This window comes from Ruminococcus sp. MSJ-25 (genome assembly GCF_018917825.1).
GTDB lineage: Bacteria > Bacillota > Clostridia > Oscillospirales > Ruminococcaceae > Hominimerdicola > Hominimerdicola aceti.
In genome coordinates this window covers 115,344-230,686 of record NZ_JAHLPI010000017.1, presented here as the reverse complement: position 1 = coordinate 230,686, position 115,343 = coordinate 115,344, and the positions used below count along the sequence as shown (strand labels likewise).

The following is a 115,343-nucleotide window of genomic DNA, read 5'->3' as shown; positions in this document are numbered from 1 at the left end:
CAAGACAAGCTTTTCCCTTGACGAGCAGATAAGAAACTGCATACTTCTTCTGGAAAAGCAATGGACGGCTAAGGACATAAGCTTTGACATTGATATGCAGGAGATACAATACACCACCAATGCGGAAATGCTTTCGCAGGTGTGGGTGAACATAATAGGCAACGCCATAAAATTCTCCCCAGAGGGAAGCTCTATCAGAGTAAAGCTTTTTGAAGAGGGTGATGTGATAACGGCTGAGATAACTGACCGTGGCATCGGAATGGATCAGCAGACCATATCACACATTTTCGAGCGTTTTTATCAAGGGGACAGGGCGCACGCTTCAGAGGGAAACGGACTTGGTTTGCCACTTGTTAAGCGTATCGTGGAGCTGTGCAACGGCAATATCCGTGTAGAATCACAATACGGAAAGGGTACAAATTTTATTGTTACGCTCCCTGAGAATGGATAGGCACATAAAAAGGACGGGTGTTTCGTTGGAAACATCCGTCCTTGATTTTTTATCTCAGGTCGTCAATGCTGTAGCTGTTATAGCCCTCGTAATAATAGCTTTGGTCTATGCCCTTCATAAACAGCTCTCGGTCATTTATATCCGCTGTGAGAGCGTTTTTAAGCAGGTGCTTTATTTCGATATCACGAATGGGGCTTCGCTCCATGGCAAGGAGATAATCCTCCTTGTCTATCCTGCTCCAATCTACCGCCATAGAAAGCTCTTTTCTGAACATCATATCCAGCCATATGCGCATTGACCTGCCATTGCCCTCTCTGAACGGGTGGGCGATATTCATTTCAACATACTTTTCAACTATGCTGTCAAAGTCGCTTTGTGGCATTTTTTCGATATTTTCAAGGGAGCTTTCAAGATACATAACAGGGGCAAATCGAAACCCGCCTTTGGCAATATTCACAGTTCTTATTTTCCCTGCGAAATCATAGATATCCTCAAAAAGATATTTGTGTATCTCTGCAAGAGCTTGAAAACTGCCTGCTTTCTGCTTATCCAAAATGCCATATTCAAACAGCTTAACAGCCTTTTCCTTGCTTAGCTTTTCTTCTGTTCTGGCAAGGGTCGCAGAGTCGGTTATACCAAGTTTGTTTTCCAAAGCCATAAGCTGTTCTCCTTTCGGTGGATTTTAGATAGCCGCAAAGCCCTGCTTCAGATCGTCTATGATATCCTCAACATTTTCAAGACCTACGGAAAGTCTTATCATTCCGCCGTTTATGCCTGCGGCAACAAGCTGTTCGTCTGAAAGCTGTCTGTGTGTTGCGGAGGCTGGGTGGAGGATACAAGTACGGATATCGGCAACGTGAACTTCGTTGGAAGCAAGCTTAAGGCTGTCCATGAACTTTGCCGCTGTATCTCTTCCGCCCTTGATAACGAACGAGATAACGCCTGCTGTGCCAAGAGGGAGATACTTTTCAGCAAGCTTATGGTACTTATCGCTTTCAAGTCCGGGATATGCAACGGACTCTACCTTGTCACTGTTCTCAAGGAACTTTGCCACCGTTATAGCATTCTCGCAATACTGCTTCATTCTTACAGGGAGAGTTTCAAGTCCCAGATTGAGCAGGAACGAGGAATTTGCAGCAGGATAGCAGCCGAAATCTCTCATAAGCTGCATTCTTGCTTTTACGATATAAGGTGCGAATGAATATTTTTCAGTGTAGATAGTGCCGTGATAGCTTTCGTCAGGCTCGGTCATGCAAGGGAACTTTCCGCCCGTCCAATCGAACTTGCCGCTGTCAACGATAACGCCGCCAACCTGAACTGCGTGGCCGTCCATATACTTTGATGTAGAATGGATAACGATATCTGCGCCCCACTCGATAGGTCTGCAAAGGTATGGAGTAGCGAAAGTATTATCAACGATAAGAGGAACGCCATTCTTATGGGCGATATTTGCAAAACGCTCGATATCGAAAACTGTCAGCGCAGGGTTTGCGATAGTTTCACCGAAAACAAGCTTTGTATTATCCTTGAATGCCGCCTGTATCTCATCATCTGTAGCGTCGGGGTCAACATAGATACACTCTATGCCAAGTCTTTTCATTGTTATGCTGAAAAGGTTTATGGTGCCGCCATAGATAGAAGTGGAAGCTATAAAGCTGTCCCCTGCCTGACAGATGTTCAGGATAGAGCAAAGTGTGGCAGCCTGTCCGCTTGATGTACACATTGCGGCTGCACCGCCCTCGAGAGCGGCTATCTTCTTTTCAACCGCGTCTGTGGTAGGGTTTTCAAAGCGTGAGTAGATAAGGCTCTTGGTAGGGTCATCAAAGACCTCGGCTATCTCTCTTGAGGAGTCATAGACATAGGTTGTACTTTGTACGATAGGCACTACTCTCGGCTCTCCGTTTTTAGGCGTATAGCCCTCGTGTAAACATTGTGTTTCGATCTTCAATCAAATCAAATCCTTTCAATGCGGTGATACCGCTAAATTTTTACCAATATAAAAAGCTTTTCAAAAAGCGTTTAAAACAGCAGTCCCCTCAGACCGCCCAAACATTATAAATGCGTTTATTCTGCATAGCGAAAACTCATAGCTGAATCGAAAATATCTTCTCCCATTGAAACATACTTTAGTGGTATCACCACATTATATTGTATATATTCACTGTCAGAAAACTCATATATGCCCTGAACGTTCACACTTTGATCCTCACCCAGAGCCGCAATAACACAGCCACGCTTGCCATTGCCAAGGTCAAGTCCCCGATAATCAAGCCAAACATTATCATCAGAGCTGATATCAGCCGACTTTGCATACATATCTAGCATATCATCGACCGTGATCTTGTCAAGCCGCTGATAATAAGACAATGACAGATTTAACCCGTCATATTTTTCGTCCACTTTGCCGTCAATAAGATTTGCATAGACAATCTTCACATCTCTCGTGCCGTCAAAATCATCTGTGGTTATCTCATGCTTTTCCAACTTTGCGGCAGAAAATCCACCTATCTCAGGCAACTCTAAAGCGGCAGAAAAATCCGAAAGTTCTATGGTCAAACCGTTTTCAATATCATAACGGTCTGTATCCACCGACCCTCCGTTAAACATATCATAAACATAGCTGTCTATGACCATGTAAACGCCACCCATGGTGATATTCGCAGAAATGCCATTTTCGTCAACGAAACTTTCAAGTTTCGTGAACGTGCTATCCTCGTCAAACTGCATTATAACTGCACTGGCTTTCTGCTCGTCGCTTATTTTGTCGCTAAACTCAAAACGAATGACCCCACCCCCGAAATCAGCGTCAGTATACTTGACAGGTATACTAAGGAGCGGCTCGTCAGAATTTATCATTGCGTTTATACCATAATAATCAGAAAGCATTGCCTCTGCACCAAAATTGCCCTCTACGGTGCATTTGGCTGTATATGGTATTTCGCTAAGGTCACAAACAAGCTCAGGGTCACGAATTATTTCCACCTGCGAACTGTCATCCACACTGTCGGGCGTATCTGACACCGCTTCCGCAGTAGTAGTATCTTTCGTTTCTGAAACGCTGTCTGCGGCTTCCTCAACAGGTCCGCAGGCGCAAAGTGACACTGATAGCAACGCCGCCAGCAATACGGCTGTTTTTCTGCTATTTTTCATATTAAGTTTCTCCCTATTTTTTTTATTTTGTTTACCTTACAAGTCCTTGAAGTCCACCCTTGCCCCTGTCAAGGCGCTTTCCATTATTATTCTTGCACACTCTGAAAGTGAAACTGCGCTTTTGCAGGTCATCATGGCTTTTTGTATGCAAAGTCCGAAAACTATGTGAAGCTCTCCCCTGCCTGCTGACTTCTGCGCTATAGGCAGAAGCGGTTGCCAAAGAAGCTTTATATAGCTTTGGACAGTTTCACCTGTGGTACAATTTCTTATTTTGCCAAAGCTTGCGCCCCCTGCGTTTGCCGCAGTGTAGCGGAGCATTTCCCCAACGTCCGTAAAAGGCTCATTATATTTTTGAAGCACTCCTGCGGTAAAAGACCACACTGAGTAGTTATTGCCCACAAGCTTTTCGTCAATGATATCGCCGTAGAAATACTTTCTGCCCGACTTATCAGTGAACACTGTGAAAACGTCCTCCTCTTGAACACCCTCTGTCATGAAAAGCTTTCTCACGTCCTGCTGGCAGGAATAGCCTGCAAGAGAGCCTATACAGCACAAAAGGGATTGCGGGTGGACATAGCCCTCGGGACTTCTCATGGCTCTGAGAAGTCTGTCGAATATTTCAAAGGCACTGCTTTTATATTGTTCAAGTTCCATTTTTATCACCGTTTCTCACGTTTTCTCCCCTTTTTATCTTTTTTATCACAAATCTGATGATATTAACATAAATCACCGCAAGCCCAAAGCCTCCAAGCAGACCTGTTACCAGCCGACGTTTATTGGTGGACTTTTTCACCCCTGAATACTGCAATGACCAATCCAACATGGTAGTTTCACAGCAGAGTACGGCCATGAGGGTGGATATGTTTTTCTTTATGGCTATCGGAAAGCCTACAAGCTGTCCTGCAAGCACGCCTGTACATCTTGCACACACCGGAAACTGCCAGCCGTGAAAAAAGAAGCTTCTGTCGGGGCGTTGGTGACAGCCTGCCGACGCACCAAGCTTCATAAGATAAAGCCACAGTGCATATGGGTCTTTTCTCATTCTCATGCTATGCTCTGAACTTATAATCGCAATCAGGACAGACCCAATAGGAGCGTGTTTTTGACTTGCTTTCCATGCCGCAAAGTCCGCAGATAAGCCCTGGCAGTCCGAACAGTATATAGCCGCAGCAGCCTTTTCCAAAGCCGTATTTGCCGCTTCTGTAGTCTGTTTCGCTTATAAGCTGACAGTTCCTGCCGCCACATTTTGGACAGCGTTTGCCTGTACAAAAATCTGCCATGGTGTTTTCCGCCTTTCTTTTGTGTGGTGTTTATCAGATAAAATTCAGGGGCTTGACGATCTGAAAAGACCTATCAGCCCGCTGAAAAATTCTTATCCTTTGATATTATACGTTTATTTCTGCAACGTCGTCAGATACGCCGTTTGCTTCGACAACAGGCTTTACGCAATTTTCGATAAACTCGTCCACCTGCTGTGGGCATCTGCCGATAAAGTTTTCAGGCTTCATTATCTTATCCATTTCTTCCTTTGTTATCATAAACATAGGGTCGTTGAGGATAAGCTCGCAGAGGTTATTGTCAAGTCCCTCTTTCTTTACTCTTGCGCCTGCTACCATTGAATATTCTCTTATTCTTTCGTGAAGTTCCTGTCTGTTTCCGCCCTTTTCTACAGCGTCCATCATAATGTTCTCGGTGGCCATGAAAGGAAGCTCTGCCATAACTCTTCTTCTGATGATCTTGTCATATACTACCAAGCCGTTGTCAGGATCTGTAACATTGAGCATGATATTGAGTATAGCGTCAACGCCGAGAAAGGCTTCGGCAACGGAAATTCTCTTGTTTGCAGAGTCGTCGAGAGTTCTCTCAAACCACTGTGTACCTGCTGTGAATGCAGGGTTGAGAACGTCGCAGATAACGTATCTTGCAAGTGATGTTATTCTCTCATCTCTCATTGGATTTCTCTTATATGCCATGGCAGAAGAGCCTATCTGATTTTTCTCGAACGGCTCTTCGATCTCCTTGAATGACTGCAAAATTCTTATGTCATTAGAGAACTTCATAGCAGACTGAGCGATACCGGCAAGAACTGAGCATACCTGATAGTCCATTTTTCTTGAATAGGTCTGACCTGAAACCGGAACAACAGCGTCAAAGCCCATTTCCTCAGCTATCATCTTTTCAAGCTCTTTTACCTTATCAGTATCACCGTGGAAAAGCTCCATAAATGAAGCCTGAGTGCCTGTAGTTCCCTTCGAGCCGAGGAGCTTGAGGTTAGCAAGTCTGAAATCCAGATCTTCAAGATCCATAAGAAGCTCGTTGCACCAAAGAGTAGCTCTTTTGCCCACTGTTGTGAGCTGTGCAGGCTGGAGGTGAGTATAAGCAAGGCAAGGCATAGCCTTATACTTATCGGCAAACTTTGCAAGCTGGTCGATAACCTTGACAAGCTTTCTCTTTACGACCTTAAGTGCATCTCTCATGATGATAACGTCTGTGTTATCGCCTACATAGCATGAAGTTGCGCCAAGGTGAATGATACCTGCTGCCTTTGGACAAACAAGTCCATAAGCATAAACGTGTGACATAACGTCATGACGAACAAGCTTTTCACGCTCAGCGGCAGCGGCATAATCTATATTATCAATGTTAGCTTCAAGCTCGTCTACCTGCTCCTGAGTAACATTAAGACCGAGCTTCATTTCAGCACGGGCAAGGGCTACCCACAGCTTTCTCCAAGTAGTAAATTTCTTGTCGGCAGAGAAAATATACTGCATTTCCTTGCTTGCATATCTGGTACAAAACGGGCTTTCATAAGAATTTGTCATTGTTCTTCGACCTCTTTCGTAATATTATATAATGTATACAAATTTATTATAGCATATTTTTTGCGGGTTTACAATAGGTTTAAGGAGAAATGTTTACAGTGGGACAACAATGGATAGGAAAGGAGTTTTTAAAAGTTAAATTTCTGTAAATTTTCAAGCAGAAACAGAGCTGTGCTTGACTTTTGGGGGCGGATATGTTATGATATTAAAGCCGCATATTCACGGTCATAAGTGTTTGTATTTGCAGACCACCGTGCGTAGCGAGTTTATTTAAAGGTAGGTGCATTCGTAATGTACGCAGTAATTGAAACAGGCGGAAAGCAGTATCAGGTTAAGCCTGGTGATGAGGTTTTCGTAGAAAAGCTGGACGTAAACGCTGAGGACGCTGTTACTTTCGATAAGGTAATGGTAGTTGGCGCTGACGACGGTATCAAGGTTGGCGCTCCATATGTTGACGGCGCTTCCGTAACAGCTAAGGTCATCAAGAACGGCAAGTCCAAGAAGGTGACTGTATTCACTTACAAGCCAAAGAAGGGCGAAAAGACCAAGATCGGTCACAGACAGCCTTACACTAAGGTTATGATCGAAGCTATCAACGCATAATGATCTGTGCTGATTTTTTCAGAAATGAGCATGACAGACTTGTGGGATTTCGTATAACGGGTCACGCAGGTTACGCAGATTATGGCGAGGACGTATGCTGTGCAAGCGTATCGTCTGCTGTAATGTTGACGGCTAACACTGTCACTGAGGCTTTTAAGATAAAGGCTGATGTCGCAGTGGAAGAAAACGAAATAATATTAAGGCTTGAAAATGACAGCTCAGAGGAGGGGGACAAGCTGCTTTTAGGGCTTCTCACTCATTTATATTTTCTAGCTGAGGAATTTTCAGGCAGGATCAAAGTCACGGTCAGAGATAACTGATCGGACGGATTACATTTTATGGAGGTGTAATTTAGATGATTAAGATTTCAATGCAGTTTTTCGCTCATAAAAAGGGAATGGGTTCTACAAAGAACGGACGTGATTCTGAGTCAAAGAGACTTGGCGTAAAGAGAGCTGACGGTCAGTTCGTACTGGCTGGTAACATCCTCGTTCGTCAGAGAGGTACTCACATTCACCCAGGCGAGAACGTTAAGAAGGGTTCTGACGATACTCTGTTCGCAACAAGCGACGGTGTTGTAAGATTTGAAAGACTCGGTAGAGACCGCAAGAAGGTTTCGGTTTATCCCAAGGCTTAATTTTGTAACATATGACCCTGAGCCTTAGGCTTGGGGTCTTTTGTTGGTTAATGACAACTAAATTTACGCATAATATCATTTATAAGGAGGTTTGATCATGTTTGTCGATCAGGCGAAGATCTATATAAAAGCCGGTGACGGCGGTGACGGTGCAGTTTCATTCCACCGTGAGAAATACGTTGCGGCAGGCGGTCCGGACGGCGGTGACGGCGGTAAGGGCGGAGATATTGTTTTCGTTGTTGACGACAATATCTCAAACCTTATAGATTTCAGATATAAGAGAAAATATGTTGCCGAAAAGGGACAGAACGGCGGCGCCAAAAACTGCTCAGGCAGGAATGCTCCCGACCTTGTGGTGAAAGTTCCTAGAGGCACTGTTGTTAGAGAGATAAAAAGCGGCAGGATACTTGCCGACCTTTCTACCGACGAGCCTGCTGTTATCGCTCACGGAGGCAAGGGCGGACGTGGAAACGCTCATTTTGCCACTTCCACAAGGCAGATACCGAAGTTTGCAAAGCCGGGTTTCCGTGGTGACGAATATGAGGTCATGCTTGAACTCAAGCTTATTGCAGACGTAGGACTTGTGGGCTTCCCGAACGTGGGTAAATCCACACTTATCTCTGTTGTATCAGCGGCAAAGCCAAAGATAGCCAACTACCACTTCACTACCCTGACGCCTGTCCTTGGCGTTGTTAAGATAGAAGAGGGAAAATCTTTTGTTATGGCGGATATCCCGGGTCTTATCGAGGGTGCGAGCGAGGGCGTTGGTCTTGGTCATGAATTTCTCAGACACGTTGAAAGGTGCAGACTTATCGTTCACGTTATCGACGTTTCAGGCAGCGAGGGCAGAGATCCTATCGAGGATTTCAAGGCGATAAATCACGAGCTTGAAAACTTCTCAATGGAGCTTGCGGAAGCTCCGCAGATAGTTGCCGCAAACAAGAGCGATATGGCTACCCCTGAGCAGGTGGAAAGGCTGAGAAACTATGTTGAGGATCAGGGACTTCTTTTCTATAAGATCTCTGCCGCTACCACAAAGGGTACAAAAGAGCTTATGTATGGCGTATGGGAGCGACTTTCTGTTCTTCCGCCTGTTAAGCAGTTTGAAGCTCAGCCGCTCACTCAGGAGGAGCTTGACGATAAGCTCATCTCAAAGAAAGACTTCCGTGTTACTGTGGAGGACGGCGTTTATTTCGTGGAAGCAGACTGGCTTCTTGACATACTCAGGACGGCTAATATGGACGATTACTCTTCCCTCCAGTATTTCCAGAACGTACTCAGGACCAGCGGCATAATCGACAAGCTGGAAGAAATGGGTATCGAAGAGGGCGACACTGTTTCTATATTCGACTTTGAGTTTGAATATCTCAGATAGGAGGGAGCGTCACGGGAAAGCTTTCTGATATGGACGCTATGCAATACTCCCCTCTGGCACTGGCTTTTATCGGGGACGGCGTTTACGAGATAAGGGTAAGAGAAAAGCTTATCCTTGAAGCTAATATGCCTGCGGACAAGCTGCACAAGCTCACTGTTGAGAGGGTGTGTGCGGAATATCAGGCAAAGGCTGTTCGCAAGTGGCTTGACGAGGGGCTGCTTAACGAACAGGAAATGGATATTTTCAAAAGGGGCAGAAATGCAAAGGGCATAAATGCTCCGAAACATTCCACTGTGGGGGAATACCGCATGGCGACAGGTTTGGAATGTCTTTTCGGTTTTTTATATCTCACGGGGCGTGAGGAACGTATAGGTGAACTGTTCGAGGCAGCATGGTCTGTGGGCAGCATCAATGAATAATATTACATCAAGGAGTGAATCAAATGTCAGGTCATTCAAAATGGGAAAACATTAAAAGAAAAAAAGGTGCAACAGACGCTGCAAGAGCTAAGATATTTACAAAGATAGGCAGAGAGATCGCTGTTGTAGTTAAGCAGGGCGGTGCTGATCCTGCAGGTAACGCAAAGCTGAGAGATCTTATCGCAAAGGCTAAGTCAAACAACGTGCCTAACGATAATATCGATAGAATTATCAAAAAGGCAGCAGGCGACGGAGACAAGAACAGCTACGAGTCAATGGTATACGAGGGCTACGGTCCAAGCGGTGTTGCTGTTATCGTTGAGTGCCTTACAGACAACAAGAACAGAACAGCAGGCGATATCCGTCACTTCTTCGACAAGTTCGGCGGAAACATGGGTACATCAGGCTGTGTATCTTTCATGTTCTCTGACGTTGGTACTGTTGTTATGGAGAACAACGGTGCTGACGAGGACAAGATAATGGAGGATTGCTTTGAGGCAGGCGCTGACGATTTCAACGTTGATGACGATGTTATCGAGATATCATGCGACCCTAATCAGGTTTCTTCTGTAAGAGAAGCTCTTGAGGGAATGGGTTACAAGGTGCTTTCTGCTGAGGCTGAGAAAGTTCCTTCAAACTACACAACTATCGAAGACGAGGACGCTATCAAGAAGATGGGTCTGCTTCTCGAGCATCTTGAGGACGATGACGACGTTCAGAACGTTTACCACAACTGGGAGAATATGCCGGTTGAAGAGGAAGAATAATCAGGAAGATTTCTGACACTTTACTATTGACATTTACATATAATGTGGTATAATAGAATCAGAAAGATTTATTCTTTTAATAGGGGTTGCGAATCCGTCTAAAATCGCTTTAATAGAGGTCACAGAGCCTTTAAAAATACTGTTTTAATAGGGGTTGCGAATCCGTCTAAAATCGCTTTAATAGGTATTTAAAGGGTCAATTTGTTTTGACCCTTTATTTTTTGTATGGAGATGTATGAACGTGCAGAAGTGGAAAATAATAAACAAGGATTACCTTGACTATCTGAGAGAAAATTATGAGTCGAGGATACCAAGAACAGACTACGGAAATGATAAGCTGAAGCCGTTCTTTGGAGAGCTTATGCGTGTGGGTGACCTTGCATATGTGACGCAGGTATCTTCTGCAAAGCCAAGACACAATAAAATAAAGGCAAATATAGATTTTCAGAAAATAATACATAATGACGTGCTTATAGCTGTTGTAAATCTTAATTATATGTTCCCTGTGCCTGTGTCTGAAATGACAGACCTTGAATACGGAAAAATCGAGGAGTATGTTGATTTCAAAAATGATACTGCCAAAAGCAAATACATTGACCTTCTGAAAAGAGAAATGAAATATATCAAAGAACTTCCTCTTGAAAACAATGCACGCTCATTGTATGCTCTCAAATATGACAAGCCTGAACACGTAATATCAAAGCGTTGTTTTGATTTTAAAACATTGGAAAATGGTGCGCATAATTGGACAGAGAAGCTCATAAAATAATCATGCAGATATGGGGGACTGACGCTTGCAGGGTGGCAGTCCCTTTTAAGCTTTAAACGACGATTTTTCGGGGATTTTCGTGTTAAAATCGCTGAAAATCCTTGCAGCTTTGCGGTGCTGTTTGTAAGTTGTGCTATTGACATAAAAGGGGTTATAGTATATAATAATCGTATGTGTAGATATTGCCCTGAAAAGATAAAAAAATACAGATAATGGGTGATAAGGAAGAAGCAGAGAATGATAGGAGGAAACTTATGAACAAGATCTTTTGTTCTGCTCTGACAGCCGTTGTTGCAGGTGCTATGCTCACAGGCTGTGCCATGCCTTGGGAAAAGGGTGCTGATGACGACGTTGCCCCTGGTGGTTATTCCTATACGGCTGACTCAAATTCAGAACAGAAACAAGCTTATCGCTGGCTCATAGAGCCGACTATAAACGCCGATAATATCATTTCTTTTGACGGAAGTCAGGTCGATCCTAACAACGAAAAGAACACAGCTTATGCCAACTATTCTGTTATCAGACAGAATGGCAAATATGGCATTATAGACTACAGCGGAAACATGGTAGTGCCTGCAGAATATGACGATTACTACACCTGCTGGTGCGGAGAGGTCACGCTTTTCAATATTATAAATGAAAAGAATGACGAGTATGAGTATTGCAGTATCGACAGCTCAAATCAGGTAGTATACTATGCGGCGGAACATCATGACAGCTCACCGAAATATTACTGGAACAGCAATGAGGAAAAGATCTATGTAAAGGACGCTGACGAAGAACAGGGCGAAGAATACACCGGCAAAAAGGCTGTTGTGGTATGTGAAGCTGACGTGAAAAAGTCTGACAATGGTTTTTATGACATTTCTCCTGTGAGCGAACCGCTTTACGGGCTTGCTAAAAAGGACAAGCTTATACTTGATATGCAGTACACTGATTTCTATGCTCCTGCATACAAAGGCGCAGGACTTACCTGCATCGCCTTCGAGAACGACGAAGGCAAGTGGGGATATGTTGGTTCTGACGGCAAGACTATAATCGACTTTAAGTGCGACGGTGACATGAGTGCCTATTGCGGAAAGGTGATAGATGACGAGATGGCTGTTCATCCTTATCTTTTCACTGACGATTATCTGCCGGTATCCATAAATTCATCATATGGTTATTATGACATAGACGGCAACTGTATCGTAAAGCCAGGCGAGTTCGATCAGGCAAGACCTGCTCACAACGGCAAGGCATGGGTAATGAAGTCCGGAAAATGGGGCGTTATAGCATTCGGTGACGCACCTGTGGAGGAGGACTCATCAGAGGAAGAGACCACCACAACGACGACCACCACAAGCTACATCACCACGACCACAACTTCAACGACCACCAAAACAACTTCGGTTTCAACAGAAACGAAAAAAGCAACTGAAACTACTCCATCTTTGACACAGCCAAGTGAAACCACTGAGGTGTCAACGAACACGGAAACTGTTACAGAAACAGTAACGGAGCCTGTAACGGAAACTGATCCGCCTGCTCCTGAGCCTGAGCCTGAACCGACACCTGAACAATAATACAAATATAGAAAGCCCTCAGTCGTCAGGTATTTACTCAGGTCAATATGATTCATCACTTCACAAAATGTATATACTGGGTCAGTTGTTTCAATTAAAATTTCAATTTCTATTGAAATTTTAATTGATATGGTGTATAATATTCTTGTGGTTGGTTATTCATGATACTTTAATTATACCACAAAAAAAGACTGCTGTCTTGCTTTTTGGCAAGATCGCAGCCTTTTTTCTTGGGGACTTTTTTTTACAGCCCCTTTTTTGTATAAAAAAAATTATATTAAAAACGCACAAACCATGCAGGGGACGAGCCCCTATATTTTTGCACATAAAAAGCCCTGCCGAAGCAGAGCTTTTCTTTTTTACTGGTTATATATCTCTTTTCTGAGAAGTGCTTTGCAGGCTTCAAAATCCACTTCGAGAATTGATTGACCGTCAGATGATGTGCCATATGAATAGGAATCATCATCAGGTATTCTCATGGACTTTATCTCGTAATTCATGGAGAATATCGCCTTATAGGTAAGAGCAAAAAGCTGTGTCTGGGACATATTGGTTGTAAGATGTGACATTGACGCTTTTGCGAACTTGTCTATAGTCAGCGGATCTGAGCTTTTCGCCTTTTCGATTATCTTTGTGATAACTGTTCTCTGGCGTTCTGTTCGCTGGAAATCTGCGTTGCCAACATATCTAAGTCTTGCATAGGCAAGCGCCTGATTGCCGTTTACATGGAGCTTCTTTCCGCCCTTATCAAGATAGTCTGTACCCTTTTTATTGCCAAGAAGCTTGTTTTGCTCTGCCATTGGAGGCTTCATGCCCTCGGCCTCTTCGTCGGAAATGTCAAGCTCGATACCGCCAACTGCGTCAACGATATCAACGAATGACAGAAAGTCGATATAAACATAATCGTCAACGGCAATATCAAAATTATACTCTATGGTATCCATAAGAAGCTCTGCACCGCCGTAAACATACGCTGCATTGAGCTTTGACCATGTGTCTATATCATTTCCGTCAGCGTCAATTCCCTTGATATTCACATACATATCACGCATGAAAGAGGTCATTGTTATCTCTTTTGTGGTGCTGTTAATGGAGAGAAGTATCATAGAGTCTGTTCTGCCACGCTCGTCAGCGTTTCTTGTATCAGAGCCTATAAGCAGGATATTTCGTACATCAGAGCTGTTCATGGAAGCATCTGTGTTCGTTCGCTGACCTCTTTCCACCTTGTTCACCATGCCTATGTATCGCCATATAAGCACGTTCGCCAATATGAAAACCACCAAAAGTATGATGATAAGCACCTTGAAAAAGGTTTTTATAGGGTGTCTTTTTTTATTTTCCACTTTGTTTTTACCTTTTTTGTTCGTCTGACCGTTACGGCTTTTATTGTTTTTGCCAAATTGCAGGTCATTATTTCGTCTTTGGGCTGAGGTCTTTTTGCTTTTTGCTGACTTGCCTGAACCTCTCTGCTTGCTCTGTCCGTTCTGTGGACGTGACGTTTGTCTGCTCTGTGTCTGCCGTCTTGGAGTGCTTTCTCTGTATGAGCCTGCGTGATCTGATGATGAGCGGCTTCCCTGCCCGTATGGCTGAGCTGTACCCTGTGTATGATCATCAGGGTAGCCAGCGTCATAGTAATCGTCAAAGTCGTTCACGCCCTCGTCTATTTGCTGAACACGCTGTCCGCCTGCACCGCTTATGCGGTTGAACTCGTCAAGCTGTCGCTGATATTCCTGTTCGTAGTAGTCCTGAGGCTTATTATCGTTTGTGTAGTTTTGTTGTCTGTCTTTATTAGCCACCTGACTGCACCTCCGTTCATTTTTACAATACCAATATTATAGTACATATCAGGCTTATTGTCAATGACAGAAAAAAGGCGGAGCTTTTTCCAGCGTCCGCCTTTTTATTTTTACGTTGTTGTGGAGAAGCGGGCGAACACTGTTCGCCCCTACAAGCCAATGCCGTTTTTATGGGCATTTGCAGGTCTACACATAGCCTTATTTTATTCTGCTGCTTCTTAGGGCGTTGAGGATAGCTATTACGGCTACGCCAACGTCTGCGAAAACCGCAAGCCACATTCCTGCAAGTCCCAATGCACCAAATATAAGCACAAGGGCTTTTACTCCAAGGGCAAAAATTATATTCTCTCTTACTATTGTCATAGTCTTTCGGGATATCTTTACTGCGTCTGCTATGCTTGACGGATCGTCGTTCATAAGCACAACGTCTGCGGCTTCAATGGCGATATCTGAGCCTAAGCCACCCATTGCGATACCGATATCGGCTCTTGCGATAACAGGTGCGTCATTTATTCCGTCCCCTGCGAATGCAACAAGTCTGCGGTCGGGGTCTTTTATAAGCTGTTCGACCTTTTCAACCTTGTTTTCAGGGAGAAGCTCACTGAAGAATGTTTTTATGCCCACTTTCTTTGCCACCTTTTCGGCGGTATCTTTCTTATCGCCTGTGAGGAGTACAGTTTCGACCCCAAGGTCTCTAAGTCTTGAAACGGCCGTGGCAGAGGTTTCTTTTATCTCGTCGCCTAAGAGTATCTCACCTATGAACTTGCCGTCAAGGGCAACATAAACTGCCGTTGCGGAGTCTTCTGAGCTTTGTGCGGCAATGCCGTTTGTTTCAAGAAGTGCTTTCTTTCCGCAAAGTATCTCCTTGCCGTCAAGCTTTGCTCTTACACCGTTTCCTGCTATCTCTTCAACGTCAGAAAGTCTTGCACCGTCTATTTCCTTGCCGTATCTCTGCACTATGGAGATACCGATAGGGTGAGTTGACATACTTTCTGCATATGCGGCGGCTTCAAGGAGGATATCCTGTGAAACTCCCTGTGGGTTTACGCTGAGGACAGTGAACTTGCCCTTTGTGAGCGTACCTGTTTTATCCACTGCGAGAGTTTTGCACTTCGCCATTGTTTCGAGATTTTTTGCGCCCTTTATAAGTATTCCCTTTTTAGAAGCTCCGCCTATTCCTGCAAAGAACGAGAGAGGCACTGAGATAACAAGTGCGCATGGGCAGGATATTACAAGGAACAGAAGTCCTCTGTAGAGCCATTTTGAGAACTGGTCAAAGCCCAGAATGAAGCTTGGTATAAACACGAGTGCAAGTGCAGCAATTACTACCGCAGGAGTATAAACTCTTGAAAAACGGGTGATGAACTTTTCGGTCTTGGCTTTTCTTTCGCTGGAGTTTTGCACCATATCGAGAATTTTCGACACCGCAGACTCGTGGAAGGTATTTGTGACCCGAACTTTGAGAAGTCCTCTCAGGTTTGTTGAGCCACTGAGGACGCTGTCCCCTGCTTTGACCTCGACCGGAAGAAACTCACCGGTAAGTGCTGATGTATCAAGCTCTGATTCTCCTTCTGTTACGATACCGTCAAGAGGTATTCTCTCGCCTGTTTTTACGGCGATCATCTCGTCCTTGAGGATATCCTCAGGAGGAAGCTCGTATGTTTTGCCGTTTCTTACAACTGTTACAGACTCAGGCTTAAGCTCCATAAGCTTTGTGATAGATTTTCTTGACTTCTCTACTGCGATAGTCTGGAAAAGCTCGCCCACCTGGAAGAACAGCATAACGGCTGCACCCTCACGGAAGTCTTTAAGTGCAAATGCGCCAACTGTTGCGATAGTCATGAGCAGTGACTCGTCAAAAGCCTCGCCTTTAACAAGGTTTCTTACAGCGGCGATAACAACGTCAAGACCTGCAATAAGGTAAGCGGCTATTGCAAGGCCTGCACTGAGATATTCACATACAGTGCCGCTTCCAAGCTTATCCAAAAGCATTGATGCGATAAAGAACACGATAGCCACAGAAAGCTTGACTATCTCGCCCTTATGGTCATTCACAGGCTCTTCCTCTGCTGTCTGAGCACCATAATCCTTAACAGTAACATCAGGCTCAAGCTGATGGACGGTATCTTCTATCATGATACGCAGGTCAGGATTAGAACCGTCTGTTTTGACAGTAAGTTTTTTGCTGATAAAATCGACGTTTGATGAAATAACGCCTGCAAGCTCACCCACACGGTTTGCTATCTTTTCACCGCAGTTAGGGCAATCGAGATCCTCCAGCTTCAGATAGAGAGTTTTCTCAGCGCATTTGCCAAGCTCTTTCACGCTAACGTCAGGTTCAAGCTTATGGACGACGTTTTCTATCTCGGTAAAGAGGGCGTTTTTATCGCCGTCAAAATCAACTGTGAGCTTTTTATTGATAAAGTCAAGGTTAGAGTTCTGGACATTTTCCAGTTCGCCAACACGCTTTTCGATCTTTTCTGCACAATGAGGGCAATCCAAGGCGGCAAGTTCCAGCGACATAGTATTCACGCCCTTATCCGAGAGGTCGGTAACAGAGACGTCAGGTTCAAGCTTATGAACGACATTTTCTATCTCGGTAAAGAGTGCATTTTTATCGCCGTCAAAATCAACTGTGAGCTTTTTATTGATAAAGTCAAGGTTAGAGCTTTTAACGCCTGAAAGCTCGCCCACACGTTTCTCGATCTTTTCTGCACAATGAGGGCAATCGAGCTCTTTAAGCAACAAAGTCATTTTACTCATTTCACATTCTCCTTACATATATACAAACTGTATGTTTACAAAAACTACTCGCTGATATGCTCGATACCCATATTGAGTATGATAGCGACGTGTTCATCGGAAACTGAATAATAGACTGTTTTTCCCTCACGTCTATACTTCACAAGTCTGGCCTGCTTAAGCACTCTGAGCTGATGCGAGATAGCGGACTGTGACATTTCCAACAGCTCTGCTATATCGCAGACGCACATTTCGTCTTTTATAAGAGTAAAGAGTATTTTCACTCTTGTTTGGTCGCCAAGGACTTTGAAAAGCTCTGCCACGTCATATATCTCCTCCTCAACGGGCATTGTTTTCCCTATTTCCTCCATTTTCTCTATATTCTTTCCTCCGCACTGTTTATGCTCATGCTTTACTGTATTCTCGCTCATTTATTTTCGCTCTCCTTTTCTTATTATTGTTTTAGTATATTCGATATGGGTCATTTCAATTCATCATATGAATAACTGTTCATATGTTTATTATATCATATATTCATGTTTTGTCAAGGGGGGTTTTGAAATTTTTTTGATTTAAGTTATTGGGGGTATTTTGTTTACATGGTACTGTTGCATACCATGCGGGTGAACGATGTTCGCCCCTACGGATTATTCGGGCGAGTTTGCTGTGCCGCAAAATCGCTTCGCTCTTTGCGGATTTACGTTGTACTAAGGGATAGAAAAGCGGTGCAGGTTTATGCTTCGATGTTGGTTTTATTTGATGTTTGGGTTCTATGTGCTTTTTGGATTTGTTCTGCACCGCTTAGTAGGCTTACGCCTATTGAGGCTCTGCCTCAAGCTCCGCTAGGGGCTTTGCCCCCAGACCCCCACAATGGGTTTCACCCCTTGACCCTGACCAGGGGCGTGCCCCTGGTCCTTTTGCTCGCTTCGCTCGGTGTTGGGGCACAACTCTGGTCAGCTTTGTCCATTCCTAATTCCTCATTCCTAATTCCTCACTCCTCACTTTTTACACCTGTATTTAAACTTGACAAGTGTCTAAAAAAATGTTACTATACTATAGTAATGAAACTTATATGCAAATTCTCGGTCCTATCGGAAAGGAAATGATACTATGTCAAAATCTGTTGAGATCCAATCTCAGGATCTAACCAAAAGATACACCCTCGGCGAGGAGATCTTCAACTCCGTTTCCCATGGTGCAGGCGGTCTGCTATCCATTGCCGGCACTGCCGTTCTTATCGTTCTCGCTGCCATTTACTCCAACGCTTGGGGCGTTGTAAGCTCCGCTATATTCGGAGCTTCTCTTATCATACTTTACACCATGTCAACCCTTTATCACGCTATCACCAATCCAAAAGCCAAAAAGTTTTTCAGAATAATGGATCACAACACCATTTTCTTCCTCATCGCAGGAACTTACACCCCTATCACCCTTGTGCCTTTGAGAGGTGCGTTTGGCTGGGTGCTTTTCGGAATCGTCTGGGGTGCGGCTATTCTTGGCATTGTGCTGAACTCCATTGACCTTGAAAAGTTCCGCAAGCCTTCTGTTGTATGCTATATCGCAATGGGCTGGGTAGTTATAATCGCTGTCAAACCTATGATAGAAAAGGTTTATCCGCTGTCCTTGTGGTTTATTCTTATAGGCGGACTTTTCTACACTGTGGGCGTTATTTTCTATGTTAAAAAGAGCAAGAAATATTTTCACTCAATATGGCATTTGTTCACCATTGCGGGAAGTGTTTTCCACTACTTTGCGGTACTTATGATGATAACACATGAATAAAAATATCCCGAGGGTTTGCGTCCTCGGGATTTTTCTGTTTAGAGAAAATATTTCTAAAATGAAATATATGGCGGTTTTTCTATTGCAAAAATGGCTGAAAAGTAGTATAATCATAATGATGTATTATATGTGACTGCACTGAAATTTTCACATAGGTGCGGTTTTGACATGAAAGGAGCATTTTATGCGTAAGTCAGGTATTTTAATGCACATATCCTCACTGCCTAACGATTACGGTATCGGCAAGCTTGGCAAAGAGGCTTATGCTTTTGTGGATTTTCTTGAAAAGGCTCACCAAAAATGTTGGCAGATACTTCCCATATCTCCTACAAGCTATGGTGATTCGCCATATCAGAGCTTTTCTGTTCACGCCGGAAATCCATACTTTATAGACCTTGAGGCACTTGAGAAAGAGGGTTATCTGAAACCTGCGGAATACAAGGATATTGAGTGGGGCGATGACAAGGGTTCTGTTGACTACGGCAAGATATACGAGGTCATTTTCAAGGTGCTTAGGACGGCACACAAGCGTTTTCGCAAGAAGCCTGAAAAGGCATACTCAAAATTCGTGGTGGAAAACAAAGACTGGATATACGATTACGCTTTGTTTATGTCACTGAAATTTGCCAACAAGGGCAAGGCTTGGTATGAATGGGACGAACCGCTGAAAATGTACAAGCCTAAGGCGATAAAAAGTGCTAGAAAAGAATATGCAAATGATATAGACTTCTGGTGCTTTGTGCAGTATAAATACTTCCAGCAGTGGAAAAAGCTAAAGGCTTATGCCAACGAAAAGGGCATCGAGATAATAGGCGATATTCCCATATATGTGGCATATGACAGTGTTGAGGTGTGGAGTACACCGCAGTATTTCAGCCTTGACAAGGAAAAAAAGCCTGTTGAGGTGGCAGGATGTCCACCTGACGCATTCACGGCAGACGGTCAGCTTTGGGGCAATCCTCTTTACAACTGGGAATACATAGCGAGAGATAAATTCCGCTGGTGGGTAGAGCGTATAAAGGCGGCTTCTGACACCTATGACGTGGTGAGAATAGACCATTTCAGGGGCTTTGAAAGCTATTACTGCATACCATACGGTGCAAAGAACGCCAAAAAGGGCAAGTGGAGAAAAGGTCCTGACATGAGGCTTTTCAAAGAAGTGAGAAAACAGCTTGGGGACGTGAAGATAATCGCAGAGGACTTGGGTTTTCTTACAAAGCACGTTGTAAAAATGCTCAACGCAAGCGGATATCCTGGCATGAAGGTGCTGGAGTTTGGCTTTGATTCTGATAACACAAACGGCTATCTGCCCCACAATTTTAAGACCACAAACAGCATTTGCTATACAGGTACGCACGATAACGAAACCATACTTGGCTGGATAAAGAGCTGTGATGAAAAGACAAGAAGCTACTGCAAGGACTATCTTGGAGTTACAAAAGACGAGTTCGTGCCTTGGGCAATGGTAAGACTTTGTTGGTCCAGCGTGTGTGATACAGCTATCGCACAAATGCAGGATATACTTTGCCTTGACGATAAAGCCAGAATGAATACACCGTCAACAGTGGGAGCGAACTGGAAGTGGAGATTGGAAAGCTTTGATAAGCTTGATGATACTTTGGCGGAGAGATTGGCGAAGATAACTGCGGTGTATGGCAGATAGAGCAACGCTCAAGTGAGGAGTGAGGAGTGAGGAGTGAGGAATGTGCATAGCTTATCAGAGTTGTGCACAAGCACCGAGCGTAGCGATTTTGCGGCAGGGCAAACTATCCCGAACAGAATGTAGGGGACGGCGCCCTCGACGTCCCGCACCCCTCGGCGTTTCGACTGCAATCTCATTTGTGTTATCCGCACAATGTTGCTCTTCACAAATTCTGAATAATTTAAACCTTGTCACTTCGAGTGGGACGCCGAGGGCGTCGTCCCCTACAGGTGTGATAGGGTAGGTTTTAGTTCTATCCCATAATGTTGTTGCCGTGGGTTTGTTTCTTCGACGTGCGAACAATGTTCGCCAATACCATACGTTGTGCGGATAATCACAAAGTACAAAATACAATAGAATACATAAAATATCAGAAAGGATAAAAACCAATGAACAAAGAACTGTTTTACAGCGAACTTAGTAAAGACCTGAAAAAGAAGTTTGGCACGAGCGTTGAAAAAGCTCTGCCTTGGCAGCTCCACGAAAGCCTGTCGGCTACTGTTATGGAGCTTATTGACAGCGATTGGGAGAACAGCAGAAAGGCTCACCTTGACAGCCGCAGAGCCTGCTATCTTTCTATGGAGTTCCTTATGGGCAGAGCCGTTTATAACAATCTCCTTTGCCTTGGTATAACTGACGAGGTGGACGAGCTTTTGAAGGCTCACGGCAGAAGTCTTAATGACCTTGAAGAAATAGAGGACGCTGCCCTCGGCAACGGTGGTCTTGGCAGACTTGCCGCTTGCTTCCTCGATTCCGCCGCCGCTCATGACCTGCCTTTGGACGGCTACGGAATAAGATACAAGTACGGTCTTTTCAAGCAGAAAATAGTTGACGGCTTCCAAAAGGAAGAGGCTGACAACTGGACTAAGTACGGCGACCCTTGGTCTAAGAGATGCGAAAATGATAAGGTAATAGTAAAATACGGCGACCAAACTGTTTATGCTGTGCCTTATGATATGCCTGTTATCGGCTTTGGCACTAAGAACGTTGGCACACTCAGACTTTGGCAGGCTGAGAGCGTGGAGGACTTCGACTTCGCTCAGTTCGACTGCGGTAACTATGACGGTGCTGTAAAGGCTAAAAATGACGCTGAGAACATCTCAAAGGTGCTTTACCCTAACGATAACTGTGAAGAGGGCAAGATACTCAGGCTTAAGCAGGAATATTTCTTCTCCTCCGCTTCTGTGACGGATATTCTCAAAAAGCATTTGGCTAAGTTCGGCACTCTTGACAACCTTGGCGACTATATTACTATCCAGCTTAACGATACTCACCCTGTTATCGCTGTGCCTGAGCTTATAAGACAGCTTTGTGCTGAGCATAGCTATGACTTTGACAAGGCTTTTGAGATCGCCCACAAGGTCTTTAACTACACAAACCACACTATCATGGCTGAGGCTCTTGAAAAGTGGGATTGCAGACTTGTGGAAAAGGTAGTGCCTGAGGTCTACACATATATCCTTATGATAAACGAGCGTTTTATAAAGGATATGTACGCTCTCAAAAAGGACAGAGAGTATATCTCAAAGCTCTCCCCTGTTGGCGACGGCATGGTAAAAATGGCGTTTATGGCTATCTATGTTTCAAGCTATATAAACGGCGTTGCGGCTATCCACACGGAGATACTGAAAAAGGACGCTCTCAAAGACTGGTATGAGCTTTATCCTGAGAGATTTCAGAACAAGACCAATGGTATCACACAAAGACGTTGGCTTGCACTTTGCAACCCTGAGCTTTCCGCACTTATCACAAAGCTTCTTGGCAATGCAGATTGGGTGAAGAACCTGGACGAGCTTAAAAAGCTTGAAAAATATGCTGATGATGAAGCTGTACTTAACGAGTTCATGGCTGTTAAGGAAGCGCAGAAAAACCGCCTTGCCGCTTTTGTAAAGGAGCATGACGGTGTTGATATCGACCCGAACACTATTTTTGACATTCAGATCAAGCGTCTGCACGAATACAAGAGGCAATTTCTTAACGCTTTGTCTATACTTTACATTTACTATGGCATCAAGGACGGCTCTATAAAAGACTTCACGCCGACAACATTTATTTTCGGTGCTAAGTCTGCACCGGGATATCGCAGAGCAAAGGCTATCATCAAGCTTATTGGCGAGATAAGCAAGCTTGTGAACGCTGACCCTGACACAAAGGATCTTATCAAGGTAGTTTTCGTACAGAACTACAACGTTTCTTATGCGGAAAAGCTTGTTACTGCGGCTGATGTTTCCGAGCAGATATCTACAGCGGGCACCGAGGCAAGCGGTACAGGCAACATGAAGCTTATGCTCAACGGTGCTGTTACACTGGGAACTTATGACGGAGCTAACGTTGAGATCGTTCAGGAGGCAGGCGAGGAGAACAACTACATCTTCGGTGCAAGAGTAGAGGAGCTGGCTGAGATAATGCCAAAGTATGACCCTAGAGAGATACTTTTCTCAAACGACAAGATAAAGCGTGTTCTTGACAAGCTTATTGACGGCAGTCTTTCAGACGGCGGCGTTCCGTCCAACGAGGAGGGCAGCTTCAAGGAGCTTTACAAGGCTCTCACTGACGGTGCAAGCTGGCACGTTCCTGACCACTACTATGTTCTTGGCGACCTTGAAAGCTATGTTCAGGCAAAGCTCAAGGTCAACGCAGACTACAAGGACAAGCTTGCATTCGCTAAGAAATGCTGGCTGAACATTGCCAATGCAGGAAAGTTCTCTTCTGACAGAACTATCAAGGACTATGCAGAAAACATCTGGAAGATAGAGCCTGTTAAGCTGTAATTGGAAATCAAATTTCTATGCAAATTGAATTTGTTAAGGGTATTGCACATGATTTTAAGCTTTTTATACATGAAAATGAACTTATCATAATATTAATTTGCGAAAATATGAACTAAAGCATTAATACACAAAGGGCAGGCTCGTTTTTTGACGGGCTTGTCAGTTTTGGTGTAAATATATTCAAGGGATAGATTTACATAAATGGCAGGAGGATAAATGTTAGACACCTTACTTAAAATAGACGGCGACATACTGTTATGGATACAGGACAACCTGCGTGCAGGGTGGCTCGACCCCATAATGAAGTTCATAACATATCTTGCAAACGGAGGTGCGTTATGGATAGGCATATGCGTTTTACTGCTGATACTGAAAAAGACTAGAACAACAGGCATCGTGTGTTCATGCTCCCTTGCGGTGACTTTTCTTATAAACAACATTATTTTGAAAAACGTTATCGCACGAACAAGACCTTACGAGGTGGTCGAGGGGCTTAACAGGATAATAGGCGCACAATCGGACTTCTCCTTTCCCTCGGGACATTCGGGAGCCTCCTTTGCAGTGGCGGTGGTAATGTTCATGGAGATGCCGAAAAAATATGGCGTACCTGCACTTATAGTGGCAACACTCATTGCGTTCTCACGGCTGTATGTTGGTGTACACTATCCGTTCGACGTTATCGCAGGCGTTCTAACGGGAACGATATATGCTGTTATCACAGTGGCAATATACAGAAAATTCTTCAAGGGCAAGAAACATTCTGAAAAATAAAAGACATTTGACGGGCGGTTTTTGACCGCTCGTTTTTTGTTGCTTTATCATCAAATTCTATTGAAAATCAAGTGGAAATATGCTATCATAGAGATAATAAATATGAAGGAGAAAATCTTATGAAAAAGGTGCTTAAAACTATTCTTATGGGTGCTGTGGCTTTCAGCCTTGCTATGGGAGTGGGCTGTGGGACTGGTGAAAACAGCAGTCTGGAAAAGGAAAGCTCAAAGGCTGAGGACAGCAGTTCACAGAATAAGCGCAGACAGCTTCGTGACAAGTCTGACTACGGAAAAGTGATAGCCCTCACTTTTGATGACGGCCCTAACACTGACACGACTCCCCTTGTGCTTGACAAGTTAGAAGAACACGGCATTGTGGCTTCGTTTTTCGTTATCGGAAACAACATCACAGACGAGAGTGCAGAGGTCATGAAGCGTGCTTACAACATGGGCTGTGACATTGAAAACCACTCTCAGAGCCACCCTGACATGACAAAAATGACCGCAGAGGAGATAAAGGCTGAGATAGACTTTACCTCCGACAAGGTGGAAGAGGCTGTTGGCGAACGTCCACAGTTTTTCCGTCCGCCATATATTGCGGTAAATCAGACAATGTTTGACGTTATAGATATGCCGTTTATATGCGGATACGGTGCAGAGGACTATAACAATGCCATAGGCGTTGAGGAGCGTGTTGAAAAGGTGCTTGCGCAGGCTAAGGACGGGGGAATTATCCTGCTTCACGATATGAACGGAAACGTTCAGACAGTTGAAGCCCTTGATAAGATAATCCCTGCCCTCAAAGAACAGGGCTACGAGTTCGTTACCATAACAGAGCTTTTCCACGCAAAGGGAGTTGCCATTGACCCTGACTCCGAGATAATCTACAGCTACGCTGAGCAGACTGAGATGTACGGCTAAATACAATACAAAACCGCCTGAGAGGAAAAGCTTCTCAGGCGGTTTTTAATATCATATGCTTTGTGAAACAGATATAGGCTGATCCTCCGGTGGGATAGGCGCTCCGCAGTGAGGACATTCTGTACAGGTGTCTACGACATAGGTATAGCCGCAATATTCGCAAGCTTTTTCCTGAGCTGCATCAGAACAAGGCTTTGCTTTGGCATATTTTCTCGCCTTTGGATTTATACCTATCATAAGACAGGCGTGCAGACACACAAAGGCCAGAATGGCGATTGAAGTAAATAGCATAGTCCAATTTACTTTACTCTTCATTATGGTAGGCGTCAGGTCGTCAAATGATGTGCTGATAGCCGAGGACACTGTATAGCGTGTTCTCGCCGTGAGATTTTTCTGCAACTCGTCATTGAAGCTGTTCGTTACTGATTCTGTAAGAACATCATCTGTATCATTGCCCTGCATACCCTCCCAATACCAATCCTCAAAGCCGTCAGAGGAAGAATAACCGTCAGGGGTAGAGTAAACTATGAGCCAATGGCTCTCGTCCGCAAAGTGGTTCACATACAGATCATAGGCATAATTTTCAAGATCTGAATAATTTCCCTGCCAATCGGAATTTTCCACTGTTATGACCGCAGGTGAGATACCGGTGCGGTTATAAAATGCCACCAGCGAGTTCCTAAGCTCTGCGGTGTTGCCAAGGACATTTGCTTTATCCTCCACAACTATTTTATAATCATAGTTTTGGGGAAGCTTATGAGGGTGATGATAAGCCTCGGCAAACATAGAAAATGTGAATAAAATAAACGGCAGATAGAAAAGCAGCATAAGAAATCTCAAAGGACTTCTTTTTTCGGTTATGTCATAATCTGCATAGACATAGACAGGTCTGTGATGATCATAATATACATATCTTCTTGCGTCCGGGAAATAGGTGCTTCTTACGTGGCGTGAGCTTCTTCCTGAGCCTCCGTGCGAATGGCTGCTGTGATGCGAGCCTCCGTGTGACCCTCCTCCGTGAGAGCCGCCTCCCGATGAATGTGGCATTTATTATTTACCCCTTTCTTATTTTTTTGCAGTATCTGCGACAGGCTGTTCTGTTTCCACGTTATGTGGTCTGAGCGGTGCTCCGCAGTGTGGGCACTCATGACAAGTGCCGATAACATAGACGTTTCCGCAGTATTCGCAGGTGTCCTCTTTTGCATCATTTGCACATTTCACTGCGCTTCTGTAAGCCTTTTTATTAGTGATAAGCGTCTGATATATCTCATAAGCCCCGATACCTGACATGAGAAGTCCCCATATCACGAACAGCCACTCTACATGACCATCCATAACGTTTGGCGTAGTTTCATCAAAAGCCGCCGCTATAGCAGAGCCGACATCATAACGGCTGTTAGCGGTAAGATATTTCTGCATAAGATCTTTGAAATCGTCTGCTACATCTACAGTTATGATATTGTCGGTATCATCGCCCTGCATACCCTCCCAGTACCAATCGTTAAAATCAGGGTCGGGAGATGCAGGTTCAGAATAAACCACCAGCCAATGCTCCTCGTCGTCAAATTCCGTCACATACATATCGTAGGCAAAGTCCTCTAGCTTTGAATAGCTTCCCTGCCAATCCTCGTTGTTCACTGTCATTATCTCTACGGGTATGCCGGTTTCGTCATAGAAATCAACTATTGCATTCTGCACCTTGTCCATATCATCAATGACCCCTGCCGTATCCTTTACCTCGCAGTGATAAGATGGACTTGTATCCATTTTTTGCGGCTTATCATAGCACATGGCAAGAAGCATGATACCAAAGAGCAGGCTGACAGCACTGCCAAGTATACTGAAAAACTTGCCTGAAGCAGTCCCCTTGCGGATATCATAGTCGGCATAGACATAGACAGGATGATAGTTCTCATAGTATACGTATCTTCTTGCCCCTGGAAAGCTTGTGTGCTTTATGTGTTTAGCGCTCGACCCTCCCGAGCTTGATGAAGAGCCGGAAAAGCCTGAGCCGCTGTGTGACCCTCCGCTGTGAGAGCCTCCCCCTGATGAATGTGGCATTTATTTTTTACCCCTTTCCCCTATACAAATCATAAATCCATCAATACTGCACACGCTCGGCTGTGTAGCCGTCTTTTTCAAGCAGGTCGATTATTCCTCCCTCGCCTGCATAGTGTGCCGCTCCAACAACATAGAACACGTTCTTGCCCTGTGACATAAGATCCTCGGCAGCTTTTGCCATGTTCTTGTTTCTGTCATAGAGCATTTGGTTATTATAATCCTCGGCGATCTTTTTGTCCTCCTCGGTATAGCCTGCAAGCTCCTCCTCGTTATCTTCCTCAAGGAAGGTTTCGATATCCCCCGACTTCCATGCGGTATAGAGGTCTTCAAGAGCCTGCTTCTGGCTCTCCTTGGTTTCACCCTCGTAGCTTCTGAACATAAGGTCATAGATATCGTCAGAGAAGTTTATGAGCAGATTCATCTGGAAATCCACCGACTCAACTTCATATATCTTCTTACCGTCTGCATGGGCGGTGGTAAGAAGGTAGTTGTCAAGACCCTTTTCCGAGTCAAAGCCGGAATCCTGAATAAGCAGGGTATCAAGGGTGCTTGAAACAGCCCATGGTCTGTAGACCTCCAAGGCGGAAATATCCATGCCCCAATAGCCGAGATATGTTTTCAGGGCAGAATATGCTTCCTCGGAAATATGCTGGCTGAGCTTAGTGTTATCATTATAAAGCATTTGCTTCATAAGATTTTTCATATACTCGCCGTCCTCGCTTGTGGAGGTTATATCGCACTCCACCGCAAGTATATCGGCATTATTATACGCATTTGTTACTGCCTCAGGGAGCGGATAGCACTCGTCTTTCAGTGCATGGAAAGAGCCGAGCATCACCATTGTGTTGCCCTCAGGTGAAGTCACTTTCCACATAGCAGGTGTGATACCGTTCGTCTTTGTATCGTCCGTCACCGCTGATGAGCTGTCTGAAACACTGCCGTCAGGTGCAGAAGTGGCAGAAGCTGTACTGCTCGCCTCCCCTGCGGTGGTTGTATCAGCCGTTGTGTCGGATGTTGTAGTTGTGGCTGCCTTTGAGCTGCTGTCGGTCTGTGAACTGTCAGGCACTGCTCCGCATGAGCAGAGAAGTGCGGCGCACATTGCAGCGACTGTAAAAAGGCTCAATGTTCTGTGTATCTTTTTCATGGTTTTATCTCCTGTCTTCATAGTTGTATGTTTCAGTATATCACACATCAAAGAAATTTTCAAGTATGGTTACAATTTTGTAATAGTCAAGTGTTATTCTCTCTTATACGCTTTTCTATCGTTTCCATATCTATGCCGTATTGTTTAAGGATAGTCTGAGCGAAGCTGTTGTCACGGGGCATTCCACAGACTATCTTATACTTTCGCTCTCCTGTTTCATCATCTGCGTCGGCGACAATGCTTGCAAGCTTTGTTCTGAGCGTGCTGTCTTTATTAAGCTCCACGGTCTTGTATGCGATATCCACAAGATGTGTTGCAAAAACTCCTCTTACGCCCATTTTGCAGAATATCCTCAAAAGCTCGCAGGCGACCTCAACGCACTCCCTTGGGGTCGTGCTTTGGATAGACTCGTTCATAAGAAGCAGGCTGTTTGCTGTGATAGTGTCGCTTATTTCACGGAACTCTTTTATCTCGGTGGTGAAACGGCTGGTGTCGATGCCTGTTTTTTCCTCTTGTGGGAACTGAGTGTAGATATAGTCCACAAGGGATATTTCACAGTATGAAGCAGGCACATAAAGCCCTGTCTGCGCCATTATCTGACACAGACCAATCGCACGGAGAAATGTGGTCTTTCCGCCATTGTTTGCGCCCGTAAGCACATAAAAGCCCTCGCTGTCACCTCCCATGGTGATATCGTTTGTGACAACGGATTTTTTCTCCTTGTGGTCAAGATTATATATCCTGGCTTCACGGAAATAAACAGGGTCAAAGATATCCTTTATGACGGCTTTTCTCTCACCTGCAGGAAGAATTTTCGGACGGCACATTTTAAGCCCCTGATCTTCGCAGGCTTCTATCACAGCCACTGCACCCATGTAGTATTCAAGCTGATAGTCTATATAGCGCATATCGGCAATGCCTGCTTTCTGATACTCAGCAAGCACCTTGTCTATCATTTTCACAAAAGTATCAGTAAGATCGCTAAGCTCGTCAAAAAGGGTCTTATCCACAGTGTTGATAAGCTTATCGTCAGACACCTCGCTGTCATTATACTTCTTTCTGAGATTTTTCACAACAGCCTTATCGTTGAACTTTGCCCCATGGTAAAGTATTCTGTCAACAAGGGACGGCTTTATATCGTAACGCTCTTTTGAAAGCTCTATAATGCCTGCTGAAACAGGAACTAGCCTTTCATCGAGGTTTATTGCCACTGTAACGCTTCGTATGCGGTCATGGAGCGCATTTTTAAGCTTCTCTATCTCACCTTTCAGGGATATATAATGCTTGTCACCGTAATGCTCCTCAAAGAACGCAAAAAGCTTTTTTACGCCCTCTGAGCGTATCTTATCTTTCATTTTTCCATAAAAATCGTGCATTATCTCCATGCACTGTATGTAAGCGTCAAAGCCGCTTATGGCATCATCAAGCTGTGAAAAGCTGTCGGGAGTAGTAAGATTATAGATGTTCTTTCTGTCATTTTCCACCATGACGTTTATCACCTTGCGTATGGTGGCAGACAATGACGGAAGCCTTATGAAATCATCAAGGATATCAAGGCGGTAGTTTATTACCTCCTCATCGTCGCAAACCTCACAAAAAAGCCTCATTACACGATACTGGTAATGGGGCGTGATGATATCAGCCACCTTTTCAAGCTCCAGATTGTCAACAAACGCTCTGGGGAGCTTTTCAAGGGCGGCAGCTCTTTTTTTCATTGCATTGTGCTTTTCCACAGAGGGATAAAGCAGATCAGCCACAGGGGCTTTCATATCAAATTCGTCAAGTTTTGAAGCCATTTTCGTTTCCTCACTGGTCTTTGGCAAGGGCTTTCAGGTCTATTATTATGCCCACCTTTGCAAGAGCCTTTGACATAAGCTCTGCACTTAGGGGGTAGATATCAGTTTTTCCGCACTCGTGGTCATACTCGTATCTGAAAAACTGCACATAATTCTCCTGATAATCCTCAGACGTATAAACTTTTCCCATGATATATTTATTTTTTATGGCATAATAGTTCACAGGCTTGAGCCTGAGAATAGCTTTCGGGTCGGCAGACATTTCCGAAGCGAGGGTATCAAAGCCCTCGTCAACGTAGTTTATTTTTCTGCACTTCATATCCTTTATTTTCTTTTTCAGAGGCGGCTCGCTCTGAGCCTGCTTCCTTTTGAACAGTGAAAACATTTTTACACACCAAGCCTCTCAAAAAGCTGTTTGCGGCAATCCTCTTCAAGCTTATCGTTTATAGGTGCAGGGATATACTTTTCACCAAGCTTACGGCTCATGCAGTATGAAATAACATAGTCGCTGACCTTTGGATTTTTTGACAGAAGCGGTCCGTGGAGATAGGTTGCAATAACGCTTTTTTCCATATAGCCCTCGGTGCTGCTCTCAAACTCATTGCCGTTGCCTGAAAGGACTTTTCCGAATGGTGACTTGACGTTGGTGGTCTGTCCGCCATGGTTTTCAAAGCCTATCACCTTGTATTTTTCTCCGTCAAGCTGAGCTTCTATAACGATATTACCGATACATCTGCATCTTTTATCGGTAGACGCCACAGTATAGTAATCAAAAAGCCCCAATCCAGGCACTTTCTCGCCGTTTGAGTCCTTATAATACTGACCCATGAGCTGATAGCCGCCGCATATCATCAGGAAAAACGTTCCTGCCTTATAAGCTTCCATGATACTGTCCTTACAGGAAACAAGGTCATCGGCAAGTATCTGCTGTTCAAAGTCAGCACCGCCACCAAGATAGATGATATCATACTGGGTGAAATCAGTTTCCTTGTCACCAATAAGATGCTTTGAAACTTCAAGTTCTATGCCACGCATTTTACAGCGGTAAGAAAGCACTTCAACGTTGCCGCTGTCACCGTAGAGGTCAAGCATATTAGGATACATATGAAGAATTTTCAGCTTTTCCATTTTACTTTTCCTCCCCGTTTTCTTTCAGGCTCTTATATCTTTTTATTGCGGCTCTTGTCGGCTGGATAGCAGTATAATTGGCTATGGCGAACTTATCTCCCTTTGTGGAGAAGAGTGACGCTGTTGCTTCGTCAAGATCAGGATAAACGAATATCTTGTCAGGGTCATAGCCTGAGCATTTTATTCTTATTGCGATATCATATGCTCTCGTACCGGAAGTCACAACTCTGTCAACATTATTGAACACAGAGAAGTTTATATCCCATATCCAAGAAACGTCATGACCGTCTGCAAGGTTATCGTTAAGGACAAAAAGCAGTTCCTTTGAGCCTGCCTGCTCGTTCATCACACGCAGGGTCATGTTTGCGCCAACAGGGTTTTTGGCAAGGTTCACAAGAAGGCTTGAGCCGTCAACCTCAAAGCGTTCAAGTCTGCCGTTATTCACCTCGAAATGCTCGAAAGTGTCATGCAATATAGCCTTATCAAAATTATAGAGCTTTGCGGCGGTATAGACAGCCGCCATGTTATACATATAATAGATACTGTTATGAGCGGTCTTATATGTTTCCCCGTCTGCTTCAAAGGACGGAACAGTCAGGTCAACGTTCTTTATCTCCACCTCAGGCTCAATATTGCCAAAACCACACTTTGGACAATGGAACTTGCCGATATGTGAATACTGATAATAGTCATAAACAAGCTCAGTATCGCAGAAAGGACAAAACTTGCCCTCGCCCACCTCATAAGGCTTATCCGTTGCGCCCTGATATCTGTCAACGCTGAAATAGTGGATATTCTTGTTATTAGGGTTAGCAAGTCCAAGTCTTGCCACGTTAGGGTCATCGGCATTGAGAACAACGTTGCCCTCAAATGTTTCAAGGAACTTTTTCACCTTGAGAATGAGTGTTTCCACCTCGCCGTTTCTGTCAAGCTGGTCACGGAAGAAATTCAGCAGAACAAGGGTCTGCAAATTGAGCTTTGAATAGACCACAGGAACGTGTGACTCGTCAGTTTCAAGCACGAGATAATCGGCATGGACTCTTCCCCTCATATCGCAGTGATTGAGCAAAAGGGAGCATATTCCCGTATCAAGATTGTTACCCTCAGGATTTGTGATTATCTTCTTTCCACCGCTTGCAAAAATGTGGCTGAGATAGTTTGTAACAGAGGTCTTGCCGTTGGTGCCTGTGACAGCAACGATAGGGCAATCCACCTTGAAAGCCTTCAGGCAGTCTTTATTTATAGTCCACAGCACAAGCCCGGGAAAGTTGCCTGCGTCCCTGCCAAGCAGGTGCAGAGTTTTAACCATAAGCTTGCCGAAAATAATGGTGAAAGCGTTTTTTAAACTCATTTATATATCTCCTATTAAAATAAAGTCGTATAAAATAATAATAGACCATAACGCCCATAATGTCAAGCATTTTAGACCTTTGCAAACAAAAAAACACCGCACAAAGACGATAGGTGCCCCTTGTGCGGTGTTGGCTTCTATATGATTTTTGAGAGAAAATCTTTCAAACGCTGATTTTCAGGGTGTGCAAAGAACTCTGACGGCCTGTTCTGCTCAAGTATTTTTCCGTCTGCCATAAACAGAACTCTTGAAGCAACCTCCCTTGCAAAGCCCATTTCGTGGGTAACGACAACCATTGTCATTCCGTCGTTTGCAAGCTGTTTCATAAGCTCCAGCACCTCGCCCACCATTTCAGGGTCAAGTGCTGAAGTAGGCTCGTCAAAAAGCATTACTTCAGGGTTCATCGCCAGTGAACGTGCGATGGCTATTCTCTGCTTCTGACCGCCTGAGAGCCTTGAAGGATACTCGTCAGCCTTATCAGGCAGACCAACTCTTTCCAAAAGTTCCTCCGCCTTTTTGTCGGCTTCCTCGGCTGTCATAAGCCCAAGCTTCACAGGGGCAAGAGTGATATTCTTTTTTATTGTAAGATGCGGGAAGAGGTTGAAATGCTGAAAAACCATGCCCATTCTCTGTCTGAGCTTGTTCATTTCATGCTCGTTCGCCTGAGTGATGTTCTCACCCTCGAAGAATATATCACCTGAGGTTGGCTTTTCCATAAGGTTAAGACAGCGGAGAAAGGTGGATTTTCCTGAGCCTGACGGACCAACGATAACGACCTTTTCGCCCTTGTCGATAGTTTCGTTTATATCTTTCAGCACTTCGACCTCGCCGAAAGACTTGCTGAGATGTTTAACGTCTATCACTTTGCGACAGCCTCCTTTCAAGCTTTCCTACCAGATGAGTAAGCACAACTACCATTATAAGGTAAATAAGTGCAACTGTTATAAGCGGCATGAATGCCGAGAACGTCTGAGAACGGATTATATCTCCGCCCTTTGTAAGGTCCTGAATTGCGATATATCCTGCAACAGAGGTTTCTTTAAGCAAAACTATGCACTCGTTTGCAAGGGCAGGCAGAACAGTTTTAAAAGCCTGCGGAAGAACTATTGATATCATTGTCTGACGATAGCTAAGGCCAAGGCTTCTTCCTGCTTCAAACTGACCGTTGTCAACTGACATGATACCTGAACGGACTATCTCAGCCACATATGCGCCTGAGTTCACGCCGAATGCAAGCACAGCCACAAGAGTCTTGTCTATGTTCACGCTTCCGAAAATAACAAAATATGTTATAAGGAGCTGAACTACCATAGGAGTTCCTCTTATCACTGTAAGATACACCCTGCAAAGGGCGTTGAGTATCTTCATTTTGCCTGTCTTATCATGAGTAGAGCGGACTATAGCCACAAGAAATCCCAACACAAAGCCAAGTATGACCGCAAAGAAGGTTATGATAAGTGTTGTTTTAAGACCATTGGTAAGATAATGCCAACGGCTCTCGTCCAAAAAATTTTGCTGGAAATCGTCGATCAATTTGTTCAATTCAGCACTTCCTGTTCTTTATCAAAATAATTTCGGCTGCCGCTCTACGACAGCCGAAGTGTGAAAAATTATTTCTTTCTTACGATTATTACCTGACTTGATGATGTGTAAGTGTCAGAGAAAAGAACGTTTTTCTCTCTGTCAGGTGTAACTGTCATACCTGCAACGCCAACGTCTGCCTTGCCTGACTGAACGGCTGAGATGATAGAATCAAATGCCATATCGTCTATCTTAAGCTCATAACCAAGCTTGTCGCAAACTGCCTGCATCATATCAGCGTCGATACCAACGACCTTATCGTTCTCTTTGCTCTCGTATGGAGGGAACTCAGCGTTTGTTGCCATTACAAGCGTACCCTTATCTCTGCTAACATTATCAGGGGACTTGTATGGGTTCTTGCCAGCGTTCTCGCCAACGTAGTTTGCCTTGATAGCGTCAAGCGTTCCGTCAGCCTTAAGCTCCTTGAGAGCACCGTTGACAGCTGTCTGAAGCTCAGTGTTGTCAAGCTTCATAGCGATAGCGTATTCTTCCTCAGCAAAAGGCTCGTCAAGTATTTCAAGATCGTCATTCTTCTCAACAAAAACCTTAGCAGGCTCAGCGTCGATTATAACAGCGTCTATCTTGCCCTGCTTCAGAGCCTGAACAGCATCAGCGCCCTTGTTGTATTTTTCTACCTTAGCGTCCTTAACGTCCTCGGCATAGATGTCGCCTGTTGTTCCAAGCTGAACACCGATAGTCTTGCCCTCCAGATCGTCAACGCTGTGAACTGTATTAGCAGGCACTCCGCAGCCTGCAAGCATTGTAACGCTCATTGCCACTGCAATAAGTCCTGCTGCAAATTTCTTCATAACATACATTCCTTTCAAAAATTGATAGCGACAGCCCTACGATACCGACTGTGCATAAACCTATACCATATATTATAGCTGAACACACGGCTTTTTGCAATAGCTTTTATCAGTGATTTGATATATAAATTATGAATTTTTTGTTTTGCCAAACCATTTTAGTAAACAAAAAAGGTATCCACCCAATGGGGACACCTCTTTGTGAAAATCAGCTTAGAAATCCATTGTGAACTGAACTCTGTGGTTGCCGTCTGCGTCATCATCTATCATTTCAGCCTTTACGATAGTGATAGGTGTAACAGGCTTTGACTGTGCGTTGTCTGAACCTGTTGTTCTCTCAACTTTAAGAAAGTCATCAACAACGTCCATGCCCTCTGTTACCATGCCGAAAGCCGCATACTGTCCGTCAAGGAAGGTATCCTTATCGCTGTAGCAGATAAAGAACTGGCTTGAGGCACTGTCCATATCGTTTGCTCTTGCCATTGAAACAACGCCTCTTGTATGGCTCAGGCTGTTTTCAACGCCGTTTGCCGAGAACTCGCCCTTGATAGTTTCCTTGCTTCCGCCTGTGCCGTCGCCGTTAGGATCGCCGCCCTGTGCCATAAAGCCGTCTACAACTCTATGGAAAGTAAGTCCGTCATAGAACTTTTCCTTTACCAGCTTCTCGAAGTTCTCGCAGGTGATAGGTGCGTCATTGGCGTAAAGCGTGATAACGAACTTCTTGTCAGTGTCAGCCGCAGAGGTCTGTGATGAGCTGTCGCCCTTATCTCCGCAGGCTGTAAGAACTGCGCAGGCAAGCACGCCTGCTGTGCAAAGAGCCAATGCTCTGAATAGCTTTTTAAGTTTCATTTTTTATCGTCCTTTCGATCATCATTAATGGCATTTCTGCCTTTTTACTAGCCTATTATAGCACCTCCCTGCAAAAAAATCAACATCAGACCATGTTTTTCACATAATTTTCATCATACGAAGCCTAAAGTTGGCTTATTTAATATTGATTTTTGGCTCTTAATGGAGTATAATTATAATGTTTTTTTAAAGAAAAATATAAAAACTATGTTATGTATGGAGGACTGAACAAAATGGATAAGTTGAAAAAAGCTCTGCCTTTTATCATCCCGCCTCTGGCTGTATTGCTCATAATGGGATTTGCTTTTTATCGGCATGGGCTTTACCCGTTCGGTGACGGCACTGTATCATGGTGCGATATGTCACAGCAGGTGATACCTCTGCTCACCGACTTTAAGGATATTTTCACAGGCAAGGACGGAATGTTCCTTAACTTCCACAATGCAGGAGGAATGGACCTGTGGGGCGTTTTCTTTTTCTTTATCGCAAGCCCCTACACCTTGCTTGTGCTTTTTGTTGACAAGGCTGACATAATCTACCTTGTGAACATTCTCACAGTGCTTAAAATGATGACGGCGGCTGTAACGGCGCAGATATATTTCCGCTCCTGTCAAAAAAAGCTCGATCCTTACATTGGCGCTGTACTCAGCGTCATATACGCATTCTGCGGCTATGGAATGCTCTATTATCAGAACAACATATGGCTTGACATGATGTATCTTTTCCCTCTCCTTATGGTGGCATTCAGGGAGCTTTTCGAGAAAAAGCGCATTATCCCATACACTGTCATGCTCACACTTATGATGATAGTGAACTACTACATCAGCTACATGATAGTTGTATTCATACTGCTTTTCATGGCTCTTTGCTGCTGGCGTTACCGCAAGGAGGAAAAATACAAGGACGTTCCATGCAGATTTGTTATAGGCTCGCTTCTTGGCGCATTGCTTTCAGCGGTGGTATGGATACCATGCTTCCTGCAATTCTTGTCAAGCGGACGTTCTAAATCAGTTATCCAACAGATCGAAACCGCCTCATTCATTACAAACTACAACACCACATTCTGCCTGCTGTTGTCAACGGCTTCAGTGATAGTGATAGTTGCGGTGTTTCTTCTTGACGGCAAAAAGAGAAGCAAGCGTTTGAACACCGACCTTATAATGCTCTTTTTGATGCTCGTACCTATTTTAATAGAACCTGCGAACCTTATGTGGCACACGGGAAGCTATATGTCATTCCCATGCAGATACGCTTTCATCACCATATTCTTTGCACTTATCTGCGCAGGATATTTTCTTTCATCGGAAAACGCAGTGGCAAAAGGAAAGAAAAACTGCGACCACTTTGTTATTTTCCTGATACTTGCGGCACTTATCTACGGCTTTTACAACTTCTCTGAGGGCTTTGTTGAGAACAATCGTGACGGAATGTCAAAATACACTAAAAGTCTTTGGCAGGACAGCACCGCCTTTGAGCTTTGCCTTGAATTTTTCATTGTGGCGGCGGCTTTCTATATTGTTATCGTTCTGCTGCACAAAAAGGGCTGGATATCAAAGAAGATATTTGCTGTCTTCCTCGCAATGTTTGTTGCGGCTGAGTCATACGCAAACGTGAACATTTATATGGTATCCCCAAGCATGAACAATACTCTCCGTGCGGCTAATCATCAGAAGATAATGGATCTTTCAGACAGGCTTGACGAAACGGAGGGCTTTTACAGAGTAAAGACCGCAAGCAAGCTTTTCGAGGTCAATCTGGTCGGCTCAATGGGCTACAATTCTCTGAGCCACTACACCTCTCTCACAAGCCGTGATTATATGTACATGATGAAGCAGCTTGGTTACTCCTCTTACTGGATGGAGGTAGGCTCATATGGCGGAACGGAGCTTACTGACGCTTTGCTGTCAGTAAAATATCTTATTGAAAAAAATACAGGCTCGGCTGACGCTGTATATTCAAACGATACCTACGAGATAGTGCCGACAGAATACTATCTCCCACTTGGCATTGTGACCGACGCTGACCTGAGCGGCAGTGAGGAGCTTTCCACAGGCACAAGAAGCAACGTTCAGAAGAAGCTTTTTGAACAGCTTTTCGGCGGCAACGGTGACGAGCTTATCACAGACTACGAATACACCACGATCTATGGTGTGCAGGACGACAGTAACTTTAAACCGAACTACACCTTCAACACCACAGGCAATGTAGCCTACATGGACTACAGCATAGATGTGACAGACAAGCAGACACTTTATTTTGACTGCTTCGACAAACTTTCAAACAGCCTCAGCGAGGATATAAACGGAAGCTTCATGGTAACAGTGAATGGTCAGGTAATGCAGATGGATTATCCGTCACAATCGAGCAACGGGCTTTTGAAGCTTGGAGAATTTGAAAATGAACACGTCAACGTGCGTGTGACCTTGAAAAAAGGCATCACAGGCTGCCGTTCCTATGGCGTTTTCGGGCTTCACCACAATGCCCTTGAAAAGGCACTTGAACAGGTTCAGACCGCCGGTCTTACAGACAGTGACGGCAAGCTTTCAGGAAGCGTGAACGCAAAGGCAGGACAGAAATGTGTGCTTCAGATACCGTATCAGGAGGGTCTGAAAATAAAGGTCAACGGCAAGGCTGTTTCATATGACAAGGTTTTCGGTGACCTTGTAAGCTTCGACTTGCAGGAGGGCGAGAACACAATAACTGTAACAAGCGTGCCAAAGGGCTTTTATGCAGGTCTTGCACTGACTATCGCAGGCATTGTGCTGACAGCAGGATATATCCTTATAAGAAAGAAACTGAAATTCGGAGAAACTTTGGAAGCCGCTGCACTTGTGGCTGTTATCGGTGCGGGAGCTATAGTGATCATAGTGGTTTATGTTGCACCTTGCATACTGAATATTTATAGCTGATAAAATATAACAGATATAAATAACACAGGGGCAAACAGCGTTCGCCTGCCTTGGTACAATCATTGTAATTAAAAAAAACTGCGGATAGCATTTTGCCGTCCGCAGTTTTTATTTTATCCGAAATTATTTATGCTCTTCAAGATACTTCTCTGTATCCATTGGATAGCATCTCAGGTTTGGAAGCTCGTCAAGGGTGAGAACTCTTTCACTGTTGTAGATCTTGTTCCACTCGTCAAATGTGGTGTACTGATCTGAAAGCTGTTTATCCTTGATACAGAACTCGCCGTTCCATGTACTGAACCACGCCCAGCGTGTGCCGTCGTTGAATGCTCCGTCAGGGTCGAACATTGAACCGTTCTCTGTCATTGCGATTATCTTGTTTGTGGATGTGCTTGACTTAACAAGGTCGTAATACCACTTCTGTGAGGAGCTGTCCTGCTCTGCAGGATAGCAGTCATAGCCCATTATGTCAACATACTCATCTCCCGGATACCAGTCAGGATTCTGTGCGTTCCATACCCAGATGAGGTTGTTAAGACCATACTCATTTGTGAACTTATCATACATGAGCTGCCAAAGCTGAATGTATGCGTCCTTTCCTGCTGAACCCCACCAGAACCATGCGTTGCCGGGATACTTAGGGTCGCCTGCCGCCTCGTGGAGAGGTCGCCAAAGTATAGGCACGTTTGCGTCTGCAAGCTCTTTAAGCACCCCTGCCATATGGTCAAGGTCTGCTATGATAGAATCATAGCCCTCTTTGTCCTCGCCACTGAGAGCCTTTGCAAGGTCGAAGTCTGTGTATTCAGAATAGAAGCCCTGCCACCATGCTCCGCCGTTCTTTTCCAGGTTTTTATCAGGGGCATACCAATGCCAGCAAAGTGAAACTATACCGTTTTCGTTGTTGTACCAGTCCATAGCTTGCAACGGCACCATATCTCCACCGCCTGCGCCATGTGAAAGTGCGCTGTTTGAAAGGTTTGAAACATCAAGACCAAGTATAGCAGGCGTCTTGCCTGTGTGCTTCTTTATCTCCTTGAACTCACGGCAGTCCTTGCCCTCGTTATCTCCTGAAAACTGACCTGAGATAGTATACTTGCCATAAACGTCCGTAAGGAAGTTATAAAGTCTTTTTGCCTCGTCAGAAGCGTTAGGGTTTGAAAGCTGATTTGATACCTCATACTGTGAAAGGTCGATAGCAGGAGCCGGGGTTATCTTTATCCTGTCGATATAGATATGACCATTGTCGCCCTTTATGCCTATCTTATGAGTACCCTCGTCGATAAGCACGTTTTCAGCCACAGTGTCGCCAAATTCTGTTGTGGTCGATGTGAAGTTCGTGAGCGCAGCACCGTCAACAGTGATAAGATTTGACTGACCCTCGCCGTCTGCTGCCATTGTGAGAGTAATATTATAGCTTCCCTTTGCAGGAAAATCTATCTCGAACTCCGCCATATCTCCCGATGAGCCTACGGAAACAAAGCCATCGCCAGAAAACTTGCCAAGAAAATTCTTATCAAGCACTGCCGCACCTCCCGAAAGAGTTCCCTCCTCCGCCTCGGATTCATAGCTGAAATCCTCAGGAACGTCATACTCTGTTGTTACGTCTGAAAGGTCGATGTTGCCCATATCCTCAACGACAGGGGCTGTTGTGGTGGTAGTTTCGCCTGCTGACGAGCTGCCTGAGCTGCTGTTTCCTGTGCTGCTGCAGCCTGCCGCCGCACAAGCGATAAGCACTGCCATAACGGCAGCAACTGTTCTTTTCATTATTTCACGCATAATGTTCTCCTTATCATTAATATTTAAAATATTCAAATTTTTATAAAGCCAAACTTTGCGAAGCTCTCGCCTTTAGGCTTTATATTCCATACTTTTAAATATATCATATAAAAAACCATTGTCAATAGCCATTTTCAATGTTTAACATCATGTTCAAAATTGATAACGTTTACTTTGATTTGAGCTAAAAAAATATGAACCCAAATGGCATCGGGTTCATATTTTCATATAGAAATATATTATTTTCTGAGAAACGTTCTGTATACCCAACGGGTAAATTTTCTGGGAAATATAAACAAACCAAGCTGTAAAGCGCATGGCATGAAAAAGTCACGGAAGCCGGTATACCCTGAGCGGTGTATTATCCACCTCACACGAATGAAAGCCTTTGTATGCTCCCAGCTTTTGCGTGTATCCACAGTATTTTCATCTATGCGGTAGCGCACAAGCACCTCGGGTATATTCTGCCCCTTTGCACCATGCTGTAACATTCGTGCGATAAACTCATAGTCCTCGCACATTTTAAGGTCACTGTAACCGCCTATCTTTTCCGCAAAGGACTTGCGAAAAGCCACAGACTGCCTGTTGAAAGGGTTGCGTCGTTTGGAATATGAAGCGATATCCTTATGCATGACAGGCACTTTTTTCACCGAAACTACCTCGTCAGTGTCAGTATCGAACTCTTCCACATATGTGCCGATGATATCAAGCTTAGGTTTCACCGCAAAAAGGGTCATCTGCTTCAAGCAGCGGTTAGGGAGAGATATATCGTCGCTGTCCATTTTCACGATATAATCGCATTTACACGCCTTTATGCCCTCGTTGTAAGCCTTTCCAACGCCCACGTTCTCATCTATCTGAACGATATGGAAAATATGCTTGAACTCGTCCTGAAAAGACTTCACGATAATATTAAGCTCGCAGGTGAGCTTGCCGTCGCACACAAGCACGAAGTCAGAGGGAGGATATGACTGCATGAGCATAGACTCAAGACTCTCGTTAAGGTTCTCAGGGAGCTCACGGTCATACACCGACATAAGCACACTGTATTCAGGCAGCGTATATTTCCCAACACGATACGTCATAAAATCCCTCCCCTGCATTATTATCAACTCAATTATACTATAACAGCTCCAAAAAGTCAACTACGACCAACAAAGTATACTATTTATAAAGTACAGACCAATACACAAAAAAAGACCGCCCCATTCGGAACGGTCTTGTAAGCTACTTTGAAAAATTAGCCAAGCTTCTTAGCAAGCTGTGATACCTTTCTTGCAGCAGCATTCTTATGCATAATGCCCTTTGTGCAAGCCATATCTACCTTCTTGATAGCAGCTCTTACTACTTCTTCCTTGTTTTCTGCGTTCTCAGCTACAGCAGCGTCAGCCTTCTTGAGTGCAGTTTTAAGATCAGACTTTACAGCCTTGTTTCTCATTGTCTTAGTGTTGATAACCTTGACTCTCTTCTTAGCGGATTTAATGTTTGGCATACCGACACCTCCCTCATTCTGTATAAATTTGCACTTATTTGCACAAGCTATCCGCAGACTGAGAGGAAATGCGGAAAGCCCTTTAAACAAGCCTTGTAAAATATTTTACCACATTTCAAAAGAAATTGCAAGGGGGTTTACTGAAAAAAATATAGAAATTTTGCGGTCTAAATTGTAGGAACACACAAAAACTTACACGATATCACAGAAAGGTGAATAAAATGAGCATTAGAACGGATATGGCGGCGGAGAGCTTTTCTCAGGCAGGCGGTGCGGAAAAGCTTCAGGGAGTGAAAGTCAAAAACAAGGTTATTGAAAACGCTAGGCTTGAGGTAACGGACATCACCATAGAAACACAGGAAGCCGCCGAAAAGCTTGGCAGACCTGTCGGCAGATACATCACCCTTACCGCCACAGATTCAACATTCGATATGTACAGCGACAGTTTTCGTGAGCGTGCAGAAGTCATAGCAAAAGCCATAGGGGAGCTTTGCGGTGGTTGTGAACGTTTTTTGGCAGTAGGGCTTGGGAACTATGCCCTGACTTCCGACGCTGTTGGTCCTCTTACCGCTGAAAAGATCTTCGCTACCCGTCACATAAAAAGCCTTGCAAAAGAGATTGATACTGACGATCTGGGCGAGGTCACAGTGATACAGACAGGAGTGCTTGGGAACACGGGAATAGAATCCTCAGAGCAGGTAAAAGCAATTGCGGAGCGTGTAACACCGCAGGCTGTCATTGCAGTTGACGCACTGGCTTGCAGCGAGCTTTCCAACCTTGGCAGGACAATACAGCTTTGCAACACGGGCATTTCTCCGGGAAGCGGAGTTGAAAACGCACGAAAAGAGCTTTCGCTTTCGACCCTCGGGGTAAAGTGCATTGCCATAGGCGTGCCAACGGTCATAGACCTTTGCACTGCGGCACAGCACATTTTCGGTCAATCCGCACCTGAAAGCTCCGAAAACATCATGGTCGCTCCGAAAACTGCCGACAAACTTTCGGAAAACTGCGCAAAGCTCATTGCAATGGGCATAAACCGTGCCGTCCACCCTGCCCTGTCGCAAGAGGACATTCAAACTCTCACCTGCTGACAAAAGACAGGTGGTACGGTAATGTAAAACCTGTATACAACAATTGTAAACTTTTTATTAATATGTATGAGCGAAATTGCGAAAACGTTTTCTGAAAACGAATACTCACACAAATTCAACACACCTTTGTCATAATCAACAAAAACGCTTGAGCTTTATATTGCAAAATGCTGATTGACTAAATTTAAACTTTTTGTTATCATTAGTAAGGACGAAAAATAAGCGTTATGGCAAGCGTTGTCGGGTAACAATGCTTGTCGATCGTAACAGATGAACGTTTTTTGGGTAAGGAACATTCGTCTATTATCAAGGAGGTTACTATAATGAAAATGGCAAAGAGAATTTTCGCTGCTGCTTGTGCGCTTTCACTGGCTTGCAGCATGGCTGCTTGCGGCAGCTCATCAAGTGACAGCTCATCTTCCAAGAAGGAAGCTAAGGCTATGACAGAAGATCAGAAGGAGCAGGTAAATGCACTTCAGGATAAGCTCCCTGACATCGAGCTTTCAAACAAGACTATCAAGTGGATGGCTCACTATGACATCAACCCTAGTGATGGTAAGTCAGAATCACCTGCTATCTCACTTTTCCAGACTAAGTACGGTGGAAAGATCGAGTACGTTCAGACAACTTGGGACAACAGATATACTGATCTTGCTAAGGCAGTTATGGCTAACGACTCACCTGACTTCTTCCCTGCTGACGACATGGACGCATTCCCTAAGGGTGCTATCAAGGCCATGTTCGAGCCTATCGACGATGTAGTTGATTTCAGCTCAGACATCTGGTCATCATCACAGACACTTAACGATTCATTCGTATTCAACGGCAAACACTATGTAGCTGCTATCGACGTAAGACCACAGTATGTTTGTGTGTACAACGCAAAGACAATGTCAGACTTTGGCTATGACGATCCTGCTGAGCTTTATGCTAATGACGAGTGGACATGGAGCAAGTTCACAGAGATGTGCCTTGACTTTGCAGACTCTGAAGCTGACAGATATGCTCTTGATGGTTACTGGTACGGCAAGGCTCTTAACGATACTTGCGGTTATCCACTTATCGGTCTTGAGGACGGCAAGCTTGTAAACAACATGGGCAAGGCTGAAGTTGGCGCAGTTCAGGATCTTATGTACAACCTTGAGAAGAACAACGTTGTATTCGACAGATCAAGCAACAACTGGAAGACAAGAGGTGACGGAGCTAACGGTGAAGGTCTTGGTTCACAGCTCACACTGTTCATTCCTATCGGCACATGGGCTCTCGAGGATACTCCTGAAAAGACTAAGACATTCGGAAGCGTCAAGGACGGCGAGGTTATGTTCGTTCCAATGCCAAGAATGGACGATTCTGACAAGTACTATGTATCTACAGGCGTAAACGGCTATCTCCTCTGCAAGAACGCTCCAAACCCAGACGGCTTCAACGCGTTCGTAAACTGCTGCAAGGTTGCAAACTCTGAGGTACAGAACATCACAAATGAACAGCTCAAGAACGACTACGGCTGGACAGACCAAATGGTCGAGATGCGTCAGACAATTTACGATCTGGCTAGACAGAATCCTGTATTTGATTTCCAGGACGGCGTATCTGCTGAGCTTTCAACACTTATGCAGACAGTAAATCAGGCTACAATGGTAACAGGCGGCGGAGCTACTACATGGACAGAGTGCGTTGCTGAGAACCAGAAGGCTGTTGATTACATCATCAAGGAAGCAAATGCTAACGTTGCTGAATAATTCAGTATTTTCAAGCGGGACGTTCATTCGTCCCGCTTTTTTATTGCCTTTGTATTTGTCACGAATTTGTTAAATAAATTTGTACGCAAAATGCACAATATAAAATACATAAATTTGTGCAAGAATTTTACGGATTTTTATGTACAAATCACAAAAAATGTGCTATAATAAATGTACGTTAAAAAGAATATATCAAAGAAGGGAGATATGTTTTATGAGATCGATTATTACTATCAGCCGTGAATTTGGCAGCGGAGGACGTGAGATAGGCAAGAAGCTTGCTGATGATCTGGGCATACCTTTCTATGATAAAGAACTTTTGGAAATGGCTTCAAAAGAGAGCGGTATATGTCAGGAGCTTTTTGTTAAGAACGATGAGTCCTATACTAACAGCTTTCTTTTCTCACTGGTCATGGGTAATTACCCTGTAAGTGCAGACGGCAGGATCAATCCTGATATGCCGCTGAATCACAAGATATTCTTGGCTCAGTTTGAAACTATCAAGAACATTGCAAAGAAGGGTCCTTGTGTTATTGTAGGACGTTGTGCTGACTATGTTCTGAAAAATGAGCCTAATATTATCGACTTCTTCATTTCCGGCAACACTGCCGAAAAGAAAAAGCGTATCCTTGAGAGATACGATATTGAAAAAAACAAAGCTGAGGACTTTATCCGCAAGACTGATAAGCGGAGAGCTTCATACTATAATTATTACACCGACATGAAATGGGGCGAAGCAAAGAACTATGACCTTTGTATCAACTCGTCCAAAACAGGCGTTGACGGTGCTATCAAGCTTATGAAGGCTTATATCGAAATAAAAGAAGCCAACGCTGATAAATAGGAATTTTTCGTTTTAATTCATTTTACTTTCCTTACTACGAAAGAGGGCTGACCATAGGGTCGGTCCTTTTCCGTTTTATGAGAAGTTTTATTACTCTAGCTTAAACAAAGTGTAACCAATATGTTATTGACAATAACAAGCAAATATATTATACTGTATAAAAGGGCAGAAGTCCGACAAAAAAATAAAAAAATACTGCAAAAGGAGAAACAGAAAATGGCTGAAATAAAAGTTATCACTATCGGCAGACATTATTGCGCAGGCGGTTCGACTATCGGTAAGCTTGTGGCTGAAAAGCTTGGTATCCCATGCTATGACAGAGAGATAATCGACATGGCGGCACAAAAAAGCGGCATTGCAATGAGCGAGATACAAAAATACGAGGAAGCCGCTCTGAGCATTCTCAAAACACCGATAAATCTGTTTTCAAAGGAGAAAGAGTATCCTATAACAGAGAAGATATTCGCCGCTGAAACAGAGGTAATAATGGAGCTTGTTTCAAAGGGAAACTGCGTTATCGTGGGCAGATGTGCAGATTTTATACTGAAAAACAAAGTCAAGACGCTGAATGTCTTCATTAATGCAAGCTTTGAGAAGCGTCAGGAGTGCGCAATTGAGAAGCACAACATCTCCGAGGACGAGGTGGAAGCAAGGCTCAAAAAGTATGACAGAAAACGTGCCGACTATTACAACTCCAACACCAACAAAAAGTGGGGAGATATTTCAAGCTATGATATGTGCCTTGACAGCGGCAAGCTTGGCTACGAAATGTGCGCCGAGATAATTGCTGACACTGTGAAGCTTTCAAGGGAGAAATAGGGGCAATATTTTATTGGGAGCGATAAAAAATGTCAAAGGATAAGGAAGTCAAGACCAACGCCATGCGTATTCTTGACAGAAATAAGGTAAAATACAAGGTCAACACATACGAGTGCGACGAGTTTATCGACGGCATACACATTGCAGATATGCTCGGCCAGCCATATGAAAGCTCGTTCAAGACCCTTGTGACAGTGGGAAAAAGCGGAAATTACTATGTTTTCGCTATCCCTATCGCAGAGGAGCTTGACATGAAAAAGGCGGCAAAGTCTGTGGGCGAAAAGTCGGTGGAGATGCTCCATGTGAAGGATATAAACTCTGTTACTGGCTACATTCGTGGTGGCTGTACACCCCTTGGCATGAAAAAACAGTACATGACGGTAGTTGACAGCTCTGCGGAGCAGTTTGAGGAGATAATCATAAGCGGCGGACGTATCGGGTCGCAGATAATGCTTTCTCCGAAAGACCTTATCAAGGTCACAAGGGGTAAATTTGAGAGCATAACAATGAGTGAATAGACAAAAAAAGAGAGCCGCTTTGGCTCTCTTTTATTTTGCATTTATGTTGATATATTCGGGCTTTGTCTTTGAGTACATTATTTTCTGGCTGGAATAAAGTCCGTAATAGCCCGAAAGCATATAGCTTACTCCGCAGGCAACCGCAAAAAGCACAAGCCCACTTCCACCGAAAAGCTCATAGCTGAGAAGTATGGAAGCCACAGGGCAGTTCACAACGCCGCAGAAAAGTGCCACAAGACCTATAGCAGCACCGAATGATGGGTCAAGCCCCAAAAAGCCTGCGGCTGTACAGCCGAAAGTTGCTCCGATAAAGAAGGTCGGGACTATCTCACCGCCCTTGAAGCCTGTATTTATAGTTATGGCGGTGAAAAGCATTTTCAGGGCAAAGGCTTCTGGGTGCGCCTTACCTTTCTCTAAAGCCGCCACAATAACGTCTACGCCTGCTCCGTTGTAATCCCTTGTACCTACAAGCAAAGTCAATGCAATGATCACAACGCCACCTACAGCTATCCTGAGATAGGTGTTAGGCAGATACATCTGAAATCTTGAATGTGAAAACTCCATTACCATGCAAAGGAGTATAGATATTACCGCACAAAGAGCCGCAAGTGCCGCTATCTGGGTCACAGACACAAGGGAAAGCCTTGGTATGCCTGTTATGTTGAACTTTGTTGGCGCAAGCCCTGCCAACAGTGATATTTTATATGCGATAAGAGAGGAAGCTATGCAAGGCACAAGACCCACATAGTATATAACGCCCACACTTATTACTTCCATAGCGAAAAAAATCGCAGTCAAAGGCGTGCCGAAAAGTGCGGCAAACACCGCGCTCATTCCGCACATTATCACAAGGCTGGAGTCTTTTTCGTCAAGCTTTAAAAGCTCGCCTGCCTTTGCGCCAATGCTTCCGCCAAGTTGCAAAGCCGCACCCTCACGTCCTGCCGAGCCGCCCGTAAGGTGGGTGAGTACAGTGCCTAGAAAGATAAGAGGCGCCATAAGCAGCGGCACTTTGATGTTTCCACGAACAGAGCTTATGATAAGATTTGTACCGGTTTCCTCGTCCACCTTGCAGACACGATAGCTGAAAATGATAAACAGACCTGCCAACGGCATAAGGTACAATGTCCAGCTATGACACTCACGGAAGCCTGTAGCAAAGTTTACCGCCATATGGAACAGCGAGCCGACTATTCCCCCTATTACACCCACTGCGCAGGCGATAAAGACCCACTTTGCAAAGGCTATGGAGAATTTTTTCACCGTCCGCATTTTGCTTTTTATAAACTCACTGCTTATTTTCCTCACCCCTTTTTACAGAAAAACAACGGGCGACATATGCCGCCCGAAATACTTGAAATACAGCTCCACAATAATGGGACGTCGCATTTCTGTGAAACAGAAATTCAGCCGTTCCACTACAAGATAATATGCTAAATTATACCTCAGCGATTACCTCTACCTCAACGAGAACGTCCTTTGGAAGCTCTTTTGCGGCAACGCATGAACGTGCAGGCTTTGATGTGAAATACTCGCCGTAAACTCCGTTAAATGCACCGAAATCTGACATATTCTTAAGGAAGCATACTGTCTTTACAGCCTTGCCGATAGATGTTCCTGCGGCTTCAAGAACGTTTGTGAGGTTCTTGCAAACCTGATGTGTCTGCTCCTCGATAGTTGTTGCCTCAACGTTGCCTGTTGCAGGGTCAATTGCTATCTGACCTGATGTGAAAACAAGGTTTCCTACCTTCATTGCCTGTGAATATGGACCGATTGCGTCCGGTGCGTTCTTTGTGTAAACAACTTCTGCCATTTTTATCTACTCCTGTCTTAAAAAATCTTAAAATTACTTATTGACTATCTTAAAGCCTGCGGCTGTAAGAGCCTGTCTTATCTCTCTGATATGATCAAAGTTTCTTGTTTCAAGAACAAGTCTGAGCAGGCAATCTGTGATATCGCTGTCCTCGCTTGCTCTCTCGTGGTGAACAGAAACAACGTTTCCGCCGAGCTTTGAGATTATCTCTGAAACATCTCTCAGCTGACCAGGTCTGTCCTCAAGCTGGATAGTAAGAGTATCAGATCTGCCAGACTTGAGCAGACCTCTCTTGATAACTCTTGAAAGTATAGTTACGTCTATATTTCCGCCTGAAACAAGACATACAACCTTTTTGCCCTTGATGTCAGGTATCTTATTGAACATTACTGCGGCAACAGGTGTTGCGCCTGCGCCCTCTGAAACGAGCTTTTGCTTCTCGATAAGGTGGAGGATAGCTGATGATATCTCGTCGTCTGAAACTGTAACAACGCCGTCAACATACTTACTGCAATACTCAAAGGTATGCTCGCCAGGCTCTTTTACCTTGATTCCGTCTGCGATAGTGTGAACGCTTTCAAGGCACTCTATCTTGCCGTCTTTAAGTGAATTTACCATTGAAGGTGCGCCTTCAGCCTGAACGCCGTATACTCTAACGCTTGGTTTGAGCTGTTTTACAGTGAATGCAACACCTGAGATAAGTCCGCCGCCGCCAACAGGAACAACGATAACATCTGCGTCAGCCACCTGACTTAGTATCTCCAGACCGATAGTTCCCTGACCTGCGATAACATTCTCGTCATCGAACGGGTGAATAAATGTATAGCCGTTAGCGTCACGAAGCTCGATAGCCTTTGCATAAGCGTCATCATAAACGCCAGGCACAAGACATACCTCAGCGCCATAGCCCTTGGTTGCCTCTACCTTTGAGATAGGTGCGCCGTCAGGAAGACAGATGATAGACTTTATACCGTTCTTTGTTGCGGCGAGAGCAACGCCCTGTGCGTGGTTTCCTGCCGAGCAGGCGATAACGCCGTGCGACTTTTCCTCGTCTGAAAGCTGTGATATCTTATAATAAGCTCCTCTTACCTTGAAAGAACCTGTTACCTGAAGATTTTCTGTTTTCAGATAAACGTCACAATCAGGGTTTACCTTTGGCGCATGGATACACGCTGTTGGTCTGATGACCTCTTTAAGCACGTTTGAAGCGTCAAAAACCTTATCCAATGTAAGCATAAAAAACAACCTCTTTTTTCTATGTAATAAAAAAAGCCCTCGCCTGACTAGAGGCGAAGACATAATATCTCCGTGTTACCACTCTGATTGCAGACCAATGAGCCTGCCACTCATATCTCTTTCTAACGGTGAGAGACCGTATCCGCTTAACACATCTGCTTAGGCGGATCAGCTCAGAGATGATCCTGACGGCGTTATCCCTGCGGACTTTCACCAAACGTCCGCTCTCTGCGAAGTATTCGCACCGTCACCTTTCTCGTCACAGCCTTTACGATATTCAATACAATCATTATATCACCATAAATATGAATTGTCAACAGCAATAAAATGAATTTTTCTCTAAGACATTATACAAGAATAAAAACCCACACCAAGGTGCGGGCTTTTATCAATTAAGGAAGTATAGAAAAAATATATGAAGAAAACAATCATGAAGTCTTTTTAACTGTCGGTCTTTCCTTTCCGACTGTAATAATATTACCACTGCAATGTGATAGAATTATGTGCAAAGAGAGTGCATTTGCAAAAATATCACCTTTTGTTTGCGTAATGCACAACGATATGACGAAGCTTCCCTGTGGTCATATCCTTGCCCTTTATATCCGCTCCGTTGTGGCTCATAAGCTCAGCGCAGACTATGCCGTCGGTACTGCACCTGAAAACCTCGTGTCCGTCACACACCACCACAAGCTTTTCACTGTCCACAGATATTCCGCCTGTTCTTCCGATAACATTTTCCTCTGCGCCCTCACGCTCCACCACATAGGAAACACGCTTTCCGTGATAGCGTTCAAGCTCTTTTAACGGAGTGCCTTTATTTTTTCTGAAAAGTCCCATTTTACGCTCCTATATCATTGTATCTGACGTTTCTCTGTCAAAGGAAGAATAATCTGCCACCATATGCAGATACTAATGGCATGAATCAAAAGGGGGTCACGCCTATGAACATCGCTCACACTATTCTTGCCACTGTAGGTTCTATAATAGTCATGTTCGCCATATCAAAGCTTCTTGGCAACAAGCAGATATCACAGCTCACGCTTTTTGACTACATCAACGGCATCACCATAGGCTCTATCGCCTCTGAAATGGCTGTTTCGCAGGAAATTGACGAGCTTATCGTGCCTGTTATCGCAATGGTGCTTTACGGACTGACAGGCTTTCTGTTGTCGGTGCTTACGATGAAGTCTATCCACTGCCGACATTTTCTTTCGGGCAAGCCTATCCTGCTTATTGAAAAAGGCAAAATATATCCCGAAAACCTTAAGACCGCCAAGCTTGATGTGAACGATCTGCTTTCAAGAGCAAGAACATCAGGCTATTTCGACATCTCAAAGATATACTACGCTATTCTGGAAACCAACGGCACTATCTCTTTCATGGAACGTGCCGCAGAAGCACCTCTCACTCCAAAAGACTTAGGATATGAGAAGCAGGACGAAAAGCTTTGCACCGACCTTATCCTTGACGGCGTTATTATGGAGGACAACCTGAAATACGCAGGCAAGGAGATAAAATGGCTCACCAACGAAATAAGAAAGCAAGGCTGTTCATCACCTGACAAGGTCTTTCTCTGCATAGTTGACGGAAACGACAAGGTGACAGTGTTCCCGAAAACTCAGGAGAGCAACAAGAAGATCTACTTCGACTGAACCTTCTTCAAAAACTCGTGCAGCTCCTCTGCAAGCCTGCTCACAGGCAGACCAACAACGTTATAAAAGTCCCCGTCTATCTTTTCCACAAGAAGTGCTCCAAGCCCTTGTATGCCGTAAGCTCCCGCCTTATCCATAGGCTCGCCGCTTTTCACATAGGCTTTTATCTCCTGGTCGGAAAGCTCTCTGAAAGTCACTGCGGTGGTGGCGGAAAAGCTACTGTAACGACAGCCTCTGCCGATGGTAACGCCTGTTACAACATGATGAGTCTTGCCTGACAGCATTTTTAACATTCTTATGGCATCAGCTTCGTCAACAGGCTTACCGAGAACTTCCCCATCGCATATTACAACAGTGTCACAGCCGATAACAACGCTCAGGTCATAGACCGAAGCGATACATCTGCATTTTATCCCTGAAAGATACTCAGGGGCAAGCTCCGGTGTAACGTCCTCTGGTATTTTTTCGTCACAATCAGAGGGGATAACCCTGAAATTCTCACACATCAATGACAGCAGTTCTTTTCTTCTTGGCGACGCTGAAGCAAGTATAACATCATAATCCATAAGCTCGCTTGAAATATTCACTGACATAAAGATCTTCCTTTACTTCTTTTACTTCTTACTCAAAAAGGCAACGCACTTATTATCCTGCGCTGCCTTAGTTTTTTATTACAACTTCATTCCGCACTCTGAGCAGAACTTAACGCCTGCCGGCTCTTTGTGGCCGCACTGAGAGCAGAATACAAAACTGCTGTTTGCAGGCTCTTGCACCGGAGCTTCTGCTATCACCGGAGCAGGCTGTGGCATTGGTGCAGGCTGAGGTGCTGTTTCAGGCTGTGGGATAGGTGCGGCAGTCTGTGCAACAGCAGGCTCAGGGATAGGAGCGGCTGTCTGAACATTCTGCTGAGCAGGATTGCCATAAACAGGATTAGCCTGTGGCTGAGTATAAGCAGGTGAAACAGGGTGATTATGATAGCCCTGACTGTTTTGTATAACAGGCTGTGCGCCCATTGGAACTGCACCGCCCTGAGCAGGCTGCTGATAAACAGGCTGAGCCATTTCAGGCTGTTTTGTTCCGCAGTTAGGGCAGAACGCCATATTCACTGGTATCTCGTGGCCACAGCCGGAACAAAGTTTCATTCCTCTGATGGTAAGAAGCTGTTCATTAAGATTTTTCAGTTCTTCAAGAGTTGCGTCTATCTGAGCAATAAGGTTTTTCACCTCCGGCTCTTCTATCTTGTCAGCCATTCTGAGCTTGACATATCTGCCTATCTCGGTATACTTATCGTTTATAAAGGCAAGCTTTGCGTCTATCTGTGCCTTTACTGCATTTTCAGGTGTATTCTTAGGTGAAAAAAATCCCATTTTTATTCTCCCTTTCGGTTATAATATTTCTTCTGTATTTTGCTCTGTGGCGGTATTATCCTCAGGCTGAACGTCAAACGAAGTTGTTGTAGTATCAGGTGCTTCTGTAGCAGGAGCGGTGGTAACAGCGCCGTTCTCGGTCGGCTGAGTCTGTGCAGGCTCACTTTCCTTTTTGCTGTCGCCTGAAGCGTTTCCGCCCTCGTCAACTATCTCTGAATCCTTTATCTCCTTATCTATCTCGTCCTGCGACATCTGACCTCTCTTTACAGCTTTGTCATTTACAGCCGACAGACCAAGATAGCAATTCACATAATAGTGAGTAAGTATCTGATCATATGTATAGCCAGCCTCGGCATAATAGCAAGCGCCCCACTGCGACATTCCAACTCCGTGACCCCAGCCATAGGACTTGAAAGTGAACACACCGTCCTTATAGCTTATCTCCATGGCGTTCGATTTCACATCAAAGAGGTTGCAGAGCGTGATACCTGTTATCCTAGCTTCACTGCCATCATAGGTACAGCTTGTATGACCGTCGATAGTCACTCCGCTTATATACTTTCCGCTGAAAGCAGAGTCTATTTTAAACCAGTTCTTCACGTCGTCGGAAAGCTTTATATCAGTTTGGCCCTCGATACGCTCCTTGACCTCGTCTTTTGTATATGTAGTTTCAATGCCCCAGTTAGGATCTTTATCGTCAAACTCGCTCTTTACACGCTTGAGATACGGGTAAGAAACGCCCCATATATCCTCGCTGGTGGTAGAATAACCTGCTGTTGAAGCAGAATAAACTGCATTTATGATATTGCCGTTATACATAACGGTCTGACCCTCAACGGCATTTACACATCCTTCTATCTTTGAAGAATATCCGCTTTTAAGCCCAACCGTAGGTATAGCACCGATAGAATCGTTAAATCTGACCCATGTATAAGCCGCCACGGCCTGCGCCTTTATGGCTTCCTCGCCCCACTCACCGCCTATCTCGCTGTTGACTATCTGACAGAGCAGTTCATGACCATTAAGAGTGACGATATTTCCTGAGATTATATCGTTGACAGTATAATACTCATCAGCGACGCTTCTTGTATCTGTAAAGTTAGCAGGGTCGTTCTTTATATCGTAATACTCGCCCTTATCCTCAGGCATTTCCACAGTAAACTCACTGGCTGAAGCCTTTTTCTTTGTGGTCTTTGCCTGCTTTTTCTGCTGAACATAAGACATATCATACTTATCCACAGAGGACTTTTTGAACTTCACAAAGTCATAGACCTCAGTAGCGGCAGTGGTCTTAACGCTTTGAGCTTCAACGTTTTTGACCTGCACCGCAGGGGCTTTTTCTGCGCCCACGCTTTTATTATCCAGCAGCAGCTCACCGCATATACCAACGGCAGTTATGCTCATTACTGCTGCGCAGACATTTGCACATATCTTTTTTGTCATCAAATTCATCGTCAAGACACTGTCCTTACCTTCAAGCGGTCACACCGCAAAACATTCCCAATGGCAGCAAAATACTCACTGCATACCTAAATAATAGTTTATCAAATACTGAAAAAAAGTCAAGACAAAGCTAAGTTTCGTCCTGACTTTTCAGCATAATATACAATTTTATATCTACAATATCGGCATTTTAGCCAAAAACTTCAAATATTACTTGAAGTATCTCTGACCATCAAGCTCCATGCAGAATGTGAGTGATTCAAACCAAGCCGCTGTGCTTCCGCCGCAATACTGTGGAGCGTAGTAATAAACTGCACCGTTTGAATTATCCTCGCCGTTCAGCGCTCTCTTTGCACAATCAATAGTGTTCTGAGTTGGCTTGTTTCTGCCGCTGTAATAGCCGTTTATTGCAGTGAACTGATTTGGCGCTGTAAGAACGTCGCTTATAGAGCTTCCAAATCTGCCTGTCTTCACTCTGTTGATAATAACATTTGCAACAGCGATCTTGCTCTGCTCTGAGCAGTTTCCTACCTCGCCCTGAAGAACGTAGCAAAGCATATCAAATTCTTCATCTGTATAGCTTATAACAGAACTGTTCGAGCTTGCTGTTGTTGCTTTCTTTGTTTCTGTCTTTTTTGTTTCAGACTTTGTTGTCTTAGCCTTTGTTGTCGTAGTCTTTTTTGTTTCAGACTTCTTAGCTGCTGTTGTAGTTTCGGACTTCGCAGCGGAAGTTGTTGTTACTTCTGCCTTTTTAAGATAGTCCTTCATTACATATCCGCTGTAGTCGCCGTATGTAACCTTATACCAACCGTCGCTTGTTTCAGCCGTAACGATAACTTCCTCGTCTGTTGCAACGATAGCTTCTATCTCTGAGTTCTTGTCAGCCTTTTCTCTGACGTTCACGATCTCAGTTGCGACCATTGTTACGTTATTGACCTTTGTTTCTTTTGCTGCATTTTTAGTAGTTTCTGTCTTTTTTGTTGTAGTGGCTTTGGCGGAAGTTGTTGTCTCAGACTCTGCCTGTGCCATTTTATACTCGCTGATACCCGCTTTTCTCCATGTAACGGTGTTCATTGAAGTATAGGTCTCATCTCTCTCAGTTTCTGCTTCTGTCACAGAAGTGGTCTTAGTGTTGGTTATTGCAGCTTTTGTGTCCTTCTGAGCCTCGTTGTTGCCGCTTGTAAGTGCAAAGATACTTACTGTACCTATCATCAGCACTGCCAGCGCACCGCTGCCCAGCATTGTTCCTACTTTCCTGACCGACGGCTTAGCTGTTCGCTTTATGCTGTCTTCAGTTTTTTTCTGCTTCATTTTAATCACATTACCCTTTCCGACCGTCTGCACGCAAACCGTCTTCACTGCCGTCCGTGAGCTTGACGTCAGCTAAAATTTATTTTACACCGATTTGGTGTAATAAACATCAATAATCCCAGCCGAAATACTTCTTATTGTTTCCGTATACGTTTCTCCAGCATTTAGGGAAATAAATATCCTTATTTGCCTTGTCCTTATAGGAATCTATTATAAGATCCAGGTTATCGTCAGCCGTCATTTTCTTTGCCACGATCACCCACCTGAGTTTTGAAGTTTCGTTCGTACAAGTCGAGAGCGATATATACTTATCGTCTGCTGTACACTCAATATCGTTTGAATACCACGAACGCTTTCTCACTTCTGAGATCCAATCGTCAAACTTATAGTCAGCGTCGTCAAAATATCTGGTAGTCCAGTATTTGAAGAGCTTTCCGTCGTCCTGATTTTCAAGTATTCCCGTCACGAACGCACCCACGATAACATACTTACAGTTGCTGTCATAGATAGTATTGAACTCGATAACAGGATATTTCTTAAGAAAATCAACGCCCTTTTTATACTCAGTAAGGTGAGTAAAGGAAGTTCCCACATATCCCATGTTATGACCATATATCGTGATATTGTCAGACTGCCCGTCCTTATTTATGGTAGACCAAGCGTCTGCATAAATGCTTCCCGATTCGTAATACTGCTTGTCTATATTCTTGTAAAGATAATATTCATTATCCTTGCCTTTAAGAACAGGGAAGTTTATATATTCATCACCTGCGGAATTTTTAAAGCCGGGGATCTTTATCCAGCCTACGACGTCCTTGTTCCTTTTCAGAAGCTTCTTAGCCCAACCCTGAACTTCTCTGTCCTTCGTTGAAGCCTCAGGGTCAGAAACGTCAATATCGTCTGAGCCGTTATTCTTGCTCAGGTCAACGTCATCGCCAAAGTCAGGCTCGTAATTTACGATCTCCTGAATATAGCTCTGATCCTGCTCATCGGCTTTCAGAAAATCAGAAAGCTCATTAAGAGAAACACAGAAAAGCACAATAGAGAACATGAACACTATCTTTCTGAACACTTCTCCTGCTCCGTCGCCCTTCCACGGGATAAAATATCTTACTACTCTTACAAAAAAGTTTGTATCGTCCTTTTCGGACAGATTCATTGTTTCATTAGCCATTGACATTTATTTCAAGCCTCCGCTTTTTGTTCATACAGCTCAAGCACCATTCTCAGTGCTGTTTCTGTTGTAAGCATACGGATCTTTCTTCTGTCCAAATTCTCATATTCTTTATAAAGCTCAAGCCGTCTGACTATTTCCTTCTGACGACTTCTCACTGAAACATACACAGTTCCCACAGGCTTTTCCTGAGAGCCGCCGCTTGGTCCTGCTATACCGGTAACAGCCACTGCACAATCTGCACCGAAAAGCTTCAGCGCACCCTTGCTCATCTCACTGGCTGTCTGCTCAGAATAAACAGTATACTGCTCCAGCGTTTCCTTTTTCACGTTCAGAAGCTTCATCTTTATTTCCTCCGTATAGGTGCAAGCACCGCCGAGGAACATTTCCGACGCTCCCGAAACGGAAGTGATCGTCTGGCTTATCATTCCGCCTGTACAGCTTTCCGCAGTACACAGCTTCCGACCGCTCTTTATCATATATTTTACTACACTTTTTGTAACTATGTCAATACTATCTGTAACCACTTTGTCACCTTCAGCAAATTTCATAGTAATAATCACCCCTTTTAGTTATATATTGCACATAAAAAATCGGCTCTTTTTGTCCATTTTGTTAATTCGACGATTTTCAGAAATCAATGTAAATAGCAAATTCTGCAAGCAAATGTTACACTTTTGTTACCAAATTACTGATTTTCCATTATTAGCAAGCCCGTTCAACACCCTTTTGGACGCAAAGAAAAGCCCTGAAAATTCGGGGCTTTTCGGAATTTTTCACCATGGAAAGGCACAATATTCGGGTACAAAAAAGCGTACAATTAAGCTACAAGCTGTTACAGTTTTAACCCGTTTGTAACCTTTTCACAGACACCATGCAACGGGTGTACGCCATGAAAATACGCTATGCGTTTCTGATAAGATAAGGCTTTGTTCCCTCGATAGCTTTCTGGATATAAGGCTCCCAATCGAAAGCGTTCTGAGCGGCTTCAACGTCTGCAAGGTTAGGTCTTGTCTTAGGGTGCTTTGGCGTGAAAACTGTACAGCAATCCTCATAAGGGAGGATAGAGGTATCAAAAGTATCTATCTTTCTTGCTATCTCCACTATCTCAGATTTGTCCATACCAACGCATGGTCTGAATACAGGCATACGGCAAGCGGCGTCTGTGCAGACCATTGCATACATAGTCTGGCTCGCTACCTGACCAAGGCTCTCACCTGTGACAAGGGCTTGTATATCCTCTTTCTCGCATATCCTCTGAGCTATCTCCATCATAAGTCTTCTCATCAGGATAGTGAAAAGCTCCTCAGGGCAATTATCTCTCAGAAGCTCCTGGATCTCTGTAAAAGGCACGCAGAAGAAGTTGATATCACCGCAGTAAGCAGTGATTATCTTGGCAAGCTTTTCGACTTTCATCTTCGCTCTGTCGGAAGTATACGGTGGAGCTTCAAAGTGGATAGCGGATATTATCGCACCACGCTTTGCCATCATATAGCCTGCAACAGGCGAATCTATACCGCCTGAGAGAAGAAGCATTGCCTTTCCGCTTGAGCCGACAGGTATTCCGCCAGCGCCCTCGATAGAGCCTGCGTGAACATAGGCGTTGGTTTCTCTTATCTCCACTGTTACTACAACGTCAGGATCGTGAACGTCGACTTTAAGGTGTGGAAATCTTTCAAGTATCTTTCCGCCCATTTCTATACATATCTCAGGGGACTTGAATGGGAACTTCTTATCTGAACGCTTTGCGTCGACCTTGAAAGTTCTCGCAGTTTCCATTTCGTCCTCGATATAGTCAAGTGACTTTGTGAGTATCTCGTCCATATCCTTTTCCAAAACACAGCAGCGACAGAGCTTAACGATACCGAAAATTTTCGACAGCTTTTCCACTGCCATGTCAACATCGCTGTCATCATTAAGCGGCTCAACATACAAAGTAGATTGTGCTTTTGATACGCTGAACTGTCCGCAGCTTTTAAGTCTTCTTTTTACGCTCTTTGTCATCATGCTCTCGAAGCTTGATTTGTTAAGACCTTTCAGAGCTATCTCACCATATTTGCAGAGAATGATTTCTTTCATAAATTTTATCCTTTCTTTACGAAAACTGCACAAAAAAGTCCTCGTCAAAAACCTGTCAAAAGCGACCTTTTTCGCCGTTCCCCTTTATAAATAGTACAAAACATTTGTTTGCGTGTTTTACCTTACCTTGCACAGGTCATTCTGCGCAGACTTTATGCCCTCCATAAGAGCGTCTATATCCGCCTTTGTGGTGTCGATGCTAAAGCTTATCCTGATAGTGGAGTCAAGGCTCTGCTCGGGATATCTGAACTCTTTTAGCACAGAGCTTTTCTTGCCCTTTGAGCAGGCTGAGCCGCTTGAAACATATATCTCACGCTTTTCAAGATAGTGGAGAAGCACTTCGGACTTTAACCCATTGACCGCAATGCTTGTGACATAAGGCGAACCGCCTTTTCGTGAATTTACGAAAACATCGCCGTTTTCGTTACACTTTTCTATGAGATATGACTGCACCTGTGCGGCTTTTTCAAAGTTTTCCGAAACGTTTGGAGCAAGCTTTTTCACCGCCGCACCGAAACCGCATATGAGCGGCACTGACTCAGTACCCGAACGAAAACCTTTTTCCTGTCCTCCCCCAAGCATAAAAGGCGGTATATGAACACCCTTTTTCACATACAGCGCACCGATGCCCTTTGGAGCGTATATTTTATGACCGCTGAGGGATATCATATCGGCATTCAGCTTTTTGGCTTTTACAGGAATTTTCATAAAGCCCTGAACGCAGTCGCAATGAGTAATCACCTGGGGATACTTTTTCTTTATCATAGAAAAAGCCTTTTCCACAGGGAGTATGTAGCCGTTTTCGTTGTTCACAAGCATACAGCTAACAAGGAAAGTGTCCTCGTTCACAGCGGCAAAAATATCACGGGCGTTTATCTCGCCGTTCTCGTCAGGTGATATCCTTATGACCTCACAGCCCATATCTTCAAGCTCCTGGGCAGGATTTTTCACAGCAGGGTGTTCAACAGAGGATATGACAACACGCTTTTTACGTTTTCCGTGAGCCTTGTAAGCCCCGAAAATAGCGGTATTGTTGCTTTCAGTAGCGCCTGAAGTGAAATAGACCTCATCGGGGGTAACACCGAGAGCGTCGGCAATGATCTCACGAGCGTCAGAAACAAGAAGCTCAGCGTCAAGACCGGCTCTGTGCAGAGAAGAGGGGTTTCCGAAGACCTCCAAGCCTTTCATTACAGCCGCTTTAGCTTCATCACAGGGTTTTGTGGTGGCGGCATTATCAAGATATATCAATTATCACAAGTCCTTTCATGTTTTATCGCAATTATTCTTATTATAACATATAATTGTGAATAATGCAAATAGCGGAGCGGTGTTAAGTGAGAAGTGAGGAATGACACAGCCGAACAGAGAAAAAAGCCAATGCAAAGCAGAGAAAACACCGAGCGAAGCGATTTTGCGACAGTAGAACTTGAAGCCAAAATGTAGGGGACGGCGCCCCCGACGTCCCGTTTCGGGGAAGTTCCAAGGTATGGATTTTTTACAAAGTTGAGTGGGTGAACGAAACGGGCGAACTACCGAGGTTTGTAAGGTTATCAAGGTTTGCGTGATAACCAATTCGCCAAAACCCCAAGTTCACATACAAATGCGGCACGACATTTTCAGCCGCACCGCACAGAACACTATTTATCACAGTTACAATTACTTCCCCATGAAGCCATCGAAAGCCTGATATAATATCCCTGCGCTTCTCCGCAAACAGGACACCTCTCAGGGGCTTGTGTGCCCTCCACGATATAACCGCAGTTCAAGCATACCCACGTTTCAGACTGGGAGGAAGAGAACAGCTTTCCCTCTTTCATAAGCTTGCCAAAAGCCGCAAAACGCTTGCCGTGAACATTCTCTATCTTGGCGATATTCGTAAAGTCCTGCGCTATCCTGCCATAGCCCTCTTGCCTTGCGACCTCAGCAAACGCAGGGTAAACGTCGTTTGATTCCTGATGCTCGTTGTGGTCTGCCATACCAAGCAAGGTACACATATCCTCCGAAATATCCACAGGATAACCGCCGTCAACAAACACGCTCTCCCCTGACAGCTCTTTGAGATGCTCGTAGAATATCTTTGCGTGAACTTTCTCCTGATCGGCTGTGAACTTGAACAGGTCGGCAAGCACATAAAACTTCTGCTGTCTTGCCTTTTCTTCCGCCATTGTGTAGCGGTTTCTTGCCTGACTTTCCCCTGCAAAGGCTCTCATAAGGTTATCCTTTGTCTTTGAATTTCTGAAATCTGACATTTTTTTATCCTCCTACTTTATACAGTCAGTGTTCCTGACTTGCTTTCCACAAGAATGAGTATCTGCTCCTCCTCAGCGGTCTGTGCGTTTATATATACAAGCACGTTCCTGCCGTTTTCTGCCCTGCACCTGAACTCATAACACAGCTTCTCCTCCAAACCGTCGGTAGGGATAAGTGCAAGCCTGCCGGATACTATTTCAAGGCGCGGGGACACGCTCTCTTTCGCTCGGCTTTGGGATATATCCGCTTCGGGGATATCTCTGTCATAGTGGTTCACCAAAAAGCCCTTTGCGTCAAAGCCTAATATCTCACCGTCGTCCATTGCTACTGATACCTTTATAAGGTCGGTGTAACAGCACACGTCAAGGTCGTTGTAGGCGAAATTTACTGTGAGAACGTTGTCGATATTCTCATAGTAGGTGGTTTTCATGGACAGTATGCCGAGGTCATCGAGAAAATCCTCCGCTGCCTTTACTCCCTGCTCGTTTGTAAGCTCTGTGCTTTCGCTGATACGGCTTTTGAGAAAATATGAGATATATCCACCCTGCTTTGTCACCTCGCAAGCCACCGTCTTATCCTCGTTTGAAAATCTCCAGCATGGCATTTTGCCCTCTACCTCTGAGATATCTGTGAACACTGTGGAGTTCATGTTAAGCCCCAGGGAACAGCGTTCAAGGGCTTTGGTCTGTGAAACGTTCTCTGCTTCAGATGTCATGCGTGGGGTACGCTCCATGATATTGTCTGAGAATGGGCCGTCATAAATAAGGCTTGGATAGCTTTCAAAGCTCCCCTCAAAGTCTGAGAAGCCCTCTGTCACTGTGGGCGGGTCGCTCTGCCGTGAACCTGTTTTGGTGAGGGCTATCTCACCGCTGTTCACTGAGCTTTCAAGCTCCCACATATCCTCGGAAAGTTCTTTGGAAAAGTCATAGAGCGAGGATATGTTCTCATACTCCTCGTCTGTTATCTCCTCGCCGTTCATGAGCCTCTCGCTCACTGCCATGGAGTAGTTTCCTACCTGTGAGAGAAATTTGTAGGTGTTTTCAAGCTGCAGCTCTTCTATGGGAAGCTGTGACAGAGCTGCCTTTGCCGAGGACGCTTCTCTGTAAAGCTTCACCGCAAGTGATTGGTGCATTTTTCCTGAGCCTGCATAAAGTTCCTTTTCAAGAGTGTCGCTCACGTTATCTACTGCGTCGCACAGGTCGCCCATGGCTCTTGAATAGGTGTAGCTCACACTACGCAACGCCCTTTTTTCACTGCTCATAAGCTGTATATTTCTCACCGCAAGCACACCCACGACAGCCACTGTGAAAGACACTATCCTAACTGCGTTTCGCTTTGATATATCCATTTTTTATGCTCTCCTTTTCTTTTTTCTCCATTATTATGCCAGCTAAAATGCTGATTATTCTCATTAACTGTGCCTTGCAGTGCCATTTCAGGCATATCATGATACACAAAATTTCTTTCCTAATCTTGTGTATCATGAACATCTTTATTTACTTATTATTACATAAATCTCAAAATAAGCGTAATGATTTAACTTTAAAATTACTGAATTGTATTTATTTGTATAAAAGCAAATTTGACAACGTGCTGAAAAAGGGCTATAATAAAGGGTGTGTAAAAATTATTGTGTAAAATGGCAGGAAAAATGTTAACTCTGCCTACAATTCTACGGGAGGAAATTATGAAATTTATTCCAAAGCTGACTGGTGTGGTTTTGTCAGCGGCAATAATGGCTCAGTCTGTTCCATTCGTGTATGCGGCAGAGAAAAGCATTGCGTCAAGTGAGCTTTCAAATGATATCCAGGTATCAAAGCCTGAATATGCAGCAGGCAATATGGAGGCTGATGGTCTTTTAGAGCCTGTCACTGAGGACGACCCTGAGTATCATAAATATCTTGAAAACAACGACCCATATGGCATTATGACAATGTCTGCTCTGTGGGGGGCTGACAGCCTTACTCATCAAAACAGATTCAGCGGTGTTTCAAAGGTCTATGGCATTGACGTTTCCTATTATCAGGGCAACATAGATTGGAAAAAGGTCAAAAACAGCGGTGTGGAATTTGTTATCATAAGAGTAGGCTACCGTGGCTATGGCAGTGCAGGAACGCTTGTGGAAGACCCTAAGTTCAAGACCTATCTTGACGGAGCTACCAAGGCAGGGCTTAAAGTTGGTGTATACTTCTACACGCAGGCGATAACCACAGCCGAGGCTCAGGCAGAGGCTAAGTTCGTTCTTGACAGGATAAAGGGATATTCTCTGCAAATGCCTGTTTATTACGATATCGAGTCTGTTGACTATGACACTGGCAGACTTGACAGCGCAGGGCTTTCCAAGGCTCAAAAGACCGCTCTTTGCACAGCTTTTTGCGACACTATCATAAAGTCTGGCTACAGCGCAGGTGTTTATGCAAACTACACATGGCTAAACTACTACATTGATGGAGCAGGGCTTGGCAGAAAATATCCTATATGGCTGGCTCACTACACAAGCAACACCAATTATGACCAACGCATGGATATGTGGCAATATTCAGGAAGCGGTACTGTTTCAGGCATTTCAGCCTACACTGACGTGAATGTATGGTATTCGGGCAAGCTTCCACTTTATGTGTCAGACCTTATCTCAGTGAAAAACACCTCCACCTCCAACACATTTGCCTGGAACGGCGCTCCTGACGCAACAGGATATGAGGTATATCAGGGAACAAGCCCTAGCGACCCTAACAAGAAAAAAATAGGGGATACAAAGAATACATATTTTACAAACTCCAACAAGTCCACAGGCACTATGTACAAATACATGGTGAGAGCCTACAGTGACGCTTCTGGCAAGCGTGTTTACGGCGATTACTCTGATGTTTTCACCACCTGCACGCTTCCCGCGAACATCTCAAAGATATCCGCTTCTGCAAGAGGAACTTCAGTCACCATTAGCTGGGACAAGGTTTCAAAGGCGACCGACTACATCGTGGAGCATTATGTGAACGGTGCATGGAAGCAGGTCGGCACAACTTCAAGCCTTTCATACAAGGTGAATGGTATCACACAGAACGGCGTTAATAAGTTCAGGGTAAAGGCGAGAAGAAATTACAGTGGCGTATACTACAATGGAGGCTACACATATGTAAACGCTGAGGTCACTGACATACCAAGTACAGTAACAGGCATAAGAAGCACTTCAAACACTTCTACATCAAACACCATAACATGGAACGCTTCCACAAAAGCGGAGGGCTATGAGATCTATCAGTGGATAGGTACTACCGACAGCTACAAGCTCATAGGCACGACCACGTCCACAAAGTTCACAAACTCAAAGAAAAGCTCAGGCACTATGTACAGATACAAGGTAAGGGCATTCAACAATATTGACGGACAGCGTATCGAGGGTGCATATTCCTCTGAGCTTACCACCTGCACTCTTCCTGCAAACGTATCATTCTCCCTTTGCTCCACTGACGTTGATTCCATAACACTCAACTGGAACAAGGTATCAAAGGCTACAGGCTATCAGGTAGAGATGTACACAAACGGAACATGGAAAACGCTCTCCACCCTTTCGGGAACGAGCTACACTGCAAGCGGTCTTTCACAGAACACAGCTTATCGTTTCAGAGTGAGAGCAATAAGAAATTATAACTACATAAACTACTACGGTGGCTACACTGAAAAGGACATCACCATTCATCCTGCAAACACACCAAAGGGGCTTTCCTCATCAGTGAACACATCAAGTTCCAACACTATCACATGGAAAAGCATGAATGGGGTATCTGGCTACAGCGTTTATCAGTGGATAGGCACTACCGACAGCTACAGGAAACTTGGCGACAACGCTTATCCATACTACACCAACTCAGGCAAGTCATCAGGCACTATGTACACATACAGAGTAAAGGCATATTATGTAAGCGACAATGTTATGCAATACAGCAAGCCTGCACAGGTGGTCACCTGCACACTTCCTGCAAACGTCACTGTCAAAACGGCAAAGCGTTCGGGAAGCAAAATCTCACTTGCATGGAACAAGGTATCAAAAGCCACAGGATATGAGATATATGTTAAGTCAGGACGCAGTTGGAAGAAGCTCGCCACAACATCAGGCAAAAGCTACACTGCCAAAAATATGTCAGGCACTAAAACATTCAAAATAAGGGCATACAGAAAATACAATGGTGTGAACTATTATGGTGCTTATACTGAAAAGACGGTTAAATAGTCACTCGCCGTGACGGGCATTTTACGCCATACATTGTGATATGATACAAATTTGCACCGCTGAATAAAAATGAGGGGCGACCTTGGGTCGTCCCTTTTTTGCACAATTTTCAATATCCGCACAACATTATTGTAGGGGCTGGCGCCCTCGACAGCCCGCTCGAAGCGACAAGATTTGAATTATCCGGAATTTGTGCAGAGCAACATTGTGCGGATAACATAAATAAGATTGCAGACGAAATGTCAAGGGGACGTGACGGGCATTTTACGCCATACATTGCAGCATGAGATACACTTGCACCGCTCTTTAAAATGTGTAATTATAACCTGCAATTATCATATCACTATCCAAGCTTACATACAATACATTCCGCATTTATTTTACAATATTTTGACACTATACAGGCACAAAATAGCCGTCGATATGCTCATTGTCAAGCCCCTCGCCAATGACGATAAACACCGCCTGACCTCGCTCTATAGGCTTAACAGTGATGTTCTTGTGGGTGGCGTTAAGCTCAAGCCACTTGCCCTCAGCGTTTTGCATAAAGCCTTTTACGCGGAATATCCTTCCGCACTTGCTGTCGCTCATAAGCCTGCTCACAGCATCTTCCATAGCAATATCGGGAAGCTTCATATTCATAAAATACAAAGAGGTATAAGCTTTATCTTGGTCGAACCACAGCTTTTCGTGGGAATCAGGCTCATAGCCACTGTTGGCTATCATTTCCATATCCTCGTCTGTAAGCTCCGACCAATCTTTCATTATTATCTCAGGCTTTGTCATCCTGTGGCAATGGAACTTTTTCTGCACGGCTTCAAGGTGTTTTAGAGTATCCTCAAGCTCCTGCTTTGTGGCTTCCTGACATCTGCTCATGAGAACTATGCCTGCTTCCGAAAGCTGAGAAGCAAGAAGATAATCAGAAGCTTCCGACAAGTTGGTATCAAGGCAGGCATCTGCAATAGTTATTACGCTTCCTATCTCGTACCAATTATCAAGAGGTTCTTCTCTGAGCACGTCAAAGAACTCGTCAGCTTCATAGATACCTGACGGCTCCACAATGACCCTGTCAAGACCACGCATACCCATAGCGATAAGCTTGGTCTTAAAACGCCGTCTATGGCAATCCTTATCAGCCGCCGAGACCATTTCAAGGTCGCAATTCTCGTCCAAAAGCTCCTGCAAAAGAAGCATATCCACATTCACTGCACCGAAATCATTCTCCAACACGCCAATTTTACAGCCCTTATCCAAAAGATAACGGGCATATTTTTTTATAAAAGTGGTCTTCCCTGCTCCAAGAAACCCCGTCACAAGGTCTACCTTTGTTTTCTTTTTCTCTGTGTTCATAGTTAATGCCTCCTAATGGTCATATTATATCACATTGGCAAGGCTTTGGCAATGACAGAAATAAAAAAAACGCCTTACACTAAGTAAAGCGTGTTTTGTACAGGGACTCGCCCTACATTACAAAGTTGGCAGCAAAGTTTGGCAACAAAAAAACGCACCCTGCAAGCCCGCAAAGTGCGTAAATACGCTGGTGCGCCAGAAGGGACTCGAACCCCCGACCTACTGGTTCGTAGCCAGTCACTCTATCCAAAACTAAAAAACGTAAAAATCACAATATTAAATTTTCTTCCAGTTAAACAAAATATCATGAAAATTGCTGCTAAAACTTCTTTGGCAGCTTTTTTGATGATATTTACACATATCATCAAGCATAGACAGGGTAGCTCCCTGAGCGGCAGGACGTTCTCCCCTGCCGCTTTTTCTGTGCTTAATACGGAGAACTTAAACATTTTCAGAAAGGGTGTTTTTAATGGAGAACACAAAAACAAAGATCGTATCCGTGGCAAATCAGAAAGGCGGAGTTGCCAAAACAACATCGGCATTCAATATTGCCGCTATTCTTGCACAGCGAGAGAAAAGAGTCCTTATGATAGACCTTGACCCTCAGAGCAGCTTGTCAGTATCGTGCATGAAGTACGAATATGACCCTGACGATATTACTATCACTGAGCTTATGTCATCTATCATAAATAAGAAAACCATTGAATTCAAGCAGGCTGTACACCACAACGAGCCGAACAACATTGACTATATTCCTGCGACTATAACACTTTCAGGAATTGAAGTTGACCTGTGTAGAACACGCTGCTGCGAAATGGTGCTGAAGCGTGTCATTAGTAATTACATCGGCTGCTATGACTACATCATCATAGATTGCCCTCCGTCATTGAGCAACTTGCTCTACAATGCGCTTTCCGCCGCAGATATGGTCTTGATACCTGTGCTTGCTCAGGAAATGGCATTGAGCGGAATACCGCTTCTTCTTGACAGCATTGACGATATCCATGAGTATGCTAACCCTGACCTTGAAATACTCGGAGTATTCGCAACATGGACAGAGAAAAACAACACAATGTCAGCTGAAGTAATTGAGTCAATAAAAGCCGCATTCAATGATAAATACCTTGGCAGCATAAGCAAGTCAAAAGCAGCTCAGGACAGCAGCCGTGAGGGCATCGCTCTTTGTAATTATAAAATCAGCAGCACAAATAAATACAAGAATATGCTCGCAGACGAGTATCGTGTTATAGCTGACAAAATAGAGTGTGTCACGGTGACACACTAAGGAGGTTTCAATATGATAGATATAAAACGCTCCGCAAATCGTCCAAGAGCTAACTTCTCAAATAACTTTGAGGAGCTTCTCATGGATAAGCAAAAGGTGGTTTCACTGCCTATGTCAAAAATTGAGCCATTCAGCTTTAATGGTGATCCACAGCCCTTTGCAATAGATGAAAATGAGATATCTGCACTTGCCGACTCTATTTCAAAGTGTGGAATTATCACACCGATAATCGTTCGTAGCATTAGTAGCAACAGCTATCAGATACTCAGCGGTCATAAAAGATACGCTGCTTGCAAAAAGCTTATGCACCTTGACATTGACGCCGTTGTTATCGAAGTCACTGATGATAACGTGGCTTTCGATATAGTCTGCCAGGCAAACATTCAGCGAAAAGAGCCACGTCCAAGTGAGCTTTCAAAAATGTTCAATACATACTTAAGTCTGAGGAAAAACGTTTCAGCAGACCTGACAGTAAATGAGATAAGCAATATGTTCGGTATATCCAGAAAAACCATTTACCGCTATGCAAATATCTCAAATCTTGATAATGGGTTAGCAGAGCTTATAGACAGCAAATCTATTCAGATAAAGTTCATTGAGCCGCTTGCAAAGCTCAGTCCTGAGCAGCAGAAAGCCATAGCAGACTATTACAATTATGACGAACGGCTCAGTTCAAAAGAGCTGACGTTGGTCATAGAGCAAATGACAGACAGTGGAAGCAGTGATATCTATGATATCATGAAAGCTATAAGGAATCTGTCTGAAAAGAAAAAAGAGCCATACAAGAACAGCTTATACAATGAGATGTATATCAAAAAGCCGTTATGTATGCAGAACATGACCGAAAGTGAGCTTGACAAGATAGTGTATGAGCTGCTTGATAAATATCTTGAAAATTAAGAGTACAAAAAAAGTTACCACAAACGAAAAATAATATGATATAATCATAGCACAGGAGGAAAAGTAATGAACATGACGTTCAAAATAGATATAGATCGTAAAAAAATAGAGGCGATACGCTGCTATCTCCCAGACGGCAACGTTGAGCAACTTCTGCACGAGGAGATAACAAAGGCGGCTAACTCTGCAGTTGACAAGCTTTACAACAGGAATGTTCCTAAGAAAGTGCAGGAGTTTCTCAGAAAGACTTCGGAGCAGAAGGCTGTCAAAAAAAAGAAAGAAGATATGCCAGATGAATAACGGAGTTTTGAAAACCTACGATAGCAAAAACCAGACGGCACTCTATCAGGCTAAAGACAACCGGCTATACGAGATCATATCTATCGATACCGACTGTGCTGTAATGGCTGCGGCATCCGATGATACATTTGCAGTCGCTGCAAAGCCGTTTCTCGATGAGATCAACAATGTGATCGATTTTTCAAGCATTGAATATTTCCCTCACAAAATTCAAGCAGAGAGCTACAGCAAAATACTTCATCAGTGCTATGCCGAACCGAAAGCTCAAGAACAACAGCGTGTCACGGTGACACACTCAGATAACATCACTCAAAAACATAAAAGTTTGTAATTGAAAGAGGAGGACCATTATGAACGAAAACAGGAAATTTAACGAAGATTTTGAAATCGAGCAGGCAGGACCAGAAGATGTTGGCTGCGATCTTTTTGAGTATGAGCTTACTCCAGAGGGTACATACGTCCCGAAGATAGCATACACAAGTGACCCCGAAGAAGAAAAGCTGCTTAAGAAGCCGATACGCAAATGGGGCAAAGCTTGGATGAAGTGGATGAAAGCCAACTGCGACTGGCTGATAGAAGTTCTTATTATGGAATGCCGTTGGCAGATCATTCCCAGAGAGGTCGATATAGAGGCTGAGGAAAGATTTGACGAGCTTGATGAGATCTACAGGAAAACGCACCCACGTCCGACTGAGTTCAATGAACTACGCAGGTGGGAGAAAGAAAGACTTATGACTATTGAAAATCAGGTCATGGAGGAGATCGTATACAAGCGCAGAGAATAAAAAATTTCTCCAGTGTGTCACCGTGACACAAAAGTATATAAAAAAGATATCCACTTTATTGACATTGGCTCAAAAATCTGATAAAATAAAGGTGAAAAGAGAATGATAATAACTGATGAAAAGCTAAAAGGGTCCATTGAGGATAAAATGGCTATCGCTGACAGCTTTAACCTTATGGACGATGACTTCTTTGCCGTAGTAATGCGTGACAAAGCTGCGTGTTCATATACACTGAGCAGACTTCTTGATAAAAAGCTCAATGTCATTAAAGTTGATACGCAATATGCCATAAGAAATTACAACGGACATTCGGTAGTGCTTGACGCACTTGCCGAGGACGAGGAGCATAAGCTATATAACATAGAAGTTCAGGTCAAAAACAAAGATTATCACCCAAAAAGGGTAAGATACTATCAGGCAAGTCTTGATACTCTGTTTCTTGAGAAAAATCAGAATTACAAAGAACTGCCTGAGTTGTATCTGATATTTATTTCGGCTACTGACTGGCTGAAAGGCGGCAAGTGTAAATACACGGTTCGCCGAATGGTCGATGAAACGCAGCAGGAAATTGACAACGGCGTACACGAATATTACTTTAATGCAGCAGTTGATGACGGCAGCTCTCTTGCCAAGCTGCTGCAATATCTAAAGAACAGCAGTGCTGACAACAGCTCGTTCGGAGAGCTGTCAAAGGCAGTATACAACCACAAAAGAACAGCGAAAGGAGCGGATAGTATGTGTGAGGCTGTTGAAAACTATGGATATAGGAAAGAGGCTGAGGGCAGAGCCTACGAAATAATCGCTCTTATGTTGGAAACTGGAGCAGACGATGAAGCGATAATTGCAAGGTTGATGTCACGGCTTGAAGTTTCCAAAGAAAGAGCTATAGAATACTATAACGCTTACAAGAAGCAAGAGGGTAAAGCTGAAAAGTAATTTTGTCCGTGGACAAAGCAGAACAGAATATGATTATAAGGACACTTGAATTTCAGGTGTCCTTTTTTGTTGACAAATGTCACTTTAAATGATAAAATGGGAGAATGAGGAATGATTTGGTATACTATATTTATAATCATATTTCTGTTTGGAATATTGTACATTTCAAATAACAAGAAGAACAGCAGCGAATTAGTAACATCTATTATTGATAAGTTTTGCTTACTAGCATTATATGTTATATCAACAAAACTTACTAAGCGGCTTATTCCCCAACTGACGGTTACCTTATTAATGGATATATATATTGTTCTGAGGGAAAAATACTGCAGTCCTTTATCTAAGACACAGAAAATAATTTTATTGAGTATAACCAATTTTCTTTTAATTTTTCTATGTTGGAAGTGGATTTATGAACTTACTTAAAACTACATTCGAATACAAACGTAAGGACACTTGAATTTAAGGTGTCCTTTTTTGTTGACAATATAAGACGATGATGATAAAATAAAAGGGTGAGCAATATTGAATTACTACGCAGAACTTCTTAATGAGTGCAATGCCTGCATATGTTCGGGTGTTCTGTCTGAACAAAAAAAGTTTTGTCACAAACTTATGGCTCTTGATCAACAATATCTCACCACTGTTCAGCGTGAATACCTTATCATGAAAATTGATAACTGTATAAGTAGTTATTACAACAGCTTGTCAAATGGTCGATTTTATTCATCTCGAAACAACAACGAACGTACTGATATAGCCGTATTAAATCGTACAGCAATGTATCTTGGGCATATGGTGAACAACACAAATAAAGGTTTGCTGCTTAAAGCTCTGTTCAAAACTTTGAGTCATAATAAATCAAAGTATGAGCCTTACGAATATGACAGACTTCTTGCAGAAATCGTTATTTCTGCATTTAAGATGTAGGTAAATACAAACTTAAGGACACTTGAAATCTCAGGTGTCCTTTTTTTATAAAAAGGAGTAATTAGACCATGGAAAAAATATTTTACATTTCACTGGGTGCAAGTCTTTGTATAACAGGAATTTGAGGAATAATCAGAGAATTTATTCCTGAGAAATACAGACTTTTCTAGAAAGGCAGGAAAGAAAAATGATTTTTCAAGATAAAGAACACGAGAAAATGTTCAATAAGTTGTGCAAGGAAATGCCATATCTCGATAACTTTCATATGTCACTTGCTTACCTCCTCACATTGGACACTGTTTTGCGTGACCATATTGGCGCACTATATGACGTAAAAAAAGATGTTATTATTTTCGAGGGGTTGAACAAGCCTTTTCAGACAAGCACAAGCAGTAAAACAACACGTTTGGCATTCAACCTTTGGAACGGTTCAGTGTATGACTCCGATCCCCCTGAAACGTATATCGACAAAAATGGAGAGAAAGCATATATACCAAGCAAGTATTATGCGCCCAACAATATCTTTAACTGCAACTATACGCCGTACTACTTCGAAGCAATCAAAATCAGGTACGAGATTTTCATGTAAGTAATGAAAAGGAGGTAATGGTATGAAAGCCAAGAACTATTGTCCTGAATTTGAAGAATACAAAACCATACGTCAGTGGGCGCTCTTAGGACAGCTGCCGAAAAAGGACGCTAAAGGCGTTGAACTTTGGGCAAATAAGAATTGCCAAGCTTCATATGTGTACTACAGCCCTGATGAGGTAGATCCTGCAACAGAAAAAGAGTTGCAGGATTTTTTTCAGCCTGAGAGGGACAGAAAAAATAAGCTGGCAAGGCTTAACCGCAAGTGGCATAAAGAAGCCGAGGAAAAGAAACGCCAAGAGGAACAGAAGAAGATATTTGATGAAGCGGTTGAAGCTGCCTTATTGCCTTATCGAGATTTGATATGGAAATTAACCGAGAAAACAAAAGAGCTTTATCCGAAAAAAGAGTATCCTAAATCAATAGTGATAGATACAGAAACCACAGGACTTGACCCTTTTCGTGATGAGCTATTGCAGGTATCTATCATTGACGAGGAGGGAAACGTTCTTTTTGACAGCTACTTCAAGCCACTCAGGCACAAAGAATGGTCAAAAGCAGAAAGCGTTAATCATATCTCGCCTAAAATGGTAGCTGACGCACCATATATAAACGAGAAAGCCGCTGAACTATATGCGATATTATCGCAGGCACATTGGATAATCGGCTATAACGTTGATTTTGATTTGAGATTTCTCATGGGAAGCGATATCATAACAGATGAGGAGTACAATGCATTTCGTACTGAAGATGTGATGATACAATTTGCTGAAATTTACGGTGAATACAGTGTGTATCATGAGGATTATAAATGGCAGAAACTCACAACAGCAGCGGCGTACTATGATTATGATTGGAACGTGAAAGGAATTGAAGCACATAATAGCCTTGCGGATTGTTTTGCAACATTGTTTGTTTATCATAAAATACTCAGTGGAGAATAGCAGATAATTGACACATGATGAATAATATGGTAGAATGGAGTGTGTACGATGTTACTCAATACATCTCAGTTAAAAGAGCTGTATAACAGATATGACAAGAAAAATAGTTCACTCATATCGATACCATTCTCAGCAATATCTGATGAGCCGTTAAAATTTTATAAATGGTATGCAGCTCTATTTCAAATCGAACTAAACTTCAAAGCGTTTGCTGACGTTGACAGCAAACAGATCATAATATATAAAGGAACGAAAATGAAATACTATGCTACCATTTTAATACCCTACGAAAATCGAGAAGCCTACATTGATGCAGTGAATGAAATAAACCAAATCGTATCTTCCAATGGCTGTATCATTTTATTTGTATGTAATATTCCATATAACCTTGTTTCTTATCTTTCAATTGAAGCGAAACAAAATGAGGGACAGCTTATTGAAAACATTATCAAGAAATATGATTTGAGAAAAGAGTCATCGTTGGGGATTCACGAACTGTTCATGAAATTTTGCAACAGAAAATTCAATATGGCGAATATTCCACCTAGTTGCAGCAAAGCAGATATAACGCAAATATTCAGTGACGCTTATTTCTTCTGTTCAAAATCCGATCTCACCAAGAAGGGATACAACTTTAATACTCATATTAGGAGGAAAAAAGTATTTATATCATACTGCCACGCTAACAAGGAATTGGTCTATGAAATAACAGAAGCCCTTGAATACAGCGGCATTGATCTTTGGATAGACAAAAAAGACATAAGCGTAGGTTCTCACCTGCTGGAATCAATCCTTGCAGGTATAGAAGAAAGTGATTTTGCCATTCTCTTTCTTAGTAATGCGACACTGTCATCAAATTACGGACAGTTGGAACTTAAAACAATAATGTCAGCGCTAACAAACAAGAAAAAAGGCTGGTACATAGTTAAAATAGACGATGTAGATGTAAATAACATCATGCCGTCATTAGGCGATTATAAATACTATGACCTAAGCAATGGAAATAAAACAGAGCTCATCAAGGATATCATCAATGCGATAAACGCTCAAAATTAAACAGCAATATTTGACATCACAAATCAATTGTGATATAATCTAGTTTGGAAAAGGTAAACTTAAACGGTAGGCGGTGTCCTCCCACACGGAATGGTCTGAATATTGTCAGCCGAAAGGCTCAGGCAAAATAGGATATTCGGGAGGTGATAGAATGGACTTAGCTTTCTTTGTCTTGACTATCGTGCTGATTGTCGCTCTCAACGAGCTGATAAAAAGCATAAAAAAATAACCGCCCTCGACCAAAAGTTGCGGTTATTTTTTACATAATCAAAAACTGAGGATAGCCGTCTATGCGGTTTACCTTTTCTATATATAAGTATACATCACTTTAAGATATATGTCAAGTCTAAAAAAGGAGGAAAACCATATGAAGAACACAATGAAAGCCATAGCCGCCTTGATAATCAGTGCGACAATGCTCAGCATAACCGCCTGCGGCAACACAGACAACACATCATCAGCCCCTCCAAAGGCAACCACAACGGCTTCAAGCACAGAAGCTTCGGCAACTACCACAACGGAAGCCACACTGACCTCTCAGAGTGAGGAAACAACTTTCCTTTCGGCTACCACAACATCATCAACAACGTCCGCAAGCACAAGCAGTGGTAAATCTTCAACCACTACCAAGGGCGGCTCAACCACAAAATCGAACAGCCCAGCTAGTAATGGCGGCACAGTGAATAATAATCAGAGCTACAGCCACAGCACTTCAAACAACGGCTCAGGCAACAATAGCTACAGCAATGACAATAACAACAGCTATCAGCCACAGCAGACGGAACGTCAGACAGAAAGACAGACAGAGCGTCAGACAACGACTAAAAGGCAAACCACAACAACGACAAAGAAAACGCAAGCTCCGAAGCCAAAGCCGACTACAACTACGAAGGCTAAGCCAAAGGTAACCCTTACTCAGAGTGATATAGACAGACTTCAGAAAGAATTGCAGGCATACAGCAATGAATTGGCAAGACCAAGAGTCGAGAAGATATATGCCGAATTTGGTTATTCATCAGTAGATGAATTTTTAGCAGACACCGCAGATATTAACCTCGACACTGCTTCATGGGTTTCGAGTGATAACCTTTACAGTTATGATGAATATAATGAAGTGCTAGAAAGAATGAAAAGCGACATAAAGGGTGAATATGATTTTTATGACGAGCACAACTTAACTCAGTCTATAATAATCATTCAAGCAGGAACAGATTATTACGGTCACTCCTGTTGGAACACATATTTGCTGAGAGCATAAAAACTGAATAAAGCGTTTAAGACGATTGATAAAAATTTCAATCGTCTTTTTTTATGCAAAAAAATAATATCCGCAAGGATTTGACATAGAGAAATAAATTGAAAGGGCGAGATAAAAATGAAGAAAAGTATCGTAAAAAGGATAGGCTCTTTATTCACAGTGCTTCTCCTTACAGCTTCAATCTTTTCAAATGGACTGGTTGCCTTTGCGGCTGACACAAAGCATACGCAGAGCAAGGTTCTTGATTGGAGCTATAACTTTGAGGGTTCAGGGCTTAAAAATGCCTATGACCCATTGACAGGCGGAAATACCAATGACGCATTCCGTTACAAGTGGGCGCAGGAGTTCTATTTCTGGAATGACGAAAGCGGTAACAATTGCTATTGTGTTCAGCTTGGTACTGAGCATGATAACAATACTGTAATGAGTTCATCAACATTTGACTCAGACACAATAATAAAAATGTATAGTAATAAAGACCAAAGACAAAATCTTAAAGCCGCAACGATCTACTCATACAAAGGCAAAACTAAGTACGGCTACAACGCAGATACTGAGAGAGTAGCTTCTCAAGCTATGATATGGACAGTATCAGGCGGTTTCTTTGACAGTTCATCAGAAAATCTCTCTTCGGACGAAAATACGATTTTGAACCGCATATATGCTCCTTCATCAGCAGACCATAAAAACCTTGTGGATTGCTACAAAAAGATGAAAGGTGATATACTTAGCCACTATAAAATTCCTGCTGGTGCAACAACTGCCGTAAGAACAGCCCCTACATACGAATTGAAGTATAACACATCAACAAAGAAATATGAGGGTACGATCAAGGCTGACAGCAGTATCTCACAGTTCGATTTTTCAAAAGTTGACGGAGTTACATTCAAAAAGGACGGAAGCAACATCAAGGTTTCCGCCAATGAAAACATCAAGGCAGGAACAAAAGCTGTCACTCTGACAAAGGCAAGAGCAAAGAACAGTGGCAAGATAGAGGAATGTGTTCCTCTGTTTTACAAGGGCAAAAATGATTCAGGCTCTCAGGCGAAAGTTGGATATATATCAGGCAAAGACCCTGTTCAGGCATATTTCAAGCTGAAAATTGATATGCCTACAGGCAACGCTGACCTTGAAAAGAACTTCATTGATTTCTTCGGAAACGAGGAAACAAACGTTGCCGACAAACTGAAAGCTGTTAAATTCAACCTTGTTATGAAGAACGGCGACAGCGATCTATTCATCAAGGCAACAGGCAGCGACGGCAAGTATACATTCAGCTCAACTGTTTCACAGGCTAACGCTACAGATATGACACTTGACGCTGACGGAAATATCCACGTTTCAGGTCTGCCGCAGGGCAGCTATTACTGGAAGGAAACAACTACAGCTAATGGCTATGCACTGAAAACCAAAACAGACGTAACTGTTGAGGCTGATAAAACAAGCAAAACAGTAGTAGATAATCAGAGAACATCTGTAGACAAGGGCGAGCTTGTTATCTACAAAACTGACGAAAGCGGCAAAAAATATCTCAGCGGAGCCAAGTTTGAGATAACAGCAGCCGAAGATATAGTAGTAAGCGGCGGCATAACGATACGCAAAAAGGGCGACATTATCGACACAGTTACAACCGATGAAAACGGAAAAGCTGTTATTACAAAGGACATCTATCAGGGCTATAGCTACACTGTTACAGAGATAGAAGCACCTAAAGGCTATTCGCTGAACAGCGAGCCTCAGACCGTGAAGTTAGCAACAGATACTGCTGATTTTGGATCAGAAGTGTCTGTTAAGAACTCACCTTGGACAGCACCTTTCATCATCACCAAGAAAAACCTCGGCGGTGAGCTGCTGCCGAACTGCGAGTTCGAGATACTTGACGAAAACAAGCGTCAGATAACGACAGGCATTACTGATGAAAACGGCGTTGCAACGTTCTCACTTGGCTACGGCAAGTATTTCTACCACGAGATAGCAGCACCTGAAGAGTACATCATTGACGATACATTGTATCCTTTTGAGATAACCGAAGAGGGCGTATCTGTTTATGCCAAAATGACGAACTATCTCAAAGAGGGTTCTATCAAGGTCACAAAGAGCACAACAGGCAACCTCAACATTAAGGATATACGATTCGTTGTCAAGGGTATCTCCGACACGAACAGCGACATCGAGCGTGAGCTTTTCACCGATGAAAACGGCGAGGCACTCTTTGAAAACCTCCCTATCGGCAAGTACACAGTAACAGAGGACGGCTCTACAGTTCCTGCGGCTTATCTTGTAGCTAACGAGCAGACCGTAACTGTCGAGTACAACACAACCGCAGAAGTCAAGGTCACCAACGAGGAAAAGACCGGTTCAATCAAGGTTCAGAAAAGAACAGAGGGTCAGAAGAATGTTGAGGGTATCACATTCTATCTGAAGGGTACATCAGACAGCGGCAGAGAGATAAACATTCCTGCGACTACCGATAAGGACGGCGTAGCAGTTTTTGAGAACGTACCTGTAGGCACATACATGGTTATCGAGGACGAAGAAACTGTTCCTTACGGCTATCTTGTTGCCGATGAAAAAAAGGTCACTGTTATCTACTCAGAAACTGTTGACGCAGAAATAATCAACAACGAGCAGACAGGTACTATCAAGGTACACAAGAGAACAGAGGGTGATCTGAATATTTCAGGTATAACCTTCTATCTGAAGGGCACATCAGACACAGGACGTGAAATAAACATTCCGGCTGAAACAGACAAAGACGGCATAGCAAAGTTTGAGAACGTGCCAATAGGTACATACAAGGTCATCGAGGACGAAAAGACCGTTCCATACGGCTATCTTGTAGCCGCCGAAAAAGAGGTCACAGTAACCTATGCTGAAACTGTTGACACTGACATTTTGAACGCTGAGCAGACAGGTACAATTCAAGTGCATAAGAAAACTGCTGATATGACGAACGTTGAGGGCATTAGATTTATTCTTTCGGGTGTATCAGACACAGGCAGAGAGATAAACATTCCTGCGATCACCGACAAGGACGGTCTTGCAAGGTTTGAAAACGTTCCTATCGGCACATACACTATCACAGAGGACGGCAGCACAGTACCTTATGGCTATCTTGTTGCCGACTCAAAGCAGGTCACAGTGGCATATGCACAGACAGTTGACACAGATATGGTCAACGAAAAAGCACCCGACACGCCGAACACTGGTGTAATGGACAATGACTCAGACGGCAGAACAGCACTGTGTAGCGTGGCTATCATTCTCGCAGGAGCTGCGGTCCTGATGTTCAGCCGAAAGAAAAAGGAAAGATAATTGATGCTGTCTGAAAAAGATAGCTAAAGGGGATCAATTTATCTATACATGAAGAAAGCCCCTGCAACTGGGCAGGGGCTTGGGAGGTAGTAATATGAATAATGAAAATGAACTCCATGATGTAACTTTTAAAATCAGGTATCCTAGCAAAAAGGAAAAAATTTTATATGCGGTAAAGTCCATTTTAATAGATGAGTTGAATATTCTTGTTCAAAGTATTATCACAGCTGCAACATTATGCTTTCTTGCTGAAAACGGATGGTCTATATCTCAAAAAAACAATGTATTAATAGTACTTCTATTCGTTGTATTTTTCATTTCACAAATATTGATGTGTTTAAGAGTTTTAACAGGAAAATACACCTTAAAAGAAATTATAATTAGAGAAGTAAAAGAATGAGCATATTTAAAAGATTGGAAAATCACTATAAAAGTAAGAGCTACTTGACATATCATGCGGCTAATGAGCATGAACAACTGCTGTTATTTTATCCAAATTATAAAAGCACAAAGATATACGTCATACATAAAAGTGATGACTCTAAGTGGTTTGACCTTGGTTGCCTTGAAAGAGGCGATGATGAAAAGCTCGGTGTTTCATTTTATGACGGCTGCGATAACAATTTTGATAAAATGATAGCGAAAATGAAAGGCGTAGATAAGGCAGCTGAGGACTACAGGTTTACAATCTTTTATGACCCCGACACGGATACTTATTGGATAGACAATTCATTGCAGTTGTTTTTTGAAAATCAAGAAGATGTCATCGCCGCATATTTAAAAGAAAATGGATATCATTTAATAATAGTATAAAATATTTATTTTCAAAGCACAAGCAGTTTAAATAGAAAAAAGCCCCTGCAACTGGGCAGGGGCTGGGGAGGTAAAGACTATGAGTATTTCTGATTTAGTTCTCGACTATACAATGTCATTTGCGTCATGGTGGGTGATTTGGGAATTATGGACTGGTGATCCTCTATATGCTTGGCGAAGGCAAATTAAATTCATGAAAAATATAAAGAATAATATCCAAAATAGGATAAAACATTTTAGATAAAAAGGATGACACTACAGGTAATACTGCAGATATACAAAGATGTTTTATGTCACTTTTATGCACAAACTTCAAAAAATATATTGAACTAATGTATATTAGCAAGAGAGAAATTATGTAGTATGCATAAATAAATACAATTAATAAATTTTGTTTAAGAAAACCATACAATGATCTATCGGTAGTCATAGTGCTTAATGCATTTACAAATCTTGCATTTATGTATTCAAAGCTTTCACAGTTTATTATTAGATCTGCATCTTTAAATGGATTATAGCAACAGGCTACACCTACAACATTGGCTACTATAGTCAAAAGAGCATATATCAATATCTTATACCATTTTTCGACATATAACCTATGTCCGTTTTCGTAAATAATGTTATAATCAACGCAGCAGCAACTCAGAGCAATAATAATTTGAAATACTATTGCGGCTACTCTGATATAATAATTGTAATTATAAAATAGGACGAGTATTGGTCTAATAAATGTGAAAATAAGAACTATCAATATTAGATACGCAAGTGAACGATATTGCTTTTTGTTCCTAATTAAATCTATAAAACACACACTACTTGTAACAAAACTTATGATAAACATAACATTTTTTATCATAAAATACACCTCGAGGTAAATGAAATGAAAATATTATACTATCTTTGGGCTGCATTTAATATATATAATTTTATCCATTTGATAATTTACAAACACAAGCATAAAAAATAGCTACATTAGAATTATATCACAAAATATGCTAAGTTGCAATAATAGGCACATACACAATAACAGAGGACGGCTCAACAGTGCCATACGGCTATCTTGTTGCCGACTCAAAGCAAGTCACTAAGAGAAAAAGATAATTGATATTGTCTGAAAAGGCAGTAAAAAGGGGATCAATTTATCTTATCTAAAGGAAGAAAGCCCCTGCAACAGGGCAGGGGCTGGGAGGCAGGACGTATAAATGTTATAGACAAATCGGTCAAGAGGTATTTATGAAGCACAACTATGAATTTGTAAATTTCAAGCTATTAATGCTTTCGCTGTTTGTATTTGCAGGCATTATCACTGGTATCAGGGTAGTGTTTGAAACAAACTCGGAAATGCAAATTAAAATATTCATTTCTTGGTTCTTTGTTAAAGCACTGATAATACTTGCAAATGTAAATTACATAAAAAAATCCTTTCATAAACTTTCTGATCATGGCGATAGCTGTTTCAGCCAAATTGAGATGTTACGCAATATATATATAATAGGGTGTGCTGTTACTGCTATAGTGTTATTAGTCTTTTGCAAAATATAAGAAAACGATGAGGTATAAAATATGATAAAACTAAGAATACAGGGTTTACCTGCAGAAGTTGAAAAGTTCACAGAACAGCTGAAAAAGGACGGCTATCACTTTTTGATGGAGAGTGATGACTATCCTAACAGAAATTCGGAGTATGTAATCGGAGTATGTAAGAAGATATGTGGAGGTAATGCTTGATGAAGATCAGGATCAATAGGTCTTGCAGAAAACGCCGTCAAGACCGCCGCAGTGGTATGGGACGCTGCCTTTGTATCGAGCCAAAGCGTTTATGCAATGAAAGCAAAAAGCTGATAGTTGTTGACCCTATGTCTAATGTCATAGTCGTGACAAAGGAAAAAGATTATGGAGCAAAAAATGAATGAGTATAGATACTTTATAGCAGACGATAACAAAACAGGAACTCTGATTTGCAGTAATGAAATAAAGGGCGAAGATATGCTGCTTCTTGTCGGATACGTTATCTACTTTTACAATGCAGCGTCCGTTGATGATATCGTAGACAAGCTTGTAACCATGTATGGCTTTAGTGTCAGGAAGGAACATATTACAGCTTTTGACCTCAACACTAATCCTGATACACCTTATACATACTATGACCTTATTGATGAGGGCGGCTATTGTGAAAGTGATGGATATATGTACACCGATATTAACAGAATAAAAAAACTCTTTTCAGGGGAAAAATCACAGAAGATGTTACGCACTATCAGTCGATTTTCCAAAAGAACATTTTCCTAGAATCTGTTAGTATACAGTTGTAATATATTTTATCGTCCTGTTTGTTGATTTCCATTTTAACATAGAATGATATTAAACAGTTGAAACAATCATTATCCTTTATATTTATGTGTTCATATACTTTTTCAGACAAATATATGGAACAAATCATTGGTAACTGTCTTTGTGTTAGATTGAAAATATACAATTTATGACCATTGCGATGCTTTTTGCAACGGACTCTTACCTTTCCATAAAAGATTTTTAACTGATCAACATCAGCCTGAGATAATCCATTTGTAATACGTTTTTTAGGAATAGCATACTTAACGGCTGTGCGTTCAATTTGATTTTCAGTATTTGTAGAAACTTTAGATATCTTATTCTCTATAACAAAAGGATTCCGTGCAGCTTTCTTCTCTGAAAAACAGGATAATATAACAGCTTTAAGCCTATTTTGAAGTCTGTCCAGTGATTTTTCGTCATTTTCCAATAGTTCCAACTGATGATTTGTCGCTCTTTTGCATTTAAAAGAACAAGTGTCTGCGTGACTTTCTAAATTGCGGGTTGAGAAATAGTTAGATTTCGTTGTACATGAATTATAAGTCAAATGTGGTTTTTCACATTCAGGGCAGAAAAGATTATTCTTGATTTCATTATATAGATCTAACGAATTTGTTGCTAACTGAGTTACATCTTCAATAGACAGCATTTTTCTTTGTGATCCATTAATATAGAGTGCTTCTTCAAAAACCATATCTTGTCACCTCAATAATTATTTTAAACTATTTTCACATTAACAGTTTATTAATCACACATATTATAGCACATAATTTGAATTTATGCAATATAAAGACAAAATATGTGTCTAAAAAGAAAGGATGAGATTCTTGTCAAAGCTTAAACAATTAAGGTTTACCATTTCAAGAAATGGTGACAAGGCAAAAACTGTTCTCAAAACTTCATACGATATTGTAAGTTTACCATATTTACTATCGTATGTTATGGGAATTTTCTTTGAAGAATATGAAGATGAAGACATTGGTTTTAGCTCAAGCGAGCTTACTGATATGCTTTTGACTATGTATCCAAACGATTTTGCTGTATCAACGGGCAATGCGGATCTTGTTATTGATGATTTAGAAACATGGGAAAGAAATTGCAGTTCATATGATATCATAAGAACAATAGGAATTTTTAAGCCAAAGGAATTAAATCTTTCTGAAAAGCTATTTTGTAAATTAAAGAAACACTGTAAACAAAATGGGTTTCATGCCGTGTATGCCGAAAGAAGCAAGGTAAACCTTATTATGTTTTATAAACTCCAAAATAATCAAAGATTATTTGAAATACGAAGAAACCGTAATTTTAAAAAAGGCAATTACATAGAAATTGGTCTTTTGTTTAATTGCAAGACATTTTCTGAAATTCGGACAGTGTCTGTCATTCCATATAACAAAAATGAAGTAAAGTCAGTGTTTGATAATGTAATAAAGGAAATAAATCAAATCATAGATAATGAAGAAGTATCTAAATCCGATATTTTTCTCAACCCACAAACAGCATGCTTAGAATACATTAACAAACATGGATATTTAATTAAGCCTATAGAACAGTGGTAAACAATGTGTCACGGTGACACACAACTTAAAATCGTAAACCTGAGCGTGTGAAGAAATTCATACGCTCTTTTTATATATACAAAACTAAGGGGGAATATATTATGAAAAAGACGTTTAAATCAGATGAAGAGAAGTACGAGCTGGTCAAGCTGCACTGGTTTGAGATCACTGAGCAACTGCGAGGCAACAAGCAGGAATATCTGAAGTATCTCAAATACTCGGCTGGTATGTATAAACAGTCATACTCGGATGCTGTGCTCGTTTATCATCAGAACAAGAACGCTACCAAAATAGCAGATTATAAGAAGTGGAAACGCCTTGGAAGATACGTTAAGCGAGGCTCTCACGGCGTTGCTGTTTTCGGCGAAAATCATACTTGCCGCTATCTGTATGACGTTTCACAGACAGGCGGTAAAGAACTGCCGGAAATGTGGACACTTTCGGGACGCAACACACCTGAACTGATCGATGTTCTTAACCGCAGATATGATATTCACTCTGAGTCTATCAATGACTGCATAGATTTTCTTACCGCAAAAAGCATCGAAAGTCTACCTATAGATGAGTCTGTCCAAAATGCGATATCAGAAATGAGTCTGAGCAAGAAGCAGCAAGAAACATATAAGGAGTCGCTTTCATCTATAGTCAGATTTGTTGTAACGCAAAGATGTGATCTTGCCGGACAAATGAATATGTCTGCTGAAACTGATGTTGACCTGCGTGCTATAGATATGATGAGAAACGCAAGAGATATGATACTTTTCAGCAGAGTTGTACAAAAAGCAGCAAAGTCTGTGCTGTCTGAAATAGAAAAAGAAGTTATCGCCATTGACCGCAAAAACGAAGCTCTTGACAATGCCAAAACCGCAAAGCAAGAAAGCACGTCTGATAGGGTTGACGATATACTCCAAGACCTTATAAAGCTTAAGTTTTCGCAAGAACAGATACTTGCATTAAAACAGGCTGTGGTGGCAGCTGCACAAAATGGTGAACATAACATACGGCATTGGGTAAGCGTCCGATATTCGCCCGACGAACTGCGGCATATATCATCTTTATTATCTGATTACTATGCTCAGAGTGTCATTGAGCAAACACTCGATCCAAAGGGCATACTCAATGATTACTATACATATGTAAATGAGCTCAATGGTCGGCTGAAACTGTCAGATATGTTCTCTCACCATGATTATAGTGATGAACAAAAAGCCATGCTGCAGCAGGGCTTTTCTGAGGGAATTTCCATTACTGTTCTTAACGAGGTCGATGAACGGCTAACGGTAGACGAGATAAAAACATTCTTTGAGATGTTTCATCAGGCAGTTGACGGACAGATAGATCCACATGATGTTCAGATATATCTTGATAAGGCTGTAATAGAGCATTCAAAGCAGAACGTTCAAGTGGTTGAAGTCCAGGACAACTCTGTTGACACAAATTCAGTTGGAGTTGCCAAGAGTGAAAAGTCATTTGCTGAACAGGTCGATGATGTACTTGCAGGAAAGGCAAACCGATACAATGACTTGAAAGTATGCGATACACCTCAAATACTGCTTGACGTTGGCTGTGAGCAACTTCCAATGTTTTATACGAAACGGCATTTGCATGACGCTCTCAAGCCGAAAGGAAATACAGGTGAAAGCATACATTACCACGGATTGAACGCAGAACAAATCAAAAAAATGCCCATGTTACTTGAAAATCCCGTGATTATATATGATTCCCTTTCGAGAAATGATAGCATAATAATCGTAACATCTGAACTTGACAACGAAAAAATGCCTATCATTGCTGCTATAAAGCCAAATGGCAAAGCTAAATATGATTTAGAATTGGTCGAATCCAACTTTGTAATGAGTTTTCATGGCAGAAACAATTTTGAAAATCAAATTAATCGTGCCGTAGAACAAAACAAAGTTCTTTATTACAACAAAGAAAAAAGCCAAGAACTGTTCAGTGTGCTTGGGCTACAATTGTCCAAGGGCTTAAACATTCTTGACTCTAATATTATTATACACCAAAGTCGCAATATTGTCAAGGGTACGCAGCAGGAAAATATTGAATACAAGAATAATTCTGTTACTCAACAGGACAAAAAAATAGAACCATCAAGAATTATAGGTTTGGCTGAAAACCAGCTACGCCCTGCTGTTCCTAATAGCTCTACAAGCAGTATAACAGACTCCTCTGGAGTTGTCAAGAGTGAAAAAACATTTGCTGAACAGATAAATGATGTTTTAAATGGCGTATTCCCAAAATACTCAAATCTAAAGGTTTGTGATACACCACAAATTCTTGTGGATATCGGCTGTGATCGGCTTCCTATGTTGTATACGCAAAGACATTTAAAAGACGCTCTACATGAAAAATCCCCGAACAATGCACATTGGCACGGCTTAACACTAGAACAGATATGTAATATCCCACATCTTTTAGAAAGCCCTGCCATAATAATGGACTCACTTTCTCCAAACAAAAGTGCTGATAAAAGTATAGTAATTTGTTTAAATAACGTTGATAATGATAATGCACCGATAATCGTAAGTGTTAAACCAAATGGGCAAGGCATTTATGAAATGGAAAATGTATCATCAAACTTTATCACAAGTATTTATGGAAAAGAAAATGGGTTTGCAAACTATGTTGAACGTGCTGCAAAATCAAATAATATTCTGTTTTGGGACAAAGAAAAAAGCCAAGCACTGTTCTCGTGTCAAAGGCTCCAATTGCCTGAGGCGATAAACAATCTTGACTCTAATATTATTATACACCAAAGTCGCAATATTGTCAAGGGTAAGCAACAAGAAAATAGTGCCGATATAAGTTCAAATGATGTTAAATCATTCACTACTTTATCCGAGCCTACGATAACCTGTGAATGGAGCGAAAGTAATTACTTTGAAGACGGCAAGACCTACAGTGTTGCAGAATTTGATACGCTCATGGAACAGGCTGACAGTGAAATGGTGGCAGGAGCAAAGGCTGCAATAGAGAAATACGGCTCAGCAAAAGCATGGTATGAAGCAGACGCTGATGACGAATTCTCACAGTTTATGGGCTATGATAAGGTCAAGTTTACTATCAATATGCCTGACGGACAAACGATCACTGAACGCCAGGACGCAGGGGACGGATACGGCGGCGTTATTGATTTTCTGAAAAGATACTCAATATACAACTCGATCGTACCTGAGCTTGAAGCTGCAAAAGCCGCACATATGGCAGACCTGGTCAATGAAGTGCCTACACCTACAAATGAAACGCAGCCTGAAATAGACAAGCTTTTGGGCAGGCTTAAGCTTGATTGTGATTACTATCTGAAAACAGGTGCAGAAAAGCACTTGTGGGCAGAAACAGTTGAAAAACAGATAGCTAAGATCAATGAGCTGTATGAGAAAATGCCTGAAAACGCCTACTTCACCAGAGAACAGATTGATGATTATGAAAAGAAAATGCTGGCAATCAAAAATGGCGAGGTCGAAAAACCTATACCATATGAAACGCCTACAATTGCTAATAATGTTCTGTCTGAAGAAAAAAAGACAACACCGCCTGTTTCTGAAAGCACCCCTATATCTCCTACGTCTGATGAACAGATTTCACTCTTTGAAACACCTCCTGTTTCTGAAACCGCCACTATACCTGATAAAGATGTCAAAACCGAAAAGGTAGAAAAGCCAAAGAAAAATGTCAAGGCAAGCACATACCACTTTGACCCTGATAATGTTGTTGTGGGCGGAGCTACTGCTCGATGTGACGCAAATATAGCTGCTATTGAAACATTGCTGAAAATAGAGAGTGAAAAGCGACTTGCGACACCTGAAGAACAAAAGAAAATGGCTAGATACTCAGGTTGGGGCGGAACTGCTCAGGCTTTTGTTGCAGATAATGAGAATGTTTCTGCTGACAGTTGGGGAGCAAGGCAGACTCGTTTAAGAGAGCTTCTGACCACTGATGAGTATAGTGCTGCAAGATCATCAACACTGACAAGCTTCTATACGCCGCCAGAAGTCATAGACAGCGTATATCTTGCTTTGGAAAGATTTCAATTTGAGGGTGGAAACATCCTAGAGCCTAGCATGGGCGTTGGAAACTTTTTTGCAAAAATGCCTGATGAAATGAGGGCAGATTCAAAACTTTACGGAGTTGAGCTTGACAGCATTTCAGGACGAATAGCCAAGCAGCTCTATCCAGAGGATAATATCCAGATAAAAGGGTTTGAAAAAACAACATTCAAGAATAACAGCTTTGACGTGGTCATAGGTAATATACCGTTTGGAGATTATGGCATTGCAGACAAAGCCTATGACAAATACCACTTCAAAATTCATGACTATTTCGCCGCAAAAGCAGTAGATAAGGTAAAGCCTGGAGGAATTGTTGCCATTGTGACTTCAAAATTCACAATGGACAAGAAAAATGATAAAGCAAGAAAGTATCTTGCCGAACGCTGTGACCTTTTAGGTGCAGTAAGACTTCCCTCTGGAACGTTTAAAGACGCAGACAGTGTTACAACAGATATTATCTTTCTGAAAAAAAGAACAACAATGACCTCTGTTATACCAGACTGGGTACACGTTTCAGAAACAGCCAACGGCATTCCTTGCAATCAATATTTTGTGGATAACCCTGATATGGTACTTGGTACTATGGCGTGGGACGAGCGTATGCGAGGAAAATATGGTGCAGACAGCAAGGTAACGACCTGCTATGCAAACAGTGACACTCCCCTTGCACAGCAGCTCATAAATGCCATTTCAAAAATAGACGGCGTTATTGATACTGTGGAAACTGAGCTTGACAATGGGACAGCTGAGATACTCCCTGCTGATCCAACTGTCAGGAACTTCACTCATACCATTGTTGACGGAGATCTTTATTTCCGTGAAAATGAAGTAATGGTCAAGGTCACAGAAACAGGCAAATCGCTTGAACGCATGAAAGGGCTTCATACTCTAAGGCAAGCAACTATGGAGCTTATCAATGCCCAAGCTGACGGCTGCACTGATGAACAGCTTGCAGAGCTTCAGAAGAAGCTCAACAGCACATATGACAATTTCAGAACAAAGTTCGGAAACATTACGGACAGCGCCAATTCACGCTGCTTTTCTAATGATGATGACTACAACACTTTAGCAGCACTTGAAGTTGTCAACGTGGAAAATAAGACAGTTGAAAAGGCTGCAATATTCACAAAGAGAACGATACTTCCAGATATTCCAGTTTCAAAAGTTGATACAGCACTAGAAGCACTTCAAGTGTCAATGGACAGATTGGGAAAGGTCGATATTCTCTATATGTCACAGCTCACAGACACTACGCCTGAAAAGGTTATTGCTGACCTTGGTGATGAACTATTCAGAGATCCTGCCAAAGTTAAAGACAATGACCCATATTCAGGCTATACAGAGTCATCTGAATATCTGTCAGGCAATATTCGTGATAAGCTGAGAATAGCCAGAGCTCATGCGGAGCATATTGACAGCAGCTACAACAAAAACGTAGAAGCACTGATGAAAGTTGTGCCAAAAGACCTTGAAGCCAGCGAGATATCCGTAAGGATCGGCGCTAACTGGATCGATGTTGCAGATTATAATAAGTTTCTAAATGAGTATGCACACGCAAACACCTATTACTACCCTGTCACAAGAACAAAGCTCGGAGAATACAAAATAGAGGGTAAAACATCTGATTGCTCAGTTGCTGCAACCGAAACATATGGTACACAAAGGATGAACAGCTATCAGATATTTGAAAATCTTCTTAATCAGCGTGATATTTTAGTTCGTGACAGACGAGAGGAGGGCGATAAGGTATGGTACGAGATAAACACTAAAGAAACACAGCTTGCAAAAGAGAAAGCTCGACTAATGAAAGAAGCGTTCAGAAATTGGCTGTGGGAAGATATGGGCAGGCGTGAAAAATACGTTGCAAAGTACAACTACCTGTTTAATTCCATAAGGGGCAGAGAATATGACGGCTCACATCAAACCTTTCCGGGCATGAACGCATCAATAACGCTGCGGAAACATCAATCAAATGCTATAATGCGTGCAAAGCTTGGTGGAAACACGCTATTTGCACATGAAGTTGGTGCAGGAAAAAGCTTTGAAATGGTTGCAACTGTAATGGAGAAGAAACGTCTTGGTCTTATAAACAAAGCCTGTGTAGTTGTACCAAAGCACCTTACGCTGCAAATGGCGAGTGAGTGGCTGCGGCTATATCCAAATGCAAAACTGCTTGTGGCAAAACCTGAAGACTTTACCAAAGCCAATAGAAAGCGTTTTATTGCAAGATGTGTTACTGGTGACTATGACGCCGTGATAATGTCATTTACTCAGTTTGAAAGAATACCTATGTCAGACGAGTATAAAGAGCAGTTCATGCAAAAAGAACTTCACGATATCATGAGTGCGATATCAGAAACAGGAAAGAGGGATAAATCATCAGTAAAAGCCCTTGAACGTCAGAAGAAAAACATAGAGGAAAGGCTTGAAAAGCTGCTTTCTTCTCCAAAAGACTCATCATTGTGTTTTGAAAAGCTCGGCTTTGACTATCTAGTGTGCGATGAAGCACATAACTATAAGAACTGTTTTGTTTCTACAAAAATGTCAAATGTGGCAGGCGTACAAACAACAGCAGCACAAAAATCAGAGGATATGCTGATGAAAACTCAGTACCTCAACAATAAGTACAGCTGCAACAATATACTTTTTGCTACAGGAACGCCTATAAGCAATTCAATGGTCGAGTTTTATGTTATGCAGCGTTATCTCAGACCTGATCTTCTTGAGAAAGCAGGATTGCAGAACTTTGACGATTGGGCAAGCACATTTGGTGAAGTTGTATCACAGTTGGAAATAAAGCCTGCAGGAAACGGCTTTCAAATGAAAAATCGTTTCAGCAAATTCGTAAACATACCTGAGCTTATGCAGATGTATAAGGAATTCGCTGATATTCAAACAGCGGATATGCTGAAACTTCCTGTGCCAAAGCTTGAAACAGGCAAGCCGATAGTAGTGACCTCAAAGCCAGACGAACGTCAAAAAGCATACATGAAAGAGCTTGCCACACGTTCTGAAACGATACACAGCGGCACAGTTGACCCACGGCAGGACAATATGCTGAAAATAACTCATGAAGCACGCTTGCTCGGTCTTGACACTAGATGTATCTTCAAAGACGCTCAGCCTGCACCAGACAGCAAAGTGATGAAGCTTATTGATAACCTTGAAAAGAATTACAGAAAAACCATGGCAGAAAAGGGCGTACAGATCGTTTTCTGTGATATAGCGATCAACGAGGACGAAACACACTTCTCTGTTTACAAAGCGATAAAGCAGGCACTTATGGAGCGTGGAATACCAGAAAAAGAAATCTGCTTTGCAGGCGACGCAAAGACAGATAAAGCAAGGGACGAAATGTTCAAAAGCCTGCGCAAAGGCGAAAAACGTTTTATCATCGCAAGCACTTCAAAGCTTGGAACTGGCGCAAATATTCAGGATAGGATCTGCGCAATTCATCACCTTGACATACCATGGAAGCCCTCTGACCTCACTCAGCAGGACGGACGTGGCATAAGACAAGGCAACAGATTTTCGCAAGTCGGAATATATCACTATCTTACAGAGGAAACCTTTGACGCATACATGATGGGCATTATAACAAACAAGGCGAAATTCATAAATCAGATCTTGACCTCAAAAAGCCCTGCAAGAGTTTCAGAAGATGTTGACGAAATGGTACTTACATACTCCGAAATGCAGGCTATAGCAAGCGGTAATCCTATGATAAAAGAGAAAATACAGCTTGACAATGATGTTGCAATGCTGAAAACCCTTGAAGCAGAACACAAAAAATCAATTTACAAAATGCAGGAGTTGGCAGAGAAAATTTTGCCGAAACAGATAACACAATACTCTGAACTTCTCACAAAAGCTAGGAACGATATGTCTAAATATCAAAAAAATCAGGCGTTGAACAAGGAGTTTGAAATGACAATAGGCGGCGTCAGATACGATAAGAGAGAAAATGCAGGAGAACAAATTGCCGTGGCAATGGCAAAATGTACTGCCACAGGTGAGCCTATAGAGCTTGGAACGTATCGTGGCTTTAAAGTCACAATAGAACGAAATCCGTCAGCAAATACATTTTTTGATCTTGATAAACCTTGTATCGCTGTTCTCCACGGAGAACTCACCTATTCATGTGACATTGCCACAGATAATGGCGTGGGAAATGTCAGAAGAATTGAAAATCTTGCAGGAATACAGATAAATCAGAAGCAATGTTCTCTTGAAGAACAGCTTGAAAAAGCAAACAAAGATCTCTCAGAAGCTCAGCAAAATATGCTCAAACCATTTGAACATGGACAAGAATTAGCCGAAAAGACAAAACGGCTTGAATACGTCAATACGCAGCTCAGTGGAAATTCTCCGAGCAAAGCTCCTATAACTGAAACAAAAAAAGCCGTGAGGTTTCGATTTCAAGACGGCAAGTATCAAGCGGATATAGGCTCAGAAGATAGATCCATGTGGGCTGATGTCATTAACAAAGGCGGAAAGCTTACTGCTGCCGTTGGGCGAGAAATTTATACACTGTCTGAAAAAGAAAGCGATGAGTTCCGAAACTTTGTCATCAACGGCGGCGTCAGCAATTCAAGTAAAAACAACAGCATAGTAGAAAAGCTCCAGCCTAAGGGTCTGAGATTATAATGAGAGGAGGTGAGGGTATATGATAGACAGACGATATAACTCTGGCAAACAGTTCGTTATGTATTCAAAAGAAGAGATCGAAGCAGCAAGGCACACCGATATGGTAAGATTTCTTGAGCAGCACGAGGGTTTTTCCTTTAAGACCTCAGGCGGCTGGCTTATATGCAACGAACATGACAGCCTTAAAATCAACCCCGACCGCTATACATGGCACTGGTATTCAAGAGATCTGTTTGGAAAAGGTGCTATCGACTGGCTCTGCAAAGTTGACGGATATGGTTTCAAAGATGCTGTAGCACGACTCATAGGGGATAGCTGCAGTATACGAGCCTCACCCGATTTAAAAGCCAATGAGCAGCATTATCCGAAAAAAGTTAAGAAGCCAAAAGCTGAGCTTACACCGCCTCAGCCTATGCAGGGCAAATGCCGTGAGCTTTACGCCTACCTCAACATCACAAGAAAGCTACCTGCCGATATAATTTCATACTGCGTCAGCAACAAGCTTATTTATCTTGATGTAAAAAAGCGAGCTATATTCTGCGGCTACGATAAGACAGGAAAAATGCGATTTGCTGAGGCGAAGATCACAAATACCTTTAACAAATACTATCCGCAGAATATTGAAGGCAGTACTAAGGATTATAGTTTTTATGTTTCCGCAGTGCCCGGCTCTTATGGATATGACCCTGCAAAGATATATGTGTTTGAGGCTCCCATTGACCTGTTGTCACACGGCGCTTTAATGCAGCTTTCAATGAGAAAACAATGCTCAGCTATCGGTCAAGGGGACAAATACCGTCCTGACTGCTGGCTTGGCGTAAACAGAGTATCCCTTTCAGGCTGTTCTGACATAGCACTTAAGCAAAGACTATCTGATGATCCTCGTATCACACAGATAGTCTTTTGTCTTGATAATGACGAAACAGGACAGCAGGCAACGGAAAAGCTTATGAACAAATATTCACAGCAGTATACTGTTTCAGTCAGCATACCGCCTTACGGCAAAGACTGGAACGATACACTCAAGGCTGTGGTGTCAGCACATTCAAAACAAACAGATAAAACAAAAACGGAGGAATGACTTATGAAACTGAAAGAAAAAATCAAAGAAAAGAGCATAAAGCTTAGTGCTCGTTTATTCGGAATTATGACAGCTTGTCTGTCATCAGCTATTGCAGCCTTTGCCGATGTTGAAACAGACGCAACCTCAGGTGTATGGGCTTCGGTCGCCACCTGGATCACCAAAAACAAAAATGGGCTTTCCATTGCAGCCAAAGCACTGCTTGGACTGTGTCTGGTCGGCGTTGTTATATGCCTCGGTGCAAGCGGCAAAAACGGCATATCCTCAGTCAAGGGCTGGCTTATCGCTATTGGCGTGGCTGCTGCCCTGCTGGTTTTCGGCGACGCTTTCCTTGACTCAATATATGTAGCTTGATCTGCACGGACACATATTTGTGTGTGTCCGTAAAAGCGTTATCCCTAGCGTTCTTACGGGCATACACAGATAGACAGAAAGGAGTATTATTTTGAAGTACATGAAAAGCAAAAAGGTATGGTATCAGCTTATATTCATCACCGCCATTGTTATGAGCGGCTGCGGCAGTATACAGGCTTGTGCAGCAGAACTGGGATATACAGGGTGTTCCTCAGAGATTTTGAAAATGGTAACAATAAAGAATCATTTTCGTGATCTGTTGATAAATATAGAATTTAACATACTGAGTTTTCTTTGTGATGTGATAGATTACTTTGATAAGGCTGTCAAAACATTACTCAAACTCAATTTCTTCGACTACCTGTCGGACGAATTCAGCTTAAGTCAAATGCAAACGATTATTCTGTCTATTATGAGCCTTGCACTCGTTTTTGGAGCGTGTGCTCTCGTGATATTCAGAAATAAGATCAAGGTGTCTGATTTTCTGATGAGTATTTTGGTTGCAACTATACTGCTTGTGGCTTTTCCGGCATTCATATCTTCTTGCAACTCACTTCGCAGCAAGGGTATAACAACAGCACAGAACATAAAGATCAATGATCAATCTGAACAAACAACGGTCGACAAAGACGGCACAGTCACTGTCGGAACATTGGGCAAGGATCTTCTGGCGTCGGGAATATATGACGTTGAAAACAGCGTTGATAATAAGAAGATGATGACTTACCTCGATACTGTGGGCAGTTCAGGAAATGTAAAGGACATTCAGATAACAGGTGGAATTGAGCCTGACGATAGCAAGTCTTGGACTACCCGTTATCTTACAGATATACATGACGTATATCCTAAGCAGAAAAAGTACAATAGTCTAACCACAGAGAATATGATGTCCCTTTTAGGACTTGAAAATGAATATAATGTTCTAAAGAATGCAAATGGAGAGCTTATACTCAGTGCAGATTATGGTGCAAATATGCAGGTATACTGTTCTGTATACAGCACATCAGGCTCAATATACGGAAGCGTTCTGTCTGAAAAAGATTATGAAACATTTTTGTCAGCTTCTATTGGTGACGCTTGTCCTTATGGTGCTACACTTGGAGATCTGCATTATCCAGACGGCAGCAGGATAACAAATGTCATTAACTATAATACATATCTTCGTGACATTATAGCAAACCACCCTGCTGTAGCTGCCGCAGGCAAAACGCAGGAGGTAGGAGCAAACGCACATACTGTTGAGGAAGCACTTGACATTATCAAAGATGATGTTATAAGGGAGCTTAACATAGCGGCAAATACAAATACCGCCAAAGATGCAGAACCAGTAAATGCAGAATATCAATCTTTTCCTCTTTTTGACGAGGAAGATTATGATGATCTTAATTCGGTAGAGCAGATCATACGCAGAAATATAACCAGCGGCTACACGGTTGACTGTTTATATTATTATCATATCGACTTCTGGTCAACCTTTGTGCTTATGCTTGCAGTGGCTATCTGCCTTATTTTCAGCGGAATAAAAATAGCAACTACGCTATTTGAAATAATGTTTGCACAGCTCATTACACCCTTTATCATAGCAACAGACCTTAACGGCTCAGGCAGAGCTAAAAAAGCTATCCAGAATATGCTGCTTTCAAACATAATTCTTATGATAGTTGTAATTCTTTTAAGAATATACATAGCCGTTATATGGGGCATAAAAGGTTCGGAATACGGCAGCAATTTTGCGGTAATGCTCATAGTTATAATAGCAGGCGCAAAGTTTGTTATAGACGGTCCAGAGGTGTTGACAAAGCTGTTTGGCATTGACGCAGGAGTTAAATCAGGTGCAGCCACAATGATGGCAATAAATCAATCAATGCAAATGGGTAGTTATGCCACAATGGGACTTGCTCGTGCAGGCAGCACAGTTATCCACGGTGCTGGAAGTGTTGCAAAGCATACCGCAAGCAGTGCTGTTGGTGCAGCCAAAGGCTTTGCAGGAGGAATTTACGGTGGCGTACAAGGAGGCTCAACTGTACCCGGAAAGATAGGAAAAGCCATAGGCGGTGCGTCGGCAGGTACTGTTGCAGGAGCGGTCGGAGGTGCTTTCGGACACACTGACGCAGGAGCAAAGGCAGCTTATGCAGCAACAAATCCAAGCTCAATAAAAGATACATTCTCAAATGCAAAAGACAACATTGCCAATAACGTAAAAGAGTCTGTAGGAGAGGGCTTTTCATCAGGCGGCGCAGGCAGCGCTTCAAAGGGTGCTGACGGAAAGGACGGCTTAAATGGCACTAACGGCATGAATGGAGCTAAAGGCGACAGAGGTGCGCAAGGCGCAGCAGGCAAAGACGGCACAAATGGAACTGACGCAAGAGCCGATAACAACAATGGAAACAGCAACAATAACAGCAATAATAACGGCACATCTCAGCCTGCCCGTGGCAGTGGCTTTGACGCCCCAACACCATCAGGTGAAAATAGCAACAATGCCGCAAGCAAGAGCGGCAGCGGTTTTAATATTCCAAATCCTGCAAGCAGCAATAACGCCAGTGCAGGAAACGGCGGCAGCAGCTCTGACGCTCCAAAACCGACAAACAGCAGCAACAGCAGTGAGCCGAATAATAACAGCGGCAGCGGTTTCAATAAGGAAGGAGAAAACTAAGCTATGGGAGTAGTACCGAAAAAAACTAAAGCGGAGCAGCGTATATTTAGACACATAAACCTTACCAAAATAGTTGGCTTTATAGTTACTCTTTTGGTAGCCTCGCAGTTATCAGGAATGTTGGTCAGCTCTAAGCTGGGCATTCCTTTTATCATATTCTGTGGCACAGTGTTTATTATTATGAGTGGCAAAAGCCCCTCTGACCCCTGCAAATGCTTTGCAGAGGCTTGGCTTGAGTGGCTCAGCTATCTTATGACAAATAAAACGCTGTATAAGCACAAGGAAGGAGAACAAAACAATGAAAAAAAAATCATCGACATTGAAAAGTAAAACCGAAACTTTCAAAGGCTTTGCGAGAGAAAAAAAGACCGAAAAGCTGAAAGATGATCCGTCAAGCATAATGTCACGTCTGTCATTTGAAAGCATACATAATGGAATAGTCGAGCTGAAAGTAAAAGGCAAGCCGCTTAAAATGGGCGTGCTTGCAGTATCGGGAATGGATATATTTGACCTTAATGACTATGACCGCAACACTATTTTCAATAATTTTGCGAAAGCAACATTATCCATAGGCACAGGTCACAAGTATGTTTTCACATCAAAAACGCCATATCTTGCTAACCAAAAAGCTTTTATAAAATACAAAAGTCAGCAGAGCATAAACAGATATTCCGAATATCTGCTCAACGAACAGTACGAGCTGTTTGACAGCTTTGAGAGCAGCCATTTTGACAGAATGGCGTATCTTTTCATATACTCCGATGACGAGAAGAAAATCTATAACGGTGCACAACGTTTTATCAGCCATATGCGAGATATAGACGTATCGTGGTGTTCCGATGATGAAATAATCGTCACGCTTAACAAGCTTATCTGTCTGAATACAGAAAATCAGCAGCTATCTGAAAAAGGCAGCCTGAATGAGATTATTTTACCTGAGAAGATAACTTTTCGACCTAATTACTACAAAGTAAATGATGTATATGCACAGACGATAGTTGTTTATGATTATGCAGCGGAAATCGATGACCTCAAGCTGGCTCAAATGGTAATACGATCTGATGATACCATAGTATGGGATATAAGCATATCTGAAAAGGATAAAGTCATAGATGAGATAAGTGCATCCCTGCGTGAGTTAGAGTCACGAGGAGGAATTATTCAAGACGCTGCCGATAAGATAGATACAAATACCGAGTATCAAAAGCTTGAGATCATTTATCAGAACATAAAAAACGGCAATGAGCAGATATATTATGTTACGCTCAGGTACATTCTGAAAGACGCCTCACTTAGCTCCTTGAGCAAGCGTTCAAAAGAGCTAATCCATGAGCTGCAGCTCAGTGGTCTGTCTGCGTATATACCGACAAATACCACACAGCATGAGTTTCTTTCTGTTATCGATGATAAAAGCAACACTATTCAGACACCGTTTCCTGTTTTTGATACACTGTCAAGGCAGTTTCCTTTCTATTATCAGTCACATATCGATGATACAGGACTTTTCTTTGGATTCACGGAAACAGGCGGTTTGAATATTCTAAACACGTTTAAAAGGACAAAGACCCGTAACTCATTCGATCTGCTTGCGTTTGGTCTGAAGGGCGGCGGAAAATCAGTTACTTTCAAATCAATGCTTGAGGATCAGCTGCTTTTGGGCAATAAAGTAATGGTACTCGATATCGAAAGTGAATATCAGCCTATGGCTAAAGTTTACGGCGGACAGACAATAAAAATCAACAGCAGCTCAAAAATAAATCCCCTTCAAATATGCAAGGTAGTCGATGCAAGAGTTGATGATGAAATCTCACCTGAGGACGAGGCAAGAGAGAATTTTGCCACAGAGATGTCACGAATACGCACATTTATGTCTATGTATATACCTGAAATAGATATGTATACTATGGAAATCTTCATGGATCTTGTGACAGAATGTCTATCCGACAAGGGCATTTTCCCCGAAACAGATATAACACTTTTAGAGCCTGATAAGTTTCCCTGCTTTACCGATGTGAACAACAAAGTCACTGAAAAGCTGTCACAAACGGATTCACTGCCTAAAAGAAAATATGACGCATACTGCAATATACAAGTATACATAAAGCAGCTTTGCGGCAAGGGTGCATACGCCGGTATGTTTGACGGGGCAACGAACATTGATGTAAAAAGCAACGATCTTATCATCTTCGATGTTAAGAGCATCAGTGAAATGGCTGACAATGTTTATAATGCACAGTTGTTCAACATACTCACTATAATGTGGGCTACCATATGCAAAAACATAGGATATAATCAAAACGTTATCAATCCATGGGATATGCGAAACGTTGTGTGCCTTATTGATGAAGCACACCGTTTCATTTCCGTAAAATACCCTCAGGTAACGGAGTTTATAGAAAAACTATGTCGCCGTACACGAAAATATTTTGCAGGGCTATGGTTCGCAACGCAGTCGATACTTGACTTTATTCCAGACGGAAATCTTGCGGCAGCTAGCTCGATCAAGGTTATTTTCTCACTTGTCCAGTACAAAATGATACTCAAACAATCGCCGGAAAGCATTGAAATTCTTCATCAAGCCTTTCCTCGTTTTTCATATGCAGAGCTCAGAGAAAGCACAGCATTTGAACCGGGACAAATGCTTTTGTCGTTGGACTCGGACAGAGATAAGCTCCATTGCAGAAGAATATTCGGAGCAAGACAGCTATTGTATATGGGCAATGCTCAGGACAGGATCGAGATCATACACAACTGCTTTTCTCATTATTATAATGAGCACACTAAGCAGGAATACGGTCTTATGCTGAGAAAAATGGACGCTGATTATTTCAGAAAATGCTTTCTTGCAGAAACATATTCTTACCTAAAAATCGAACAGCACATAAGCCAATATATCGACACTGTGATCATTCAAATGGTTGATAATCTTATAAAAGAACTTCTTCAGGCAGCTGGAACGGAGGCGACAAAATGAAAGTAGTAAGTCCAAAAGCGAGCAGTAAGATATATAAGATATTCACTATTGTTACTGCTGTTCTGGCTGTTTTGTTTCTCACATCCAACAGTTGGATAGCCTCACTTACATACAAAAGCAAAAGCAACGGCTATAACAAAACAATGTCACTTAACGGCTATAATATCAAGGTGACAGACGCAGCGTATTACGACAATGTATGCGAATTTGTCATAAAGTGCCGCCTTTCAGGGTCTGACACTGGAGCTACATATCCTGAGGTTACGGCTGTAAATTTTGACGACGACCTTACAGATCATAAGTTCACAGCAGGCAATAAGTATGACGATTATTCAAGAAAGATCACAGTAAAAAATCCGCCGTCGAATTTCAAAATAATGCGTGTGGTTATTAAAACTTCTATGCCTGACACAAAATATGATGACGCATATGACGAGTTTGGTGAGAAGATACCGGCGCACACCGAAAAAGGGAAAACTATCACACTTAGAGTAACTATAGACAGAAAAGATATGCAGACCCACGCCGTGAAAATAGTTCCGGGGTACTCTGAGGAAAGCTCAAATGCGAACACAACAAGCAGTTTATACAACTCTGAAACATCTAAAATCACGAGCCAACAAGCTGTAGCAGTGACAACACAAGCTACAGCACCAACCACACATGATCTGAGTGAAAAGGCTGCCGAAGCATCTCAAACGAGCAGGACTACCACGGAGAAACGACAGCCTGCAACAGCAGAAATGAACACGCAGCCTGCCGAAACAAGGGATTACAATGAGCCTGCATATGCGCCGCCGCAGACCACCGGCACGACACATAAAGAGCCTGCATATGCACCACCGCAAACCACAGCAGCAACACATAATGAGCCTGCACAAGCTGAAACCACCACAACACAGGCAAGGGTATATTCCATAAAACTCACAACAGAATTTGAGTACAATGACGTTCAGATCAAGATAGGCGAGCACACTCAGCTTCGTGCAGAAGTCAAACCCGATAACGCCGTAAATAAAAACGTAAAATGGGAAAGCAACCGTCCAGACATAGCAACAGTCGACAGTAATGGAAGGGTCACAGCAGTTGCAAAAGGCAAAGCTATCATATCCGCAGTAACAGAAGATAAGGGCTTGCAGGCAAGCTGTATGGTGACCGTCAAGGAATAGAAAAGAGGTAATAAAAATGCTATTTAACAACTCGTCAAATAAAATAAGAATCATAGGATTCTTGGTTTCAGAAGTAAAAATCATCAATGCCTATGCAATAGAATTTCTTATAGCCGTACCGAGAAAAGTCAAAAAAGGAGAGCAAGGATTTAATGATGTTTTCACTGTATATGCCAACGAGGCAAGCACGATCTCCTTTGCAAAAAATCATTTGCACAAAGGCTGTGTAGTAGTTGTAAAGGGAGAACTGAGGACCTTTACGGACAAATCAGTGAAGATATGCAGCAGTGATATAACCATTTCGTCACAGAACAAGTGAGGTGAAAACGTTGGAGAATATTCTTTTTGAATACCCGGTACGAGAAGATAACGGTTCATTAGATGAAGAATTTCAGGTATTAAAAAAGCAGCTAACAAAGCTTAAATATGCCGTGATGATATCATCTTTTTGTGCATTGGCGATGTATTTTTTATCTGCATTTTTTGCAAAAGCAGAACTGATTTTTTATTTTCTGACAGCACTTTTTGTGTGTATCGCAATGATAACAGGCAAAATTTTTGTGCGGTATCCTAAACATTTTTTGCACATAAAAGCTACAGAAAATGAACTGGAGATCACATACTATAAAGACAAAAAAAGTACACACACTTTTGCGTATGGTGAAATAGAAGAAATACGTTTTGCAGATAAAAGTTATACGGCTGTCTGTATTAAACGTGAGGGCAGAAAGCCGATATTGTTCGAGCTGAATAAGGATACACCTGAGCAGGGCTTTTTCCTTTTTACTATTCAGAAAATACTGCCTGCTGTTTGCAAAACAAACAGCAAAGAGATAGTAAAAAAATATGGTGATGAAGATGATTATTACAACAGAATTTACGAGGGGAATAATTAAAAATGGATATAAAAATAAGAAATATCTCTCCACAGGTCATAAGCGAGATAGACAAAATAGCCAAACAAGAGGGTGTTTCGCAAAACACCCTTTATAATAAAATCATTTCTGACTATGTCAAATGCAATGACGATTTTGTTATAAACATACTTCCTGCTATCGTTCGTGCGCTTGTAAACAGCGAGCTTGAACGCTTATCTGAGGGAGCAAAAACAACGATAAATAATGTGTATATTGCAGCACAAAAAATGATGAAAACAACAGAAAAAATTGATAATCTGCTTACAGAAACGCTTAAAAATTCAACAGAAAACTCAATTACAAATGATGAAATTTTGAGAATACTCGAAATTTCAGACAAAGATAATTCATAAATAGGGCGGTTTTGTTTACACAACAGAAATATATACAGATTATTACAGCGGCAAAAGTATATACTTTGGATATATTCTTACATAATAAGGGATATTTAATATATCCAAAAGATATATCGACCAAAAAAGCGGATATAAAAAGGATATATAATTGAAATGTCTACCAAAAAACGTATATCAAAAAGATATACTTATAAGTTGCATGGGGGTCATGGCAGCACACTTTAAACCTCGGTTTTACCGAGGTTTACAAACGGCGTGGGGGTCACGCCTTTATGCTCTTGAGCAACCGATTTTAACTTAGAGTAATAGAAATTAAATTCAAAATCAGAAAAGGACTGATAAAAATGCCTGTAAAAAAATTAATTACACTTACAGAGGAAAATTTTCAAAAACTGCAAGAGATACAACGCTTGCGAGGAATTACAACAACGAGCGGCTGCGTGACGGCATTGATAAATGACGCATACAATAGTGACCACGATAAAACCGCCGATGATACACAGCTGAGAGAGATCGCAGCAAATGTAGATAAACTGCTGATGATCGCACGAGAAAGCGAGAGTATGATATATCAGGAGCGTGACGGAATTAATACGCTCCTGCACTTCTACGAAGTGCAGGAATTCCACTCAGCCGACAAGAGATTGAGTGACAGCGAACCTCATGAGGTCATGTCACGATCGAATGACAACTACAAGAGCATCGTACATCAGCGCTCAGTTGATAAGGGTGCAAACTCCCTGCAAGACAAACAGAGTGACTAATAATGACACCAGGAATATTTCACAAATGCAAGTTCGTATACAAATGGCGTATAAGCGGCGACGGCGGCAAAAAGATATTCGATTTTCTGGACTATATGCTGCGTCCGGAGGCGTTCGAGCCCAGCAAGCACGCTGATGAAATGGAATATGTATATTCGGAGTTCATACCAAACGAAAAGAGTCAGGCACAGGATATAAAAAAAGAACGATCCTATGGAGCGTTTACAAGCACTAAAGATAATTTGACCGCCGCTGATCTGGATAAGATACGGCAGCAGGAACGAGCAAGCCGTTCAGAGGGCTGCCCTAAGTATGCAGGTGTTATATCATTTGATAATGCATATCTGCGAAAAAATGATTTCATTGTAGGGAATATGCTAGACAGACAAGCACTTGTGGACGCTGCACGAAAAGGCATTAACGCTATGATAGATAAATCGCAAAAGCTTGACGCCAACAACTGTTACTGGGTAGGTGCTATCCATGTAAACACAGGCAACGTGCACATACATTATCAGCTTGTGGAATATCACCGGCTTGAAGACAGACGCATCACATACAAGAACAGAGGTCAGGACAATGTTGAGCTGGCAGTATTATACGAACTAAAAAGAGTAATGACACACTGCATTGACAAGAGCAAAGCAGCACAAGAGCTTACAAAATTTCAAAGAGATGTACTTGCACCTCATATCAAGTCCGAGTTTGCAGGAAGTATTCAAAAAATAAACGCACTTATCGACAAGATACCTGAGGAGCTTAAAAACAGTGGCAATCAGTGGTGGTACGCAAAGCAAAGTGAACCCATAAAAAACGAAATTCAGAGCTGCATACGGTCTGTAATAGATGAAAACCCCACATTAAGTATTATGTTCGACACATATCTCCATAAGCTTGACGAAATACAGGCAGCGTTGTTTCGCAAAAGATACGGGCAAAATTCAAAGTGGGCGAATTATAAAGAAACCCAGCTTTATGGCGAAAACAAAAACGGTAAAGACGGATTTTATTCACGAGTCGGCAATTCGTTTCTGAACATCTGCCGAGAATACTATATGACAAAGGACAAGAACATACAGATCAACAACATCCCAGAGTCGAAAATGTATCTGTCTGAAAAAGCAAGCGATCCTGTGTCTGAGAAGTTGTGGACTGACACCGGCATAAACAACATATCAGAAAAATCAGACGAGTATCTGCCTGAAAATGAAGATGAAGGTTTCTTAGAGTCTGCTGACATTTTGCAAGACAGCTATGATGAACCACAGGACACAAATATGTATCTGTCTGAAAATAAAAAAGATGATTTTGAGGATGCTATGCCTTATGACTCTTTAGAATACTCTGATATCCCTGATGATTTGGAAATGTACCTATCTTCAAGAAATTATGATGAGTTGTATGAACCAAATGCTCCTGACTACAACAACGGTATTTCCTCGCAGAAATCAAAAGTGTATCTGTCTGAAAATGATAAAAGCGATCAGGCAGTGGAACGTCTACGCATAGATTGGAGCAAGAACTATAAGCTTGCTCTCGACTATATGTACGGAAATGAACAGAACAAATCAGCAGTCATAAAGAAAGACCCCGAAAAAGCTTTTGAAATACTCTCAATAGAAAGCAAAAGCGGAAATATTATCGCAACATATGACATAGGCAAGCTTTATGACAGCCAAATGCTAAAATCCAATGACGGCGATACACTAAGTCAGCAATATTACAGCAAAGCCTTTGAGGATTTTCACAAGCTGCTATCCATAGTAAGCATGAGTAATGACAAACGTGATAATTGGACAAAGTCATATCTCAACTATCGCTTAGGTAAAATGTATGAATATGGGCTTGGCGTTACTCAAGACTATAACTCAGCCATAGAGCATTATAAGCTGTCTGAAAACAAATATGCTTATTTTGCTCTCGGAAACATATACAAATACGGCTCTGGTGTTGAAACAGACTATGCCAAAGCATTTGACTATTATATGCGCTCACTAAGCAGCAAAGGCGGAATGCCGTTCGCAAGTTATGCCGTAGGACAAGCTTATGAACTTGGACAAGGAGTAGAAAAAGACCTATCAAGTGCGCATAATTTTTACGCTGAAGCTTTAAAAGGTTTAGAGAAAGTATTCACGAAAAACCATGACGATAATATCAGCTACAAGATAGGTATGATGTATCTGAATGGCAAAGGAACGGCTATAGACCTTGAACGTGCTGAAAAGTATCTGCAGTTTTCGGCGGACTCCAATAACTATAAAGCACAATATATGCTCGGTAAGCTATATCAGAGCGACAGAAAAAAAGATCTTCAAAAGGCTGAAAAAGTCCTGATAAAGGGTGCTGAAAACGCACAGGATAAAACAGGATTGTGTGAATATAGTCTTGGCAAGCTGTATCTTTCACAAGAGAGATATGACAAGGCGGCATCATACTTAGAACGTTCAGCAGCAAAAGATAATTACTATGCAGCATACACTCTCGGAAAACTGTATCAAGAGCAATTTAACGATAATACACAGGCTGAGAAATACCTTCTTCAAGCTGCCGATCACAAGGACGATACTATGGGTATAGCAGCTTATCGCCTCGGCAAGCTGTATTTAGCTCAAGAAAGATTCACAGATGCTGCTGCGTACCTTCAACGATCTGCGGCAAAAGACAACTATTTCGCCGCCTATGCTCTCGGAAAACTGTATCATGAGCAATTTAACGATAATACACAGGCTGAGAAATACCTTCTTCAAGCTGCCGATCACAAGGACGATACTATGGGTATAGCAGCTTATCGCCTCGGCAAGCTTTATCTGTCTGAAAATAACAGACGAAAAGCATTGCAGTATTTCACGAATGCCGCTGACAAAGATAGCATACCTGGAATGTATGCTGCAGGGAAAATTCTTCTTGATAGCAGAAAATCAACAGAAGTTTCAAAAGGAATACGCTACCTTTCATCAGCCGCCGATAAGGACTTTGAGCCTGCGATATACACTCTGGGCAAATATTATAGCTCATTCAATAATACAAAAGCTAAAGAATACCTTAAGCGTTCTGCGTTTGAATACAACGATCCAAATGCACAGTATATTCTTGGAAAAGTGTATCTGTCTGAAAATAAAGACGAAATGGCAGAAAAGTGCTTCCGTCAGTGCGCTTTAAACGGCAACAACAGTGGACAGCTCGCTTATGGTTTAATGCTGCTTCGTGACGGTCAAAAGAAAGCAGCATATCAATGGCTGAGAAAGTCAGCACGCTCAGGCAATGACATTGCTAAAAAGATAATAAGCGGTAAAAAAGCGGATATACCATTTGAGTTCAGACTTGCGGGCTGTATGCAGGCGCAGAGGACACTTCTTCATAAATCATCAAGTATGCTGCGCAACGCCCTTAAATCTGAAGAAGCAAAAACCGCACGTCTTATGAGAGAATTTGAGATCGAGCAGGAAATGGCGAAAGCAAAAGAACAATATCATAGCATATAAAGGGGAACTAATATGGATCTTGAAAAACTTAAGCGCATAAAAAATCTTATCATCGCAAAAATTCTTTTTGTATTTGGCTGGATCTATGATCTTGCTATGCGTATTTTAAATGCGGTGAATAAAACACCTATTGAAAAAGACAAAGACCGCAGGAACATCAGAGTAAAGCAGTTTGCCATTGCAACATCGGTAGTCTACATTATCATTAACAGCATTTTCATCTATGTTATAAAGTCATTGAGAAGTATAAGCGCCGTCAATGGCAGTGCAGATTATTCAAGAACGCACTTTATGCCGTGGAATATCATTGTTCCACCCGGATTTATGATGTTCATTTTTGAGATAATTCTTTCTCTTATAGTTGGTCTGGGAATAACGGTAAAGCTGCATACACTCTACCGAATGAAAAATGACAGCAAGAACGTTAAGGGTGACAACAAGTTTATGGAGGACAACGAACTGTTAGATCATTTTCTGGCAGTGCCTATGGATAACATCACTTCAGCAGAAAAGGCAGGAATGCTCATAGGAGAAAGCAACGGCGTCTACTACATCGAACCGGGCACATACAACACAATGACCGTAGGTGCTCCACGTTCCGGCAAGGGTGAATGCTACGTGCTGCCAAGCCTGAGGCTTATGGCGAATGCAAAAGAAAAGCCCTCTGTTATCGTTAATGATATGAAAGGCGAGCTGCTTGAACTGACCTATAAGGAATTTGCCAGAAACGGCTACAAGATAGTTACTCTTAACCTTATCGATACTGACCGTTCGGACTGTTGGAACCCTCTTCAGCTTATTATTGACGAGTACCTCACAGCTAAACACGGCAACAATGACTTGTCGCAGACTTCAAAGCTCGTCAGCTCATTCGCTCACTGCCTTACAGACGATACCCAGAGCGAGGCTATATGGACAGACTCCGCAAGGTCGCTGCTCAGTGCCCTTATATACTATTTCTTAGATAAAGGCTATGAGAAAAATGATATGTCCTGCGTTAATATGTTCAGTATCACAACATTCTTTACCGAATTTGGAATTTACAATACTGTTATCGAGGACGAAAGCGGCAACAAGAAAGAAGTCAACGCACTTGATGAGCTTTTCAACGCACTGCCTGTGGGCTGTCTTGCAAGAACATCCTACTCTACGTCAAAGTTTTCTCAAGGCGAAACACGTTCATCGATATATACTGTACTTTCGGGTGACCTTGAGATATTTATGACAGATATGGGTGTGCAAAAACTCACATCGAAAAGTGAGATAAAGTTCAATGATCTTATAGATATCGACAGACCCTGCATTATATATATGCTCGTTCCATATGAGGAAAAATCACGATACGTTATCGCCTCGATGTTCGCAGATCAGTCATTTTTGTATCTCGCAAAACAGGCAAGAAAGTTTCCGGACGGAAAGCTGCCAAGGAAAATAGAGTATATGTATGACGAGTTCGGACAAATGACTAAGCTGCCTGACCTCAGCAGTAAAATGAATGCCTCACCCGGTGCTAACATTCTTTTCAATCTATTTCTTCAGGACTACGGACAGCTTAAGAAATATGAAAAAGAAGAAGATGGCATAAAAGGCGGCTGTAACATTCAGATATACATATTATCTCTTAATGGCAATACAAACAAAGCGTTTTCTGAAATGATAGGCAATGAAACAGTAAACTATTTGACCTTCAGCGGCAGCCTGTACGGATTTTTAGATCACCAGGGCGAACGAGTTGACAGCAAGGCGCTGCTCGATACAACACAGCTCTCAAAGCTGCCGTTCGGCACTGCTATTGTCAAAAAGATGCGATGTGAACCTATAAAGACCAATATTACGCCATATCATCTGCTGCCTAACAAAATGCCACGCATACCTATAGACGAGCTGCCGATAAAATCACGCAACATTGACCTTTCAGCAGCAATGTATCCATATGACGAGCTTTGGGACAGTCTGGGCGTAATAGGTTATCAGTACAGATTAGACAGCCTCAAAAAGACCGCTGAACGTGCTATGAATGACTACTATATGCAGCTAGGCAAGATAGATCAGATAAAGTCAGACGGCAGCACTGTGTCCGAAAGTATGTATAAGGCTGCACTTGAACTTGAGAAAAATGCCGGTGCGGCTCAACGGCAAGTCATAGAATATCAGCAACAGGTACAAAAGCTCAATGAGTTTCGTGCAAACGAGGCACGAAAGATCTTTGCAGAGGCATATGGAACAAGCGGCTCAGACGAAGAAGATGATTACACCGATCAGGACGAGCTCTATTTCCCAGGAGAATACCCGGACGATGGTCCGTATGTCGATATCACTGCCCTGCTATATAAGATCAACGGACTTGTAGGCAGCGAGCTTGGAGGATTTCTTTCAGATCAGAACTATGCCGCTGCAAGGGGCTACATAAAGAAAATACAGAAACGTCCTGATATACGCAGCAATTTTGTTGCCGATGAATGGGCGGCACTGGAACAATACATAAATAACGAGGAATTGAAAAATGCGAATACCTAACAGCTTTGTTACACGTTTTACACAGGCATCAGACTTGAAGCTTGCCTGTGTATTCTATAGTCTTATCCACAAGAATACAAAAAGAAATCTGCTTGGCTATGAGATCACAGTCAAGCAGACGACTCTTGTGTCACTATGCGGCTTTTCGGCATCCACTGTCAAGCGTGCGGTAAGCTCACTGCTCAAAAGTGGGTTTATCAAGTCCCAGAAGCGCCAGACAAATGCTCCCGGAAAGCTTGGCACATATACATACACTATTGATGTCGTATCTACAGCTTCTAAATATTTCACCATGGATAAAAAGCTCATAAGCAGATTGAATGGAAATGAATTCAGAGTTTATGCAATGTGCTGTAAGCTGGCTGACAGCTCGCACAAGAGCTTTTTCCAAAGCTATAATGATCTATCTCAGCTTCTGGGCATGAGCCGTCAGGACGTTCTCAGGACGATAGAAAAGCTTGTAAAAGGTAAGTTCATTCGTAAAAAGAAAATCAGAACTCGTGTAGGTGATTTTACAGACAACACATATACTGTCTGCATATATGTTCCTCACAGCAGAATAAAAAAAGCCCCCCGCCGCTCAAGCAGGAGGCAGAGCATTCATTGTTATACAATGAACACAACCATCAAAAACACAAGTTCATTGTATAACAAAAAATCGGATTTGTCAATAGGTTTTAAGAAAAAAATTCGGCTTTCGGAGATTTTTTTCTTAAAAAGGGGTAGTGGGTAAAATGAACTGTCTATAACTGACCCATTCTTGATTATCTGTCTGAAAACAGATATTTGATGTTTCTGTATCTATACTTGAATTATTTTTTTTAGAATATGCACGCTTTTTATCAAATTTTGCCTTCTTTTTCAGACAGATATTGCTTTGCTGCTGTAAAAATCTCTGCTTTTGTTGTAATATATTATATATTCTAAAAACAAAGGGGATCATTATGACAACTATCGAAGAATTAATCAGCGAAAAGAAAGAGCTTGAAAGGCTTGTGGTAAAGCTTGCTGCGGAAAATCAGCAGCTCAAAGACGAGATTTCTGAGAAAAAGGCAAATGACATTCTGTTTGCAGATCTGATCGAGCAATGGCTCAAAAGCCGAAAGATGGCGGTAAAAATCAACACCTATGAGGCATATCGTTCACAGGTGTATGTGCACATCGTGCCATACTTTCGCAGCAAGAATACAATGCTTTCACAGCTCACGCCCGGTATGCTTGAGGAATATTATCTAGTCAAATACAACGCCGGTCTATCCGGCTTAACGATACGAAAACATCACTCAAACATCAAAATGGCACTTAGCTATGCGGTCAAGAACGGTTTGACAGACCACAATGCAGCCTTGCTTGCGGAGCTTCCCTGCACTGACCGTTACTGTGGAAATTTCATAAGTACAGATCAATTTGAAATAATTCTTAACAAGGTCAAAAATACTGACCTCTACACGCCTGTGTTTCTAGCAGGAACTATGGGACTCAGACGCAGCGAGGTTCTGGGACTGCGTTGGTCAGACATAAACTTTGAAACGCAGACTATGTGCATACAGCATACTGTAGTCAAATGCATTAAAGATCACAAGATAACTTTGGTGTTTTCAGACGTTCCAAAAACCAGAGCAAGCCGCAGAACCTTGCCTCTCCCCTCAGGCGTGCTCAGATACCTCAAGGAGCTTAGGCGCAGGCAGTGCGATAACTACACGGCTCATCGTGACAAGTATTCACGAGAATATCTTAAATACATATGCGTTGACGATATGGGGCTGATCGTCAAGCCCGACGATCTGTCTGTTGGTTTCGGCAGGATAATGGCAGAAATGAATTTCCGCTGCCGTTTCCACGATCTTCGCCACACCTGTGCGTCACTGCTTGTTCAGCACGGCGTTGAGCTAAAGTCCGTGTCGGTCTGGCTCGGTCACAGCAGCATAGCTGTCACCAGCGATATATACACGCACCTTACATATCGTGAAAAGCTGAAAGTCGCTGAAACGATCGATGAGTATATGAAAGATGTCAATGTGTCACCGTGACACATTAGATAATCAGTTTAGCTATAATACGTGTTGACAAAACACGTGCAATGTGATATGATAATTATAGGATATATTCAATATCGAAAGAAGAATAATATGACAAATTTCAATGATTTTCTTAATGCACAACTAACTGATCCTGAGCTTAATGCAGAATATAATTCTATAGAGCCTGAATTTGCAGTAGTTCAAGCGTTAATTGACGTCCGTAAAAAAAAAGGTATAACTCAGCAGCAACTTGCCCACCTTTCAGGTATTGCACAAGGTGATATAAGCAAAATTGAAAATGGAAATGCAAACCCGTCTATAAAAACACTTCAAAGGCTTGCCGCTGCTATGGATAAAAAACTTAAAATTGAATTTGTATAAAATAAAAATCCTTGGTGTGTCACAATGACACACTGTCTAGTGACACAAAAACGGAGTGATTTTAATGTCCAAAAATAAACTTGTTTCTCCTGTTCTCAAATGGGTGGGAGGAAAAAGGCAGCTGTTGCCCTCTATAAAGCTCATGCTACCTAAAAGGATAACCTCGTATTGTGAGCCTTTTGTTGGTGGAGGTGCTGTTTTGTTTGATCTGCAGCCTAAAAAAGCAATAGTCAACGACATTAACATCGATCTCATTCATGTATATACTGTTATAAGAGATGATGTTGACGCTCTTATCGAAATACTTGAAACCTATCCGAATGAGGAAAGTTTCTACTATGAGCTTCGTAATATTGATCGTGATAAATCAAAATACGATAGGCTTAGTGACATCGAAAAAGCGGCAAGGGTTATTTTTCTCAATAAAACTTGTTATAATGGTTTATATCGTGTAAACAATGCAGGAGAATTTAATAGTCCTTTTGGAAAATACAAAAATCCAAATATCGTTAATGCTCCTGTTTTGAAAGCCGTAAGTAATTATTTTAACTCTGCTGAGATAACATTCAGTTCAAACGATTTTGCATTATCACTTGAACAAGTACGGAGAGGAACGTTCGTATATCTTGATCCGCCATATGATCCAATATCAGATACCTCTAGCTTTACTGGTTATTCAAAAGGCGGTTTTAGCAGAGAACAACAGATTAAACTTCGTGAGTGCTGTGATATGCTTAATGAACGTGGTGTAAAATTCATGTTGTCAAATTCTTCAACTGAATTTATAAGAGAACAATATTCTGATTATCATATAACAACTGTACAAGCCAAAAGGGCAATCAACTCAGTTGCAAGCAAACGTGGAGATGTTGACGAGGTAATAATAACAAACTATGAATGACACAGATAAACTTGAACATGAAACCAGGAATGACGCAGCATGGCATTTATTATTTGAAAAATACGATATTCTACATCAAATAGAACAAGAAGGGTGTTTTCAAATATCTGCTACACAAATTAAAGAGTTTCGTGAGCCACGGTTAATGGCAAAATTTGATCACATTATCAATTTGCCTAAATTATTCAAACAAAATAAGCTCTCCATACTTCCTATTACTCGTGGTGATTATATCATTTCTCATTTTGATGCGTATCATAAATTCGAGCCTATGTCACCCGAAGTAACAAGAATAAGCTTACCATACTACATTCAAAGTTTAGATGTAGACTCTATCACCAGTGAAGCAGTTGCTTTAAATTGTGCTTATGTGTCGGGCATAATAGCAGACTTTCTAGAAGATGAGCAACTTGTTCCAACTGTAAGTGGCAGAATGGGATCTGGTAACTTCAATTTTGAGATCAAAGATGTTCTATGCAATGACAAAAGAAACATTGAAGTACATAATTCTCAAATAGAGATAGATGCAGGATATGAGGGATTACAAAAGCTTGCACTAATTGAGGCAAAGCGAGATTTGTCGAAAGATTTTCTTGTAAGACAGCTCTACTACCCTTTCAGGACGTGGAAAGATCGTGTAAACAAAGATGTCAAACCAATTTTCCTTGTGTATTCCAATGGCATATTTCATTTATATGAATATCAATTTTCTGATCCAATGGAATATAGTTCACTGACACTTGTCAAGCAGAAAAATTATTCTGTGGAGGAAGATATGACTATTACATCTGAGGAAATCAATCAATTACTTGACAGTGTACCGATAATTGATGAGCCTGAAATATCATTTCCACAAGCAGACAGTTTTGAACGAGTAATAAATCTATGCGAATTATTAAACGAACACCCTATGACAAAAGATAATATTACAATTAATTACGCATTTGACGAAAGGCAAACAAATTATTATACCGACGCTGCTCGCTATCTTGGGTTAGTTGACAAGCAAAGGAATGATAGCATTACATTTTTCTTAACGTCAAAAGGAAAAAACATTTTAAAACTCAGCTACAAACAAAGGCAATTAGCTTTTTGTGAAGCTATATTATCACATAAGGTTTTTTCAGAAACTCTTAATTTATGGTTTAGTCAGGGAGAAATCAACAAGCATGAAATTGTTGCAATAATGAAACAGTGTAACCTATATAAAGTGAAAAGTGACGAAACATATTATCGTAGGGCTTCAACAATTAGAAGTTGGCTTGAATGGATCGTGGAATTATTATAACGAAAATGACCCCTAGTGTGTCACGGTGACACACTAGGGGTCATTTTGCATTTATATATAAAAGATATATTTCCCGCCATTAATTTCCGCAAAAGTGTTGACAAATTGACAAAATGGTGGTATAATTAATATACAGAGGAAATTTAGAGGGCATAAAAAATCGCACCCTCTAAGGCTTATAAACTCTTGGCGGAGATTATAAGCCCAGCAGCACAGATGTTCGGATCAACTGTGAGCTTTCAGAGAATGCTATCCTCGTGCTCTATTATAGCACGTTGGAAATAGATTGTCAAGGGCTTTTCACGATGTCAAACATCTGGAAAGCTCTTTTTGCTTTTAGCTGCTGATTTTACTTACCAAAAATGCAGCTTGAAAATCGAATATCGTAAGTCCTCAAATAAGATTGAGATGAGGTCAACTGATGTGAAACACAAGCACAACAAGACATTGAGTTGTCTTTAAGTCGCTTTGAGCCATGACGTTCGTTACTGTTCAATCACGCCGATCAGGCATTCTTAACATTACAGAACATGAACACGAGCCAGCCAGTAACAGTTAAGCTAACTGCAAGCCTATGTGCCGACGCCACTATGGATTAACATCAGATGATTCGCCCAAGCTCCACAATGTGCAGCTGCCTTGACAAGGTCTAAGAGCGAAACGAAACAAATGTCACAAAACATATCCTAGCTTGTTACTACAAGCTTTCATATATGCTCAGCAAGGATACTTAAAGATACTTGCTGAGGAAAGTCCACATTTTTTTATATCCTGTGGATTTTCCTTTGTGAGTATCAAAAATGATTGGTGCGCCAGAAGGGACTCGAACCCCCGACCTACTGGTTCGTAGCCAGTCACTCTATCCAGCTGAGCTACTGGCGCATTCAACTCTAATATTATATCATATGCAAGCACCCTTGTCAACAAGTTAATTGAATTTCTCCACTTATTTTACAGAATGTTCACATCGTTTCTCGTAGCTTCACACCTTTATCATCCCTTTAAATGTCATTGTTTTTCACACTTTTTGTCAATCAAGGGTTTGTAATCATTTGTAATACTTTTTCGGCAAACTGCTCTGTTTTTAACCGGAATTTTTGTAGATTATTTATCATTCTATACCCTTGACTTATATTCTGATTGTGGTATAATAGTAAATGTTCAATATTATGTTATGATAAAAGTAACCAACCACAATATATAGTGGTTGAGCAGAATAGAATGAAAGGAAGAGTATAGGTGAAGATAATAAAAAGAAGCGGCGCTGAGAATACGTTCGATAAGGAAAAGATAGAAAATGCCGTTGCGAAAGCTAATATCACTGTGGAGGAAAAGGATAGGCTCTCTGAGGGAGAGATAGGAGAGATAGCACAGAATATAGAAGACAAATGCTCTGAAATGAATAGGGCTATGGACGTTGAAACTATTCAGGACTGGGTGGAAGCCGATATCATGCGCCACGGCAAGTATACAGTGGCAAAGCATTATATCACCTACCGCTATGAGCGTTCTATCGTCAGACAGGCTAATACTACTGACAAGCAGATACTTTCTCTTCTTAACTTCGAGAACGAGGAAGTCAAGCAGGAAAATTCCAATAAGAACCCTACTGTCAATTCAGTTCAGAGGGATTATATGGCAGGCGAGGTCAGCAAGGATATAACAAGAAGATTTTTGCTTCCTGACGATATAGTTGAAGCTCACGAAAAAGGTCTGATACATTTCCACGACGCCGATTATTTCGCTCAGCATATGCACAACTGCTGTCTTGTAAATCTTGAGGATATGCTCCAGAACGGCACTGTCATAAGCGAGGTCATGATAGAAAAGCCACACAGCTTCTCTACAGCCTGCAATATCGCTACACAATCTATCGCTCAGATAGCTTCTTCACAGTATGGCGGACAGAGTATCAC

Annotated in this window: 99 protein-coding genes, 1 tRNA gene and 1 other annotated feature (2 of these 101 cut by a window edge); of the genes, 59 read left to right on the top strand and 41 right to left on the bottom strand. The window is 42.3% G+C overall.

Features of this window, described 5'->3' with window-relative positions; genetic code table 11:
- Positions 1-451: the 3' end of a HAMP domain-containing sensor histidine kinase gene (locus KQH97_RS08105; protein WP_216553741.1), read on the top strand. Its footprint begins 620 nt before the window's first position; the window shows 451 of its 1,071 coding nt (coding positions 621-1,071); its start codon lies off the left edge, out of view; it ends in the stop codon at positions 449-451.
- A gap of 49 nt (positions 452-500) precedes the next feature.
- Here the strand turns inward: KQH97_RS08105 and fic are convergent, their stop codons facing one another.
- The 7 genes from fic to purB all read right to left on the bottom strand — a co-directional run bounded on the left by fic (position 501) and on the right by purB (position 6,423).
- Positions 501-1,109 (bottom strand): protein adenylyltransferase Fic, encoded by a 609-nt coding sequence (gene fic / locus KQH97_RS08100; RefSeq protein WP_216553740.1) that lies wholly within the window; start codon positions 1,107-1,109, stop codon positions 501-503.
- 24 nt (positions 1,110-1,133) lie between these two features.
- Positions 1,134-2,399 carry an O-acetylhomoserine aminocarboxypropyltransferase/cysteine synthase family protein gene (locus KQH97_RS08095; protein WP_216553739.1) on the bottom strand — a complete coding sequence of 422 codons (1,266 nt, stop codon included), beginning with the start codon at positions 2,397-2,399 and terminating at the stop codon, positions 1,134-1,136.
- A 116-nt stretch (positions 2,400-2,515) separates the two neighbouring features.
- The gene (locus tag KQH97_RS08090) at positions 2,516-3,601 is read right to left on the bottom strand and encodes a hypothetical protein (protein WP_216553738.1); all 1,086 of its coding nucleotides are present in this window, start codon (positions 3,599-3,601) and stop codon (positions 2,516-2,518) included.
- Positions 3,602-3,637: 36 nt separating this feature from the next.
- A complete protein-coding gene (locus KQH97_RS08085) occupies positions 3,638-4,255 on the bottom strand; it encodes a hypothetical protein (RefSeq protein WP_117863853.1) in 618 nt (205 codons plus the stop codon).
- Complete coding sequence (locus tag KQH97_RS08080) at positions 4,245-4,649, bottom strand: DUF2085 domain-containing protein (protein WP_253286399.1); 405 nt, start codon at positions 4,647-4,649, stop codon at positions 4,245-4,247. The genes KQH97_RS08085 and KQH97_RS08080 overlap by 11 nt, the downstream gene beginning before the upstream one ends.
- Before the next feature lies 1 nt (position 4,650).
- Positions 4,651-4,881, bottom strand: a complete 231-nt coding sequence (locus KQH97_RS08075; protein WP_022288729.1) for a hypothetical protein — start codon at positions 4,879-4,881, stop codon at positions 4,651-4,653.
- 105 nt (positions 4,882-4,986) lie between these two features.
- Entirely contained in the window at positions 4,987-6,423 is a 1,437-nt protein-coding gene (purB, locus tag KQH97_RS08070) for an adenylosuccinate lyase (RefSeq protein ID WP_022288730.1), read from the bottom strand.
- 291 nt (positions 6,424-6,714) lie between these two features.
- Between purB and rplU the strand changes: the two genes are divergently transcribed.
- The 8 genes from rplU (at position 6,715) to KQH97_RS08030 (ending at position 12,558) form a co-directional block, all read left to right on the top strand.
- Entirely contained in the window at positions 6,715-7,026 is a 312-nt protein-coding gene (gene rplU, locus KQH97_RS08065; protein WP_022288731.1) for a 50S ribosomal protein L21, read from the top strand.
- Positions 7,026-7,346: a ribosomal-processing cysteine protease Prp gene (locus KQH97_RS08060; protein WP_022288732.1), complete on the top strand. Its 321-nt coding sequence runs from the start codon at positions 7,026-7,028 to the stop codon at positions 7,344-7,346. The genes rplU and KQH97_RS08060 overlap by 1 nt, the downstream gene beginning before the upstream one ends.
- 35 nt (positions 7,347-7,381) lie before the next feature.
- Positions 7,382-7,663 (top strand): 50S ribosomal protein L27, encoded by a 282-nt coding sequence (rpmA, locus tag KQH97_RS08055; RefSeq protein WP_022288733.1) that lies wholly within the window; start codon positions 7,382-7,384, stop codon positions 7,661-7,663.
- A gap of 97 nt (positions 7,664-7,760) precedes the next feature.
- Positions 7,761-9,038: a GTPase ObgE gene (gene obgE / locus KQH97_RS08050; protein WP_216553737.1), complete on the top strand. Its 1,278-nt coding sequence runs from the start codon at positions 7,761-7,763 to the stop codon at positions 9,036-9,038.
- 29 nt (positions 9,039-9,067) lie between these two features.
- Positions 9,068-9,457 (top strand): Mini-ribonuclease 3, encoded by a 390-nt coding sequence (locus KQH97_RS08045; protein ID WP_046441827.1) that lies wholly within the window; start codon positions 9,068-9,070, stop codon positions 9,455-9,457.
- A 23-nt stretch (positions 9,458-9,480) separates the two neighbouring features.
- A complete protein-coding gene (locus tag KQH97_RS08040) occupies positions 9,481-10,224 on the top strand; it encodes a YebC/PmpR family DNA-binding transcriptional regulator (RefSeq protein WP_038672277.1) in 744 nt (247 codons plus the stop codon).
- A 235-nt stretch (positions 10,225-10,459) separates the two neighbouring features.
- Entirely contained in the window at positions 10,460-10,993 is a 534-nt protein-coding gene (locus tag KQH97_RS08035; protein ID WP_216553736.1) for a type III toxin-antitoxin system ToxN/AbiQ family toxin, read from the top strand.
- A gap of 254 nt (positions 10,994-11,247) precedes the next feature.
- On the top strand, positions 11,248-12,558 hold the full coding sequence (locus tag KQH97_RS08030) for a WG repeat-containing protein (RefSeq protein WP_195518305.1): 1,311 nt from the start codon (positions 11,248-11,250) through the stop codon (positions 12,556-12,558).
- Between the two features lie 359 nt (positions 12,559-12,917).
- On the opposite strand, the gene KQH97_RS08900 is transcribed toward KQH97_RS08030, so the two are convergent.
- From KQH97_RS08900 to KQH97_RS08015, 3 genes are all read right to left on the bottom strand, one after another.
- Positions 12,918-14,354, bottom strand: a complete 1,437-nt coding sequence (locus tag KQH97_RS08900; RefSeq protein WP_216553735.1) for an LCP family protein — start codon at positions 14,352-14,354, stop codon at positions 12,918-12,920.
- A 198-nt stretch (positions 14,355-14,552) separates the two neighbouring features.
- Entirely contained in the window at positions 14,553-17,117 is a 2,565-nt protein-coding gene (locus KQH97_RS08020) for a heavy metal translocating P-type ATPase (RefSeq protein ID WP_216553734.1), read from the bottom strand.
- Between the two features lie 44 nt (positions 17,118-17,161).
- Positions 17,162-17,527, bottom strand: a complete 366-nt coding sequence (locus KQH97_RS08015) for a metalloregulator ArsR/SmtB family transcription factor (RefSeq protein WP_046441294.1) — start codon at positions 17,525-17,527, stop codon at positions 17,162-17,164.
- Positions 17,528-18,206: 679 nt separating this feature from the next.
- Between KQH97_RS08015 and KQH97_RS08010 the strand changes: the two genes are divergently transcribed.
- The 5 genes from KQH97_RS08010 to KQH97_RS07990 all read left to right on the top strand — a co-directional run bounded on the left by KQH97_RS08010 (position 18,207) and on the right by KQH97_RS07990 (position 25,042).
- The gene (locus KQH97_RS08010; RefSeq protein ID WP_117859453.1) at positions 18,207-18,878 is read left to right on the top strand and encodes a hemolysin III family protein; all 672 of its coding nucleotides are present in this window, start codon (positions 18,207-18,209) and stop codon (positions 18,876-18,878) included.
- 184 nt (positions 18,879-19,062) lie between these two features.
- Complete coding sequence (gene malQ, locus KQH97_RS08005) at positions 19,063-20,541, top strand: 4-alpha-glucanotransferase (protein WP_216553733.1); 1,479 nt, start codon at positions 19,063-19,065, stop codon at positions 20,539-20,541.
- Positions 20,542-20,969: 428 nt separating this feature from the next.
- Positions 20,970-23,351: a glycogen/starch/alpha-glucan phosphorylase gene (locus KQH97_RS08000; protein WP_216553732.1), complete on the top strand. Its 2,382-nt coding sequence runs from the start codon at positions 20,970-20,972 to the stop codon at positions 23,349-23,351.
- A gap of 216 nt (positions 23,352-23,567) precedes the next feature.
- Positions 23,568-24,122, top strand: coding sequence for a phosphatase PAP2 family protein (locus KQH97_RS07995; protein WP_216553731.1), 555 nt, complete (start codon positions 23,568-23,570; stop codon positions 24,120-24,122).
- A gap of 119 nt (positions 24,123-24,241) precedes the next feature.
- Positions 24,242-25,042, top strand: a complete 801-nt coding sequence (locus KQH97_RS07990) for a polysaccharide deacetylase family protein (protein WP_243238848.1) — start codon at positions 24,242-24,244, stop codon at positions 25,040-25,042.
- Between the two features lie 51 nt (positions 25,043-25,093).
- On the opposite strand, the gene KQH97_RS07985 is transcribed toward KQH97_RS07990, so the two are convergent.
- The 11 genes from KQH97_RS07985 to KQH97_RS07935 form a co-directional block, all read right to left on the bottom strand.
- A complete protein-coding gene (locus KQH97_RS07985) occupies positions 25,094-26,089 on the bottom strand; it encodes a TPM domain-containing protein (protein ID WP_216553730.1) in 996 nt (331 codons plus the stop codon).
- Between the two features lie 18 nt (positions 26,090-26,107).
- Positions 26,108-27,103, bottom strand: a complete 996-nt coding sequence (locus KQH97_RS07980) for a hypothetical protein (RefSeq protein WP_216553729.1) — start codon at positions 27,101-27,103, stop codon at positions 26,108-26,110.
- Between the two features lie 40 nt (positions 27,104-27,143).
- Positions 27,144-28,247, bottom strand: a complete 1,104-nt coding sequence (locus tag KQH97_RS07975; protein WP_216553728.1) for a TraB/GumN family protein — start codon at positions 28,245-28,247, stop codon at positions 27,144-27,146.
- 86 nt (positions 28,248-28,333) lie between these two features.
- Positions 28,334-30,043, bottom strand: a complete 1,710-nt coding sequence (locus tag KQH97_RS07970; protein ID WP_216553727.1) for a DNA mismatch repair protein MutS — start codon at positions 30,041-30,043, stop codon at positions 28,334-28,336.
- 10 nt (positions 30,044-30,053) lie between these two features.
- Positions 30,054-30,428: a hypothetical protein gene (locus tag KQH97_RS07965; RefSeq protein ID WP_253286398.1), complete on the bottom strand. Its 375-nt coding sequence runs from the start codon at positions 30,426-30,428 to the stop codon at positions 30,054-30,056.
- A gap of 2 nt (positions 30,429-30,430) precedes the next feature.
- On the bottom strand, positions 30,431-31,171 hold the full coding sequence (locus tag KQH97_RS07960; RefSeq protein WP_038672291.1) for a type 1 glutamine amidotransferase: 741 nt from the start codon (positions 31,169-31,171) through the stop codon (positions 30,431-30,433).
- A 1-nt stretch (position 31,172) separates the two neighbouring features.
- A complete protein-coding gene (locus tag KQH97_RS07955; protein WP_038672293.1) occupies positions 31,173-32,522 on the bottom strand; it encodes a MurT ligase domain-containing protein in 1,350 nt (449 codons plus the stop codon).
- A 137-nt stretch (positions 32,523-32,659) separates the two neighbouring features.
- Complete coding sequence (locus KQH97_RS07950) at positions 32,660-33,385, bottom strand: amino acid ABC transporter ATP-binding protein (RefSeq protein ID WP_118157741.1); 726 nt, start codon at positions 33,383-33,385, stop codon at positions 32,660-32,662.
- A complete protein-coding gene (locus KQH97_RS07945; protein WP_022287637.1) occupies positions 33,372-34,064 on the bottom strand; it encodes an amino acid ABC transporter permease in 693 nt (230 codons plus the stop codon). The genes KQH97_RS07950 and KQH97_RS07945 overlap by 14 nt, the downstream gene beginning before the upstream one ends.
- Positions 34,065-34,132: 68 nt before the next feature.
- The gene (locus KQH97_RS07940) at positions 34,133-34,912 is read right to left on the bottom strand and encodes a transporter substrate-binding domain-containing protein (protein ID WP_022287636.1); all 780 of its coding nucleotides are present in this window, start codon (positions 34,910-34,912) and stop codon (positions 34,133-34,135) included.
- Positions 34,913-35,125: 213 nt separating this feature from the next.
- Entirely contained in the window at positions 35,126-35,761 is a 636-nt protein-coding gene (locus KQH97_RS07935) for a peptidylprolyl isomerase (protein WP_117859352.1), read from the bottom strand.
- A 233-nt stretch (positions 35,762-35,994) separates the two neighbouring features.
- On the opposite strand from KQH97_RS07935, the gene KQH97_RS07930 reads away from it, so the two are divergent.
- Positions 35,995-38,670 carry a YfhO family protein gene (locus tag KQH97_RS07930; protein WP_216553726.1) on the top strand — a complete coding sequence of 892 codons (2,676 nt, stop codon included), beginning with the start codon at positions 35,995-35,997 and terminating at the stop codon, positions 38,668-38,670.
- Between the two features lie 123 nt (positions 38,671-38,793).
- Here the strand turns inward: KQH97_RS07930 and KQH97_RS07925 are convergent, their stop codons facing one another.
- The 3 genes from KQH97_RS07925 to rpsT all read right to left on the bottom strand — a co-directional run bounded on the left by KQH97_RS07925 (position 38,794) and on the right by rpsT (position 41,938).
- Positions 38,794-40,446 carry a glycosyl hydrolase gene (locus KQH97_RS07925; protein WP_216553725.1) on the bottom strand — a complete coding sequence of 551 codons (1,653 nt, stop codon included), beginning with the start codon at positions 40,444-40,446 and terminating at the stop codon, positions 38,794-38,796.
- 239 nt (positions 40,447-40,685) lie between these two features.
- Positions 40,686-41,531, bottom strand: coding sequence for a glycosyltransferase (locus KQH97_RS07920; RefSeq protein WP_022287632.1), 846 nt, complete (start codon positions 41,529-41,531; stop codon positions 40,686-40,688).
- Between the two features lie 155 nt (positions 41,532-41,686).
- The gene (gene rpsT / locus KQH97_RS07915; RefSeq protein ID WP_022287631.1) at positions 41,687-41,938 is read right to left on the bottom strand and encodes a 30S ribosomal protein S20; all 252 of its coding nucleotides are present in this window, start codon (positions 41,936-41,938) and stop codon (positions 41,687-41,689) included.
- Positions 41,939-42,159: 221 nt separating this feature from the next.
- Here rpsT and gpr point away from each other — a divergent pair, with 221 nt between their 5' ends.
- From gpr to ybaK, 5 genes are all read left to right on the top strand, one after another.
- The gene (gene gpr / locus KQH97_RS07910; RefSeq protein WP_216553724.1) at positions 42,160-43,029 is read left to right on the top strand and encodes a GPR endopeptidase; all 870 of its coding nucleotides are present in this window, start codon (positions 42,160-42,162) and stop codon (positions 43,027-43,029) included.
- A 323-nt stretch (positions 43,030-43,352) separates the two neighbouring features.
- Positions 43,353-44,768: an ABC transporter substrate-binding protein gene (locus KQH97_RS07905; protein WP_216553723.1), complete on the top strand. Its 1,416-nt coding sequence runs from the start codon at positions 43,353-43,355 to the stop codon at positions 44,766-44,768.
- 214 nt (positions 44,769-44,982) lie between these two features.
- The gene (locus KQH97_RS07900) at positions 44,983-45,612 is read left to right on the top strand and encodes an AAA family ATPase (protein ID WP_022287628.1); all 630 of its coding nucleotides are present in this window, start codon (positions 44,983-44,985) and stop codon (positions 45,610-45,612) included.
- A gap of 216 nt (positions 45,613-45,828) precedes the next feature.
- Positions 45,829-46,431: an AAA family ATPase gene (locus KQH97_RS07895; RefSeq protein ID WP_117877797.1), complete on the top strand. Its 603-nt coding sequence runs from the start codon at positions 45,829-45,831 to the stop codon at positions 46,429-46,431.
- A 29-nt stretch (positions 46,432-46,460) separates the two neighbouring features.
- A complete protein-coding gene (ybaK, locus tag KQH97_RS07890; RefSeq protein ID WP_022287626.1) occupies positions 46,461-46,949 on the top strand; it encodes a Cys-tRNA(Pro) deacylase in 489 nt (162 codons plus the stop codon).
- A gap of 30 nt (positions 46,950-46,979) precedes the next feature.
- Here ybaK and KQH97_RS07885 read toward each other — a convergent pair whose 3' ends face one another.
- The 4 genes from KQH97_RS07885 to KQH97_RS07870 all read right to left on the bottom strand — a co-directional run bounded on the left by KQH97_RS07885 (position 46,980) and on the right by KQH97_RS07870 (position 50,832).
- A complete protein-coding gene (locus KQH97_RS07885) occupies positions 46,980-48,218 on the bottom strand; it encodes a chloride channel protein (RefSeq protein WP_216553722.1) in 1,239 nt (412 codons plus the stop codon).
- A 166-nt stretch (positions 48,219-48,384) separates the two neighbouring features.
- Positions 48,385-48,759: a RidA family protein gene (locus tag KQH97_RS07880; RefSeq protein ID WP_117863874.1), complete on the bottom strand. Its 375-nt coding sequence runs from the start codon at positions 48,757-48,759 to the stop codon at positions 48,385-48,387.
- 33 nt (positions 48,760-48,792) lie between these two features.
- On the bottom strand, positions 48,793-49,995 hold the full coding sequence (gene ilvA, locus KQH97_RS07875) for a threonine ammonia-lyase (RefSeq protein ID WP_022287623.1): 1,203 nt from the start codon (positions 49,993-49,995) through the stop codon (positions 48,793-48,795).
- Positions 49,996-50,041: 46 nt separating this feature from the next.
- Positions 50,042-50,267, bottom strand: a binding site (T-box leader).
- A gap of 259 nt (positions 50,268-50,526) precedes the next feature.
- Complete coding sequence (locus KQH97_RS07870) at positions 50,527-50,832, bottom strand: hypothetical protein (protein WP_216553721.1); 306 nt, start codon at positions 50,830-50,832, stop codon at positions 50,527-50,529.
- A gap of 104 nt (positions 50,833-50,936) precedes the next feature.
- Here KQH97_RS07870 and KQH97_RS07865 point away from each other — a divergent pair, with 104 nt between their 5' ends.
- Complete coding sequence (locus KQH97_RS07865; protein ID WP_216553720.1) at positions 50,937-51,647, top strand: DUF421 domain-containing protein; 711 nt, start codon at positions 50,937-50,939, stop codon at positions 51,645-51,647.
- On the opposite strand, the gene KQH97_RS07860 is transcribed toward KQH97_RS07865, so the two are convergent.
- From KQH97_RS07860 to ypeB, 10 genes are all read right to left on the bottom strand, one after another.
- Positions 51,635-52,240 carry a nucleoside triphosphate pyrophosphatase gene (locus KQH97_RS07860; RefSeq protein WP_216553719.1) on the bottom strand — a complete coding sequence of 202 codons (606 nt, stop codon included), beginning with the start codon at positions 52,238-52,240 and terminating at the stop codon, positions 51,635-51,637. The two genes, KQH97_RS07865 and KQH97_RS07860, sit on opposite strands and share 13 nt — an antisense overlap.
- A gap of 78 nt (positions 52,241-52,318) precedes the next feature.
- Complete coding sequence (locus KQH97_RS07855; protein WP_216553718.1) at positions 52,319-53,014, bottom strand: zinc-ribbon domain-containing protein; 696 nt, start codon at positions 53,012-53,014, stop codon at positions 52,319-52,321.
- 18 nt (positions 53,015-53,032) lie between these two features.
- A complete protein-coding gene (locus tag KQH97_RS07850; RefSeq protein WP_216553717.1) occupies positions 53,033-54,457 on the bottom strand; it encodes a SpoIID/LytB domain-containing protein in 1,425 nt (474 codons plus the stop codon).
- A 210-nt stretch (positions 54,458-54,667) separates the two neighbouring features.
- A complete protein-coding gene (locus tag KQH97_RS07845) occupies positions 54,668-55,768 on the bottom strand; it encodes a cell wall hydrolase (protein ID WP_118159667.1) in 1,101 nt (366 codons plus the stop codon).
- A gap of 109 nt (positions 55,769-55,877) precedes the next feature.
- Positions 55,878-56,948, bottom strand: coding sequence for a class B sortase (locus tag KQH97_RS07840; RefSeq protein ID WP_216553716.1), 1,071 nt, complete (start codon positions 56,946-56,948; stop codon positions 55,878-55,880).
- A 5-nt stretch (positions 56,949-56,953) separates the two neighbouring features.
- Complete coding sequence (locus tag KQH97_RS07835; protein ID WP_046441625.1) at positions 56,954-57,493, bottom strand: CinA family protein; 540 nt, start codon at positions 57,491-57,493, stop codon at positions 56,954-56,956.
- A gap of 352 nt (positions 57,494-57,845) precedes the next feature.
- A complete protein-coding gene (thiI, locus tag KQH97_RS07830) occupies positions 57,846-59,021 on the bottom strand; it encodes a tRNA uracil 4-sulfurtransferase ThiI (protein WP_022287613.1) in 1,176 nt (391 codons plus the stop codon).
- A 117-nt stretch (positions 59,022-59,138) separates the two neighbouring features.
- Positions 59,139-60,269, bottom strand: coding sequence for a cysteine desulfurase family protein (locus tag KQH97_RS07825; protein WP_216553715.1), 1,131 nt, complete (start codon positions 60,267-60,269; stop codon positions 59,139-59,141).
- A 389-nt stretch (positions 60,270-60,658) separates the two neighbouring features.
- Complete coding sequence (gene rbr / locus KQH97_RS07820) at positions 60,659-61,270, bottom strand: rubrerythrin (RefSeq protein ID WP_216553714.1); 612 nt, start codon at positions 61,268-61,270, stop codon at positions 60,659-60,661.
- A 17-nt stretch (positions 61,271-61,287) separates the two neighbouring features.
- Positions 61,288-62,619 (bottom strand): germination protein YpeB, encoded by a 1,332-nt coding sequence (gene ypeB, locus KQH97_RS07815; RefSeq protein ID WP_216553713.1) that lies wholly within the window; start codon positions 62,617-62,619, stop codon positions 61,288-61,290.
- Between the two features lie 339 nt (positions 62,620-62,958).
- On the opposite strand from ypeB, the gene KQH97_RS07810 reads away from it, so the two are divergent.
- A complete protein-coding gene (locus KQH97_RS07810; RefSeq protein ID WP_216553712.1) occupies positions 62,959-65,499 on the top strand; it encodes a GH25 family lysozyme in 2,541 nt (846 codons plus the stop codon).
- A 396-nt stretch (positions 65,500-65,895) separates the two neighbouring features.
- On the opposite strand, the gene KQH97_RS07805 is transcribed toward KQH97_RS07810, so the two are convergent.
- A complete protein-coding gene (locus KQH97_RS07805; RefSeq protein WP_216553711.1) occupies positions 65,896-66,849 on the bottom strand; it encodes a GTP-binding protein in 954 nt (317 codons plus the stop codon).
- 469 nt (positions 66,850-67,318) lie between these two features.
- Between KQH97_RS07805 and KQH97_RS07800 the strand changes: the two genes are divergently transcribed.
- From KQH97_RS07800 to KQH97_RS07720, 17 genes are all read left to right on the top strand, one after another.
- Positions 67,319-68,134, top strand: a complete 816-nt coding sequence (locus tag KQH97_RS07800) for a ParA family protein (protein WP_216553710.1) — start codon at positions 67,319-67,321, stop codon at positions 68,132-68,134.
- Positions 68,135-68,146: 12 nt separating this feature from the next.
- Positions 68,147-69,034: a ParB/RepB/Spo0J family partition protein gene (locus tag KQH97_RS07795; RefSeq protein ID WP_216553709.1), complete on the top strand. Its 888-nt coding sequence runs from the start codon at positions 68,147-68,149 to the stop codon at positions 69,032-69,034.
- 66 nt (positions 69,035-69,100) lie between these two features.
- A complete protein-coding gene (locus KQH97_RS07790; RefSeq protein WP_216553708.1) occupies positions 69,101-69,334 on the top strand; it encodes a hypothetical protein in 234 nt (77 codons plus the stop codon).
- On the top strand, positions 69,327-69,665 hold the full coding sequence (locus tag KQH97_RS07785) for a hypothetical protein (RefSeq protein ID WP_216553707.1): 339 nt from the start codon (positions 69,327-69,329) through the stop codon (positions 69,663-69,665). The genes KQH97_RS07790 and KQH97_RS07785 overlap by 8 nt, the downstream gene beginning before the upstream one ends.
- A 19-nt stretch (positions 69,666-69,684) precedes the next feature.
- The gene (locus KQH97_RS07780) at positions 69,685-70,119 is read left to right on the top strand and encodes a TnpV protein (RefSeq protein WP_216553706.1); all 435 of its coding nucleotides are present in this window, start codon (positions 69,685-69,687) and stop codon (positions 70,117-70,119) included.
- 102 nt (positions 70,120-70,221) lie between these two features.
- Positions 70,222-71,055, top strand: coding sequence for a PD-(D/E)XK nuclease family transposase (locus tag KQH97_RS07775; protein ID WP_216553705.1), 834 nt, complete (start codon positions 70,222-70,224; stop codon positions 71,053-71,055).
- A gap of 525 nt (positions 71,056-71,580) precedes the next feature.
- A complete protein-coding gene (locus tag KQH97_RS07770; protein ID WP_117934633.1) occupies positions 71,581-71,985 on the top strand; it encodes a hypothetical protein in 405 nt (134 codons plus the stop codon).
- Between the two features lie 187 nt (positions 71,986-72,172).
- The gene (locus KQH97_RS07765) at positions 72,173-72,574 is read left to right on the top strand and encodes a DUF6075 family protein (RefSeq protein WP_118159791.1); all 402 of its coding nucleotides are present in this window, start codon (positions 72,173-72,175) and stop codon (positions 72,572-72,574) included.
- Positions 72,575-72,596: 22 nt separating this feature from the next.
- Positions 72,597-73,517, top strand: coding sequence for a 3'-5' exonuclease (locus KQH97_RS07760; RefSeq protein WP_216553704.1), 921 nt, complete (start codon positions 72,597-72,599; stop codon positions 73,515-73,517).
- Positions 73,518-73,565: 48 nt separating this feature from the next.
- Positions 73,566-74,573, top strand: coding sequence for a toll/interleukin-1 receptor domain-containing protein (locus KQH97_RS07755; protein ID WP_216553703.1), 1,008 nt, complete (start codon positions 73,566-73,568; stop codon positions 74,571-74,573).
- 367 nt (positions 74,574-74,940) lie between these two features.
- Complete coding sequence (locus tag KQH97_RS07750; protein ID WP_216553702.1) at positions 74,941-75,831, top strand: hypothetical protein; 891 nt, start codon at positions 74,941-74,943, stop codon at positions 75,829-75,831.
- A gap of 117 nt (positions 75,832-75,948) precedes the next feature.
- Positions 75,949-79,146, top strand: a complete 3,198-nt coding sequence (locus tag KQH97_RS07745; protein ID WP_216553701.1) for a SpaA isopeptide-forming pilin-related protein — start codon at positions 75,949-75,951, stop codon at positions 79,144-79,146.
- A 94-nt stretch (positions 79,147-79,240) separates the two neighbouring features.
- Positions 79,241-79,546, top strand: coding sequence for a hypothetical protein (locus KQH97_RS07740; protein WP_117924619.1), 306 nt, complete (start codon positions 79,241-79,243; stop codon positions 79,544-79,546).
- Positions 79,543-79,959 carry a hypothetical protein gene (locus KQH97_RS07735; RefSeq protein WP_117934617.1) on the top strand — a complete coding sequence of 139 codons (417 nt, stop codon included), beginning with the start codon at positions 79,543-79,545 and terminating at the stop codon, positions 79,957-79,959. The genes KQH97_RS07740 and KQH97_RS07735 overlap by 4 nt, the downstream gene beginning before the upstream one ends.
- A 1,566-nt stretch (positions 79,960-81,525) precedes the next feature.
- The gene (locus KQH97_RS07730) at positions 81,526-81,690 is read left to right on the top strand and encodes a hypothetical protein (protein ID WP_181985447.1); all 165 of its coding nucleotides are present in this window, start codon (positions 81,526-81,528) and stop codon (positions 81,688-81,690) included.
- Positions 81,690-81,875 carry a hypothetical protein gene (locus tag KQH97_RS07725; protein WP_117934608.1) on the top strand — a complete coding sequence of 62 codons (186 nt, stop codon included), beginning with the start codon at positions 81,690-81,692 and terminating at the stop codon, positions 81,873-81,875. The genes KQH97_RS07730 and KQH97_RS07725 overlap by 1 nt, the downstream gene beginning before the upstream one ends.
- Positions 81,868-82,251 carry a hypothetical protein gene (locus KQH97_RS07720; RefSeq protein ID WP_147339780.1) on the top strand — a complete coding sequence of 128 codons (384 nt, stop codon included), beginning with the start codon at positions 81,868-81,870 and terminating at the stop codon, positions 82,249-82,251. The genes KQH97_RS07725 and KQH97_RS07720 overlap by 8 nt, the downstream gene beginning before the upstream one ends.
- Here KQH97_RS07720 and KQH97_RS07715 read toward each other — a convergent pair.
- The gene (locus KQH97_RS07715; RefSeq protein WP_117934602.1) at positions 82,220-82,987 is read right to left on the bottom strand and encodes a hypothetical protein; all 768 of its coding nucleotides are present in this window, start codon (positions 82,985-82,987) and stop codon (positions 82,220-82,222) included. The two genes, KQH97_RS07720 and KQH97_RS07715, sit on opposite strands and share 32 nt — an antisense overlap.
- 133 nt (positions 82,988-83,120) lie before the next feature.
- Between KQH97_RS07715 and KQH97_RS07710 the strand changes: the two genes are divergently transcribed.
- The 19 genes from KQH97_RS07710 (at position 83,121) to KQH97_RS07620 (ending at position 113,427) form a co-directional block, all read left to right on the top strand.
- Positions 83,121-83,852, top strand: a complete 732-nt coding sequence (locus tag KQH97_RS07710) for a hypothetical protein (protein WP_216553700.1) — start codon at positions 83,121-83,123, stop codon at positions 83,850-83,852.
- Positions 83,853-83,953: 101 nt separating this feature from the next.
- Positions 83,954-92,566 (top strand): LPD25 domain-containing protein, encoded by an 8,613-nt coding sequence (locus tag KQH97_RS07705; RefSeq protein ID WP_216553699.1) that lies wholly within the window; start codon positions 83,954-83,956, stop codon positions 92,564-92,566.
- A 19-nt stretch (positions 92,567-92,585) separates the two neighbouring features.
- Positions 92,586-93,647, top strand: a complete 1,062-nt coding sequence (locus KQH97_RS07700) for a toprim domain-containing protein (protein ID WP_216553698.1) — start codon at positions 92,586-92,588, stop codon at positions 93,645-93,647.
- A gap of 3 nt (positions 93,648-93,650) precedes the next feature.
- The gene (locus tag KQH97_RS07695; protein WP_216553697.1) at positions 93,651-94,001 is read left to right on the top strand and encodes a hypothetical protein; all 351 of its coding nucleotides are present in this window, start codon (positions 93,651-93,653) and stop codon (positions 93,999-94,001) included.
- Positions 94,002-94,092: 91 nt separating this feature from the next.
- Positions 94,093-96,657 (top strand): hypothetical protein, encoded by a 2,565-nt coding sequence (locus KQH97_RS07690; protein ID WP_216553696.1) that lies wholly within the window; start codon positions 94,093-94,095, stop codon positions 96,655-96,657.
- Positions 96,658-96,660: 3 nt separating this feature from the next.
- On the top strand, positions 96,661-96,987 hold the full coding sequence (locus tag KQH97_RS07685; RefSeq protein ID WP_216553695.1) for a hypothetical protein: 327 nt from the start codon (positions 96,661-96,663) through the stop codon (positions 96,985-96,987).
- Entirely contained in the window at positions 96,956-99,631 is a 2,676-nt protein-coding gene (locus tag KQH97_RS07680; protein ID WP_216553694.1) for a VirB4 family type IV secretion system protein, read from the top strand. The genes KQH97_RS07685 and KQH97_RS07680 overlap by 32 nt, the downstream gene beginning before the upstream one ends.
- Positions 99,628-100,800, top strand: a complete 1,173-nt coding sequence (locus tag KQH97_RS07675; RefSeq protein WP_216553693.1) for an Ig-like domain-containing protein — start codon at positions 99,628-99,630, stop codon at positions 100,798-100,800. The genes KQH97_RS07680 and KQH97_RS07675 overlap by 4 nt, the downstream gene beginning before the upstream one ends.
- A 16-nt stretch (positions 100,801-100,816) precedes the next feature.
- Positions 100,817-101,119 (top strand): DUF3217 domain-containing protein, encoded by a 303-nt coding sequence (locus KQH97_RS07670; RefSeq protein WP_117934552.1) that lies wholly within the window; start codon positions 100,817-100,819, stop codon positions 101,117-101,119.
- Between the two features lie 10 nt (positions 101,120-101,129).
- Positions 101,130-101,696 carry a hypothetical protein gene (locus tag KQH97_RS07665; RefSeq protein ID WP_216553692.1) on the top strand — a complete coding sequence of 189 codons (567 nt, stop codon included), beginning with the start codon at positions 101,130-101,132 and terminating at the stop codon, positions 101,694-101,696.
- Positions 101,697-101,698: 2 nt separating this feature from the next.
- Entirely contained in the window at positions 101,699-102,070 is a 372-nt protein-coding gene (locus KQH97_RS07660; RefSeq protein WP_216553691.1) for a hypothetical protein, read from the top strand.
- Between the two features lie 413 nt (positions 102,071-102,483).
- Positions 102,484-102,837, top strand: coding sequence for a hypothetical protein (locus tag KQH97_RS07655; protein WP_216553690.1), 354 nt, complete (start codon positions 102,484-102,486; stop codon positions 102,835-102,837).
- 2 nt (positions 102,838-102,839) lie between these two features.
- Positions 102,840-106,319, top strand: coding sequence for a relaxase MobL (mobL, locus tag KQH97_RS07650; protein WP_216553689.1), 3,480 nt, complete (start codon positions 102,840-102,842; stop codon positions 106,317-106,319).
- A 12-nt stretch (positions 106,320-106,331) separates the two neighbouring features.
- Positions 106,332-108,836: a VirD4-like conjugal transfer protein, CD1115 family gene (locus KQH97_RS07645; RefSeq protein ID WP_216553688.1), complete on the top strand. Its 2,505-nt coding sequence runs from the start codon at positions 106,332-106,334 to the stop codon at positions 108,834-108,836.
- Positions 108,823-109,569, top strand: a complete 747-nt coding sequence (locus tag KQH97_RS07640) for a helix-turn-helix domain-containing protein (protein WP_216553687.1) — start codon at positions 108,823-108,825, stop codon at positions 109,567-109,569. Before KQH97_RS07645 ends, KQH97_RS07640 begins: the two co-directional genes overlap by 14 nt.
- Before the next feature lie 211 nt (positions 109,570-109,780).
- On the top strand, positions 109,781-110,866 hold the full coding sequence (locus KQH97_RS07635) for a tyrosine-type recombinase/integrase (protein WP_216553686.1): 1,086 nt from the start codon (positions 109,781-109,783) through the stop codon (positions 110,864-110,866).
- Between the two features lie 99 nt (positions 110,867-110,965).
- Positions 110,966-111,238 carry a helix-turn-helix domain-containing protein gene (locus tag KQH97_RS07630; protein ID WP_216553685.1) on the top strand — a complete coding sequence of 91 codons (273 nt, stop codon included), beginning with the start codon at positions 110,966-110,968 and terminating at the stop codon, positions 111,236-111,238.
- A 64-nt stretch (positions 111,239-111,302) separates the two neighbouring features.
- On the top strand, positions 111,303-112,139 hold the full coding sequence (locus tag KQH97_RS07625) for a DNA adenine methylase (protein WP_117934531.1): 837 nt from the start codon (positions 111,303-111,305) through the stop codon (positions 112,137-112,139).
- Entirely contained in the window at positions 112,132-113,427 is a 1,296-nt protein-coding gene (locus tag KQH97_RS07620) for a transcriptional regulator (RefSeq protein WP_118054053.1), read from the top strand. Before KQH97_RS07625 ends, KQH97_RS07620 begins: the two co-directional genes overlap by 8 nt.
- Positions 113,428-114,232: 805 nt before the next feature.
- On the opposite strand, the gene KQH97_RS07615 is transcribed toward KQH97_RS07620, so the two are convergent.
- A tRNA-Arg gene (locus KQH97_RS07615) sits at positions 114,233-114,309 on the bottom strand.
- 357 nt (positions 114,310-114,666) lie between these two features.
- On the opposite strand from KQH97_RS07615, the gene nrdD reads away from it, so the two are divergent.
- Positions 114,667-115,343, top strand: partial view of an anaerobic ribonucleoside-triphosphate reductase gene (nrdD, locus tag KQH97_RS07610; RefSeq protein WP_022287606.1) — the start only. It continues 1,498 nt past the right edge of the window; the window shows 677 of its 2,175 coding nt (coding positions 1-677); it begins with the start codon at positions 114,667-114,669; its stop codon lies beyond the right edge, outside the window.

Bases quoted from the DNA above. Each gene is read 5' to 3' on its own strand.
- fic (WP_216553740.1), bottom strand. From the start codon at position 1,109: ATGGCTTTGGAAAACAAACTTGGTATAACCGACTCTGCGACCCTTGCC.
- KQH97_RS08090 (WP_216553738.1), bottom strand. From the start codon at position 3,601: ATGAAAAATAGCAGAAAAACAGCCGTATTGCTGGCGGCGTTGCTATCA.
- KQH97_RS08085 (WP_117863853.1), bottom strand. From the start codon at position 4,255: ATGGAACTTGAACAATATAAAAGCAGTGCCTTTGAAATATTCGACAGA.
- KQH97_RS08080 (WP_253286399.1), bottom strand. From the start codon at position 4,649: ATGAGAATGAGAAAAGACCCATATGCACTGTGGCTTTATCTTATGAAG.
- KQH97_RS08075 (WP_022288729.1), bottom strand. From the start codon at position 4,881: ATGGCAGATTTTTGTACAGGCAAACGCTGTCCAAAATGTGGCGGCAGG.
- purB (WP_022288730.1), bottom strand. From the start codon at position 6,423: ATGACAAATTCTTATGAAAGCCCGTTTTGTACCAGATATGCAAGCAAG.
- rplU (WP_022288731.1), top strand. From the start codon at position 6,715: ATGTACGCAGTAATTGAAACAGGCGGAAAGCAGTATCAGGTTAAGCCT.
- KQH97_RS08060 (WP_022288732.1), top strand. From the start codon at position 7,026: ATGATCTGTGCTGATTTTTTCAGAAATGAGCATGACAGACTTGTGGGA.
- rpmA (WP_022288733.1), top strand. From the start codon at position 7,382: ATGATTAAGATTTCAATGCAGTTTTTCGCTCATAAAAAGGGAATGGGT.
- obgE (WP_216553737.1), top strand. From the start codon at position 7,761: ATGTTTGTCGATCAGGCGAAGATCTATATAAAAGCCGGTGACGGCGGT.
- KQH97_RS08045 (WP_046441827.1), top strand. From the start codon at position 9,068: ATGGACGCTATGCAATACTCCCCTCTGGCACTGGCTTTTATCGGGGAC.
- KQH97_RS08040 (WP_038672277.1), top strand. From the start codon at position 9,481: ATGTCAGGTCATTCAAAATGGGAAAACATTAAAAGAAAAAAAGGTGCA.
- KQH97_RS08035 (WP_216553736.1), top strand. From the start codon at position 10,460: ATGAACGTGCAGAAGTGGAAAATAATAAACAAGGATTACCTTGACTAT.
- KQH97_RS08030 (WP_195518305.1), top strand. From the start codon at position 11,248: ATGAACAAGATCTTTTGTTCTGCTCTGACAGCCGTTGTTGCAGGTGCT.
- KQH97_RS08020 (WP_216553734.1), bottom strand. From the start codon at position 17,117: ATGAGTAAAATGACTTTGTTGCTTAAAGAGCTCGATTGCCCTCATTGT.
- KQH97_RS08015 (WP_046441294.1), bottom strand. From the start codon at position 17,527: ATGAGCGAGAATACAGTAAAGCATGAGCATAAACAGTGCGGAGGAAAG.
- KQH97_RS08010 (WP_117859453.1), top strand. From the start codon at position 18,207: ATGTCAAAATCTGTTGAGATCCAATCTCAGGATCTAACCAAAAGATAC.
- malQ (WP_216553733.1), top strand. From the start codon at position 19,063: ATGCGTAAGTCAGGTATTTTAATGCACATATCCTCACTGCCTAACGAT.
- KQH97_RS08000 (WP_216553732.1), top strand. From the start codon at position 20,970: ATGAACAAAGAACTGTTTTACAGCGAACTTAGTAAAGACCTGAAAAAG.
- KQH97_RS07995 (WP_216553731.1), top strand. From the start codon at position 23,568: ATGTTAGACACCTTACTTAAAATAGACGGCGACATACTGTTATGGATA.
- KQH97_RS07990 (WP_243238848.1), top strand. From the start codon at position 24,242: ATGAAAAAGGTGCTTAAAACTATTCTTATGGGTGCTGTGGCTTTCAGC.
- KQH97_RS07985 (WP_216553730.1), bottom strand. From the start codon at position 26,089: ATGCCACATTCATCGGGAGGCGGCTCTCACGGAGGAGGGTCACACGGA.
- KQH97_RS07980 (WP_216553729.1), bottom strand. From the start codon at position 27,103: ATGCCACATTCATCAGGGGGAGGCTCTCACAGCGGAGGGTCACACAGC.
- KQH97_RS07975 (WP_216553728.1), bottom strand. From the start codon at position 28,247: ATGAAAAAGATACACAGAACATTGAGCCTTTTTACAGTCGCTGCAATG.
- KQH97_RS07970 (WP_216553727.1), bottom strand. From the start codon at position 30,043: ATGGCTTCAAAACTTGACGAATTTGATATGAAAGCCCCTGTGGCTGAT.
- KQH97_RS07965 (WP_253286398.1), bottom strand. From the start codon at position 30,428: ATGTTTTCACTGTTCAAAAGGAAGCAGGCTCAGAGCGAGCCGCCTCTG.
- KQH97_RS07960 (WP_038672291.1), bottom strand. From the start codon at position 31,171: ATGGAAAAGCTGAAAATTCTTCATATGTATCCTAATATGCTTGACCTC.
- KQH97_RS07955 (WP_038672293.1), bottom strand. From the start codon at position 32,522: ATGAGTTTAAAAAACGCTTTCACCATTATTTTCGGCAAGCTTATGGTT.
- KQH97_RS07940 (WP_022287636.1), bottom strand. From the start codon at position 34,912: ATGAAGAAATTTGCAGCAGGACTTATTGCAGTGGCAATGAGCGTTACA.
- KQH97_RS07935 (WP_117859352.1), bottom strand. From the start codon at position 35,761: ATGAAACTTAAAAAGCTATTCAGAGCATTGGCTCTTTGCACAGCAGGC.
- KQH97_RS07930 (WP_216553726.1), top strand. From the start codon at position 35,995: ATGGATAAGTTGAAAAAAGCTCTGCCTTTTATCATCCCGCCTCTGGCT.
- KQH97_RS07925 (WP_216553725.1), bottom strand. From the start codon at position 40,446: ATGCGTGAAATAATGAAAAGAACAGTTGCTGCCGTTATGGCAGTGCTT.
- KQH97_RS07920 (WP_022287632.1), bottom strand. From the start codon at position 41,531: ATGACGTATCGTGTTGGGAAATATACGCTGCCTGAATACAGTGTGCTT.
- rpsT (WP_022287631.1), bottom strand. From the start codon at position 41,938: ATGCCAAACATTAAATCCGCTAAGAAGAGAGTCAAGGTTATCAACACT.
- gpr (WP_216553724.1), top strand. From the start codon at position 42,160: ATGAGCATTAGAACGGATATGGCGGCGGAGAGCTTTTCTCAGGCAGGC.
- KQH97_RS07905 (WP_216553723.1), top strand. From the start codon at position 43,353: ATGAAAATGGCAAAGAGAATTTTCGCTGCTGCTTGTGCGCTTTCACTG.
- KQH97_RS07900 (WP_022287628.1), top strand. From the start codon at position 44,983: ATGAGATCGATTATTACTATCAGCCGTGAATTTGGCAGCGGAGGACGT.
- KQH97_RS07895 (WP_117877797.1), top strand. From the start codon at position 45,829: ATGGCTGAAATAAAAGTTATCACTATCGGCAGACATTATTGCGCAGGC.
- ybaK (WP_022287626.1), top strand. From the start codon at position 46,461: ATGTCAAAGGATAAGGAAGTCAAGACCAACGCCATGCGTATTCTTGAC.
- KQH97_RS07885 (WP_216553722.1), bottom strand. From the start codon at position 48,218: ATGCGGACGGTGAAAAAATTCTCCATAGCCTTTGCAAAGTGGGTCTTT.
- KQH97_RS07880 (WP_117863874.1), bottom strand. From the start codon at position 48,759: ATGGCAGAAGTTGTTTACACAAAGAACGCACCGGACGCAATCGGTCCA.
- ilvA (WP_022287623.1), bottom strand. From the start codon at position 49,995: ATGCTTACATTGGATAAGGTTTTTGACGCTTCAAACGTGCTTAAAGAG.
- KQH97_RS07870 (WP_216553721.1), bottom strand. From the start codon at position 50,832: ATGGGACTTTTCAGAAAAAATAAAGGCACTCCGTTAAAAGAGCTTGAA.
- KQH97_RS07865 (WP_216553720.1), top strand. From the start codon at position 50,937: ATGAACATCGCTCACACTATTCTTGCCACTGTAGGTTCTATAATAGTC.
- KQH97_RS07860 (WP_216553719.1), bottom strand. From the start codon at position 52,240: ATGTCAGTGAATATTTCAAGCGAGCTTATGGATTATGATGTTATACTT.
- KQH97_RS07855 (WP_216553718.1), bottom strand. From the start codon at position 53,014: ATGGGATTTTTTTCACCTAAGAATACACCTGAAAATGCAGTAAAGGCA.
- KQH97_RS07850 (WP_216553717.1), bottom strand. From the start codon at position 54,457: ATGACAAAAAAGATATGTGCAAATGTCTGCGCAGCAGTAATGAGCATA.
- KQH97_RS07845 (WP_118159667.1), bottom strand. From the start codon at position 55,768: ATGAAGCAGAAAAAAACTGAAGACAGCATAAAGCGAACAGCTAAGCCG.
- KQH97_RS07840 (WP_216553716.1), bottom strand. From the start codon at position 56,948: ATGTCAATGGCTAATGAAACAATGAATCTGTCCGAAAAGGACGATACA.
- KQH97_RS07835 (WP_046441625.1), bottom strand. From the start codon at position 57,493: ATGAAATTTGCTGAAGGTGACAAAGTGGTTACAGATAGTATTGACATA.
- thiI (WP_022287613.1), bottom strand. From the start codon at position 59,021: ATGAAAGAAATCATTCTCTGCAAATATGGTGAGATAGCTCTGAAAGGT.
- rbr (WP_216553714.1), bottom strand. From the start codon at position 61,270: ATGTCAGATTTCAGAAATTCAAAGACAAAGGATAACCTTATGAGAGCC.
- ypeB (WP_216553713.1), bottom strand. From the start codon at position 62,619: ATGGATATATCAAAGCGAAACGCAGTTAGGATAGTGTCTTTCACAGTG.
- KQH97_RS07810 (WP_216553712.1), top strand. From the start codon at position 62,959: ATGAAATTTATTCCAAAGCTGACTGGTGTGGTTTTGTCAGCGGCAATA.
- KQH97_RS07805 (WP_216553711.1), bottom strand. From the start codon at position 66,849: ATGAACACAGAGAAAAAGAAAACAAAGGTAGACCTTGTGACGGGGTTT.
- KQH97_RS07800 (WP_216553710.1), top strand. From the start codon at position 67,319: ATGGAGAACACAAAAACAAAGATCGTATCCGTGGCAAATCAGAAAGGC.
- KQH97_RS07795 (WP_216553709.1), top strand. From the start codon at position 68,147: ATGATAGATATAAAACGCTCCGCAAATCGTCCAAGAGCTAACTTCTCA.
- KQH97_RS07790 (WP_216553708.1), top strand. From the start codon at position 69,101: ATGAACATGACGTTCAAAATAGATATAGATCGTAAAAAAATAGAGGCG.
- KQH97_RS07785 (WP_216553707.1), top strand. From the start codon at position 69,327: ATGAATAACGGAGTTTTGAAAACCTACGATAGCAAAAACCAGACGGCA.
- KQH97_RS07780 (WP_216553706.1), top strand. From the start codon at position 69,685: ATGAACGAAAACAGGAAATTTAACGAAGATTTTGAAATCGAGCAGGCA.
- KQH97_RS07775 (WP_216553705.1), top strand. From the start codon at position 70,222: ATGATAATAACTGATGAAAAGCTAAAAGGGTCCATTGAGGATAAAATG.
- KQH97_RS07765 (WP_118159791.1), top strand. From the start codon at position 72,173: ATGATTTTTCAAGATAAAGAACACGAGAAAATGTTCAATAAGTTGTGC.
- KQH97_RS07760 (WP_216553704.1), top strand. From the start codon at position 72,597: ATGAAAGCCAAGAACTATTGTCCTGAATTTGAAGAATACAAAACCATA.
- KQH97_RS07755 (WP_216553703.1), top strand. From the start codon at position 73,566: ATGTTACTCAATACATCTCAGTTAAAAGAGCTGTATAACAGATATGAC.
- KQH97_RS07750 (WP_216553702.1), top strand. From the start codon at position 74,941: ATGAAGAACACAATGAAAGCCATAGCCGCCTTGATAATCAGTGCGACA.
- KQH97_RS07745 (WP_216553701.1), top strand. From the start codon at position 75,949: ATGAAGAAAAGTATCGTAAAAAGGATAGGCTCTTTATTCACAGTGCTT.
- KQH97_RS07740 (WP_117924619.1), top strand. From the start codon at position 79,241: ATGAATAATGAAAATGAACTCCATGATGTAACTTTTAAAATCAGGTAT.
- KQH97_RS07735 (WP_117934617.1), top strand. From the start codon at position 79,543: ATGAGCATATTTAAAAGATTGGAAAATCACTATAAAAGTAAGAGCTAC.
- KQH97_RS07730 (WP_181985447.1), top strand. From the start codon at position 81,526: ATGATAAAACTAAGAATACAGGGTTTACCTGCAGAAGTTGAAAAGTTC.
- KQH97_RS07725 (WP_117934608.1), top strand. From the start codon at position 81,690: ATGAAGATCAGGATCAATAGGTCTTGCAGAAAACGCCGTCAAGACCGC.
- KQH97_RS07720 (WP_147339780.1), top strand. From the start codon at position 81,868: ATGAATGAGTATAGATACTTTATAGCAGACGATAACAAAACAGGAACT.
- KQH97_RS07715 (WP_117934602.1), bottom strand. From the start codon at position 82,987: ATGGTTTTTGAAGAAGCACTCTATATTAATGGATCACAAAGAAAAATG.
- KQH97_RS07705 (WP_216553699.1), top strand. From the start codon at position 83,954: ATGAAAAAGACGTTTAAATCAGATGAAGAGAAGTACGAGCTGGTCAAG.
- KQH97_RS07700 (WP_216553698.1), top strand. From the start codon at position 92,586: ATGATAGACAGACGATATAACTCTGGCAAACAGTTCGTTATGTATTCA.
- KQH97_RS07695 (WP_216553697.1), top strand. From the start codon at position 93,651: ATGAAACTGAAAGAAAAAATCAAAGAAAAGAGCATAAAGCTTAGTGCT.
- KQH97_RS07685 (WP_216553695.1), top strand. From the start codon at position 96,661: ATGGGAGTAGTACCGAAAAAAACTAAAGCGGAGCAGCGTATATTTAGA.
- KQH97_RS07680 (WP_216553694.1), top strand. From the start codon at position 96,956: ATGAAAAAAAAATCATCGACATTGAAAAGTAAAACCGAAACTTTCAAA.
- KQH97_RS07675 (WP_216553693.1), top strand. From the start codon at position 99,628: ATGAAAGTAGTAAGTCCAAAAGCGAGCAGTAAGATATATAAGATATTC.
- KQH97_RS07670 (WP_117934552.1), top strand. From the start codon at position 100,817: ATGCTATTTAACAACTCGTCAAATAAAATAAGAATCATAGGATTCTTG.
- KQH97_RS07660 (WP_216553691.1), top strand. From the start codon at position 101,699: ATGGATATAAAAATAAGAAATATCTCTCCACAGGTCATAAGCGAGATA.
- mobL (WP_216553689.1), top strand. From the start codon at position 102,840: ATGACACCAGGAATATTTCACAAATGCAAGTTCGTATACAAATGGCGT.
- KQH97_RS07645 (WP_216553688.1), top strand. From the start codon at position 106,332: ATGGATCTTGAAAAACTTAAGCGCATAAAAAATCTTATCATCGCAAAA.
- KQH97_RS07640 (WP_216553687.1), top strand. From the start codon at position 108,823: ATGCGAATACCTAACAGCTTTGTTACACGTTTTACACAGGCATCAGAC.
- KQH97_RS07635 (WP_216553686.1), top strand. From the start codon at position 109,781: ATGACAACTATCGAAGAATTAATCAGCGAAAAGAAAGAGCTTGAAAGG.
- KQH97_RS07630 (WP_216553685.1), top strand. From the start codon at position 110,966: ATGACAAATTTCAATGATTTTCTTAATGCACAACTAACTGATCCTGAG.
- KQH97_RS07625 (WP_117934531.1), top strand. From the start codon at position 111,303: ATGTCCAAAAATAAACTTGTTTCTCCTGTTCTCAAATGGGTGGGAGGA.
- KQH97_RS07620 (WP_118054053.1), top strand. From the start codon at position 112,132: ATGAATGACACAGATAAACTTGAACATGAAACCAGGAATGACGCAGCA.